The following is a 115,343-nucleotide window of genomic DNA, read 5'->3' as shown; positions in this document are numbered from 1 at the left end:
GCCAAAATGACGAACTAGACCGTTCTTTCATTTCCATCAGCAAAACAACAAAGCCGGGGTCTGTGCCCCGGCTTTTTTTAATTCCTGATATCGCGCCCGTTTTTAAAGGGCCAATGCCGCGTCGATTTCTTCCTGGCTCATGGTTTTGGCCGATCCGTGAATGATGCCGCTGGCCACATCCATGAATTTTTGCAGCGATACCGTGATGGCATGGGCGGTTTCGCGCAGCAATTCTTCATTGCCATCGGCGATGATCATTTCAAGCTGGGTGACGGCATGACCAACAATCGTGTTCAGGTGATTGATGGTTTCTTCAAATGGCTGCCGGAATCGGACCGGTACATGCTCATAGGCCTCAATCGCCAGTTCACGATCGGAAAATGCACTATCCCTGAAATGGTCCTGATAACTTTTCGGCGCCCATTCCTTGCAATCCTCGATCATGTCGGGCATGTCGGGCACCATTTCGAGAAGCATGACGATCTCGTTGAAATGGTTCAGGTAATCGGTCGCCAATAGCGTGGTCGAGGAAATATTGGTTCCCTCTACCTTCTTTTGCCATGCGGTGAAATCAGCTTCATCCACCATTCGCGTTGCGACCTCTTGAATTTTGTTCTTATGCAGGATTGCCCTGTAATTGTTTATACTTAAGGATATTTAAGCTCCTTTGGTAGAGGTTTTTTGCATCTTCCCCCAATGTTTAGGTGACAAATATTCTTTGCAATCCCCTTTAGGTAAAAAAACACTGATATTCAGGACTGCAACGATACCTTGTTACAGAGATCGCGTTCGATGACGGCCACCACAACGGCAAAATAAAAAACGCCCGGTTTCCCGGGCGCTCTTCAGTCTTAAAATCAGATTTTAAATCGCAGCAGATTTATGCAGAAGCAGCCAGCTGTTCTGCACGCACACTGTCGCGTTCTTTTTTGATCATTTCGGCCATCAGGAAGGCAAGCTCAAGCGCCTGACCACCATTAAGGCGCGGATCGCAATGGGTGTGGTAACGATCCGAAAGCGCGTCTTCGGTCACTTCGCGCGCACCACCGATGCATTCGGTCACGTCGGTGCCGGTCATTTCGAAATGAACGCCACCGGCATGGGTGCCTTCGGCCTTGTGAACGTCAAAGAAGTTTTTAACTTCCGACAGGATCGAGTCAAACGGACGGGTTTTATAGCCGTTGGCAGCCTTGACCGTGTTGCCATGCATCGGATCGCACGACCAGACGACCTTGCGGCCTTCGGCCTTAACACGTTTGACCAGACGCGGCAGGTTATCAAACACCTTGTCTGCACCCATACGGGCGATAAGGGTCAAACGACCGGCTTCGTTCTGCGGGTTCAGACGATCAATCAGACGGATCAGATCATCTTCATCCATGGTCGGGCCGCATTTCATGCCAATCGGGTTTTTGACCCCGCGCATGAATTCAACATGGGCACCGTCAAGGTTACGGGTACGATCACCAATCCACAGCATATGCGCCGAGCAATCATAATATTCGCCGGTCAGGCTGTCCTGACGGGTCAGGGCCTGTTCATAGCCCAGTAGCAACGCCTCGTGCGAGGTATAGAAATCGGTTTCGCGCAGCTGCGGGGCGCTGTCGGCAGTAATGCCGCAGGCCTGCATGAAGGCAACCGCCTCGTCGATCTGGGTGGTCAGCTTGCTGTAACGCTCCGCTGCCGGGCTGCCATCGACAAATGACAGGTTCCAGCGATGGATTTTGGTCAGATCGGCAAAGCCGCCCTGCGCAAAGGCGCGCAACAGGTTCAGGGTCGCTGCCGACTGGTTATAGGCCCTGATCTGGCGCTGCGGATCGGGAATACGGGCTTCTTCGGTAAACTCGATACCGTTGACCACGTCACCGCGATAGCTTGGCAGTTCGACGCCATTGATGGTTTCGGTATCCGCCGAACGCGGCTTGGCAAACTGGCCCGCCATACGGCCGACTTTGACCACCGGGCAAGATGCACCAAAGGTCAGAACAACCGCCATCTGCAACATGACCTTAAAGGTGTCGCGGATGTTGTTCGGATGGAATTCCTTAAAGCTTTCGGCACAGTCGCCGCCCTGCAGCAGGAAAGCATTGCCTTCTGCAACTTCACCAAGCTTTTCTTTAAGTGCGCGCGCTTCGCCAGCAAATACCAAAGGAGGATAGCTGCCGAGCTCTTGCTCTACGGCCTCTAGGGCCTGTGCATCAGGATAAGTCGGCACCTGCTTGATCGGCAGGTTGCGCCAGCTATCAATGCTCCAGCTCTTGCTCATTTGCTTCCTCTCAATCCGGCATGTTCTTCATCATGCCGCCATTATAACATAAATCCGTTTTTCCGGCGGAATTCCGCCCGGTATCCCGATCCGTGAACCGGGCCAAACTTGATACGGGTTTTGCACAGGCATTTCCACCCCTTCTAGACTTAAGGAGGATAAAAACCCGCAAATTTTTGCCAACCCACCCAAAAATCACGCAAAAATCCACCCATAACCGATGATTTATGCAAGTCGGGTCAAGGATGACCAAACGGTCATACAAAACAGATAGGTGCGAATCCGGTGCCGCGCAATTGTCAGACCATTTGCGCAACTCGCCAAATACGGGCACACTGCGCACGCGTCACACCGAATTCTGGATCCCCCATGCCCATTGAAACCATTGCCATTATCGCCTGTGCCTATTTTGTTGCCGCCTTTGTCAAAGGGGCAACAGGGTTGGGGTTCTCGACATCGGCCTTGCCGATCCTTGCCCTTGGACTGGGATTAAAGGCCGGAATGCCATTGGTGATCATTCCGTCACTGGTCAGCAATTCAATCATCATGGTACAGGCCGGGCATTTCCGCGAAACCGTCAGCCGGTTCTGGCCGATGTTTCTTGCGACCATTCCGGGGCTTCTGATCGGGCTGGCTGTTCTTGAAATGGTCGACAGCATATTGGCCGGGGCGGTGCTGGGTCTGGTCTTGATGAATTACGGCGCGATTACGCTGTTTCGCCATGGCAAACCGATCTCGGACACAATTGCCCGCCGACTGGCCCCGATTTCAGGATTTGCCACCGGGTTGGTCAATGGCATTACCGGATCGCAGGTGATGCCGGTTCTGCCCTTCCTTCTTTCGATGCGGCTTGATCCCAAACGCTTTATCCAGGCCATCAATATCTCGTTCAGTCTTTCAAGTATTGTCATGGCAATTGGCCTGTCACGCATGGGGATGATGACACTTGAAACCGTCTGGATTTCCCTTGCCGGTCTGGTTCCGGTCTATATCGGCACCAAACTTGGCACCGCAGTTCGCAACCGCATGGATGCCGAAACCTTCCGCAAGGTCGTGTTGATCATGCTGATCATCTTTGGCGTTATCCTGATCGGGAAATTTGTATCTTCCTGAGCAGTCATACGAGTTCCAAACACGTAGCATTTGCAACCCGAAGGTGCGTATCTATAGTCTTATCATACTCGTGCACCCGTCCAAATTGCCGGAGCCATCAAGTTATGCATCCATGTAAGGCCGTATTCCTGACATTTCTTGTTGTCTCCACATTTCTGTGGGCTTCTTCGCAAGCGGTGTTTGCACGTAATGATCTGAAATTTGACGGATTTCGTGCCAACTTGAATGACATCATTTCCGGCATGTCCACCTATTGCAAGAAACAGCCAGGCGTCATGGACAGCGCGATCAGTGCCGCGACAAGCAACGATATAGACCTGTTCCGAAAGGCTTGCGGCCAAGGTTTACGCAGCAATGCAACACCGTTTGGGGACTGGCAGTTTCTATACAGCACTAGAACCGTCGATGATGGTCATGGCACAGTTTATGGCGTTTTAAAGCGGTTTACCTACGATAATCGCTCCTATTTGCTAGCAATTGGGGAAGAACGCATCACCCGTTATCCCGGCCAAACCGGCGAGAAGACCGATACCCGTCCAGTCGCACTGCTTAACATCGAAAACGGTACGTCAAAGTGGCAACAGGTTTTTGATTTTGTCCGATATGACGGACTTAGCTGGAATGTACGCGAAGGCAGCATTTCCGATTTTTCATCTGCCAATGTTGCAGATGATATACCCCTTCATGGGATCTGGCAGCGTTACGTCGCCAATGATTTTGGCAATCTGGTTGCCAGTATGAAGGACATGGACTGGCCCAACCGGAACTAACAAGCCAGCTAAGAGAGCACACACCCACGCTGAAAAGTTGTATTCAGACGAAACTCCGTCGCCTATAAGTGCGTGAGATAACTATTATAAATCACGAGCTTATGGAAAACCGAACGATGACCCGCCATCTGGCCAAGGCGTTTGCCACCCTTTGTTTCTGCCTGTCTTTTGTCGTCCCGATGGACGCACAGGCACAAGAACAGAACAAGCAATCCTTTGACGCCTTCATGTCCGATGTGCGGCTCATGCATGTCCTTGCCATGCAGTATTGCCAAAATCATCCCGATATCATCCCGGCCGGCGCACTGGCCAAGGCATCAAAAGACAATGATGTGTTTGAAATTGCCTGCATGCGCGCCCTGGATGGCCGTCGCATTCCAAGCAGCCTTCCGGGTGCAAACTGGAAATTCGTTCATCGGGATCTGGGCACGCCGACCGATGCGGAAAACATGTTTGTGATGATGAATGGCTTCAACCTTGACGGAAAGCTTTATCACCTGATCGTTGGCCAGCGCAAATTCACAAGGTACGTCGGCCAGGCAAATGAACAGAGCTTCTATATTCCGCTGGCCCAGGTACTCCAATTTGACGGTACGGGCATGAAGCAGATATTCAAATTCGTTGATATCCGTACGATGAACTGGAACACGCCCGTTCCTGCACAGCCCGATTTCAGCAAGGCCAGCCAGGAACTTGGCATTAATCTGAACACCATTTACCGGGTTGTGCTTAAAACCCAGCTTTCCGAGGCTGTAACACAAATTCCCGAGGCACGCTGATCGCAGCACAAGCGGCCGGGACATTCATTGCGCAATTGCACAAGCCATGCCCGGTCGCACGCAGCCCTTTGGAAAGATCGACACACGTCAGAAACCACGGATACTCAAAACAATGATCCGCCGACTGTTCCAGACAATTGCCGCATTTTGCGTTTGCCTGTTCCTTGTATTCCCGCACCGGGCGGATGCGCAAAACAAACAATCATTTCAGAATTTTACGTCCAACTTGCGGATCATGCATCTTGGGTCTTTGACGTTCTGTGATGAAAACCGCAACATCATGCCCGCGCAGGCCCTGGCAAAAGCCACCAACGATAATGATGTTTTCGAAATGGCTTGTATCCGTGCGCTTGACGGTCGCTATATCGGCAGCAGCAACTGGAAATTCATTCATCGCGCCCAGGACCGCGCAGAGTCCAGTTCAAACATGCTTGCCATGATGAAGGGCTTTAACCTTGATGGCGAGTTGTTCTTCATGGTGATCGGCCATCGCAAGATCAAACAATCCGTCGGTCAGCCGAATGAACGCGCGTTCTACGTCCCGATTGCGACCATGATGCGCGAAGCTGACTCACGGATGAATGTCATTTTTGACTTCGTGAATACCGATACGATGGACTGGAACACGCCGTCGCCACAAGAACCCGATTTCAGTATCGCCAGCAAGGAACTCGGCCTTGACCTGAATATGGTGTGGCGCGCAATGATCAAAAAACAGTTTGCCGAGGGTGTCCTGCTGATTCCGGCCACCCGCTGATCACAGCCCTTCTTCTTCGCCCTGATCCTTTATGCTGAAGACTGGTGATCGGGGGCGGAGTTTGATATCAACGCCACCATGAAAACCATCGCCCGCCCCGCCTTTGCCGAAACCGAAGAAAAGAAATCCCGTTTCCTTGCCGAGCTTGTCTTTCATGATGATCTGGCAAAGCGGATTGAAGAATTGCGCGTTCTGCATCCCAAGGCCAACCATCACGTCAATGCCTATCGCTATCTCAACGACGAAGAACAACTGATTGAGCATGGCAAGGATGATGGTGAACCATCGGGCACATCAGGCATCCCGTGCCTTAAGGTTCTTCAGGGCAGAAATCTGATCAATGTCGCGGTGATCGTTACCCGCTATTTCGGCGGCACGAAACTTGGCACCGGCGGATTGGTTCGCGCCTATAGCGGGGCGGCCAACGCCGCCTGCGATGCCGCCGAGATTATTGATTATATCCCGCAGGGCGAAGCCGATCTGTTTGCCGGATTTTCCGATGCCGGAACGCTGGAACAAGCCTGTGCACAGGACGGCATCACCATCCTTGATCGACAGTTCGATACGGTCGGCACACGGATCAGGATCGCAGGTCCGCGCGATACGCTAAAGGATTTGGCAACTCGTTTCCCGGTGCCCGAGACCGACTAGTCTTCGATATCAAATCAGTCTTTGCATTCAAAGGCCGCGGCCTTTGTCATCCGGGCATCATACTGTTTCAGGACCGCCTTCTGATTTGATCGGCCGCAATAGTTTTCTGCAAGCTGGCGAACATCGGCTGGAACCGGTTCACTCAGCGGGACCGGCTTATGCGCGACAATGACGTAACCCGGACCTGAAAAGGTCACGCGTTGCACCGTATTGCCGATTTCACCATTTTCCTTGGCGGCCCAGTACCAGTCAAATTCACCGGGTGCGCCGGAATTGGCAACACAGCCGGACAGTGCCAAAACGCCCAGCGCACCAAAAATCGCAAAACTATTTCGCACGCGACGTGCTTTCACGTTGCTGAAGCTCGAACCCGAGATCGACGATCTTTTGTTCGGGCGTTTCGCCGTCAAGTTCGGCTTTGATCATTTCGACTGCACGTTTGCCAATCGCATAACGGTCTGTTCGGATCGAGGTCAGGGACGGATGGCTTGCCGCCATCATTTCAAGATCGTTGAACCCGATTATGCCCATCTGATCCGGCACGGAAATACCGGCCTTCTGACATCCGAACAACGCGCCAAGTGCCATGTCATCATTGTTGCAGAACACGGCATCAAGATCGGAACGGCGCGCCATTAACTGACCAATCAGCTCCGCACCAAGCGATACACTTGATGATATCGTGGTGGTCATGATCAAATCGGGATCATAACGCCCGCCTGATTGCAGGGCATCCTTGAAACCTTCAAGCCGGCGATGGGACCTCGGGTCCATACGTGCGCCAAGGAAACCGATCCGTTTATAGCCCTTTTGCACCAGATGACGACCGGCAGCGCGCCCGCCTTCAAAATGTGAAAAGCCGACCATCATATCAATCGGGTCATCGCCGATATCCATGACCTGCACGACCGGACAACCGGCATTTTGCAAAAGTTCGCGTGCGGTATCGGTCTGGTCATTGCCCGCAACAATCATCGCGGACGGCCCCTGCCCAAGGAAGGTCCGGATCAGGCGTTCCTCATCGGCGGCCACATAACGCGAATTCCCCAACTGGACCTGAAACGGTCCCTGTTCAAGGTCGTCATAAATGGCGCGCAGCGTGTCAGCAAAAACGTTATTGGTCAGCGACGGCACAATCACACCAACAATGTTGGAACGAGTCGACGCCAGCGCACTTGCATGGCTGTGCGGCACATAATTGAGCTTTCTCACGGCATTGTTGATCTTCCTGCGCAGGTGATCGGACACCTTTGAAGGATCGCGCAACGCACGTGAAACTGTAATCGTGCTGACCCCTGCCTTGTCGGCAACATCAGCAATGGTCGGCCGCCCGGCCCCTTTGCGTTTTCTCATGCCATTAGATTTATTACGTCTTTTCAATATGGACAAGAGCCTTGTGAATTAGGCAGTTGACTCAATGTTAGCGCTAACATTATGTTAGCGCTAACATTGCAAATCACAGGGCGAAACAACGTTAAAAACGACCCTGAAAACAATAAACGGGCGGAAATATCTTGATGGATCGACAGGCGCGATATGTCGTGGTTATGGGGGTTTCAGGTTCGGGAAAAACCGAAATCGCCCGCCGTGTGGCAACGGAAACGAATTGCCCGTGGCTTGATGCAGACGACCATCATCCTGCCAACAATGTCGAACATATGCGCCGTGGACAGCCATTGAATGACGAAATGCGCTGGCCATGGCTTGAAGCTGTGAGCCGGGCCGCACAGGCCAAGGCCGATCAGTGCGCCCCGGGCAATACAGCAAACACCATTTTCATTGCCTGTTCCGCGCTTAAACGCAGTTACCGCGATGTTCTGGGCCGGAATTTGGACCCGGTCACATTTGTATTTCTGGACGGCACCCGTGACGTGATCAAATCAAGACTGGAACGTCGCGTCGGACATTTCATGCCTTCCGCACTCTTGGACAGTCAGCTTGCAGATCTCGAACCGCCGGGGCCGGACGAGAATTGTGTGACTGTCTTTGTCGATGCCCCGATTGATGCTGTTGTTTCGACAGTCATTACCAGACTGAAAAACTGCGAAAACGGCAGTTCCTCTTTTGTCAAAGATAACATCACCGGAAAAACGGTATGCCAGGGAGAAGAACGATGACCAAGACTTTCAAATCGCTCGCAGGAGCAACCTTTATCGCAACCCTGATTGCAGCAGCGCCCTTTGCCGCCAATGCACAGGAATTTACCCTTAAAGTGCAATCAAGTGACGCCGCAGGCGTTCCCAACTTCGAACTGGAACAGGAATGGGCCAAACGCGTTGGCGTCATGACCGGTGGCCGTGTCGAAGTGGAAATGCTTCCGGTTAACTCGATTGTCGAACATGCCGAAACCCAGGACGCCATCGCCGCAGGCATCCTTGACGGCCACATCACCGACACCAGCTATTTTTCCGGCAAAGACCCGGCATTCGGCCTGATTGCCAACCCGGTCGGTGCATGGTCGGCACCGTCTGAAATGCTGCGCTTCGTTCAATATGGTGGCGGCAAGGAACTGATGAACAGCCTGCTGAACCCGCGTGGCCTGCAATTCATTGGTGCGGTGACACCGGGCCTTGAAGCCTTTGTTTCCTCGGTGCCGCTTGATGGTGTTGCCGACCTTAAGGGTCTTAAGATGCGCGCCCCGGAAGGCATGGTCCAGCAGGTCTTTGCCGCGGCTGGTGCCGCACCGGTTAACATCCCGCAGTCAGAAGTCTTTACATCGCTTGATAAAAAAGTGATCGATGCGGCCGATGCGACCGTGTTCTCGACCAACCAGGCGATGGGCCTGCATGATGTTGCAAAACATCCGGTCTATCCGGGTTTCCATTCCATGCCGATGCTGGAAGTATCGATCAACAAGACCAAATGGGATTCGATGCCAGAAGACATCCAGGCCATTCTGGAAATGTCTGTTCGTGATCTGGCACAGGACATGGACGCACGCCTTGCCATGAAAGACATGGAAGCCGTGGCCAAGGCCCGTTCTGAAGGTGGCGTAACCATTCACAACTGGTCGGCCGAAGAACGTGCCAAATTCCGTCAGATTGCCACCAGCCAGTGGGAAAAAGTCGCAGCACGTTCCGACGATGCAAAACGGGTTTATGATACCCTTGTCAAATATCTGACCGCACAAGGTTTGATCTAAGCCCGATATCATAACTGGATCATCGGTGGCGATGCCCAAACATTGCCGCTGGTAACGACCTGAATACAATCCGGCATCCCCGTTATAAGAGACGATAACGGGGTGCAACCTCCCTGTTGCCGGATTGTATTCTCTGCATCGCAAGGAATGCTGAGTATGGCTACCAGTCCCATTGACAACACGCATGACACCCCAACCCCGTCTATAGACCCGCCCCTGGAACCGGACGACAGAACCGAGACAATCCCGGCTGTTTCCGGACGTCTTGGATCGGCTGTAAACAAAATCAGTCCGGTTTTTGCCTTCGGATTTTTACTGGCGATGGGCATTCTGATTTTTGAAATTTTCATGCGCCATGTTTTCAACAGCCCGACCCTTTGGGCCCATGAAACAACCACTTTTCTGTCTGCTGTCGGCTTTGTGTTTGGCGGGCTTTACTGCGCATCCAAAGACAAACATATCCGTGTCGTGATCCTTTATGACATTGCCGGGCCGAAACTGCGCAAGGCACTTGATGTCGGCATTTCGATTGTCTGCATGATCGCATCGGGCTTCTTTGCCTGGGCGGCCTGGCTGATGGTCAAACGTGCAACGATGACGCCCGCCGGTGACATTCATTTTGAAACCACGGGGAGTGCATTTAATGCCCCCTATCCCGGCATATTGAAGGTTTTCCTGCTTCTGACCCTGATTGTGTTGATGGTCCAGTTTTTCTGGCAGGCCATCAATTATATGCGCAGCGCGCCGATCACCGGTTCGGAACAGAACGAATAGACCGACCTTCATTTGATGCACCGACAGCCGGAACGTCATTTTGAATGCGACCGGCGCGACAGGATAACTTTTGATGTTTGATTTACAGTCTTTGGGCATTGAATACGGCACCCTTGCCATGTTCGTCATGCTGCTTGTTTTTTTGATTACCGGCATGCCATTGGCGTTTGTGACGCTCCTGATTGCCCTTATTTTCACCCTTGGCTGGTTTGGCCCGATGGCCGTCCCCCTGATCACCAGCCGGGTTTATTCATTCGTTTCCTCGTTTGTATTTGTATCGGTTCCGATGTTCGTCCTGATGGCGGCCATCCTTGACCGGTCCGGGGTGGCACGCGATCTGTTTGATGCCATGCGCCTGTTTGGCGGGCGCCTGCGCGGGGGTGTTGCGGTTCAGACCATTTTTGTCGCTGTTATTCTTGCCGCCATGAGCGGCATTATCGGCGGCGAGATTGTTCTGCTTGGCCTGATAGCCCTGCCCCAGATGCTGCGTCAGGGCTATGACAAGAACCTTGCCATCGGGGTGGTTTGCGCCGGTGGGTCGCTTGGCACCATGGTGCCCCCGTCCATCGTTCTGATCATTTATGGCCTGACCGCCAACGTTTCGATTGGCGATCTGTTTACGTCGGCCTTTGTTCCCGGCTTCATGCTGGCGGGCTTTTATGTCGCCTATGTTCTGTTCCGATCCTATACCGGCAACAATATCGCCCCGCCGCCCCAGACAGAAAAAATTCCGCACGCGGAAAAGGTCCGCCTGCTCAAAGGCCTGTTCCTGCCCATCCTTGTGGTGATTTGTGTTCTGGGTTCGATTTACGGGGGGATTGCATCGGTCACAGAGGCATCGGCCGTTGGTGTTGCCGGTGTGATTGCCTCGACCATCGTGCGTGGCGAGTTCTCGATTGCCATGCTGAAGGGCGCTGCAATTCAGACCCTTTCGACCTGCGGCATGATAGTCTGGATCGGGATTGGCGCATCTGCCCTTGTCGGGGTGTTCAACCTGATGGGCGGGATCAAGTTTGTTTCGGGCCTGATTACCGGCATTTCCGATGACCCGACCACCATTATCCTGTTCATGATGCTGATCCTGTTCATTTTGGGCATGTTCCTTGACTGGGTCGGTATTGCACTTCTGACCATGCCGATTTTTGTGCCGATTGTGAAAGACCTTGGTTTCGATCCTGTATGGTTCGGCGTTCTGTTTGCCATGAATATGCAGGTCAGCTTCCTGTCACCGCCGTTTGGTCCAGCCGCATTTTACCTTAAATCCGTTGCACCACCGGACATCACACTTGGCGATATCTTCAAGGCCCTTCTGCCCTTTATCTGTCTTCAGATTTTGGCGGTCGGGCTTTTGATCCTGTTCCCGGGACTTGCAGGCGGATAACAAAACAGGCGGTGCCATCCAGCACCGCCTGTTAAAATTTCAGCTTGTCCAATCAGGATTATTCGCCAACCGGGAAGCGCATGGTAACAAATTCCTCGGCCGCGGACGGATGCACCGCGACGGTCTGATCAAACTGGGCCTTGGTTGCGCCCATGCGGACCGCGATACCGATGCCCTGAATGATTTCAGCGGCATCCGGGCCAACCATATGCGCCCCAAGCACCACGTCGGTGGTTTTGTCGACGATCAGCTTCATCAGCGTTTTTTCATCACGGCCCGAAAGCGTGTGGCGCATCGGCTTGAAGGTCGATTTGAAAATCACGACCTCGCCCCCCTTGGCACGTGCCTCTTCCTCGGACAGGCCAACGGTGCCAACCGGCGGCTGGCTGAACACGGCGGTCGGGATCGCCTGATAGGTCATGTGCCAAGGCTTGCCGCCATAAACAGTATCGGCAAAGGCCATGCCTTCCTTGATCGCAACCGGCGTCAGTTGCACACGGTCGGTCACATCACCAACCGCATAGATGTTTTCGGTCGTGGTCTGAAGACCCTGATTGATTTTGACAGCACCGCGCGCATCGGCTTCGACACCGGCATTTTCAAGACCAAGACCCGCCGTATTCGGGGCGCGCCCGGTGGCAAACATCACCTGATCAGCAATCATGGTTGAACCATCGGTCAGGGTCAGTGACAGGCTGCCATCAGCCTGTTTTTCAATCGCGGTGACATTGGTGTTCACACGCAGATCGATGCCCTTTTTAACGATTTCCTCGGCCAGATGGTTGCGGATATCGTTATCAAAGCCGCGCAGGATTTGTTCGCTGCGATAAAGCTGCGTCACTTGGGAACCAAGACCGGCAAAGATACCGGCAAACTCGACCGCGATATAGCCACCACCAACCACGACAACGCGTTTTGGCAATTCATCAAGATAGAATGCCTCGTTCGAGGTGATGGCATGTTCGACACCCGGAATTTCGGGCTTGGTCGGATGGCCACCAACAGCGATCAGGATGCGCTTTGCCGTAACTTCGCGGTCGCCAACGATCAGGGTATGGGCATCCTTGAAGGTGGCGCGATGTTCAAACAGTTCGACATTCGATCCTGCTAGCAGACGCTTGTAAATGCCGTTCAGGCGATCAATTTCGGCATCCTTGTTGGCGATCAGCGTTTTCCAGCTAAAGGTCGGCTCCCCCGGAAGGGTCCAGCCATAAGCAGATGCGTCTTCGAAATCCTCGGCAAAGTGTGCGCCGTAAACCAGCAGCTTTTTGGGCACACAGCCCCGGATGACACAGGTGCCGCCAACCTGGCTTTCTTCGGCGATGGCAACCTTTGCGCCATATCCCGAAGCCACGCGGGCTGCGCGCACGCCGCCCGATCCGGCACCGATTACAAACAGATCAAAATCATAGTCCGACATGCGGAAATCCCTATTTTCGGTCAATTGACATCATGGCGCCAAATGTAGGGCGATAATTCCCAAAGTCGAGGCAAAACCAAGCAAAGCCGTCGTAAATTTCATGTGAAGGGCTGTGAAGATCAAAAAGGATGATCGGTTTCACCAACCCGAGATAGCATTTTTAAACTTTCGCGCTATATGATGGGCAAGACGCGATGGGGATTGCGAAGAATAGAGGAAAAACTCGATGAACGACCATATCCACGGTCAGGATGCGTCTTTTGACAATGCACCGCATTACACAGATGATCGTGGCGGCAATACCGCCCTTGTCTGTTACGGGCTTATGATCGCAACCCTGTTTACGGCCTTTGCCACCGGGCTGATTGCGCTGATCGTGTCCTATATCGCACGCGAAGAAGACAATCACTGGACCAACAGCCACTATACCTTTGTGATCCGCACCTTCTGGATCAGCATCCTTTACGCCATCATACTCGGGTTCTTTACCTTCATGATCGGCTGGATTCCGCTTTTGGGCTGGGCGATTGTTGGCCTGATGGGGCTTTACACCACTGCCTGGTTTATCGGGCGCAATGTGATCGGGCTTTTGCGAGCGCTGAATGGTCGTCCGATTGACAACCCGCAAAGCTGGTTCTTTGGCTAGGCCAATATCCCCTAGATGCGATAATTACGGTGCAATCGGCGCGAAATCACTTTGCCTGATTGCACCGGACTCCCGCGCCCGTTAAAGTCAGTCGGAACACAAGATACACGACACGGACAGGGGTAGCACCGCCATGACATTGGCGTCGTCTGCGCAAGGGTCTGGCGATAAAATGCGCTGGGAAAGCCTTCTTTCATCTCATCGACTTGAATTTCGGGATGGCAAAATCCGCCTACCCGAAGGTGCCCCCTATCCAACACCGGATGGACGCAGCCCGTTTCAGATCGATGTGGATCGGGTGATTTTCTCCTCCTCGTTCCGTCGACTTCAGAACAAGACACAGGTTCATCCGCTTTCCGATAACGACCATGTCCATACCCGCCTGACCCACACAATTGAGGTCGGATCGGTCGGGCAATCACTGGGTTTGATGGCCGGTGCGCATATTGTTGCCAATCTTCCGCAAGGATCGGAAACCACCGTGGCCGATATCGGCTATATGGTTCAGGCGGCCTGTCTTGCCCATGATATCGGCAACCCGCCATTTGGTCATTCGGGCGAAGATGCGATCAATGAATGGTTCACCACGTCGCGCATTGCCAAGGAAGAGCTGACATCACGCCTGACCGGGCCGGAGCTTGAAGACCTTCGTCATTTCGAAGGCAATGCACAAGGCTTGCGCATCATCAGCCAGCTTGAAATGAAGCGCTTTGACGGCGGGCTTAACCTGACCTATGGCACGCTGGGCAGCTTTATCAAATATCCGCGTAACACCTCGGTCCCGGACGCGCGCCGCAAGGAATATACCGGCCTTAAAAAGCCCGGCTATTATCAGGCGGAACGCGATATCGCCTTTGCCATTGCGCGTGTCTGCGGGCTTTCACCGCTTGACGGGTTTGACGGCGCGTGGCGTCGTCATCCGCTGGTTTACCTTGTCGAGGCGGCGGATGATATTTGCTATTCCGTGGTTGATCTTGAAGATGGCTGGGAACTGGGCTGCGTCAGTTTCGAGGAAGTTGAACGAGCCTTGGCCCCGATTGCCCGCCATCCTGAAAAATACGATGGCGATGCCGAACAACGCTGGAAAGACCTTCGTTCAGAGGGCTGGTATGCCGAGAAATCGGAAAATGACCGGATCGGCTTCCTGCGCGGCAAGGCAATTGGCAATCTGGTCAAGGCCGCCGTCGATGCCTTTGTCGCCAACGAAGATGCCCTTCTATGCGGCACCCTTGAAGGTGATTTGCTTGCCAATACCCCGCTTGGCCCCCATGCCAAAGCCTGCAAGAAACTTGCGGTCGAAAAGATTTACAACGCCCCCCATGTCCTGCCGATTGAGATGGCCGGGTTCGAGGTAATTAACGGCCTGCTTGACAGCTTTGTCCGTGCCGCCATCGACATTGACGAGCATAAAAACCACGGCAAGCGCCTGCCACCGCAGGCCGACCGGATTGACAAACTTTTGTCCGGAAAACTGTCCGAGGCACCCGATCTTTACAGCCGCCTGATGCGGGTTATGGATTATATTTCTGGCATGACTGACCGTTATGCCGTCACCCTGTTCCGAAAACTTCAGGGCATTACGATCTAACAAAAAACCCGGCCAGATGGCCGGGTTTTGAATTTAAGCAACAGTTAGCTTAGATGATGTAGTGAATGCCGCATTCGGTTTTGTCCTGACCGGCCCAGCGACCAGCCCGAACATCGGTTGAATTGGGGTCAACGCGGTCGGTACACGGCATGCAGCCAATCGACAGGAATCCTTCGGCCTGAAGCGGATGGCGTGGCAGCGCACGATGTTCAAAGATATCTTCGATATCCTCGCGCTTGTACCCCGCCAGCGGGTTGATCTTGATCCGCGAGCCAGCCGGTTCAACCACCGGAAGCGCATCACGTTCACCGCCATGGAACCGTTTGCGCCCCGTTAGCCAAGCGTCATAGCCTTCAAGCGCACGCTGAAGCGGTTCGACCTTGCGCAAATAGCAGCATTTCGCGGTGTCCGAGGCAAACAGCATCCCGTTGGGGTCTTCGGCCTTAAGTTTTTCCTCGTCCGGGCGCATGATCCGGATATTGGTCAGGCCAAGCTGATCGACCAGCTGTTCACGGTATTTGTGAGTTTCGCCAAACAGCTTGCGGGTATCAAGGAAGATAACCGGCAGGTTGCGGTCAACATCTGCAACCAATGCCAGCAACGCCGCCGCCTCGGTCCCGAAGGACGAGGTCATGGTAACGCGGCCCTTGAATTCTTCATGCACCATCGGTTCGATCAGGGCAACACCCTGAAGGTTGCCATATCGGCGCATCAATTCCGCCGCACGATCAGTCGCTTCCTCAACCGACATTGAGCCGCCGGAAACGATGTCCTCTTCTCGCATGACGTTCATGGCAACCATCCTCGACGGTCAATGTAATCGTCTGTCTTTTCGAGCAATTGCTTCATGTCCGCACCATTAGCTTTCCACTTTTCGCGTTCAGCAGCGAGCATGGAAAGACGTTCGGACCAATTCGGGTCCAACCAACGTTCTAGCGCACGTCTGATACGTCCTGCAAGTCTTGGGCTTTTGCCGTTGGTCGATACCGTAATCATCAGGTCACCGCGCTGAACCCGCGCTGGCGAAAAAAAATCACAGTATTCTTTCACGTCCTCGACATTGGCAATCGTGCCAACCGCCTTGGCGATGGCGGCAAGTTCGGCAGCCTTTTCTCCGCCAAGATCGACGATGAACATGATGGATGCCGCATTCACATCCGCCGAATTCGGCAAATAGCGATGCAGGCGATCACCGGCCTGATCGACCAGTTCGGGTATCGGGTTTTCTGAATAAACGGTGACGTATTTTGCCCCATCACCGTCAAACTGGCGCAAACGGTTCAGGGTTGCCTGACCGTTCCCAACCAAAGCGACCGTAAGTCGCGTCAGGTCCAGATTGATGGGAAACATCGTCGATCCTCTTATGCGGGTTTCTCTCAGTTATCCATGACTATGAGTGTGGAAATCAAAATATTCAATACATTTTTTATGTGTTTTATAATTATACAACACTATTTCATGTGTTTTATTTAACCGCATCATTTGAAGACCCCAGCGAAACTGCCGGTGTGAAGCTTTTCCTGCAATTTTTCAAAAATGCCCCTATATTGAGCCAAATTTCAGCACATCCGTGCCCATGAAAATAACGATCAAGAGAGCGTCCCGATGCCAAACAGTGCCTCCCCAGCCCTGTCCGATCACATGACCATCGCCCCTGTTGCCCATCGCAATGTTGCCATCTGGCTGTTTGGCTGTGCGGCAATGGTCTTTATCATGGTGGTGATTGGCGGCCTTACACGTTTGACGGAATCGGGACTTTCAATTGTTGAATGGCGTCCGTTCACCGGCATTATCCCGCCCCTCAATGAAGCAGACTGGACCGCCCTTTATCAGCAATACAGCCAGTATCCCGAATTCCAGAAGATCAATGCATGGATGTCGGTCGAAGATTTCAAATCGATTTTCTGGCTGGAATTCATTCATCGTCTTTGGGGACGGCTGATCGGGGTTGTGTTCTTTATCCCGTTCGTCTGGTTCCTTGCCAAAAAGTCGATTGATGGTGCGACCAAGAGGAAGCTGTGGGGGCTTTTCATTCTTGGCGGGCTTCAGGGTCTGATGGGCTGGTACATGGTGATGAGTGGTCTGGTGGACCGCCCCGATGTCAGCCAGTATCGCCTGACGGCGCATTTCGGATTGGCACTGGTGATTTTCATCGCCCTTCTCTGGGTCGGACTGCAACAGCTTGCACCGCGCTCTATCGGCACAAATGCGTCAAAGCGCGGCTGGCAGCTTTTGGGACTGATTGTCTTTACCGCCCTTTCCGGTGGCTTTGTTGCCGGGCTTGATGCCGGATATTCATTCAACACCTTCCCGTTGATGGACGGGCAGTTGATCCCGGACGGACTTTATGTGTTTGATCCGGCTTGGCTGGCGCCGTTTGAAGACCATATGACAGTACAATGGGATCATCGCTGGTTGGCGAAACTGACCTTTGCGTTGGTGATCCTGTTCTGGTGGCGTGCGGGCACATGGAACCTGACGTCTGATCAACGTTTTGCCACGCATCTTGTTCTGGCCGCTGCCTGCCTTCAGGTCACGCTTGGTATCTCGACCTTGCTGAGTGTCGTCTGGCTGCCGCTTGGCGTGGCCCATCAGGCCGGTGCCGTGGTGCTGGTCGGAACAGCGACCTTTGCTGCATACAAGCTGCGCCACCAAAACTGATCAATGATCGGCCTTGTGCAGGGCCTTTTTGACCCGATGCATGGCAAGCCAGATCACCGCCAGAACAACCGGGACCGAAATCCCGGTTGCAAGGCGATCATTGATCGGAACACCCGCATCCTTGACCGCCTTGAACAGATATCCAAGCAACCCCACCGAATAATAGGTGATGGCAGCAACCGACAGGCCCTCGACCGTTTGTTGCAGGCGCAGTTGAAGCTTTACCCTTCGATCCATGCTGGCCAGCAAATCGCGGTTCTGGGCTTCAAGCAGGATGTCGACCCGCGTGCGCAACAGGTTATTGGCGCGCGCCACACGTTTTGACAGGACCTCCAACCGGTCCCCGATATTCTGGCAGGTCCGCATGGCCGGGGCCAAACGACGTTCCATAAATTCGGTAATCGTTTGAACACCCTCGACGCGTTCCTCGCGGAGTTCGGTCAGGCGGGCCTGAACAATCCGGTAATAGGCGCGTGCCGCACTGAACCGATAATTCAATGATGCTGCCATTTCCTCGGTCTGGGCGGCAAGATCGGTCAGTTTGGAAAGGGTTTCTTCGTCATCGGTCTGGGTTTTGCTGGCCATTTCAGCGGTGATATCCGAAAGACGGGTATCGATCTCGGAAACCTTGGGCGTTGCACAATGGGCCATTGGAAAGGCCAGAAGCGCCATCATCCGATAGACTTCAATTTCTTTAAGCCGCTGAACCAGTCGCCCGGCCTGGAGGGGTTCCATCCCCTGATCCTTGACCAGCATCCTGCCAAAACCATCTCCATGCAGGCGGAAATCAGTCCAGACCTGTGCCGTGCCCCCCAAAACCCGACTGCCGGTCAGGCCGTTATGGTCAAACAGGCGCGAGATTTCTTCGTCACTGCGCTCGGTTTTTTCGACGACAATATGAAGCCCGACCAGAAGTTTGCCCGGCGTTTCCGACAACCAGTCACTGGGCACCAGATTGATCACCGGATCATCGAACGGGCTTTCAAACGGCCCCGCGCGTTTAAAGACATAGACCGTAAATTCCGTATGGCGTTCCCAGATCACCGAAAAGCCGTCGCTGGCCGCTTCGAAATATTTCTGATCGGGTGCCGGTGGCGTCAGGCTGAACCGTTTGCAAAAGGCGATGAAATGTTCGCGCACCGCTTCGTCAAGTTCTTCGCCGGCATGAAAGGCCAGACACGAACAGCGCGTCGGGCTTATGACACCGCCAAATGGGCGGGCATGAATTTCGTTGTGAAGTGCGACGCGCTGGGGATGCTCAACAAACATTGCCACGGGCTTTCATAATTGGCCATTGCGGTCTATATAAAGCGTTCGGGTCAATATTCTTTTGCGATCCGAACAGTACCTGTATAGACGAAGGTCGAAGGTGACAGAAACCCCGAAAACGTAAGGGAAAATACTGTCATGTCGCTATTTTGTCATATGGGGAAACTCATTTGCTCTGGCTGAATAATCTCGGCCCCCAAGGAGGTTCCATGACCGATCTTCGCACCACTGATAATCTGTTTTTCGCCAAGGGTGATCTTGATCGCGACCGGCTTGAATCACAGGTCAATGACGCGCTGGGCGCGGCCGAAGACGGGGAACTGTTCCTTGAATACCGCCAATCGGAAAGCCTCGTCTGGGATGACGGACGCCTGCGCAGTGCGAATTTCGATACGGCACAGGGTTTCGGCCTGCGTGCAGTTGCCGATGAAGCCACCGCCTTTTCCCATTCCAACGAACTGTCCAATGATGCGGTTGCCCGTGCAGCCGAAACCGTCAAGGCCGTTGGTTCGGGCCGTTCAGGCAAAGTCGATCTGGGATCGATTGGCACCAATGTGTCGCTTTATTCCGATGTGAACCCGCTGGGCGAAGCCACGTTTGAGGCAAAAGTCGACCTTCTGGCACAGATTGATGCCTATGCCCGGTCGCGTGATCCCCGTGTTGTGCAGGTATCCGCATCGATTTCGGGCAACTGGCAGGCCGTGCAGATCTGGCGTTCGGGCGGGCAACGTATTGGCGACATTCGCCCGCTGGTGCGCTTTAACGTTTCGGTCGTCGTCAAGCAGGGCGACCGCATGGAATCCGGGTCGCATGGCGAAGGCGGCCGCATTGGTTATGACGGCTTCTTTGACGAGAAAACCTGGAAGAAGGCGGTTGATGAATCGCTGCGCCAGGCCATCGTCAATCTTGATTCTGTTGCAGCACCGGCAGGCGAGATGACCGTGGTGCTTGGCCCGGGCTGGCCCGGTATCCTTCTGCATGAAGCCATCGGCCACGGTCTTGAGGGCGATTTCAACCGCAAGGGAACCTCCGCCTTTGCCGGTCTTTTGGGCCAGCGTATTGCCGCACCTGGTGTCACCGTTGTTGACGACGGCACCATCAATGATCGCCGCGGGTCGCTGTCGATTGATGATGAAGGCACCCCGACCCAGCGCACGGTTCTGATCGAGGATGGTATCCTTAAGGGCTTTATGCAGGATCGCCTGAATGCGCGCCTGACCGGCGTGAAATCGACCGGCAATGGCCGTCGTCAATCCTATGCCCATGCCCCGATGCCACGCATGACCAATACCTATATGCTCGGCGGCGACAAGGAGCCGGAAGAAGTTCTGGCATCTGTCAAAAACGGCATCTATGCCGTCAATTTCGGCGGCGGTCAGGTCGATATCACGTCGGGCAAGTTCGTGTTCTCGGCATCCGAGGCCTATTTGATCGAAAACGGCAAAGTTGGCGCACCGGTCAAGGGCGCAACCCTTATTGGCAATGGCCCTGATAGCCTGACCAAGGTTTCCATGATCGGCAATGATATGGAACTTGATAACGGTATTGGTACTTGCGGCAAGGATGGTCAGGGCGTGCCGGTTGGTGTCGGACAGCCGACCTTGCGCATTGATGGTCTAACGGTCGGTGGAACGGCGGTTTAACACCGTCGGCCCACATTTGGATGGAAAACTATACCTATCTAATTCTAATAAATTATCGGCAGGTATGAATAGCCTACCCTTAGGTGCACCCCACACCTAATCGGGTGAATGGCTTCCATCTCAACCAGAAAGCCCATAGTCTTTAGGAAGTTAGCCAAAGAATATTTTGGCTGCGCATATCATTGCGTGCGATAAACAATTTAAACGAGCAAACTTCAATTGATGGGCCGGTCTGATCAGACCACCTGTATGGACTAGGGGAATGGTGTGATCAAAAGATCATGGCAGCGTTGGACGGCGGGGGTCGCTGGTCTGGCAATTGTGACATTGGGGGCAACAGGCGCATCTGCACAGCAAAGTGTTGATGTTCGTACAAACGAAGCCCGCCAACTTTCGGACGATTATGCACGTCTGACCGATATTATTGACCGCTCCAACCTTTTGATGCGCACTGATGACGGTGGCGACATCACATTTGCCGACATTCTGACCAATCCCGATGATGTCGTACTGAATTTCCGCTGGGCCAAGGCCCAGCTTGCACGCGGTGATGTTCGTGGTGCGTCGGCAACATTGGAACGCATTCTGGTTCTTGAACCAGATCTTGCAGTCGTTCGGCTTTATTACGCGATTGTCTTGTATCGCCTGGACAGCTTGGACGAAGCCCGCACGCAGTTTGAAGAACTGCAAAAGATGAATGTAACGCCAAGTGTTGCGGCCGAAATTTCCAGTTATCTTGCCGCCATCGAACGTCGACGCAAACGCCTGAGTCAAAGTATCACCCTGACGCTCGGCAGCCAGATTGACAGCAACCGGAACGCTGCCCCCTCTGACAAGCAGCGACTGGTGACCGGAACACTGAACAATATCACCGCAACCCAAGACCTTCCCCAGAACGATATCTCCTATCTCGGGGTGCTGCGCTATGATCTGAATTACGATCTTGGATATCAGGAAGGTCACGAAGTTTTTGCAAGCGTGACCGGCTATATGAGCGACCAGGTACAACTTGATTCACTTGATCTTGGATCGTTTTCGACCGATATCGGGGCACGCATCCGGGGCGGATACTGGGTTTTGACCCCGACAGTCGGTCAAACAGTTCAATCCCTTAGCCGCGAAAAATATCTGACAGCCCGGACAGGACGCCTGCGCATGGACTGGAATGTGCGCCCGTTCTTCAATCTTAACGGCGATGTCAGCTATTCTGATGAACGCTATCAGAACACCACGGAATCTAGTGCCTTGCGCCTGCATTCCGGGCAACGTTATGGCGCACGTGTCGGCGGCAATTACAGTTGGTCACCTGCAAACCGGACAACGGTCAACCTGACTGGTGGCAAGAAGAACGCCGCACGCAATTACTACAGTTATGACAACATGGGCACAGAAGTGATCCACGCCTATCTGTTTGGTGGCGGCAGCTATATCAGCGGCAGTGTCCGATACAATGTCGACCAATACCGCGAGGCCGATTATCTGGTAACCGGCAATTCTCCACAACGCCGCATGGATCGTTCGATCCGTACGCGTTTGACCTATGGTGCGCCGCTTGGTGCCCTTTTGCCCGATAATTTGTTTGGTGACAGCGAAACCGCAAACCAGATTGTTGATTTTCTGGCCCCGATCAGCTGGTCGATCACCGGCGAATATCTCGATACCAATTCCAATATCCCCAATTATGAATACCACAATGCACGCGCACAGGTGTTCCTGACACGACGCTGGGAGTTTTAACGATGCCACACGTGACAACCATCCCCACGCAGCCAAAAGCGAACAATCGACTGGCACAAAGATTGATGTTTGGTGCTGCGTTAATCGCAACCGCGGGTCTGACCACTCAGCAGGCAAACGCAGAAGTTCAGGCCGAGATGGCCGGTGTATCTGCCGCCGTTGTCGGTGAAATCACCCTTGCGAAGGCAGGTGACGGTATTGGCGTTCTGGTCGAAAGCGGGATGCCGGTTTATCTTGGCGACCGTATCACCACATCCCCCAGCGCCGGCATGCAGATTTTGCTGCTTGATGAAACGGTATTTACCATCGGCCCGGATAGTGACGTTGCCATCGATGAATTTGTCTATGACCCTGTAACCGGCGACGGTCGTATTGTGGCCGATATGGCACGCGGGGTGATGCGTTTCGTCACCGGTAAAATCCCGCTAAACAATCCATCAAGTATGGATGTCAACCTTCCCGTCGGCTCCATCGGTATTCGCGGAACCATCGGGCTGATCCGATCCATGACGGCCGATCAGGCCAACCAGATCATCCCGGGCAGCTTTGACACATCCGATCCGGAATCTGGAAATCAGCCGGTTTTCATGGCTGTTAACCAGGGGCCAGGGTTGTCGCGTAACGACACAACATCCCGCCCGGGTGCCTTTGCCGCCTCCAATCCAAACGGCAATTCGCAAAGTGTAACCGGCGAGAATTTCGGCGTGTTTGTTTCGGGTAACGCCGTCACCCCGCCGGTTCGTTTCCCGCCAAGTGCCGCAACCTTTGACTTTTCAACCAATGTCACAAGAACCACATCAAATTCCGGCAGGAACTCGAATTCAGGAAACAATTCAGGTTCAGGAAGCAGCGGCAGTTCGTCTTCTGGCGGTTCGGGCGGCCAGCAAGTGGCCCTGAACTCCCAACAAACCGGACAGGCATCGAACCAGACCGGTGCGACGGGCGCGCAATCATTTGGGCTTGCCATCGCCCAAATCAACAATACCAATAGCGGATCCAATTCGACTGAAACGACGTCAATTCTGAATAACAATACCGAGAACACCCCAAATACCGGGAGTGGTTTCACCTATGATGCCCTTCGCACAATCACCAGCGGATCGGCAACAACTGGCGTAATCCCGGTTTGGGGAAGTCAGCTTTCTTATAACTTCAGCACGACCGTCGATTACGCGAACAGAAGAATCGATATTGATTTTACGGGTGTATCAGAGGGCATGATTACAGACGGATCGGCATCGATCTCGCAGTTTGATTACAGCTCGATCAATGGGAGCGTGGCCTTCAAAGGCAACGATTTCACATATAACGAAGACTGTGGCACATTGGGCTGTTCCGCCGATGTTACCTTCAAGGATGCAACCAACGTCGATTTCTCGCTGAAAACGGACGCTGTACCGGAAGGTGAAGGCTCTTCCGACACATTGACAGAACAGTAATTTGGCTCATCCTACAAGTAGATAGAGTTTGATGCGTCTCAGCAAATCAGGCCTTTCAACCGGACTGCAGTATCTTGTTCCACTGGCCATTCTGTTCACCTTTATCGTCTTGCGGTGGCAGAATGTGCCGGTTGTTGATCAACTGCGCCTGACGCTGTTTGACGTTTATCAGCAGATTGCCCCGCGCCAATATGAAGATGTCGGGGTGCGGATTGTTGATATCGATGAACATAGTCTTGAAGAACAGGGCCAGTGGCCCTGGCCCCGCACACGTCTTGCCCAGTTGCTTTACAAACTGCGCGCATCCGGTGCCGTCGTGGTTGGCTTTGATATGGTGTTTGCCGAACCGGACCGGACATCGCCATCGCGTGTGATTGCCGATTGGCCGCAATCCCCGGAACAGGACCAGATTTCTGAACTGGCAAAGCAGCTTCCCGATCATGACCAGCTGTTTGCGCAATTCATCGCAGGCACCGGCAATGTCGTTACCGCCGTTCAATTGCGCAATGGGGCATTTGAAGCCCTGCCCCGACAGGTTGGCAATTTCAGTGCTGCAGGCGAAGCCGGTCGTGTTCTTTCTGATTTCGTTCCTGTCCTGCCAAGTGCGGCAAAAAACCTTGATGTCATCGAAGGGGCCGCAACGGGAAATGCCCTGATCAACGTTTCCCCTGAACAGGACGGCATTGTCCGCCGTGTGCCGCTTCTTGCTGCCATTGACGACGACCAGCCGGTAATTGGCAAGCCGGTTTATCCGACCCTGACCGTCGAGATGTTGCGCGTTCTGCAAAATGCGCCCAAAACCATGCTTGTACGTATGTCCGGTGCAAGCGGCAGTGCGCGCTGGACCAACTCCGAAGGGATTGCCTCTGTTCGGGTCGGCGCAATTACGATCCCGACTGACCATGCTGGCAATATGTGGGTGCATTTTACCGGCCACCGACCGGATCGTTATCTTTCGGCGACCGATATTCTGGATGGTACGATCCCGGCCGAAACGCTGCAAAACAAGATGACAGTGGTTGGCACCAGCGCAGCCGGGCTGCTTGATTTACGATCATCCCCGCTTAACCGTGTCATCCCGGGGGCGGAAATCCATGCCGAGATGCTTGAACAGATGCTTCTCGAACATTTCCTGACCCGTCCTTATTGGGCCGCAGAAATTGAAATGCTGAGCCTGTTGCTGGTGGGCTTGTTTTTCATCATTGCCGTTCCCCGACTTGGCGCAATCTGGCCTGCAATCATCGGCCTTGGAATTATCGCGGGGGCTCTTGGTGTTTCCTGGTGGGCCTATACCGACAAGCTTCTTTTGATTGATCCGCTTTATCCGATTGTGTCGCTGATTGCGGTTTACCTTGCCACAAGTTCACTGGGCTTTATGCGCACCGAGGGCGAACGCCGTCAGGTCCGTGCGGCTTTTGCCAACTATTTATCACCGGCCCTTGTCGAACAGCTTGCCCAGCATCCGGAACAATTGAAGCTTGGTGGTGAAACCCGCGACATGACCTTGATGTTCTGTGATGTCCGTGGGTTTACGTCGATTTCTGAAGGGTTCAAATCCAATCCGCAGGGCCTGACACAGCTGATCAACCGGCTGTTGACGCCACTGACCGAATGCATTCTCGATCGGGAAGGCACCATCGACAAATATATGGGCGACTGCATCATGGCCTTCTGGAATGCGCCGCTTGATGTTGAACGCCATGCTCATCGTGCCTGCGATAGTGCCCTTGCCATGTTCGAAGCCCTTGATGTTTTAAATGCCGAACGCCTTGAAGAAGCCAACCGGGATGGTCAGGTCTTCCTGCCGCTGAATATCGGGATCGGGATCAATTGCGGTGAATGCCTTGTCGGCAATATGGGATCAGAGCAACGCTTTGATTACTCGGTCCTTGGCGATGCGGTGAACCTGGCATCCCGGCTTGAAGGCCAATCAAAGAATTACGGTGTGAATATCGTTCTGGGCGAAGATACGGCCCAGCGGGTCGAAGAAGATTTTGCAACGCTGGAACTTGATCTGATTGCGGTTAAGGGCAAGACCGAAGCTGTTCACATCTTCACCCTTTTGGGTGCCGGGACCCTTCGTTCATCGGATGCCTTCACAACCTGTCAGACGCTTCACGTTCAGATGCTTGATGCCTATCGCAGCCAGAAGTGGGATTTGGCCGAAGACCTGATTGCGAAATGCCGCGAAGCATCGCGCGATGTTGGTGCCCTTTCAGAACTTTATGACATGTATGTCGAACGTATCGCGACCTTCCGCGAAGCCCCTCCGCCCGCGGAATGGGATGGCGTGTTTGTGGCAAACAGCAAATAGCGGTACTTGCCAAAAGCGCCGAAGCACCACACTGTGACACTGGAACGTCCGTTCCTGAAATCCGCCATTGCAAAATGCTTCCTGCGCCCCACCGTGATCACGAGGCCACCACCGATGAATTTCTCGTCCGATAACGTTACGCCGATTTGCCCCGAAATTCTTGCCGCCATTGCCGCTGAAAGTGACAGTGCTGCGTTGCCCTATGGGGCAGATGACAAAAGCCAGCAACTTGATGCCGCGTTTTCAGAACTGTTTGGAACAGAAGTCTGCGTGGTTCCCGTCGCAACCGGCACAGCCGCCAACCTTGTCGGACTTTCGGGACTGGTATCACCGTTCGGCGGGATCGTTTGCCATCATCACGCCCATATCAATATGACGGAATCAACCGGTGTGGCTTTTTATGGTGGCGGTGCCAAACTGCTTGGCATCGACGGACCATCGGCGAAGATCGAGGCCGGTATTCTCGATACCTACCTTGGCAAGCATGTCTCGAACGGGATGCATTCGGTGGACCCGGAATGCGTTGCCATCACCCAGACGACAGAATTCGGAACGGTTTATGGCGTTGATGAAGTTCAGGCGATTGGCAAGGTCTGTCGAAAGCACGGAATGCGTCTGTTTATGGATGGGGCGCGCTTTGCCAATGCGGTTGCGACACTTGGTTGTCATCCGGCGGACATTACCTGGAAGGCCGGTGTCGACGTGCTGAGTTTCGGGGCAACCAAAAACGGGGCACTGGCAGTTGATGCCATCATCCTGTTTGATCCGAAACTGCGCCGCCATACCGAAAAAAGCCGTAAGCGCGGCGGACATCTGTTTTCAAAGCACCGTTACCTTGCCGCACAGCTTCTGGCCTATTTGCAGGATGATCTTTGGCTCCGTAATGCAAGGCACGCCAACGACGCGGCAAAAGCCCTGCAACACAGCCTTGAAAGCCTGGGCGCAGAGGCCGCCTTCACGCCCCAGGGCAACGAGCTTTTCATTCGCATGAATGACAAGCTGGCCCAACGGCTTCGTGATGCCGGATTGGTGTTCCGTCCATGGGCGTCTATCGGACCGGATGCCTATCGTTTTGTCTGTGCCTGGAACAGCCCGATTGATGTGATTTCAGCCCTGCCACACACCGTTGGCTAAAGGGGGCTGTTTGCCCTGATCGGCCGGTATGTGTGATAAAGAACCCAATATTGCCACAGCGGCGCGAACCATAGCGTTTCCACGCCCAACGCCCCCGTTAATTTGCGAGAAAGACGATGAATTTTGCCTCTGACAATGTGTCCCCCTTTTGCCCCGAAGTCCTCGAAGCGCTGAGTGCCGAAGCCAGTCACAATGCTCCGGCCTATGGCGGTGATGACATCAGTCAGCAGCTTGATCGTGCCTTTTCCGAAATGTTTGATACGGACGTCGCTGTTATCCCCGTTGCCACCGGCACGGCTGCAAACTGCATCAGCCTGTCCGCCCTTGTCACCCCGTATGGCGGTGTTGTCTGCCATCACGAGGCCCATATCAACGAGGATGAAAGCACCGGCGTTGCATTTTTCACCGGCGGGGCAAAGCTTCTTCCGATGGATGGTCCGACAGCCAAACTCGAAGCCGATGCCCTTGATGCCTTTATTTCCGGTCAGGTAAATCGCGGCGTGCATTCCGTTGCACCCGAATGTGTCGCGATCACCCAGGCGACCGAACTGGGCACGGTTTATACTCCGGCCGAAGTCGCCGCGATCGGGGAGGTTTGCAAGAAACATGACCTTCGCCTGTTCATGGACGGGGCGCGCTTTGCCAACGCGGTTGCCCATCTCGATTGCCGTCCGGCCGATATCACCTGGAAAGCGGGTGTGGATGCCATCAGCTTTGGCGCAACCAAGAACGGGGCAATGGCGGTCGATGCCATCGTGTTGTTTGATACGGCCCTGAAATCACGCGTTGAACAAGCCCGGAAACGAAGCGGCCATTTGCATTCCAAGCATCGCTATCTTGCGACCCAGCTTCTGGCTTATGTCAAAAATGATGTCTGGTTAAAGAACGCGGCCCACGCCAATCAGGCAGCCACCGCACTTGCCAACATTCTTGTTGAACACCGTGGGACACTGGCCCATCCGGCCGATGGCAATGAACTGTTTGTCAAACTGGCCCCGGAACTTGCCGACAGATTGCGTGCTGCCGGCGTGCTTTTCCATGCTTGGCCGTCACTCGGCGCTGATATCTATCGGTTTGTTGCGGCATGGAACACGGATATCGCGCAAATCTCTACCCTGAAAAACACCCTTGGGTAGTATCTCGGGGCTTTGACCGGGGGACGAATCAAACGAATCATTAAAATTCAACGGATTATGAATCGTTTAAATGCACATCCGAACTCAGTGATATGCAGTCCCGAAGGTCAGAGCCCCGAAAAAAATGCACATCACCCATACGCAAATGTGCAGGTAAATTTCATAAAAATAACAAACACTTGACATAAATTCATCAATCGCTGTGCGCGTGCACCCTACGTAGAACCACGCAGCAAACATTGACGATACGTAGAAACCCTGATTATTTTCCCTCGTCGATTGCCAACATAGATACCTGTTGGATCGGGTAAACCCCGTCCGTTCCAATATGACGTTGTCAAACATGACCTGCACAAGATCATGTGGACAGCATTCAATTGTTCGGACCAGCCTTGAGGGAGGCATTTAATGAAAGCGAATTTCGTCAAGGTGGCGATTGGTGCAGGCCTGCTTGCTGCCACTGCACTTTCTGCTCCGACCGCCGCTTCGGCAAAAACTCTGGTATATTGCTCGGAAGGTAGCCCGGAAGGCTTCAACCCGTCGCTTTACACCGCAGGTACCACGTTCGATGCGTCCTCGCGTCAGGTTTTCAACCGTCTGGTACAGTTCAAGCGCGGCACCACCACCATCGTTCCGGGTCTTGCGACCAGCTGGGACGTTTCGGCTGATGGTCAGGAATATACCTTCAACCTGCGCAAAGGCGTGAAGTTCCACACCACCAACGACTTCACCCCGACCCGCGATTTCAATGCTGATGACGTGATCTATACCTTCATGCGTCAGTTTGACAAAAATCACCCGTATCACGGTGTATCAGGCGGCTCGTACGAGTACTTCAACGGCATGTCGATGCCGGACCTGATCAAAGACATCGTCAAAGTTGACGATTACACCGTTAAATTCGTTCTGAACCGTCCGGAAGCTCCGTTCATCGCCAACATGGCAATGGACTTCGCATCTGTTCTGTCGGCTGAATATGCTGACAAGATGATGGAAGCCGGCACGCCGGAAAACGTTGACCTGAACCCGGTCGGCACCGGTCCGTTCCAGCTGGTTCAGTACCAGAAAGATGCGGTTATTCGTTACAAGGCATTCCCGGAATACTGGGAAGGCAAAGCTGCAATCGACAACCTGATCTTTGCCATTACGCCGGACAGCACTGTTCGTTATCAGAAGCTGAAAGCTGGCGAATGCCATGTCATGCCGTATCCGAACCCGGCTGACCTGACCGAAATGGATGCAGATGCATCCATCAACCTGATGAGCCAGGAAGGTCTGAACGTTGGTTACCTCGGTTACAACACCGAGAAAGAGCCGTTCACCAATGTGAAAGTGCGTAAGGCACTGAACATGGCGATCAACAAAGACGCCATCATCGAAGGTGTTTATCAGGGCGCTGGCGCTGCTGCCAAAAACCCGATTCCGCCGACCATCTGGTCTTACAACAACGACACCGTTGATGATCCGTATGATCCGGAAGCAGCCAAAGCCATGCTGGCAGAAGCTGGTTACCCGGACGGCTTCACCACTGACATCTGGGCCATGCCGGTTCAGCGTCCTTACAACCCGAACGCACGCCGTATGGCCGAGCTGATTCAGGCTGACTGGGCGAAAATCGGTGTTCAGGCCGAAATCGTTTCCTACGAGTGGGGCGAATACCTTGATCGCACCAAAAAAGGTGAACAGGGTACCTTCATGCTCGGTTGGACCGGCGATAACGGCGACCCCGACAACTTCCTTGCAGTTCTGCTTGGTTGTGACGGCGTTGGCGGTTCGAACCGCGCTCGTTTCTGCAACGACGAATTCGAACAGCTGATTCAGCAGGCTAAAACCACTTCGGACGTTCTCGAGCGTACCCGTCTGTACGAAGAAGCTCAGCTGGTCTTCAAACGTGAAGCACCGTGGGCAACCATCGCACACTCGATCGTGTTCGAACCGATCCGTAACGAAGTTGTTGACTACAAGATCGATCCGTTCGGCGGTCACATCTTCTATGGCGTCGATATCAAAGAATAAGACGACCTGAAACCTTGTCGAAGAGGCCCGGTCTTCCGGGCCTCTTTGCAATTCCGCAATAGAGAGAGACGTCCACCCGTGTCCTGTCCGCGCGTGGATGCACAAAAAGGCCCGATGGCATGCTAGGATTCCTGTTTCGCCGTTTGGGGGACATCATCCCGACCTTCTTCGGTGTCACCCTTCTGGTATTCTTCCTGATCCGCCTCATTCCCGGCGACCCGATATTGATGCTGGCCGGTGAACGCGGCGTTGATGCAGCACGATACGCAGAACTTCAGGCACAATACGGCTTTGACCAACCGATTATCGTCCAGTATTTCGACTACCTGATGGGTGTATTCCAGGGTGATCTGGGCAAATCGTTTGTCACCAAAAAACCTGTTCTTGATGAATTTCTGGTGCTGTTCCCGGCAACCGTCGAGCTTGGCCTGACAGGTATCCTGTTTGCCGTATGCTTTGGCGTTCCGTTCGGCGTCCTTGCGGCCATCAATCGTGGAAAATGGATCGATCACCTGACCATGTCAGTTTCCCTGACCGGGTATTCGATGCCGATTTTCTGGTGGGCACTTCTTCTGATCATGTTCTTCTCGACCACGCTGGGCTGGACGCCGGTTTCCGGGCGACTGTCGGTGATGTATTACATCGAGCCGACCACCGGCTTCATGTTGATCGACACGCTTCTCAGCGACGAGAAAGGCGCCTTTATCAGTGCGCTTCGGCACATGATCCTGCCAACCATTGCACTTGGCACCATTCCAATGGCCGTGATTGCACGTATGACCCGTTCTTCGATGCTTGAAGTTCTGGGCGAGGAATATATCCGCGTTGCCCGCGCCAAGGGCCTGTCGCCGCTTCGCGTGATCATGGTCCACGCACTTCGCAATGCCCTTATCCCGGTGATCACGGTTATCGGTCTTCAGGTGGGTGTATTGCTTGCAGGTGCGATCCTGACCGAAACGATCTTTTCCTGGCCGGGTATCGGCAAGTGGATCATCGAAGCCATGAACCGTCGCGATTATCCGACCATTCAGGGTGGCATTCTGATGATTGCCTTCCTGGTCATGGGCGTAAACCTGATCGTCGACCTTCTGTACGGGGTTGTTAATCCCCGTATCCGTCATAAACGCTAAGGGGACTGCGAAAGATGAGCGAGAATACTACCCCGTCCGCAGCCCCGGCAGCCAACGTCGCCGAGCCGATGGGCGCACCGCCCAGCCCGCTGCGTGAAACCTGGGACTATTTCCGTAAGAACCGTGGTGCCTATGTCGGTCTGATCGTGATTGCGATCATTCTGTTCCTGGCCCTGACCGCACAGTGGATTGCCCCGTATGATCCGATTGCACAGGATCGTACCGCATTCCTCAAACCGCCAATCTGGATGGATGGTGCTGATCCGCGCTACATTCTTGGCACCGATGCGGTTGGTCGCGATATCCTGTCGCGCCTGATCCACGGCGCACAGCTTTCGGTTTCGATTGGTGTGTTCGTCGTGATCCTGTCGATGATTGCCGGTATCGTTCTTGGCATGGTTGCCGGTTACTTCCGCGGTTGGGTCGAAGTCGGCATCATGCGTCTGATGGACATCATGCTGGCCCTGCCCAGCCTGATCATGGCGCTTGCGATTGTCGCCATCCTCGGCCCGGGTCTGGAAAATGCCATGCTGGCAATCGCGATTGTCCAGTTGCCGCATTACGTGCGTCTGACCCGTGCATCCGTCGTATCCGAACTGAACAAGGAATATGTCATCGCATCGCAGATTGCCGGTGCCGGACATGTGCGCCAGATGTTTGTGAATATTCTTCCGAACTGCATGGCACCGCTGATTGTTCAGGGCACTCTGGGTATTTCGAGTGCGATCCTTGATGCTGCTGCTCTTGGCTTCCTTGGCCTTGGTGCACAGCCGCCGCTGCCGGAATGGGGAACCATGCTGTCCGAAGCCCGTGAATTCGTGGGTTCGGCATGGTGGGTGATCACCTTCCCCGGCCTTTGCATCCTTGTCACCGTGCTTGCCTTCAACCTGATGGGTGATGGTCTGCGCGATGCCCTTGATCCCAAGATGAAACGGTAAGTCATGGCTCTTCTCGAAGTAAAAAACCTGACAGTCGAGTTCGGCTCCGAAGACAAGCCGTTTCGTGCTGTTGACTCAGTAAGCTATTCCATTGATCGCGGTGAAGTTCTTGGCATCGTCGGTGAATCGGGTTCCGGTAAATCGGTATCCTCGCTGGCTGTCATGGGCCTGATCGACTTTCCCGGTCGTGTCACCGCAGATGCCCTGACCTTTGATGGTCAGGACCTTCTGGGTATGCCTGCCAAGCGTCGTCGCGAAATCACCGGCAAAGACATCGCCATGATCTTCCAGGATCCGATGTCGGCCCTTAACCCGTGCTTCACGGTCGAAGCCCAGATCATGGAAGCCCTTAAGGTCCATGAAGGCGGCAGCAAGAAGCAGCGCCGCGAACGCACGCTGGAACTTCTTAACCAGGTCGGCATCCCCGATCCGAAGTCGCGCATGACCGCCTATCCGCATCAGTTGTCGGGTGGTATGAGCCAGCGTATCGTCATTGCCATGGCGATTGCCTGCAAGCCGCGCCTTCTGATTGCCGATGAGCCGACCACGGCACTGGATGTCACCATTCAGGCCCAGATCATTGATCTTCTGCTGAAATTGCAGGAAGACAGCGATATGGGACTGTTGCTGATCACCCACGATCTGGCACTGGTGTCCGAGGCCGCCAACCGCATTCAGGTCATGTATGCCGGTCAGCTGTTTGAAAGTGGTCCGGCCGACAGCATTTTCTCAGCACCACGTCATCCCTATACGCAGGCCCTGCTTGAAGCATTGCCTGAACGTTCCGAGGGCCATGACCGTCTGCGCACCATCCCCGGCGTTGTTCCGGGTCAGTATGACCGCCCGGCGGGCTGTCTTCTGGCACCGCGTTGCCGTTACGCCAATGAAAGCTGTGTTGCCGCACGCCCCGAAGTCAGTGACTTCAACGGACGTGATGTCCGCTGCTTCTATCCGCTAAATGATCAGGGCCAACCGACCGGCCTGAACACCGGGGGGACTGTATAATGAGTTTTCTGGATACCAAACCCGGTGTTCCGCTTCTGGAATCCGATAACCTTGTCCGCCATTACGACGTTAATCGCGGTTTTGGCAAACCCGGTGCAACGGTCAAGGCGCTTGATGGCGTGTCCTTCACGCTTGAAGCCAAGAAGACCCTTGCAGTGGTCGGGGAATCGGGATGTGGCAAATCAACACTGGGCCGTCAGCTGACCCTGATTGAAAAACCCAGTGCCGGTGAACTGAAAATCAACGGCAACACGGTTGGCAATCTGTCGGACAAGGAAGCCAAACTGTTCCGTCGTACGGTTCAGATGATCTTCCAGAACCCTTATGGTTCTTTGAACCCGCGCAAAAAGGTCGGTCAGATTCTGGCCGAGCCGGTTTTGCTGAACATGGATCACCTTGGTCGCAAGGAACGTGAAGAACGCGTTCGCGAGACCATGGCAAAGGTCGGCCTGCGCCCGGAATTCTTCCAGCGCTATCCGCACATGTTCTCCGGCGGGCAGCGTCAGCGTATTGCGATTGCCCGTGCGCTTATTCTTGAACCGAAAGTCATCGTTGCCGATGAACCGGTTTCGGCCCTTGATGTGTCGGTCCAGGCACAGGTTTTGAACCTGATGATGGACCTTCAGGAAGAGATGAATGTCGCATATGTATTCATCTCGCATGATCTTTCTGTCGTCAGACATATTGCAGATGACGTCATGGTGATGTATCTCGGTCGCGTTGCTGAAAAAGGACCGACCGAAGAGATCTTCGCCAAGCCGCTGCATCCCTATACACGGGCGCTTCTGGCATCGGCACCAAAGATTGACCCGGCACATCGCGTAAAGGCAGAACCGCTTACCGGCGAATTGCCTTCACCGATCAACCCGCCATCGGGCTGTGCGTTCCATAAACGCTGCCCGTTTGCGACCGAAGAATGCGCAAAGGTTCGTCCGGAACTGCGCTCATTCGAAGGCCGCGAGGTGGCGTGCCATCGGGTCGAAGAAATCGCCTGAGAACAGGTGATCACCCGGATGTCCGGGTAGACAAGGGAGCAAAGGGGCGCGCTTTAACGAGCTGCGCCCCTGCGCATTTCTGCAAGACTTTCCGAATTCAGGCCGTCGTCCGTGACCGGTCCGTCAAGGCAAGCAACACGCCAGCCGCAACCAGAAGCGTTCCCGACACCCGGTTAAGCACCCGCATGTGGCGCGCGGATTTGATGAAGCCCTTCACCTGCCCGCCAAGCAGGCCATAGGCCAGCAACACGCCGCTTTCCATAATGATGAAGGTAATCCCCATCGTCGAAAACTGCGGCCCATAGGCCACCGCCGGGTCAAGAAACTGCGGGAAGAAGGCGGTAAAGATAAGGATCGCTTTGGGATTTCCAATGGCGGTCAGAAATTCGGTCTTGGCCAGTTTGTATGGACCGGGATTAACCATCAACGCCGTTTGACCACTGGTATCTTCGGTATCATTGACCTTGGCAAACCAGCTTTTGATGCCAAGCCAGACCAGATAAACCGCGCCAACCCATTTGATCACGAAAAAGGCGGTTTCACTGGCCGCAAGCACGACGCCAAGCCCGGTCGCCGTGACCGCAATCATCAGGGCAAAGGCGACAATCCGGCCAATACCGCCCACAGCAGCAGACGATACGCCATAGCGCGCGCCATTAAACATCGCCAAAAGATTATTGGGGCCGGGTGCCATCGCCAACGCGATTGCCGCCCCGGCAAAAAGAAGCCAGGTGTCGAACTGCATGGGGCTATTCCTGTATATCGGGGTTTCCGGTCGTCAAAGCCGCCAACCCCGAGTTGGTAACAGGACGATTTCGCCTTAAATTCAGTCGCGCGTCAATGCCGCAATCATTTCCGATGCGGCGGGCCATTTGGCACTTAGCGTTGCACGTTTTCCCATCGAAAAATCGGCAAAATCAAAGCCCGGGGCGACAGTGCATCCCAGCAGGGCAAACTTTCCGCCCGGCTTCAGGCGCGCGCCTTGCCAGACATTTTTAGGAACGATCACCTGCGGCTTTTGCCCGGCCATAAGGTCGGTTCCGATTTCCACACGTTTATGCGTGCCGTCATCAAACAATTGCAGCTGTTCAACCGGGTCGCCCATATAGTGATGAAAAATCTCGTCGCTGGTCAGGATATGCATTCCCGAAAAGGTATCGGGTGTCAGCAAATAATAAATCGCCGTTCCGGTACTGCGCACACCAAGATACCGGTTGCCGGGATTGCAGGTTTCAAAGGCGCGAAACGTTTCGGCGTAAAATCCGCCTTCGGGATGGGGTTGCAGTCCAAGCTTGGCAATCAGATCGTCGATGGAGATGTTTTCATTCATGGCGTGTTCCCTCTGACCAACGGCGATTATGTTGCTGCCCATCATGACGAAAAAAGGGGAAAGGCGCAAACCTTCCCCCTCTTAAAATTTACAGTGCCGCGAGCCTGACTTAATGGGCGCTATGGTCCATTTTACCGTGTTGGCCGTCGCCATGTTTCATGTCACCGTGATCCATACCGGCCGGCCCTTTGGCCTTTGAATCCAGAACATGGATCATCACCGGAACGTCACCGGCCTTTTCAAATTCAAGGGTGACATTGACCATCTCGCCTTCGGTCAGTGGCTTGTGCAGACCCATCATCATCACGTGATAGCTGCCCGGCTTGAACATCACTTCGCCATGCATCGGAACATCAACGCCGCCTTCGACCTGACGCATCTTCATGACGTTGTTTTCCATGATATGGGTGTGAAGTTCGGTCTTGTCGGCAAGATCACTGTGCACACCGACAATACGGTCAGCCATGCCGTTATTTACGACCTTGAAGAAGGCCGCCCCATTGCGGACCTGACCAAGGGAAGCCTTGGTCCAAGCATCCTTGATTTCAATGTCAGCAGCAAAGGCATTGGTAACGATAAACAGCGACGCCACAGTCGCAACAATAGCAAACAGCTTTTTCATGGAGTTTCATCCGTCTTTTGCCCGCATCTTGCGGGTCTGATTTCAATGATAATTCAGGTTTGAAAATCAGATGACGGCTGGCGGCGCCCGGGAATGACGCACACGGGGCATGTCATGCCCGGTAATAATGCCCGGCACCTTGGCAAAGCGGATATCATGAACAACCGCAACCGGCGCCACATCGGGCACATTAACGGCAATCACCGCCCCATGATGGGTTGCGCAAAGTGAACAGAATGCGTGACCGGCAAGTGGTGGAACATCGGCCGGAACTTTGCCTGCGTTCCCGTTCGCCAAATCGACCTTTTTGATACCGCCCGGCGTACAAATCAAAAGAACATTGCCACCGGGATAGATATCAGCAGCACTGGCCTGGCTGATGCCGGTTCCATGCCCTGTCAGCAATGCAGGGATCAAGCCCGACTGCGTTACCCCGGCAAGCAGGATCACAAGCGCCATCACCCATGTCTGAACGACACGGCGGGTCGACATTTCGCGATATTTGCGATTATGGCGCTGGGTTGAGAACATCTGGCAGATATGCCCGAATTAATCATCACCTGCAATGATATTGATCATTGCAACGAAACGCTTATCGCGCAACTATCCGGCGACTTTTACATTGCGGAACAAATGATATGCGCCACCGTGCTTCTATGCGTCCCGTTGCCATTCCCCACCCTGCCATGCCCGAAGGTGATTGGGGGGATTGCTTTTCGATCACCACGTCTGCGTCCGGCCTTACCCCTGAAATCGCTGCCCGACAAATTATGGGGTCACGACCCGACTGGGTTGTTCGACTGATGTTGATGCGCGATTTTCTGATGCGGCCGTTCGGGTTGAAATCGGGAATGCATGAACCCGAAAACCCCGACGTAATCGGCATTTTTCCGGTTATTACGCGGGATGAGACATCGATCATACTTGGCCTAAATGACCGGCATCTGGATTTCCGGTTGGTGATTGAACTTGAACCAGCCGGAAATGATCAAACGCAAATCCACACGACGACAATCGTCAAGCGCCACAACATATTTGGTCGCCTTTATCTGGCAACCATTACGCCGTTCCATAACCGGATTGTCCCCGCCATGCTTAACTCGGCATATGCGGCGTAAATGAAAAAAGGCCGGATAACAATTATCCGGCCTTCCAACGCGTCACGACACGCATGATCTGATCAGATCATATCCCGTGCCTGTACCAGTTCATCAAACTTCGCCCCGTCAAGGAAGCCAAGCGCAATGCAGGCTTCTTTCAGGCTGCTGCGATCCTTGTGGGCCTTTTTGGCGACGGCTGCGGCATTGTCATAGCCAATATGCGGTGCCAAGGCAGTCACCAGCATCAGGCTTTGTTCAACATAGTGATCGATCTTTTCCTGATCAGCTTCGAGCCCGACCACACAGTTATCGGCAAAGCTGACAGATGCATCGGCAATCAGGCGTATTGATTGCAGCAGGTTATAAATGATCACCGGCTTGAACACGTTCAGATCAAGATGCCCGTTTGATCCACCAACCGTCACCGCCACATGGTTGCCCATGACCTGTGCGCACACCATCGTCAGCGCCTCCGCCTGGGTCGGGTTGACCTTGCCTGGCATGATTGATGATCCGGGTTCATTGGCCGGAAGAACGAGTTCACCCAGACCACAACGCGGGCCTGAACCCAACAAGCGAATGTCATTGCCGATCTTCATCAGGGACGCGGCAAGCACGTTCATGACACCCGACATTTCGACACAGGCGTCATGGGCGGCAAGGGCTTCGAACTTGTTTTCAGCTGTGGCAAAAACAAGCCCGGTGATATCGGAAACCTGTTTGGCGAATTCAACGTCAAACCCTTTGGGGGCGTTCAATCCTGTCCCAAGGGCAGTGCCCCCCTGTGCGAGTTTACGCAGACGTTTAAGGGCATCATCAACCCGGTCCAGACCAAGGGCTATTTGCGCGGCATAGCCGGAAAATTCCTGCCCCAGGGTCAGCGGGACCGCATCCTGCATATGGGTACGACCGATTTTCACAATATCGGCAAATGCGGTAACTTTGTCTTCCAGTGCCGAACGCAAATGGATCAAAGCCGGTTTCAGGGTCTTTTCAATTTCAACCACCGCTGCGATATGCATCGCTGCCGGGAAACTGTCATTGGATGACTGACCACGATTGACATGATCATTGGGATGGACCGGATCGCGCATACCCATCGGCTTGCCAAGGATTTCGCAGGCCCGGTTGGCGATCACTTCATTGGCATTCATATTGGTCTGTGTACCCGACCCGGTTTGCCAGACAACCAGCGGGAAATGATCAAGCAGTTTGCCATCGGCAACTTCGCGGGCGGCACTTTCAATCGCCTCGGCCAAATCCGCATCGAGATTGCCAAGCGCGGCATTGGCCCGTGCCGCAGCCAGTTTTTGCACGCCGAATGCCTTGATCAGGGCATCGGGCATCCGTTCGCCACCAATACGGAAATTCTGTTTTGAACGCTGGGTTTGCGCCCCCCAATACCGATCGGCGGGCACCTCGATTGCGCCCATGGTGTCTTTTTCGGTACGGGTGGTCACTTGATTGGTCACGATAGATATCCTCCGTGTCAGACGTCAAACTGACCGGGGCGGGAAACCCGGTGCAACAGTGCAGTGGATTATGGTTATGAACTGTTGCCCGGAAATATGGTTCGGATCAATGATGAAGGCAAATGCAAATAAGATTTGTTTGCATTTATTGCTTTTGGCACCTAGCCAACCTCTTCCATATGTTGCTGCCAGGCCAGCAATCTGATGCCTGCCCGCTCCAGCTGCGATGCGATTTCCGGTGCTGGCGGACGATCCGTAATGATCCCGGTCAGGGCTTCAAGCGGTGCGATATTTTCAAGATACCGCTGATCAAACTTGGTGTGATCAACCATCAACCATGTTTCATCGGACCGTTCCATCATCGCACGTTTAACGGCAACTGCCCGGCGGTTCACATCGCTGAATCCCTGTCGCGATATGCCCGATGCCCCGATAAAGGCGATATTGGCGTGGAAGCGGCGCAAATATTCGACTGTATCCGTGCCATAGACCGCATTTTCACGCCGATCAAACTGCCCCGGACACATCAAGACGTCATCATAATCGACAAGATCAGCCATCCCCTGAACCACCGCATAGCAATTGGTCAGAAAGGTACGCGGCAGGTTGCTGCGCCGTGCGGCAAGGAACGGGGCGATCTGTGCCACTGTCGATCCGGCATCAATCATCGCAACATCACCCGAACGCACCATATCAGCGGCCAACATGCCAATGCGTTCAAACCCGGCGACCGCCGACATTTGCCGCGCAGCAAGGTCTGGCTGATGCCCCATCGGTCGGGCCGAGGCACCGCCAAACTCGCGTTTGATCAGGCCTTCTTCGCTCATGGCATCAAGGTCACGGCGAATTGTTTCTGTTGCCACATCGAATCGCTCGGCCAATGTGGCAACTCTCACATGGGGATGGACCTGCAATTCATGCAGGATGCGCTGTTGCCTTTCTTTTTTTCCCAAACGCAAAACCGCATCCCTCCTGAAATTTGGCTATTTTCATGACGATGACAATATTCTAGCAATAGCGGCTGAAATCTTTTGTTACAGTTTTATGTTGATTTCTCAACTTTTCCGAACCCATAATGTTGTTAAAAGCAACAATAAAACCAACAAAACCACATCATAAATGGCCGAAAGCCAGCGTTCACAGGGAAGAAAGGTTCAGTAGCCGTGTTTTCAATTCCGAAAAAAACTGACGTTTTAAAACTCACCACACTGCTTGCTGCAGTTGGTATGTTTGGTTTCACCGCCAGCCCGGCGGCTGCTGCTGATGATTGCATCGCACGTGGCGATCTTGACCAGCTTTATTGCGACATGGACGGCGATCTGGTTGCTGATGCGCCGGCTGCTGATCAGCTTGTCGATCCGGACACCCTTGTCTTTGCATATACCCCGGTCGAAGACCCGGCTGTTTATGCCGACATCTGGGAACCATTCCTTGAGCATCTTGAAAAAGTAACCGGCAAGGATGTTCACTTCTTCGCCGTTCAGTCGAACTCGGCCGAAGTTGAAGCCATGCGTTCCGGTCGTCTGCATGTTGCAGGCTTCTCGACCGGCCCGACCCCGTTTGCAGTTAACCTTGCCGGTGCAGTACCGTTTGCCCTGATGGGCGGCGATGATGACCGTTTCGGTTACACCCTTCAGCTTTACACCCGCGTTGACAGCGGCATCAACACCGTTGCCGACCTTAAAGGCAAACGCGTTGCGCATACTTCGCCGACCTCGAACTCTGGCAACCTTGCACCGCGTGCCCTTCTTCCGGGTCAGGGCATTGTTCCGGATCAGGATTACGAAGTTGTCTATTCCGGCTCGCACGATCAGTCGATCCTTGGCGTCGTTGCCGGCGACTATGATGCGGCCCCGGTTGCCTCCGAAGTTGTCGAACGTATGGCCCAGCGTGATCTGTATGACCCGAAAGAAGTCAAGATCATCTATGAAAGCAAGCGCTTCCCGACCACTTCGTTCAACTATGCCTATAACCTGAAGCCGGAACTGGTCGAGAAGATCAAGGAAGCCTTCTTTACCTTCGACATGAAGGGCACCGCCCTTGGTGAAGAATTCAAAGGCGTCTCGAAATTCATTCCGATTACCTATCAGAATGATTGGGCGGTTATTCGCGAAATCCAGGCTGCAAACGGTGTCAAATACACCTCTGACAACCTGAAGTAATTCGCTTCTTTCAATTGACGAAAACATCACAGGGCCCGGTTCTCCGTGGCCCTGTGTCGTCTCCCATTCAAACCGGGGTAACGCAATGCTGCGTATTAAAGAACTTGTAAAACGCTATGGCGATGAAAAGGCAGTGTTGAAGAACCTGAACCTTGAAGTGCCGGGCGAAAGTGTTGTTTCGATCATTGGCGCATCCGGTGCAGGTAAAAGTACCCTTCTGCGCTGTATCAACCGCCTTGTTGAACCGTCATCGGGCTCCATCGAGCTTAACGGCACCGAACTGACCAAACTTGAAGGCAAGGCGCTGCGTCTGGCGCGCCGCCGTATCGGCATGGTGTTTCAGGGTTTCAACCTGATCAACCGCCTGACGGTTATGGAAAACGTGCAGTCCGGTCGTCTCGGATATCTTCCGGCATGGCGCGCTGTGACCCGCAAATACCCGCAGGAAGACATTGACCGCGCCTTCCACCTGATGGAACGCGTTGGGATCGCCCATTATGCCGACAAACGCGCAGACGAGCTTTCCGGTGGTGAACGCCAACGTGTTGGTGTTGTCCGCGCCCTGATGCAGGAACCTGAAATCCTGCTGGCCGACGAACCGACCGCGTCGCTTGATCCGAAAACGTCGCGCCAGATCATGGAACTGCTGCGTGCGCTTGCATCCGAGCTGCACCTGCCGGTTCTGATCAACATTCACAACGTCAACGAAGCCAAGGAATATACCCAGCGTATCGTTGGCATGCGCTTTGGCCGCATCATTTTCGACGGCGAACCGACCGACCTGAACAATGATGCCATGGACGAAATCTATGCCGGTGTTCCCGCCGAGGAACGCGGTGGTGTCGAAAGCAACACCCACCTGCGCGAGGTAGCATCACGATGAGCAGCTCCGTTCAAACAACGGGCCGCACATGGAAGAAGCCACCCTTTATTGCCAACCCTGTGTTGCGCTGGGGACTTCTGGTTGCTGTTGTGGCCTATGTCTGGTGGGCTGTTGCCAGCCTTCCGTTCGACTGGGATCGTATTCAGGACGGCGTTCCGCGCGCCATCCGTATTTTCAAGGGCGCTTTCCCGCCAAGCTTCATCCGCGGCGAATTGCTGTTTGACGGCTTTATGGAAAGCATCAAGATCGCCATTGTCTCGACCCTTCTGGGTCTTGCATTAAGCGTTCCGATTGCTTTTGCATCCGCCTCAAACATTGCCCCGAAATGGCTTTATACCATTGGCCGTGGTGTGATCATTGTTGCCCGTTCTTTCCATCCGGTCATCGTTGCCATCCTGTTTGTCAAAGCCGTCGGCTTTGGCCCGCTTGCCGGTATTCTGACCCTGACGATCTATTCCATCGGGTTCGTTGCCAAAATGCTGGCCGAACGGATCGAGGAAATTGACTGGGGCCAGGTCGAAGCCATCCGGGCGGCTGGCGGTGCGACATTTGTCACCCTGCTTTATGCCGTGATCCCGCAAATCATGCCGCGCCAGATCGGTCTTTCGATCTATCAGCTTGATAGCAACCTGCGTGCCTCGGCGATTGTCGGGATTGTCGGTGCTGGTGGCATCGGATCGACGCTTCTGAACGCTTTCGGGCGTTATGACTATGACTTTGCGCTGGCCATCACCCTTTGCATCATCGGTGTGATCCTAGTCAGCGAGGCCATCAGCGGCCGGATCAGGAGGAACCTATGGTAGCCACCACTCAACCTACCGGACCGGACGCAATCGCCCATCGCGAATGGTCGCGCTATACGCCCAGGGAACGCTGGCGTCGCTATGGCCTTATGGCACTGGTCGCCCTTGCTGTTGTCTGGTCGCTTTCGACCATCAACATCATCTGGCCGTGGCTTTGGGATGCGCCCCAGCAAATGGGTGATCTTTTTGCCCGTATGTTCCCGCCATCACTTGAAGGCTGGAAAGACATTGCCTGGACGCTGCTTGAAACCGTCAATATCGCAACGATTGCGACATTCTTTGCCGTGTTCCTATCTTTGCCGATTGCCCTGATTGCGGCCCAGAACACCACGCCGAACCGCTTTACCCTGTGGCTTGGCCGGTTCATTCTGGTGTCGTCGCGCTCGGTTAACACCATCATCTGGGCGCTGCTGTTTGTGGCCGTGTTCGGACCGGGTGTTCTTGCCGGTATTCTGGCGATCATTTTCCGTTCGATCGGCTTCCTTGGCAAATTGCTGGGTGAAGCAATCGAGGAAATCGACCGCGCCCCGATCGAGGCACTGGAATCTGTTGGCGCATCGCGCTTCAAGATTCTGGTCTATGGGGTGATCCCGCAAGTCATGCCGACCTTCTTTGCCGTTTCCATTCTGCGCTGGGACATCAACCTGCGTGAAAGTACGGTTCTGGGTCTGGTCGGTGCAGGCGGTATCGGCATCATCCTTCAGGGTGCGATTGATACCTTTGCCTGGCCAACCGTTGCCACCATCCTTTTGGCAATCATCGGTCTGGTGATTATTGGCGAAGCCATCTCAGCTTACCTGCGTAAAAAGGTGATCTGACGTGAACAGCACATACGACCTTCTGGTCGTAGGCGGCGGCATCAATGGTACAGGTATTGCACGTGATGCCGCCGGTCGCGGACTTTCTGTTCTTCTGGTCGAACAGCGCGACCTTGCCTCGGCCACCTCTTCCTCCTCGACCAAACTGATCCATGGCGGCCTGCGATATCTTGAACATTACGAGTTCCGCCTTGTGCGCGAAGCTCTTCAGGAACGCGAAGTTCTTTTGGCTGCTGCCCCGCACATCATCTGGCCTTTGACATTCGTGCTGCCCCATCACAAGGGATTGCGCCCGCAATGGATGCTGCGTGCCGGACTGTTTCTGTATGACCATCTGGCAAAGCGCAAACGCCTGCCGGGGTCAAAGGCATTGAACCTTCCGGGTTCGCCCGAAGGCAATCCGTTAAAACCGCAATTCACCCGCGCCTTTTCCTATTCGGATTGCTGGGTTGATGATGCCCGTCTTGTTGTCCTGAATGCGCAGGACGCACAGGCACGCGGTGCAGAAATCCGCACGCGCACCCGATGCGCCAACCTTGTGCGCAAGGACGATCACTGGGACGCGGAACTGATCCAAGCTGACGGTTCATCACGCACAGTCAAGGCCCGCGCCGTCGTTAATGCGGCTGGACCATGGGTTACCAAGATGGTTGAAAATGCCGGTCTTGGTGACAAGGCCGCCGGTCTTCGACTGGTCAAGGGCAGCCACATCATTGTGCCGCGCATCCACGACCATGATCATTGCTATATCTTCCAGAATGATGATGGCCGCATTGCCTTTGCCATTCCCTATCAGGGAAAATACAGCCTGATCGGCACGACCGATGTTCCCTATGACGGGGACCCGGCAAAGGTCAGAATCAGCGATCAGGAAGTCGATTACCTGCTTGATCTGGTCAACGGGTATCTGGCCAAACCGCTGACACGCGACGATGTGGTCTGGGATTATTCCGGTGTCCGCCCGCTTTATGACGACAAGAACGCCAATGCGTCGGCCGTCACACGCGATTATGTGTTTGATCTTGATACCGGCACCACCGGCAACGCCCCGGCGATCCTGTCAATCTATGGCGGCAAGATCACGACCTATCGCCGCCTTGCCGAACATGCCATGCAGAAACTATCCCCGGTTCTGGGCAATTCCGCCCCGGACTGGACCGCAAAGGCAACCTTGCCCGGTGGCGACATGGCTGATGGCGATTTCGAACGGTTTATCGGCGAGCTTCGCAGCCGGTTTGACTGGGTTCCCACAATATTGCTTGAGCGTCTTGCGCGCTGTTATGGCACCGCAAGCCTGACAATCTTGGACAATGCCAAATCAGTCGCAGAACTGGGGCAGGAAGTCGCCCCGAACCTCTATGAAGCGGAATTGCAATATCTGGTCACCCATGAATGGGCCTGTGATGCAGACGACGTTCTGTGGCGCAGAACCAAACTTGGCCTTGGCATGGCGCAAGACCAGATTGACGCCGTCCATCAGTGGTTTTTCAACCAAGCCCGACTTGGTCAGGCAGCGCAGTAAGTTCCGGTCTTACTTGCGTAACCCGTCCCATTTTACGAACTCGTGGGCGATGAAGTCTTCCATCATCGCCCGCCACATACGTTCCGCCATATCCTTGTCAAAGCCATCAATATCACATTGGGCTTTGACCTTGGCGATCACGTCCTCGATGCGGTCCTCGTCTCGGACCGCATCACGGGACGGTTTGATCCGGGCAGCCTGTTCGATGTAATTGAGCCTTTCAGCCATCAAGGTCACGAGAAGTCGGTCAATCCGGTCAACATTGGCGCGAACTTCGGTCATGTTTTCACAATGATTGGCTTTGATGCTCATATTCGAGAACCTCCTTTTATTCGAATTCACAAACAAAAAAGGGCAGTGTCACCACCGCCCTTTTCTCTGATTTCAGATACGCCTTAATAGGCATATTCCTTGAAGACCGGATCAACCGAACCGTTCCATTCGGTTTCATATTTATCAAGGAACTCCTCGGCCAGCGTACGACCGCTTTCGGCGACGTCATCGAGGCTTTCAAGGAAGTGGGTTTCATCATCGCCGTAGCCGTCCATGCGACCACGTGCCTGAAGACCCTGACGGGACACGGCAAGAACGTCCTTGGCCAGATCCTGAACCGTGCCATTTTTGAATTTGGTGGCAAGGGCAGTACGCGGAACATCATTGCGAAGGGCTTCGCGTTCCTCTACCGACAGGTCCTTGACCAGATCCCAGGCCGCATCAAGGGCGGCATCATCATACAGAAGGCCAACCCACAGAGCCGGCAAAGCGCAGATGCGTTTCCACGGACCACCATCGGCCCCGCGCATTTCCAGGAATTTCTTAAGACGCACTTCCGGGAAGGCGGTTGTCATGTGATCGGACCAGTCATTCATGGTCGGGCGTTCGCCGGGCAACACATCAAGCTTGCCATCCATGAAATCGCGGAACGACTTGCCCGCCGCATTGATGTATTTGCCATCGCGATAGACAAAATACATCGGCACATCAAGCATATAGTCGACATAGCGTTCAAAGCCGAAACCGTCTTCGAACACAAACGGCAACATGCCGCAACGATCCGGGTCGGTATCGGTCCAGACATTGGATCGGGACGACAGGAAGCCACTTGGCTTGCCATCCACAAACGGCGATGCCGCAAAGAGCGCGGTTGCAACCGGCTGAAGTGCCAGCGACGTTCTGAATTTCTTGACCATATCGGCCTCGGAACTGAAATCCAGATTGACCTGAATGGTCGAAGTCCGAAGCATCATATCAAGGCCAAGCTTACCGACCTTGGGCATATATTCGCGCATGATCCCGTAACGCCCCTTGGGCATCCAAGGGGTGTCTTCGCGCGACCATTTCGGCTGATGACCGACACCCAGCATATCAATGCCAAGATCACCGCAGATTTCACGCAATTCATGAAGATGGGTATGCACTTCACCACAGGTCTGGTGAATGTTTTTAAGCGGGGCACCCGACAATTCGATCTGACCGCCCGGTTCGAGCGACACAGAACATTTGTCCTTGGTCAGGGCGATGACATTGCCGTTCTCGATGATCGGCTCCCAGTCATAGCGTTCGGCAAGGGCATTAAGCAGGGTTTTAACACCCCGTTCCCCTTCATAAGGGATCGGGCGAAGGTCATCGCGGGTAAAGGCGAATTTTTCGTGTTCGGTGCCGATGGCCCAGTCACTTTTCGGTTTAGAACCGGACTCAAACCATTCGACAAGCTGACGCCGGTTTTCAATAACCGGGCTGTCACCAGTGGAGGCGCTGACAGTCATAAGGGCGTTCCCTAATCTCTCGCAACTGGTCGGTGGGACCAATCGCCGATGCGATCCTGATATACCGTTAATGCAGCAATTGCCGCTGTCTCGGCGCGCAGGATGCGGGGGCCAAGACTGACAGGCGTTGCAAAAGGCTGTTTGCGGATACGTTCAAGTTCGTCGGCGCTAAAGCCGCCTTCAGGTCCAATCACGAGTGCATGGTTAACAACATTGATATTGTCGATAACCGAGCCAGCGCCCTTTGCCAATAGCTGACTTGTCACTTCACCAATTGGTGACCCCGATCCCGTTTCGTCACAAAACAGCAGATGGTGATTTTCCGCGCCATTTGCGACCCAGTCCAGTAGGCGCACCGGCTCTGCAACATCGGGCACAGTAAGGCGTTCGCACTGTTCGGCGGCCTCGATAACCTGTGCCTGTAAACGATCAAGACGCACCTTGTCGGTGATGCCATGCTGGGTGATCACGGGCTGAAGTTTTCCAACGCCAAGTTCGACCGCCTTTTCAATCAGGAAATCAAGACGTTGTTTTTTGATCGGCGCAAAAACCAGAGTCGGTCCGGCCTCGTTCCCCTGTTCACGCAAAAGCGTTTCGGCGGTAATGCGGCCCTTCTTTTTCCGAAGTTCGCTGATCGTTCCTAGCCATTCGCCATCACGCCCGTTAAAAACCTTTACCGGCGTTCCGGGCTTGAGGCGCATCACATGTTCAAGGTAATGAGACTGTTCTGGTGCAAGTTCGATCTCGCAACCGGCCGTGATAGGATCATGGACGAAAAGGCGCTGACGGGCGCGGGTGGCATCTGCGGTCATGTAGGTCCCCAAAGCCGTTTGACGGCACTTGAAAAAGTTTTTTGTTAGATAGGCCAATTATGACACAGGTCAACCAACCAATACAGAATACCAAAAACGACATGCCGGCAGATGGCTGGATTGACCGCTTTATGCCCGCACCTGTTCGTCCGTATTTGAAGTTGCTGCGTCTTGATCGTCCTATTGGCACTTGGCTTTTATTGCTGCCTTGCTGGTGGTCAACCGCAATGGCCGGTGGCATCACTGATGGCATTACCGCCAAACAGATCGTGATCATGATGACCCTGTTCGGGGTCGGGGCACTGATCATGCGCGGTGCAGGTTGCGTGATCAATGATCTGGCTGATCGCAATTTCGATGGCAAGGTCGAACGCACCATCACCCGACCATTGCCAAGTGGTCAGGTCAAGGTTTGGCAGGCCCTGCTGTTTCTTGGTTTCATGATGCTGTTGGGCCTGGTCATTCTGGTGCAGTTCCGTATCGAAGCCATCATTGTCGGCATATGTTCGATCCCGATCATCGTCATTTATCCCTTCATGAAGCGGTATACCTATTGGCCCCAATCCGTCCTTGGTCTTGCCTTTAACTGGGGCGCACTGGTTGGCTGGGCCGCGGTTACCGGATCGGTTGAACCTGCCGCCATTGCCATGTATGCGGCAGGCTTTTTCTGGACGCTTGGCTATGACACCATCTATGCCCATCAGGACAAGGACGATGATGCCAAGATCGGTCTTAAATCCCTTGCCCTGCGCCTTGGCGATGCCACCCCGAAATGGGCCATGGGATTTTATACCCTGACCACGCTTTTACTGGGCATCTCGGGAATGCTGGCCAATCTTCACTGGTCCTATTTCGTGTTGCTGGGCCTTGCGGGCATTCATCTTGGCTGGCAGGTCGCAACGGTTAAGCTTGATGATGCCGCCAATTGCCTTAAACGGTTCAAGTCAAACCGTGATTACGGGTTGCTGGTGCTTGGCGCGATTATCCTGTCCCATCTGATTGCCGCCGCCTGAAACACGGCATCCTGACGGGGGCGATCAGATCACGCTTGCACTTGGGGGTAAAAGCCGATACGCCCCGCAGACCGTCACTGCCAGAGCAACCAGACCATGACCGATAACATCTTTGCCGACGCCTTGGTTCCAGAAGTCGACGATCCGCAATTTGCCGATCTGATCGAGACTTTTACCGTGCCGGCACGCGTGCCCTTGGCCCCGGAAATCGAGATGTATCTGGCGACCCATATCACCCCGCTTTGGCAGGCAACCGAGGACATCCTTGGTATTCTGGATATCCCGCCGCCCTATTGGGCCTTTGCCTGGCCGGGCGGTCAGGCGATTACGCGTTATATTCTGGATCACCCGGAACTGGTGCGTGGCAAGCGGGTTCTTGATTTTGCCTGTGGTGGTGGGATGCAGGCGATTGCCTGTGTGATGGCCGATGCCGCCGAGATACTTGCCAATGACATTGATCCGGTTGCAATTACCGCAACGCGCCTGAATGCCAAACATAACGGCGTTGAATTTCCGACCACGACGGAAAACTTTGTCGGAACGTCGGCGCCTGAAAAACGCTGGGACGTTATTTTTGCCGGTGATGTCTGCTATCAACAGGACATGGCCAACGCGGTATTGCAGTGGTTGATGAGCGAGGCCCGTCTTGGCACCCGTGTGATCCTTGCCGATCCGGGCCGGACCTATGCCCCGACGCACAACATTGACGAACTTGAAACCTATGACGTTCCGGTCGATGTCGCGGTCGAGGACGCCGAAACCAAATTCACCCGGATATGGCAATTGCTGCCAGACCGGGAGAATATCGGCTAGGTCGCACTAGCTGGCGATGCTTCTGACACATTCATTCAGTTCAGAAATGCCATTGAAAACGAACTGAATATTCTTCGAGATGTCTTGTGTGACACTGGTCTGCTCTTCGACGGCAGAGGCAATTGAATCGACATAGCCGCTAACCGACTCTGCCGATGTCGAAATACCCGCTGTGGATGCGACCACCCGTTTGGTGATGTTCATCATCGCACCGATCTGGGTTTCGATTTCATCGGTTGCGCGGGCGGTCTGATTGGCAAGGTTTTTCACCTCGCCCGCCACGACAGCGAAACCTTTGCCAGCTTCACCGGCGCGGGCGGCCTCGATTGTCGCATTCAGGGCAAGCAGGTTAACCTGTTCTGCCAGATCACGAATGATCTGAACGACACCCGCCATGGACTCCGATGTTGTTTCAAGATCAGCACGGACTTCATTGGCTTCGTCGGTTTTCGAAACAATGTCATTCATCGCGATTTGCGAACGATGCATGCTTTCACTGATTTCCTGAATGGCAGCCAACATTTCCTCGGACGCGCTTGCAACAGCTTCGGCGCTTGTGCTGGAGTTCTCGGCGAGTTGTTTTGCCTTGCGGCGGGCCATGATCTGTCTGGTAATGTCGGTTGCGTATTTCACCACCTTGATCGGGCGCCCGTTCATATCGACCACCGGGTTATAGCTGGCCTGTATCCAGACTTCCCTCCCCCCTTTACCAATCCGGCGGAACTCTGCGACTTTGTGTTCGCCTCGACGCAGGGCCTCCCAGAACGCTTCGTATTCCGGGCTTTGGGCCTCTGCCGGGTCAATGAAGATGCTGTGATGCTTGCCAACCACTTCCTCAAAGCTATAACCCATTGCGTTCAGGAAATTGGGGTTTGCATTTCGAATGGTCCCGTCCATTTCAAACGAAATCACGGCTTGGGATTTGTGGATTGCCTCGATCTGTCCGGCGAAATTCGCGGCCTGCAATTTCTGTGCGGTAATATCGGTGGCGTATTTCACCACTTTGAATGGTCGGCCGGACATGTCCATGATCGGGTTGTAGCTGGCCTGTATCCAGACTTCCTTCCCACCTTTGCCAAATCGCTGGTACTCGGCGGCAAGATGTTTACCCGCCGCAAGTTGCTTCCAGAATTCCTTGTATTCTTTGCTGTTGGCGTAATCTTCGGCAACAAAGATGCGGTGATGCTTGCCCTGAATTTCCGAAAGCTGATACCCCATCGTCGCAAGGAAATTGTCATTGGCATCAAGGATATTACCGTCAAGATCAAACGCGATAACCGCTTGCGCCTTGCTTATGGCGTCAATTTGTCCTGCATAATCGGCGGCCTGTAATTTGCGTGCGGTGATATCGGTCGCAATTTTGAAGACCTTGTAGGGCTTTCCGCTGCTGTTTCGCACCGAATTATAGGTGGCCTGTATCCAGATTTCCTTGCCACCTTTGCCAAATCTTTGAAACTCGGCGGTAAAGGATTCCCCGGCCCGCAGCCGTTCCCAAAAGGCTTTGTATTCGGAACCACCGGCAAATGCCGGATCAACAAACATGCTATGATGCTTGCCACGTATTTCAGAAAGCTCATAGCCCATCAATGTCAGAAAATTGCTATTCGCATCAATAATCTTGCCGTCGAGCGAAAACTCAATCGTTCCCAATGATTGCTTGATCGCCTTGACGATATGGCTGTCATCTGAACCCGAGCCAAACATACTTCCTCTCCCTTGGTCGTGATGCATAAACACACACGAATTTCTGATGCATGCGCCATACGACGCCGGCATTCCCCCGAAATATTCCCCAAGATTTGGCGCCTGTGTTGCAGATCAGGCACCTTTGAAGTTGTCATCAAGCCGGTTGATCCCATACAAACCAGCCTGACGCGCCATTCTTTGGACGGCTTTAAGCTTTGGAATAAATATATGATTTTCCAATGCTTATTGACTATCTAGACACAATTTCAAGTGTCAGAACATCATGCATAAGTATATATGGGGTTAGCGTGCAGGGATTACAGGGGCATCGTTACCTTGTAACGATGCATCCGTTAACAGCGTTCCGAAAATCCTGATCATCAATCAGTCGCAGCACAAATTCCGGTCGCAGAACCTGTCCTTTAGCACGCGCGATATGGGCCATAATGTCCCATTGGCTTAAGGCCTGATAGCGCCGGTTTTCAGCACGGATAGCCGACAGGGCAAAGGTATTTTCCCGTCCGAACAGATAACCCGAAGAGGACTGATACAGTCCAACATTGTCAACCACATGACCGCAATCAAGTTCAATATCACGGCCATGCAATCCGACATACTGATACTGGACCGGCACAGATTCAGTGACATGCATATGCGCAAGTTGCCCGGCATCCAGCCAGGTTACAGCAATACGAACACGCGTCCCGGGCGACGGTGCCAATGTTGCCGGTACAGCACCATATCCACTGATATGTGTTGAATAGACAATGTCATGATGCATCATCCAGCCAAGCGTCACCGGAATTGTATCTGAAATATTCTGATGGCTGAATTTGCGGGTAAGCTGAACCGGCGCACGGTTGGAGCCAACCGCCAGAACCGGCACACGACCGATCGTCTGTGACAGCACCTCGTCGGTGCCCAAAGATTTGATCTGCCCCGCCGAAAACAAAAAGTCCTGATCGGGTGCGTCATAAGGATACAAAAACGCGCGCAGGAGTTCCTGCCAGGAGTTCCTGCGCGCGCGGATGTCGTTCGATTTGGTCGCGTAAAACCCGGTCGGAAATGACCTGCGCGTCATCAATCGAAAACATGGATTGATCGATCCGGCCTAGCCTTCAACAACGCGATAGCGGAAGTTGCAGTCATCAACATGCTGCCAGGCCAGTTTCGACCATGCCTTTTCCGCGTCACCAAAGGTCGCGAAAGGACCATGGCGTTCTTCGGAACCATTGACCGGCTTTTCGAAATCGGTGGTTTCGTACTCGCCGCCAACGACCCAGTATTCTTCAAGGCGTTCGATGCGATAACGCGAATTCGCGTCGTCAACCGACTGCCAGGCCATTTTGGACCATTCCTGTTCCGCGTCTTCGAAGCTGCCAAACGGACCAACTTTGGTTTCTTCGCCAATCGGCTGATCAAAACCGGTATCCTGATAGGTGCCCCCGATAACCCAATATTTGGCCATCTGTGCGTCCTTCATGTTTTAGTGAGTTGCCATGTCGCGTGTTGTGGGCCACGCGTCTCAAATCTAGCCTATGTATAACCAAATGATGCGCCGACCAAAACCGCAAAATTATGCAACGCAGCATCCCGGTTTCATTTGGGGAGGACAATGTGAACTTGCAAACACCCGTTTTGCCAAATGCCTGCCGCCTTTAACAGCAAGGTTGTCGCAAGGCCCGCCACGGCGTATGTAGACAATCAGGTTTCAATGCTTTGCTGATGACAGGTGCCATGCCCTATCAATCCCTTCGTGATTTCATGGATGCGCTGGAAAAGACCGGCCGTCTCGTCCGTGTTACCGAACCGGTATCCCCCAATCTTGAAATGACCGAAATCCAGACCCGCCTTCTGGCCGAAGGCGGCCCGGCGGTTCTGTTTGAAAATGTTGTCGGGGATGACGGCAAAAAATATGACATGCCGGTTCTGGTCAATCTGTTTGGCACGGTGGACCGGGTTGCCGCGGGCATGAACCGCAAGCCCGAAGAACTGCGCGAAGTGGGCGAGACGCTTGCGTTTCTTAAACAGCCTGAACCACCGGCAAGCATCCGCGAAGCGTTTTCGATGCTGCCATTGGCCAAAACCGTCATGGCGATGAAACCCAAAACGGTTTCCAAGGCGCCTTGTCAGGAAGTGGTTCTTCAGGGCGATGACATTGATCTGTCAAAAATCCCGGTTCAGTCCTGCTGGCCGGGGGAACCCGCCCCGCTGATCACCTGGCCGCTGGTCGTGACACAGGGCCCGACAGCCGGTGAAAAAGGCGGCGACAAGCGCGATGTCTTTAATCTTGGCATTTACCGCATGCAGGTGCTTGGCAAGAACAAGGCGATCATGCGCTGGCTGAAACATCGTGGCGGGGCGCAGCATCATGCGCGCTGGAAAAAGGAAAAGCGTGAACCGCTTCCGGCGGCGATTGTTCTTGGTGCCGATCCGGGCACGATCCTTGCCGCTGTTACCCCGGTGCCCGATACCCTTTCGGAATATCAGTTTGCCGGGCTTTTGCGCGGTGAAAAGGTCGAGCTGGTCGATTGCAAAACCGTCCCGCTCAAGGTTCCCGCAACCGCCGAAATCGTACTTGAAGGCTATGTCTCGCTTGACGAATATGCGCCCGAAGGGCCGTATGGCGACCATACCGGATATTATAACTCGGTCGAAGATTTCCCGGTCTTTACCATCACCGCAATTACTATGCGCAAGGACCCGATTTATCTGTCGACCTTTACCGGTCGTCCGCCAGACGAACCGTCGGTTCTGGGCGAGGCACTGAACGATGTCTTCGTACCGCTGCTGCAACAACAATTCCCCGAAATCGTTGATTTCTGGCTGCCGCCGGAAGGATGCAGCTATCGTATCGCGGTGGTGTCGATGAAAAAGGCCTATGCCGGTCATGCCAAGCGCGTGATGATGGGCGTGTGGTCGTTCCTGCGGCAGTTCATGTATACGAAATTCGTCATCGTGGTCGATGACGACATTGATGTCCGCGACTGGAAGGATGTCATGTGGGCGATTTCGACCCGGATGGACCCGGTACGTGATATCACCACCGTGACCGACACCCCGATTGACTATCTTGATTTCGCATCACCGGTTTCCGGTCTTGGCGGCAAGCTCGGCCTTGATGCCACCAACAAATTCCCGGGCGAAACCAACCGCGAATGGGGTGAGAAAATCTATATGGACGATGACATCATCGACCGTGTTGATCAGAAATGGGAACGCTATGGCCTGCCGGGATCAGGCAAGAAAATCTGGCGGGATTAGTTGACAAAGGCGGGTTTCAAACCCGCCTTTTCTTTTCAAAAACTCACGATCAGTTTCGGAAGAAGAACCAGTGATCGCCATTCTCCGCCGGTTTCCCGGAATAGAAGAATTGCGGCGCGTCACACATGAAATCATCAACCCGGATCGCGAAATTGCACATATCCTTTGATCCGATTACTTCTTCCATGAACTCGGCACTGTTTTCCTGCCAGCTTATGACTGGCGGGGCGGTTTCATCATAGATGCAAAGCGCAAACTGCTCGGACTGCTCGAACGGCAGGTAGTGAATTTCGCTTTGCGCTTTGGCCCCGTGATTGGTGACAAATAGCAGGGCAAATCGCGGGCCTTCGGGACTATCAAGGTCCACCCATCCGGCAATCCGGTCGACCACATCATCACAGGTAAAATCACCCGTCAGCATCTGGTGACGATAATTCCGGGCATATTGTCCGCCCTGAATGCGCATTTCGCTATAAAGCTGTGCGCTTGAAACCGGATCAGTCTTGCCATTGGCGTTCAATTCCCAAACACCGTCTTGATCCGGGCCATTCGATGGCTCCGGCTCATCGGCAAATGCCGGATGACCAAGACCCAACAACACTGTACCGGCAATGATACCGCCTAGAATTTTGCGCATCCGCATCCTGTCCCGTATATCTGGCAGAAGCCCGCCAGTTCTTGTCTGTTTTCGGAACTATAGCAGATAAGCCGATAAAATCAGCACTCCCATCCCCTTGCCCGACCGATGGTTTCACGCCACCTTTGGGAACAGGACCAAGGACGCCGGCATTCCAGATCATCAAACCGTTTCTGTTCTTTGCGAATACGTCCCCGCCGCCTATAACTAGCCGATAGATACATTCCGAAATAAGGGAGCTTCCATGCCCAAGACCGACATGACACTTGATCGTATCAATGATCTGCTGGCGCGCGCCAAGAAAGCCGGTGCCGATGACGCAGATGCCGTCTATGTCGAAGGAACATCTCTTTCGGTTTCCCAGCGTCTTGGCAAAATGGAAAAGCTTGAACGATCCGAAGGGGCCGATCTTGGCCTGCGCGTTCTGATCGGCAAGCAACAGGCTGTTGTATCGTCATCCGATACCAGTGATGCGGCACTAAATGAACTGGTCGAACGTGCGGTTGCGATGGCAAAAAACGCGCCCGAAGACCCTTATTGCGGGATCGCCGATCCGTCCGAACTTGCCGAAACCTTTAACGTCGAAGCCCTTGAGCTGTGCGAACCGGGCGAGGTTGACCAGGCCAAGCTGATCGAATGGGCAACCGCCTGCGAAGAAGCCGCCCGTTCGGTCGACGGCATCACCAACTCCGAAGGGGCCGATGCCGGTTGGGGCCGCCATCAGATCACCCTTGCCGCAACCAACGGATTTTCCAATTCCTATGCCGGATCAGGAAGCCACATTTCGGTTTCGGTTCTGGCAGGAACCGGCACAGCAATGGAACGCGATTACGATTATGACAGCGCGGTATTTTCGACCGACCTGCGCGATCCGACTGATATCGGTCTGAAAGCCGCGCAAAAAACATTGCGCCGCCTGAACCCGCGCAAAGTCAAAAGCACGCAGGTTCCGGTCATTTATGACCCGCGTGTTTCGTCCTCCATCGTCGGGCATCTGTCGGGTGCAATCAACGGATCGGGCATCGCGCGTGGCACCAGCTTCCTGCTCGATGCCATGGATAAGGAAATTTTTGCCCCGCATATCAACATCGTTGATGATCCGCACCGGGTGCGTGGCCTGCGGTCCAAGCCGTTTGATGCCGAAGGTGTCGCCAACGAAAAGCGTTATCTGATCGAAAATGGTGTCCTGAAAACCTGGATCATGGATTTGCGTTCGGCCCGTCAGCTGGGCCTGAAATCGACCGGCCATGCATCACGCGGTGCCGGAAGCCTGCCCGGCCCGTCGACCACCAACCTTTACATGGAAGCAGGCACCATTTCGCCCGAAGACATGATCAAGGATATCAAGTCCGGCCTTTATATCACCGACATGATCGGCAGCAGCATCAACGGCGTCACCGGCGACTATTCTCGTGGCGCGTCGGGCTTCTGGATTGAGGATGGCGAGCTGGCCTATCCGGTATCGGAAATTACCGTGGCCGGGAACCTTAAGGACATGTTCAAAACCGTGGTTCCGGCAAATGACCTGACCTTCAAATACGGCACCAATGCCCCAACATTGCGCATTGATGGCCTGACCCTTGCCGGTCAGTAATTGATCCTGGATTATCTGCTAAAACAAAAACGCCCGGCTTCATGTGAACCGGGCGTTTTTCGATTTGGCGGACCAACCCCTGCGGTCAAGCCGCACGGATGGTCGTCACGAAATTATCAGTCGCCCCTTTGAGCGTCGTGAAGTTTTCCGAAAGCATGCTTACCGCGCGCAAAACATCACCCGACGCGGTTCCAGCCTCGTTCACAGCCGTGCTGACAGTCGCAATATTCGAGCTGACAACGGTTGTGCCGGTTGCTGCCTGCTCGACATTAAAGGCGATTTCGCGGGTTGCAGCAGTTTGTTCCTCGATCGCCGAGGAGATCGTTGCAATGATCGCATCCATCTCGCTTACGGTTTTGCCAACCGCTTCGACCTTGCTGACGGCACTGCCTGTCCGGCTCTGAAGGTTATCGACATAGCGGGTTATTTCCTCGGTCGCCTTGCTGGTCTGATCCGAAAGGTTTTTGACCTCGTTCGCGACCACGGCAAATCCACGACCGGCTTCCCCCGCGCGCGCCGCCTCAATCGTCGCATTGAGCGCCAGCATGTTGGTTTGATTGGCGATATCGGAAATCAGTTTAAGAACATTGGAGATATTTTCGGATGCCTCAACCAGTTCTTTAAGGTCGTGGCGCGTCTGATTGACCTGTCCGACGGCGTTGCGTGCGACTTCGGATGAATGAACAACCTGCCGATTGATTTCCTCGATCGAGGCATTGAGTTCTTCGGTTGCCGACGCAACAGAATGCACATTGCCGCTTGCCTGTTCGGTCGCGGATGCTACTGCCACCGTTTGCTCGGACGCGGAACTTGCAAGACGCGACATGCTATCGGCTGTTGCCTGCAATTCCACCGCCGCCGCGGCAACCGTTTCAATGATCTGGCCAACGTCGGAGTTAAACGTATCAGCCGTGCGGTTCATGAACATGCGCTGGGCTTCTTTGGCACGTTTTTCATCTTCGATGGCCTTGGCTTCAAGCTCGTCATTGCGGATGGCATTTTCCTTAAACACCTGAACCGCACCCGCCATTTGCCCGATTTCATCGCGGCGCCCCTGCCATTTCACGTCAACGCCAAGATCATGGTCGGCCAACCGGCGCATAATCGCGGTAATGGCGATGATCGGCTTGGACAGGCGATCCCCGATCAACATGGCAATCGCAATGCCCAGCCCGATCCCAATAAGGGACGCAATCAGGATTTCGGTTTCAGCTTGTCCGATCTGATGAATGACGCGCTCAAAGATCGAATGTTCCGCTTTGGCGAATTCTGTCATCAGAGTTTCAGCTTCGGACAACAGAATGTCTGACGACTTCTGCATGCCACCGTTGACCGTTTCAATGATCACCAGTTCATTTGATCTAATTTTGTCGAACGCCTCGCGGTAATCATCAAACAGGTCCATTACTTCGGCCAGCGTGTCTTTGTATTCTGTCCCAAGGGCCGACTGGTCCATCTGAACAAGCCCTGCCTTAAGCAAACCAAACTCGCTAGCTGCCTTTTCTCCAAAACTGTCATCCTGACGACCAATCAGGATATTTGCGTAAAGCCTTGCCAAAAGCGCGTGTTCACGCGCTGCCGCCGCCTGCTTCAAGGTTTCCATATCCTGACTGCCATCCGCACGCGCAATCAATTCGTCCAGATCGGAAACAACCTTGATCCCGTCCGGTTCAAGGCGATCAAGGATCAGGGCATGATATTCGTCACTCAGGCTGCGAACCTTTGAGAAATCGGCCATGTAATGGTCAAGCGCCCCGGAAATCTTGCCGATGCGTGCGCGATGGTCGTCGGATTGAAAACGCTGCAGGGCCGTATCAAGAATGGGACGGATTTCATCGGCAATTGCAAAGACCTGCTCTGCATCATGGGGGTTTGCGGTGTTGGCGAATTCACGTGCGTGACTTTTAAAGCGCAAGAACCGGGTTTCGATCTGTGCAACCAGTGCGGCCTCTTCAACCCGCAAGGCATAATCATCAACGTCAGATGCGACTTGGGTAAAACTGTAATAGGCAAAGGCCAATGCGGACACCAAGACGATCAGGACCGCCGAAAATCCCGAAAGGATTTTGGTCTTAACCCCCAAATTCGCAAGAAACCCGCTGCCTTGTTCTGAAGAACTGCCCGACACCATCATACCCTCCGTGTTCATGGCCCATCGCCACGTCCTCTTTGTTCACAAGGTATCTTTTCATGAGAAACGCGTTCATCCCCATATGAGGAGTTCACGCACGGTGCATGCGTTTTTCACAATGTTCTCATAAAATTAAAGGTTGGAGGCCGATTGCCAATTACAAGTCGACGGACATCAATGATCTGCTCCCCTATTCTTACGAGGGTTACACATCCTGATCCCTGATCAGAAGCCGTTTGGCGATGTCAGATTTCCTGTTTCAGCACAATAGAAGTGCGAACTTCCGCGCAGGCCGGCAACACAGCCAACGCGTCACGCAACTCGTTTAACCGTTCACTGTTATTCACGCGAACATCGACGATCAGATCAGGATCGCCCGCAAGGGAAAAGCATCCGCGTACTTCGGAATAGCCCGACAAATGACGGATAACTTCAAGGGCAGGCGTATGCTTCAGGCGCACAAACAGAAATGCCGAAAGCCCGACCTCTGAACCGGGGTTGATCTTGACCTCATAGCCGGAAATTACCCGATCTGTTTCAAGCTTTTCCAACCGATATCGGATGGTTGATCGGGCCAACCCGGTTTTGGCGGCAATGCCCTTGAGGCTTTCACGGCCATTGGCACGTAATACCTGCAAAATCTTTTGGTCGGTCTCATCAAGATGACGCATTTGGCCCCCGGCATGAACAGGCCGCCAGCTTACCACGATTGGCTGTTAAAACAATATTTTGGCCATAATGGCGAAAGAATTGGCCAAATAGCGAAACTAAACTGATGCCGATCTTTGAACAACCAGCCATCAGGGTGCCTGAAAATGTCCCGTTCCGAAATCCGCATTCATTCCGTCGAAGAAGTCCGCGACTTATTCGGGAAGCACTACAATCTTTCGGCCTGGGCCACCCGCCTGCCCGGCGAACGCGACCAGAATTTCCATATGATGTGCGAGAATGGCGAACAGTACATTTTCAAGATTTACGCGCCGGAAACCGATCCAAAGTGGCTTGAGGCGCAGGACCGCGTCCTAGAACACATCGCAAATGCCGGTGGTTTCCCGGTGCCAAAACTTCTTTTATCCGCATCGGGTGCAGGCACAACCGTCATCAAAGAAACTGACGGAACCACGCGTTTTCTGCGTGCCCTGAACTGGATTGATGGCAAGGTCTGGGCCAAGGCGCGCGAAAACCATGATATCGATTTCGCACAGATTGGCACCCTGCTTGGACAGCTTGATATCTGCATGAAGGATTTTGACCACCCGGCGGCCCATCGAACATTCCTTTGGGATATCGCCCAAACGTCAAAGCACCGTGAATTTGTGGGCTTGATCAAGGATGATACCGTTCGCGCACAGGTCACAGATATCCTAGACCGGTTTGATTCCGACATTGCAAGCAAACTTGCCAAAACGCCGCGTCAGGTCATTCATAATGACGCCAATGACTACAATCTGCTGGTTGATGACACCCAGACCATCAATGGTCTGATCGACTTTGGCGACTTCATTGCCACCCACCGGATTTGCAATCTGGCCGTCGCCCTTGCCTATGCCATGATGGATCAGGATGATCCGATGGCGCGTGCGATTGAAATCGTCACGGCCTATCATCGGGTCAATCCGCTTGGCGAAGATGAAATTGCCATCCTTTATGATCTTGTGGCCTGTCGCCTTGCACAAAGTGCCTGCATGGCGGCCCAGCAACATGCCAAAGAACCCGATAATGAATATCTGCTGATCAGCCAGGCTGGCGTCACGGACCTGTTGGCAAAGATGGCAAAGCTGAACCCGGCCATTGCCCATTATCGTTTCCGCGATGCCTGTGGCTGGGAACCTTGCCCCGGATCGCGCAAAGTTGTGAACTGGTTGACCGTCAATGCCGATCAAATCGGACCGGTTATTCCGCAATCCATGGATGCATCCAACCTGCATATTGTGGATCTGAACGGATTGTCCCTTGATCAGAACGGCAAACTGCGCCCGGCCAATATTGTTACCGATGCCATTTTCAAGGCCATGGACGATGCAAAGGCCGAAGTCGGCGTTGGCAAATATCTTGAAAACCGCAAGGTCTATCAGGGGCCGTTCTTTGAAACCGCAACCAAGGGCGAATGGCGCAGTTTGCATCTTGGAATTGATCTGTTTGTGCCCGATCAAACGCCGCTTTTTGCCCCCCTTGATGGTGTTGTTGTTGTTTCAAACGACAATGCGCGTGATTTCGACTATGGCCCGATCATTATTCTGGAACACGCGACGCCAGATGGTCTGCGCTTCTTTACCAAATACGGCCATCTCAGCCGCACGTCATTGCCGGTATCACCGGTTGGCAGAACCGTGAAGAAGGGCGATCTGATCGGCTATGTCGGGCCGTATCCGGAGAACGGCAACTGGGCACCGCACTTGCATTTCCAGATCATGATCGATCTGGTCGGCATGGGTGCCGACATTTGCGGGGTCGCTGCCCCCAGCGAAGCCAATGTCTGGAGCAGCATCTGCCCCAACCCCAATCTGATGCTGGGCATGGCCATTAACTGCCAGGATATCGTTGAACGGGCACCTGCCAAAATCACCGCCGAGCGCACCCGCCATCTTGGCCCGAACTTGAGTGTTTCCTATAAAAAACCGCTCAAGATGGTGCGTGGCGAAGGTCAGTATCTTTATACCGACACCGGCGAAAAGTACCTCGATATGGTCAATAATGTTTGCCATATCGGCCATTCGCATCCCCGCGTGGTGGCGGCCGCGGCAAAGCAGGCGGCAGCGCTTAATACCAACACCCGTTACCTGCATGACAATATCGTCAATTATGCAAATGAACTGGTGGCAACTTTCCCCGATCCACTGTCGGTTTGCTTCTTTGTCAATTCCGGCAGCGAAGCCAACGATCTCGCCCTTCGACTGGCACAGGCCTATAGCGGCCGCCGAGAAATGCTGATCGTTGATCACGCCTATCACGGCAACCTGACATCCTTGATCGACCTCAGCCCCTATAAGTTCAATCGCAAGGGCGGAAAGGGCTGCCCGGATCACGTAAAAATCTGCCCGATGCCCGACGGGTTCCGTGGTCCGATTTCAAGCGATGATCCTGAATGCGGCAGAAAATATGCCGATCTGGCAATTGAACAGCTTCGCGCATTCGAGGCCGAAGGTCGCCCGCCGGCAGCATTCATTGCGGAATCCGTTCTGGGATGCGGTGGTCAGATTGTCTTGCCCAACGGTTACCTGAAGCATGTCTACAAGGCCGTTCGCGCATCGGGTGGCCTGTGCATCGCCGATGAAGTTCAGGTCGGCTTTGGCCGGGTTGGCAGCTATATGTGGGGCTTTGAACTGCAAGGCGTTGTGCCCGATATCGTTACGCTGGGCAAACCGATTGGCAACGGCCACCCATTGGGCGCGGTGATCACCACCCGCGAAGTCGCCAATGCGTTCCATACCGGCATGGAATATTTCAACACCTTTGGCGGCAACCCGGTATCCTGCGCCATTGGGCGCGAAGTACTGCATGTCATCCGTGATGAACGTCTTCAGGCCAATGCCCGCATTGTTGGTGATTTCATGATGGAACAGTTGCGCCTGATGGCACCGAGGTTCGACCTGATTGGTGAAGTCCGCGGTGTTGGCCTGTTTATCGGCATTGAACTGATCGAAGATCACCAGACACTTGAACCAGCCACCATCAAGGCAGGTCAGGTCATCAATCTGATGAAGGATCGCAACATCCTGCTATCAACGGACGGGCCGCTTGATAACGTAATCAAGATCAAACCGCCGATCACCTTTGACATGGCTGACGCCAAAACATTCCTCGATTGCTTTGCACAATGTATGGAAATCGTTTCGGCTTGATCAGATAGCTGCTTTGCCCCCGATCTTGCCATTGCGTAGGGTCGGGGTTGGGGTCGGGGGAGTTTTGCTCCCTCTAATCCGCGGCAATCTGAAGCATCGGCTGTGACGAGACTGTAGTACCCTCATTTGACCCATTATGGATATCTGCATAGGCCTGCGGCACCATCAGCCTGACCGGATAGGGTGAAAGACTGATCTCGCAGGGCAGCTTACCCGCGCTTTCACCATCGATCTGCATTGGCGCAGGTCCGCAGTGACTGGTGATGGTAAGTCGTTCGGTCCGCACGACCGACACATCACTTTGTTCATGCAGCCGGTTCAGGGTCAACGCCAGCCCATAGCGCGACAATGCCCCAATTCCGTTGCCCGGCATCATGACCACTTCAAAGGCATTATCTGTCAGCTTTGCCGTCGGCGAGATCACAAATTCCCCGCCATAATGCTGTGCATGGGTGACAACGACACCAGCGACCCGATAATTTTCCCGACCGATATTGACTTCAAAATCGCGATGGCGCGGAAAGACGATGTTGCGCAATCCTTCAAGAACATAGGCACCCTTGCCGATCAGCCGTTTAAGTTTAAGCGACACATTGGCAACCGTATCGGCATCCGCCCCCATCCCGACCATCAGGAAGAACGCCCGCCCATTGACCAAACCGGGCCGTATCCAGACCTGACCGGGATTATTGATATAATCGGCAATTGCCTTTGCCTTGCGGGCCAATCCCACCTCGACTGCCAGCACATTGGCCGTACCAAGCGGGATGACACCAAGCGGCGGCACCTCGTGGCCTTCGATCTGGGCATCAAGCAGCCCGTTTAGCGCCTCGTTCAGGGACCCGTCGCCTCCGGCCACAAACAAGCGTTGATGGGCGCGCACCTTGCGCGCCAGTTCACGGGCATGACCGGGATGGGTGGTTTGCAACAGTTCCACCTTAACCCCGGCATGTTGCAGGATCTGGAACAGGAACCGTTGTTTGTTACCACCGGCACGCGGATTAAAGATCACTGTCACGTCGGCATGGGTCATTCAGAACACACTTCCGAAATAAAACCGAAATAAATCATACACACGGGCTACCATATGAAAGAAAAAATGTAACAGTTGCTTTACAGAACGACGAAATTTCTGTGAACGGGTTATATAGTCACGTTTTTTATTTTAAACTGATACTGGTTGGGGACAGTATTCGGCACCTCAAATTGTCGAATTCCAGCCATTCTTTTGGCAGGATACGGAGGGGCGGCAATGACAGCGATGACGCTGCAACCGCATTACCGCACGGTCTGGATTTCGGACGTCCATCTGGGGACACGTGGATGTCAGGCAGATCTTCTTTTGGATTTCCTCAATGAAGTAACCGCAGACACCTATTATCTGGTGGGTGACATTATCGATGGCTGGCGGCTTAAGAAAAGCTGGTATTGGCCGGAAAGTCACCATGCTGTTATCACGACAATCATGGATAAGGCAAAAAATGGCGCAAAAGTCATCTTTGTCCCCGGAAACCATGACGAATTTGCCCGTGAATTTGTTGATATGACCTTCGGGCATGTCGATGTCAAAATGAATGACATCCACGAAACAGCAGACGGCAAACGCTTGCTGATCATTCACGGCGACGAATTTGACGGTGTTGTCAAATATGCCAAGTGGCTGGCCTATCTTGGTGACACGGCCTACAACCTCGCCATCATGCTTAACCGTTACTACAACGGTATTCGCCGCCGCCTTGGTTATGGATACTGGTCGCTGTCGGCCTATCTGAAAAACCGGGTCAAAAACGCGGTTCAGTTCATTTGCAACTTTGAAAATGCTGTCGCCCACGAAGCTGCCAAGCGCAAGGTAGATGGCGTGGTATGCGGTCATATCCATCATGCAGAAAAACGCATGATCGGCGATGTGCTTTATTGCAATGACGGCGACTGGGTCGAAAGTTGCACCGCCCTTGTCGAAGACAAGGAAGGCAAACTTGAACTTCTGCACTGGGCAGAAATGCGCCAGATGGCCATGACCCATTCCAGTCCCGGTCGGGACGCAGCAAGTACCCCGTCACTTGGCCTTGGCAAACTGATTTCCATGTTCCGCATCGCCCACGGTGCAGACAATTCCGCATCAGGCACGTCAAAAAAACGGTCTGATACGCCAATTGGAAAAACTGCATGAAAATACTGATCGTAACCGATGCCTGGTATCCACAGGTAAACGGTGTTGTCCGTACCCTTGAAACCGTACGTGGCGAGTTGGGCGAGATGGGGCATGATGTTCATGTGATCTCGCCCGATCAGTTCAAAACCATTCCGTGTCCGACCTATCCGGAAATCCGTCTGGCCCTGTTTGCCAAACGCAAGATGGCCAAAATGATCGAGGCATTGCACCCGGTCGCCATCCATATCTCGACCGAAGGTCCGCTTGGTCAGGCCGCACGTTCCTATTGCCTTAAACACGGCCTGCCGTTTTCCACCGCCTATCACACGCGCTTTCCGGAATATATCCATGCGCGCTGGCGGCTTCCGCTGTCGATTTCCTATCGCGGGATGCGGAAATTCCATTCCAAATCGCGGTCCGTGATGGTCGCCACCGAAAGCCTGCGCCAGGAACTCTCGGACTGGGGGTTTGAAAACCTGCATATCTGGTCACGCGGCGTTAACCTTGACCTTTTCCGCCCGCGGCCTGACGCTTCCTTTGGCGACTTCCCGAAACCGCACTGGCTGTTTGTTGGTCGTGTTGCCGTCGAGAAGAATATCGGGCACTTCCTTGACCTTGATCTGCCCGGGACAAAATTCGTTGTCGGTGACGGCCCACAGCTTAACGAGCTTAAGGGCAAATATCCCAACGCGCAGTTTCTGGGCAAAAAGGTTGGCGAGGAATTGGCAACCGCATTTGCATCGGCTGATGTGTTTGTGTTCCCAAGCAAGACCGATACCTTTGGCCTGGTGATCCTTGAAGCATTGGCATCGGGCACGCCGGTCGCGGTTTTCCCGGTTCAGGGGCCTGCCGATATCGTACGCGGCACCAAGGCCGGGGCGATTGATGCAGACCTGCGCGAAGCCGCCTTGGCCGCCCTTGCACTTAAACCCGAAGATGCACGTGCCTTGGCAGAACAATATAGCTGGCCCAATTCGGCCAACCAGTTCCTGCACAATCTCGCACCATTTTCCGGTGGATTTGATGGAATTGAAGCCATCCGTATCTCGGTTGATGATGCAACGCGCAGCAGTAACGTTGATCGTGCCCCCCAACAGGATGACGATTACGAAACCGTCAACACGCCGATTGGTCAACCCGCGCAATAAGCGGGGGACCGGTCGGCGATCCTATTTCCGATAAAGGCTTTTCCGAAGGGTGCGATAGGCCAAAAGCCCGTTCAGCGCATCCGTGCCAAGCCATCTGCGGAACGGACGCAGCATCAGGTAAACCGGCCTCAGGAAGCCGATTACCTTGCGCAGGGGGACAAGCTGTTTTGCCCCCTCGCCTGCCGCACTGACATAGGCATTCCATCCGGTACGCAGCAATTCCGGGCGTTTTTTAAATTCCCGCTGAATGGAAAAAACAAACAGCAAGATGTCGCGTGCCTGCGCATCGGCAACCGGCATCCGGGCATTGGGGTCTTCTTCAAAATCGATAAAGCCGATCTGCCCGTCATCGCGGATCGTCATGTTACGAAGCAACGGCGCCCCGTGTGAAACACCGGCATGATGAAGCCCCGCCAGGGCCGTTGCCGCCGCGATGACATAGGATTTGACCTTATCCTCGTTCCCGGCGCGGACTTCGTCCTCGATCCGGGTTTTAAGGATACCGCCATTATCGCCAATCGCGATCCAGCTTTCATCCTGCCCGACCAGATCAGGGACAAGAATGCCCTGGGCCGCAAGTTTACGCAGAATTTCCGCCTCGGTTTCAAGGCCTTGCTTGCCGCCGGGCGACACGGTCGGACGCAACAACGGAATACCGGTAACATTGGCCAGAAAACGCTGCAAACGGTGCCAGACTTTCTGTTTTGCCGGAACCGCCTGTTTGACCCAGACACGGCGCCCCTGCCAGTTCAGCGCAAAGACCCGTGCGCCAACACCTTGGGCGATGGTATGCTCGACAAGTGCGTGCAGTTGCTCGTTCATTATTTCGTCTTATATGTCGCTCTTCGTGACCCGATAAACATCAGATCACTTTTGTACCCGTCACCCGCTTCCTGCGGCTTGCCGCCCAAGGCCCGGCATGTTAGCAACAGCGCGTGTGAATTAATGTTATTTTGAAGCCACATCCATATAGATAGTATCAGTCTGATACAATGTGGAAATGGTTGAAGCGACCAGGAACAAGCAATTGCCCGAAAACTCCATGGACCATACCACAGAACATTGGGGAACCTGGCCTTTGGTCAAGCGCATCATCAAGGATGCGGTTACCCCCTATTTTGGCAAGATCCTGCTTGCCCTTCTGTGTATGGCCCTGATGGCAGGCGCAACCGGGCTTTATGCGCTTCTGATGGATCCCATCATCAATGACGTCTTCATCAACAAACGCGAAGCTATGCTTGTTCCGGTCGGCGCGGCCGTGCTGGGCTCGTTTGCACTGAAAGGTTTTGCCAATTACGGCCAAACCGTATTGATGAGCTATGTCGGCGGACGCATTCTGGCAGATGTGCAGAACCGGCTTTATGAACATGTCATTCGTCTCGATATCGGCTTTTTCCACAGCACCAATACCGGCAAGCTGATCACGCGCTTTACCAATGACATCACGGCGATGCGCGCCGCTGTTTCAAACTCTCTGACCGGGTTTGGCAAAGACTTGCTGACGGCCATCGTTCTGATCAGCGTGATGTTTTACAAGGACTGGATGCTGGCGATCATCGCATTCACGGTATTCCCCGCTGCGATCTATCCGATTGCGCGACTTGGCCGCCGCATGCGCAAGGTATCTGCCAACACCCAACAGCAAATTGGTGAATTTGCCACCCTGCTCGAACAGACCTTCCAGGGCATCCGCCATGTCAAAGCTTATGGCATGGAACCCTATGAATGTTCGCGCATGGGCAAGCTGGTTGAAATCGTCTTCAAGCTGAGCTTCAAGGCACAAACCGTCAGTGCCCGTTCTTCCCCCATCATGGAAACACTGGGTGGTGCTGCCATCACCGCCATCATCATCTATGGCGGCAGCCGCGTGATTGACGGATCAAGCGATCCGGGAAGCTTCTTTGCCTTTATCACCGCCCTTTTGCTGGCCTATGAGCCGGTGAAACGTCTGGCCAATATCAACATCACCCTGCAACAGGGTCTTGCCGCGTCCCAGCGTGTCTTTACGGTGCTTGATATTGAACCGGCCATCAAGGATGCGCCGGATGCCAAGGATGTGACGATTACCGGTGGCAACATTACGTTCAAGAACGTTGCCTTTTCCTATAACCCGGAAATCACCGCCCTTCGCGATATCGATCTTGATATCAAGGCCGGTGAAACCGTGGCCCTTGTCGGTCCGTCGGGTGCGGGTAAATCAACCATCCTGAATCTGATCCCACGTTTCTATGACATTGATGGCGGCTCGATCACCATTGATGGTCAGGATATTCGCGATGTGACGCTTGAATCCCTGCGCAAGGCAACCGCACTGGTCAGTCAGGAAATCACCCTGTTTGACGATACCGTGCGTGCCAATATTGCCTATGGCCGTGCCGGTGCCAGCGACGCCGAAATCGAGGAAGCCGCCCGTCACGCTGCTGCGCATGACTTCATCCTTCAGCTTGAAAACGGCTATGACACCATTGTCGGTGAACATGGCGTCAAGCTTTCGGGTGGGCAGCGCCAGCGTATTGCAATTGCGCGTGCGATGCTTAAAAATGCACCGATCCTGCTGCTGGACGAGGCGACATCGGCCCTTGATACGGAATCAGAACGCCACATCCAGGGCGCGCTTTCCGAATTAATGAAGGGCCGTACAACCCTTGTGATTGCGCATCGTCTGTCGACCATTGTGGATGCCGACAAAATCTGTGTCATCAGTAACGGTCGCGTCACGGAACAGGGCAAACACGAAGAATTGCTTGCACTTGGAGGGGCTTATGCAAACCTCTATAACTTGCAATTCTCGGAAGAAAACGGAAACTGATCCGGGCAACTTCAGGATTATCGGGCGTGCAGTGGCATAAGCGGATCATCAAAAGCAACACGATGCGCAGCACTTTGTGCTGGATTGCAGCAGCCTATGTGCGCCTTGTCCGTGCAACCGGTCGCTGGAAAACCGAGGGCGGGGACCTTCCGTCGCAATATCTGAAAGACGGAAAACCCTTTATTGTTGCCTTCTGGCACCAGCGTCTTTTGATGATGCCCTATACCTGGCGTTCGGTTGGCGGTGATCTGCCATTCCACATGCTGATTTCATCGCACCGCGATGGTGAAATCATTTCGCGCACGGTTGCCCATTTTGGGATTCAGACCATCGCCGGGTCAACAGGCGTTGGCAAAGGCGGGGCAGCGGCGCTTCGCCAAATCCTTAAAACCCTGAAATCCGGCGAAGTTGTCGGCATGACGCCCGATGGCCCCCGCGGGCCCAGAATGCGCGCATCCGATGGTGTGGTGCAGGCCGCCCGCATGGCTGGTGTCCCGGTTTTCCCGCTGACCTATTCCGCGGCAAGCCGCAAGGTATTTAAAAGCTGGGACCGGTTCGTCCTGCCCCTTCCCCTGCCCTTTGCACGCGGAGTGTTTCACTGGGGGGAGCCGATCTTTGTTGAACGCAAACTTGACGAAGCAGGCCTTGAAGCCAAACGGCTTGAAATCGAAGATGCCCTGACCCGACTGACCCAGGAAACTGACCGTGATCTTGAGCTTGATGTCATAGCACCCGCACATCCCGATGAACTGCCCAAACAAAAACGTTCGGCAATTGCCGCCGGAGAAAACGGCAAATGAGCCTGTTTTACGCATATCGCGCAGCAACCCGGCTTTTGGGTCCGGCTCTTTATATTTATCTGAACCGGCGCAAAAAACGCGGCAAGGAAGACCCGGGCCGTATCGGCGAACGTTTTGGCCATCCAAGTGCCGTCCGACCCAAGGGTCATTTGCTTTGGATACATGGGGCCAGTGTTGGTGAATCTCTTTCGGCTTTGCCGGTGATTGATGAAATTCGCCGTCGTTATCCGGGTCAGTCCATTCTGGTTACGACCGGTACTGTCACCTCGGCCGAGCTGATGCATGCCCGCCTGCCCGAAGGCGTTATTCACCAGTTCATCCCGATTGACCGACAGGTTTGTGTTGCCCGGTTCCTGCATCACTGGAAACCCGATATCGCACTTTGGCTTGAAAGTGATCTTTGGCCCAACCTGCTGACCAAGGCGCAAAAGGCGGGTGTGAAACTTGCGCTTTTGAACGGGCGCATCTCGGAAAAAAGCTTTAAGGGCTATTCGCGATTTCCATCCTTCATTCGTCCGGTGATTGCGGCCTTTGACCTTGTCCTGACACAAGGCGATGACGAAACCGCGCGGTTTGAAAGTCTTGGTGCCACCAGCGTTAAAACCGTTGGCAATCTGAAATTTGCGGCCCCGCCACTTCCGGCCGATGAAGGTGAACTCGCAAAGCTTGAAGAACAGATCGGCAATCGCCCGGTTTGGCTTGCTTCAAGCACCTTTGACGGTGAAGAACGGATTGCAGGCGACATCCACAAGAAACTTGCCCACGAACAGGCCGGTTTGTTGACCATCATTGTGCCGCGCCATCCGAACCGCGCCGATGACATCGAAGCCGACCTGATCGCACAGGGATTGCAAGTCGCACGGCGCAGCCTTGGCCATGCCATCACACCGGGGACCGATATCTATCTTGCCGATACCATCGGGGAACTCGGCCTGTTTTACCGAATTGCTCCGGTGTGCTTTATGGGCAAGACCCTGTGCGCATCGGGCGGGCAAAACCCGCTGGAACCGGCACGACTGAATTGCGCCATTCTGCATGGCCCGGATATGAGCAATTTCACCATCATCAGCGAAGAAATGCGCGCAGCCGGTGCATCCCGAATGGCAACCGATGCCGATGATCTTGGCCGTCAGGTGGGCGCGCTGTTACGCGATCATGCCAGTGCCCAAAAGATTGCTGATGCCGCGCTTGATTACGCCAATTCAAAGGCCGAAGTTCTGACGCGTACCGTTGATGCCTTGCGCCCCCTTATGGCGCAAAAAGCAATCGACGAGGTGGATGATGCGTGATCCGCAATTCTGGAAGGAAGACGGGCTTGTTCCCAAACTTCTAAGCCCGGCATCCCTGCTGTGGCGGGCCGGGGCATGTATCCGCACCAAGACCACCACGCCCCGTCATCCCGGTTGCCCGGTTTTCTGTGTTGGCAACTTCACAGTTGGCGGGGCGGGCAAAACGCCCACCGCCGTTACGCTGTTTGACCTGTTAACCGCAATGGGCCGTAATCCGCATTTTGTCAGTCGCGGTTATGGTGGTTCTATCACCGGCCCGCATCGTGTTGATCCGTCGCGCGACACCGCATCACAGGTCGGGGACGAACCGCTTTTGCTTGCGCAGCATGGTCCGGCATGGATTTCACGCGAACGCTTCCTTGGTGCGGAAATGGCCCGGGATGCCGGGGCTGATGCGATCATTCTTGATGATGGGTTGCAAAACCCATCCATTATCAAGGATTGCAGCTTTGCCGTGATCGACAGCAACTATGGCATTGGCAATGGCCGTGTCATGCCCGCCGGTCCGATGCGCGAACCATTAATCAGTGGCCTTGCCAAAGTTCGCGCCATTATCCTGATTGGCGATGCGACACCGTCCTTCATCACCAATCTTCCGGCGTCTGTTCCGGTTTTGCGGGCCCATATCGCCCCGGTCAACGGGACCGATTTTGCGGGTAAAAAGGTCATGGCCTTTGCCGGGATCGGACGGCCACAGAAGTTTTACGACACCCTTGCATCGGTTGGCGCAGAAATCGTCGCGACACAGGATTTCGATGATCATCATGCCTTTAACGCCGATGAACTGTCCGCACTTCAGATCAAATCCGCCGGTCTTGGTGCCCAGCTTGTCACCACACAAAAAGACCTGATGCGCTTGCCATCGGGCAGTCGCAGCGGCATAAACAGTCTCGATATTCGACTGGCGTTTGACGCCCCCGATCAGCTTGCCCAGATTGTGAAGACAGTACTTGCCGATGGATAAGAACAGCAAACTCTACAAGATCCGTCAGAAATACCTTTCGCACCCGCTTCAGGGGTTCGGGGCCTATCTGATTTATTGGCTGTTTGCCGCCATGCCGGTTGATACGGCATCAAAATTCGGTGGCTGGTTACTGCGCTCCATCGGGCCCAAGGTCGGACAATCCAAAAAGGCACGCGTAAATCTGACCATGGCCTTTCCCGAAAAATCACCGGCAGAGATCGATACGATCATTGCCGATATGTGGGAAAACCTTGGCCGTTCGGTGGCTGAAATTCCGCATCTGCACAAAATGCGTCCCGGTGGATCACGTATTGAAATTGTCGGCGCGGAACATGGTCTTGCCCTTAAAGACGATGGCAAACCCGGCCTGTTTTTCACCGGTCATATCGGCAACTGGGAAGTCAGCATGTGCATCGCAAGCGTGCTTGAGATGGATATGATGAGTGTTTATCGCGCCCCGGATAATCCGTGGGTCGATAATCTGTTTATGCGGGCGCGCAAAACATTCCGCGGGCAACTTGTCCAGAAGGGCCCGGATGGCGCACGCAAACTGACCCGGTTCATGAAAGAAGGCGGTCACGCCTGCATGCTGGTCGATCAGAAAATGAGTGACGGCATCGCCGTGCCGTTCTTTGGCCGTGATGCGATGACCGCACCGGCACTGGCACAGTTTGCCTTGAAATATGATGCGCCGATCATCCCGGTCCGGGTCGAACGGTTGAATGGTGCGCATTTCCGCATGACATTTTATCCCGCCCTGCCAGTCACCAAGACCGGTGATCGACAAACCGATGTCGCCAAAATCATGACCGATGTGAATGGTGTCATGGAATCCTGGATCCGTGAACGCCCGGCACAGTGGCTTTGGGTCCATCGCCGCTGGCCCAAATAATCCAGTCTGAAATTCTGCGATATTTATTAACGCAATAGGAACACCATTGCCGCAGACTGGCGGATCGGAATGCGGGTACCTTCGTCCCCGCACCTAACCTGGAGCCCCTTCTTGCGCCGTATTCTGGTCGTTTTGTGTTTGATGATTGCCGGATCGATGTTTGTCGTCTGGCCGAGCATGGCGCTTGACCAAAACAGCACAGATATCCGTGAAACCGCACGCGATATCCGCCTTCGGGTGTCTGAACTGGACCGCCAGCTTAAAGAACATTTGCGCAAGGCTCTTTTGGAATATGGCGACCGGCAAGTCGAATGTTCCGAGGACAAACCCCGCACGACACTTGCCGAATGCGTTGAAGCAGACGCAGGCGACCTGACGAAAACCGTCATTACGATTGCGCGTGCTGGCGATAAGGAAAATGATCCGTCCGGTGATCTTGCCGATACCGAAGAACGCTATGCCCTGTTCACCCAGCAAATGAACAAGACAAATGATCTTTTGGCCCGTGCCGGGGCAAAGCTTTATCTTAACAGTCTTGATGTCACCCCTGAAATGGATCAGCTCAGACGCAATGTCATCGCCTTTATCGAGCTGAAGCAGGCCAATGACATGCGTGTGGAACAGGCAATTTTGATCGCGACAATTGCCGCCATCCTGATCGGGATTTTTGGTGTTATCTTTGTCGTGCTTCAACGTTTCAGATAGGTTTGATACGGCAATGCACTTTGTGTTGTAACAAATGGTCTTGAACAAAGCCGCAAAGCCCGTTACCCGATAGCGCAAACCTTCACGCGTCCGAAAAGCAAAGGGAACCGCCATGACCGAAGCCTATTGGCAGGACATTCTTGTCTCCTTGCGCCAGATTATCCGGGCGACAGATTTGCATTCGAAACGTGTGATGAAGGTTTGTGGCCTGACCATCCCGCAGGTCATGGTCTTGCGGGCGATTGACGAATTGCAGAATGTCACGGTCAAACGCATTTCCAACCATGTCTCGCTTAGTCAGGCAACCGTAACCACCATCCTGAACCGTCTTGAACAGCGCAATCTTGCCGAACGCCGTCGCAGTGCAACCGATAAGCGCGTGGTCAATACTTTCCTGACCGAAGCCGGGCGGGAAGTCCTCGCTACGGCACCAACCATGCTGCATGAAGAATTCATTTCCCAGTTTGAAGGCCTGCCTGATTGGGAAAAGACCCAGCTTCTGTCATCGATGCAGCGCGTCGCATCGATGATGAATGCGGAAAACATTGACGCAGCACCTTTGCTTGACGTTCGCCCCGCTGACGAAATCCCGCGCTAGAACGCACCAAACCGGATTTTATCCTATCCCTTTCTCCGAGTCCTTTGACAGAACCGCCGCCAACCTGCTGATTGCTTGCACAGACAGGTCGTGGGCCAAGTATGCCTTGCGTGCCGGTCACATCGGGCCAAGCACTTATTCCTGAACATCTTTTCCCGATCCACCCTTGCGATAATTCTCCGCCAGTTTTGTCGACGAAAAGTTTCTGCTTGCGTTTTTATATTATGATCGTAATTTTAATTTAAATGACGATCATAATATAAACCAGCACGCCAGTTGGCATCGCTTGAGAAGGATCACAGAAATGACCATCGGAAATCAGGTTCTAAGTCGCAAATCCGGGCTTCGCGTATCGCAACTTGCCCTTGGCACCGGCAATTTCGGAACGGGCTGGGGATATGGCAGCGACTTCACCGAGGCAAAACAGATCTTCGACCATTACGCCGAAGCAGGCGGATTTTTCATCGATACCGCCGACGGCTATCAGGTTGGTCAGTCCGAAGAATTTGTCGGGCAACTGATTGCCAAGGATCGCGACCATTTTGTGCTTTCGAGCAAATACACGATGGGGGCTGAAAATGACGGCAGCATCAGCAAATCAGGCAATAGCCGCAAAAACATGGTTCGCTCTGTCGACGCCAGCCTCAAACGTCTGAACACAGACCATATCGACCTTTACTGGGCGCATTTCACCGACGAAACAACGCCGATGGAAGAAATCATGCGGGGCTTCGAAGACCTCGTCCAGGCCGGAAAAATCCATTATGCCGGGCTTTCGAACTTCCCGGCATGGCGGGTTGCGCGCGCAGACCTGCTTGGCGAACTGCGCGGCTGGTCCCCCCTTGTCGCCATTCAAACCGAATATAATCTGGTGGAACGCAGTGCCGAACGCGATCTGATCCCGATGGCCGATGCACTGGGCCTTGGCATCATGACCTGGTCGCCCCTTGCCGGTGGTCTTTTGACCGGCAAATATCGCAACAATGAACAGGGTCGCCTGCAAGGCCTCGGCGGTGTTCTGGTCCGCTCTGAACAGACCAATCGCGAAACGGCAATTCTTGATGCCATCATCGGGATCGCGACAGAGGCCAAAACGACACCGGCAAATGTCGCCATCGCCTGGTTGCTTGATCAGTCCCGCAATCTTTCGTCCGGCATGGTCCCGATCCTGGGCCCGCGCACTTTGGCCCAGCTTGATGCGACACTGGGTGCACTCGACATTCATCTGACATCTGATCAGGTGAACCGACTGACAGCGGCAAGTGCCTTTGTGCGTGGCACGCCCCATGATCAAATCCAGTCCCTTGGTGCAAAGGCGCGCGGCGGCGACAAGATCATCCGCCCGGCGGGCCTTGCCCCTGCTGCGTGACAGCACGGCGTCTTCATGCTTTAAACACCCTTCCCGATCCTCATCATCGGGAAGGGTCATCCCATCAAAGAACCGGATTTTTGCCATGCGCTATGACGCAAGCCACAAGGAAGAAACCCGCAAACGCATTCTTGCCAGTGCGTCACAAACCATTCGCCTTAAGGGACCGGACGGGGTTGGTGTCGCCAAGCTGATGTCCGAAGCAGGCCTGACCCATGGCGGTTTCTATGCGCATTTCAAATCCAAGGAAGACCTTGTTGCCCAAACCATCACCGAGATGTTTGAAGGCATCCACGCGCATCTGACCAAAACACTGGCAAGTGGCACACCGTCACAGGGATTGCGTCTTTATATCGATCTTTACCTTGGCCGTGAACATCGCGATCATCCCGAAACAGGCTGTCCGATGGCGGCACTTTCGGGTGATGTTGCGCGCATGGATGCACCGGGCAAACAGGCCTTTGGCCGCGGTCTGGCCCAAATGCATCAGACCATTGCAGCACATCTCGAACAGATTGAACCAAGGCCCGCTGATGCCCCGTCTTTGGCAAAGTCCCTGACAAGTGAAATGGCCGGCGCCCTTGCGATGGCGCGGGCAAGTTTTGATGATGAACAGGCTGAAAGCATCCTTGCTTCAAGTCGCCGGGCGGTCAAGGACCGGGTCGGGCTATCTTGAAAATCAGTCGTTCAGAACGCTGATCTGACATCCATTGCGCCTTGCATCCCCGATGGCCGAAAACACCTTGCCATCCGCACTGACCTTGGCGGCATGTACACCGCCAAAGAACATGTCTTCACTGTCCCAGCGGCTTTGATTTTCAAGGCTGATCGCGTCAAGCAAGGCATCATCAAACCCCGGCTCGACCGATAAAAGATCATCTTCGACATGCATTCTGGGTGCGGCAATCGCCCCATGCAGGGTCATGTCAAAGGCATCGATATTCAGCAACACCTGAAGCATCGTTGATCTGATCCGGTTCGATCCCCCCGATCCCAACGCCACCGAACTGCCGTCATCACCAAGATAAAGTGCCGGTGTCATCATTGATGTCATCCGCACCCCGCAAGGCCATGCATGGAACCCGTCTGGCGACAGGTCGGCTTCGCCCAGCATATTGTTCATCATGATCCCGGTTTGCGGCACAATCCGCCCCGATGTCGATCCGTTTGAAATCGTCGCAGCGGCAAGATTGCCATCCTCATCCACGACCGAGATATGGGTTGTGCCCTGCTGACTAAGCGGGCGTTCGCCGATCATCAGACGATATCGTTCACAAAGTTCATCCCCCAGAATGGCCGAGGTCGCACCATATTCCCCGCGCACCAGCCCCGTGGCATGGATGATCCGCGAAATGGCCTCCAGATGGCGGACTGATCCAAATGATCCCAATGCCATTTCACGGGCAAGTTTAAGACCAAACCCCACCAGAACCCCGCCAGAGGCCGGTGGCGCATTCAGGACAAACCGCCCCTTGCGCCCGCCGACAAGCAACGGATCACGCACCAGAACCCGATAGGACGCCAGATCATCGGGCGTCAGATATCCACCGAACTCTTTGCATTCGCGGATCAGGGCATGGCCAAGGTCACCATGATAAAACCCGTCGGCACCACATCGCACCAGATATTCGATGCTGTCGGCCAAATCGGCCTGCACATGACGCGCCCCGGCATCAAGCAGCTCGAACCCGGTTTCTTCGATGTGCCCAGGTTTACCAAAAACCGCCCGGCTTTCGGCAGAGAAACTCAATAGCGGCTCAACAATCCCCATCACATAGCGCTGAAAATCATCCAGAATCACGCCATCACGGGCCGCGATCATCGCCGGTTCGGCAAGCTGCGCCATCGGCAATCTTGCCAAATCTTCGTGGATTTGAAAAAGCCCCGCCACCACGCCGGGCGTTGCAGCCGAACCATATCCGCCATGAAATTCCTGGGTTACGCCCCCGGCAAAGGTCGCAAGGCGGCTTTCGAATTCCAGATCTTCGCGTGATCGTTTTTCAAGCGGGGTTTCGACAAAGAAATCATAAAGGCGTGGCGGTTTGCCCGCAGGCCTTGCCATGACAAAGCCACCACCGCCAAGAGATGCCAACACGGGTTCGGCAACGCAGGCCGCCCACATGGCTGCGATCACGGCATCGAACGCATTGCCACCTTCCTCAAGCACGCGGGCGGCGGCGCGTGCTGTGACATCATGTCCTGCGGCAACGGCCCCGTGCTTTTTCATGGCTTGGCTTCCCCGTTAGTTATTGGCGCTTGCGGCCTTTTGCGCATCTTCCATCGGCGGGACCAGCAACTGGGCATCCACCCGGGCCGCCCCGACATTGATCCGCCAGTCCAGATGCGGGCCGGTTGCCCGTCCCGATGCGCCAACTTTGGCAATCAGATCACCCTGCCGAACGACATCGCCCACTTTGACGTCAATCTCGGACAGATGCAAAAAGGCCGAGACCATGCCAAGCCCATGATCAATGAAAAGCGTCGCGCCAGAGAAATACATATCAGGATGGGCAAGGGTGACGATTCCGTCTGCCGGTGCCACAACAGGCGTTCCGGTCGGAACCGCAATATCCACCCCCCAATGCGGGGCGCGGGGTTCCCCATTCAGTATCCGCTGTGACCCGTAAACACCGCTGATCGGTCCCAAAACCGGCCAGATAAAACCGTTTTCAAGGAAATCCTCGGTAAATCGTTCCACCCGGGCTTCACGCGCCTGACGGCTGTCATCCTTGATCCGGTTTGATACTTCGGGATCGGGTGTGACCATCTTTTTGGGCAGGCCGTCAATGCGCTGAATATTGAATTCGCGGTCAGTGATGTCATACGCAAACTCTTCGGTACTGCCATCGGCATGGCGGATCGTCAGTTTCGCCGGGCCTTCATAATCACGCGGGAAACCGATGATGAACCGCCCGTCCGGGGCAATGGTATCAATCGCCTCGTTATCAAGCTGGATGACATCACCGGCACTTGTCTTGCCAAATACGATCCCGCCCTGAACAAACTGCCCCTTATAGGTCGGCTCGGCCGCATGTGCCGTAATACCCGCCCCCAAAAGACCGGCGGCAACGATGATGGATTTCAATGCCAAGCGCATTACAGAAGGCTCCCCTGCCTGTCATCTTCCTGTGGACGCGGATTTTTCTTTTTCGCCGGTTTCGGTTTGGCTGATGTTTCCGGCGCCGATATGGCAGCATCTTCCGCCACGATGTTAGCGCTATCATCCTTGTCCTGTGCCGGCACTGGTACCGATACTGATGCCCGTACTGGGGCTGGTCCTGATGTTGGCTCTGGCGTCACCACAGCGGCACTATCGCCTGCCGTAACCCGGGTGATGCCATCCCCCATTTCAAGATCATAGGACTGACCGGTTACAAGATCGCCCGACTTGCCAACAAGATTGCCCGCGCCATCGCGCACCACGGCAAAGCCGCGTTTAAGAACATTGCGATAGGAATAGCTTTCCAGAAGCCGGTCATACCGCGCCAGTCCTTCGGCTTCGCGTTTGACAACATTGCCAACCGCGGCCTGCATCCGGGCACCAAGATCGGTAATCTGCTTTCCGCCACGATTAACATCGCGCTCAATATCGCTTTTGCGTAAGCCCGCAGAAGCCCGATCAAGACGCGATTTCTGCATCTGAAGGGCGGATTTCATCGCCCCGTCCAGACGAAGCGACGCATTTTCAAGACGCCCGCGCTTTTCCGAAAGCTGTTCACGCGGACTGACCAGACGCGCACTGGCTTCGTTCAGGCGTGCGCGTGCCTGCTGTGTCAGGTTAACTGTCGCACGCGGCAATCGATCCGCCCAGTTATCAAGTGTCTGGGCGCGTTCTTCGAGCATCCTTTTGGGATCGCCCAGCCCACGCGCCAGACTTTCAAGCGCGGTTTTCTTTTCAAGTCCCAGGCGACGGACTGCCTGCGCCAGTCGAAGACCGTCCTCTTCAACCTGACCTATTAAATCCATGCGTACCGGCACGGCCTTTTCCGCCGCCCCGGTCGGAGTTGGTGCGCGCAGGTCCGAAACGAAATCAATCAGGGTGGTATCTGTTTCATGCCCCACCGCCGAGATGACCGGAATGTCGGAATCCGCCACCGCACGGGCAACGATTTCCTCGTTAAAGCACCACAAATCTTCAAGCGATCCGCCACCACGTGCGACAATCAAAAGATCAGGACGCGGGATCTGCCCATAGGGCAAAAGATCATTAAAGCCCCGCACGGCTTCGGCAACCTGTTCGGCCGCACCCTGCCCCTGAACCAGCACCGGCCACAAAAGAACCCGGCGCGGAAAACGTTCGCGCAGACGGTGCATGATATCGCGGATCACCGCCCCGGTGGGTGAAGTCACAATACCGATAACATTGGGCAGGAACGGGATCGGCTTTTTCCGATCCGGGTCAAAAAGCCCTTCGGCGGCGAGTTTCTTTTTGCGTTCTTCAAGCAGTTTAAGAAGCGCGCCTTCGCCCGCCACTTCCATGCTTTCAATAACGATCTGATATTTCGAACGGCCCGGGAATGTTGTCAGGCGTCCGGTGACGATGACCTCCATGCCGTCTTCGGGCACCAGACCAAGTTTGGTCGCCTGCCCGCGCCAGCACACGCCATCAAGAACCGCCTTGTCGTCCTTAAGCGCAAGATACATGTGGCCGCTACTGGCCTGTTTGAAGCCGGAAATTTCCCCGCGCACCCGGACAAAGGAAAAGGCATCCTCGACCGTGCGTTTGAGTGCATTGGACAAATCCGAGACCGAAAATTCGGGCGTATTTCCCGATTTCACAGGGGTTTCCGGTACCGGGGCATAAGGGTCGAACAAATCTTGCGTCATCAAGGGCACTTTATGCTAAAAGCCCGCACATTGAATCATTTTGCGGGATGGCGTTTGGGTCTAGCCTAGTTCATCGCGCATGGACCATCAAGCAATCGGACAAGTCGAAGGATAAAGTCATGAAGGTTCTGGTCGTTGGCGGCGGCGGACGTGAACACGCACTATGCTGGGCCATTGCGCGCAGCCCGCGCATTTCCAAACTCTGGTGCGCACCGGGCAATGCCGGCATTGCGGATTCCGCGCAGTGTGTCGCGATTTCCGATGGCGATATCGACGGTCTGGTAGCTTTCGCCAAGGACAATGCGGTTGATCTGGTTGTTGTCGGCCCCGAGGCCCCGCTGGTTGCAGGTCTTGTCGATGCACTCGACGCGGCGGGCATCAAGTCGTTCGGTTGTTCCAAGGCGGCCGCACAGCTTGAAGGTTCCAAGGGCTTCATGAAAGACATGGTGGCAAAGTTCGGTGTACCGACGGCTGCCTATGGCCGTTTCACCAATCCCGCTGATGCCAAGGCATTTGTTGAAAAACACGGTGCGCCGATTGTCGTTAAGACCGATGGTCTGGCCGCAGGCAAGGGTGTAACGATCTGTCAGACCGCGGACGAAGCATTTGCCGCAATCGATGAATGCATGGTCGGCGGCAAATTCGGCGATGCCGGTGCCGAGATCGTCATCGAAGAATTCCTCAAAGGTGAGGAAGCCTCATTTTTTGCAGTTTGTGATGGCGAGAACGTCATTCCGCTGGTTGCAGCCCAGGATCACAAGGCCGTTGGCGAAGGCGATACCGGCCCGAATACGGGCGGCATGGGTGCCTATTCCCCGGCCCCGGTCTTTACCGATGCGGTTGAAGCCAAAGTCATGGAACAGATCATCGTCCCGACTGTCAAAGGCATGGCCAATGAAGGCCACCCGTTCAAGGGTGTGCTGTTTGCGGGCCTGATGATTGACGATGAAGGCAACCCGAAACTGATCGAATACAACATCCGTTTCGGTGACCCGGAATGTCAGGTCCTGATGACCCGCCTGAAATCGGACGTGCTGGATATTCTTGATGGTGCGGCCACCGGCACGCTTAATACCGTCAAACCGGAATGGTATGAGGAAACAGCAATGGTCGTCGTCATGGCTGCCAAAGGGTATCCGGGTTCCTATGAAAAAGGTACGGAGATCAAAAACGTCCCGGCAGCCGATGCCATGGACAAGGTCAAAGTCCTTCATGCCGGCACCAAGATGGATGGTGACAAGCTGGTTGCGACCGGTGGTCGCGTTCTTGGCGTTACCGCACGCGGCACAACCGTGACCGAAACCCAGAAACGCGCCTATGAAGCGGTTGATGCCATTGACTGGGATGGTGGTTTCTGCCGCCGTGATATCGGCTGGCGTGCCGTGGCCCGCGAACAGGCATAAGCCCGTTTCCACATCGATTTTCAAAAGACCGGGTTACGCAACCCGGTCTTTTTTTATGCCTGTATGACCCGATGTCCCGACGTGATAGCGGATATGACAGCGGCCCTGATCATCAATTTCGATATCGGCGGCAACCCCGAAAACATCGCGCAGGTTTTGCGATGTCAAAATCTGTTCGGGTGTCCCAACGGCAATCAGTTTGCCGCGATCCATCATGGCAATCCGGTCACAGAACATCGCCGCATGGTTTAGATCATGCAGGGCCGCCACCACTGTCACCGGCAGTGCGCGCACCAGTTCCAGCAACCCAAGCTGATGATGGATATCAAGATGGTTGGTCGGCTCGTCCAGTAACAGGAAATCAGGCTGTTGCGCCAAGGCGCGCGCGATATGAACGCGCTGCTTTTCCCCGCCAGACAGGGTATGCCACATCCGGTCGGCCATATCGCGCATTTCGACACTGCCAAGGGCCTGATCGACGATTTCGCTGTCGTCTTCTGACCATGGCGTCAAAAGACTGAGATAGGGCGTTCTGCCAAGCCCGACCGCCTCGCGTACCGTAATCCGGTCAATGGTATCGGCCTGTTGTTCGACAAAGCCGATCTGGCGGGCAAGATTGCGCCGCCCGATTTGCTTCATCGGTTGATCGCCCAGCATCGCCTGCCCGCGTGACGGGGCACGAATACCGGCCAGAACCGACATCATGCTGGTTTTGCCAGACCCGTTTGGCCCGATCAGCCCCAGAAACTCACCCGGCGCAACCCGCAGCGACACGTCGCTGATGATTTTCTTGAAACCGGCATTCCAGCCAACATTGCGCAGTTCAAGGGTCATCGCAGAACCCTTCCATGACAGAGAATAAGCGCAAAGGCCGGTGCACCGATCAGGGCGGTAATAACCCCGATGGGCAGAACCTGACCATCAAGGATGATGCGCGATACCACATCGGCCAGAACAAGGAAAACCGCCCCGATCAAGGCCGATACCGGCAATAGAATCCCGTGACGGGTGCCAACAAAGAACCGTGCAGCATGGGGGATCACCAATCCGACAAAGCCGATGGATCCCACAATGCTGACCATGACCGCAGTCATCATCGCAGCCACCGCAATCAGCACCGCATAAACGCGCCTGACCGGCACACCAAGCGATGCAGCCGATTCAACGCCAAAGGTAAAAGCATCAAGCGATCGCGCATGCCAAAGACAGACAAGCAACCCGCCAAGCGCCACCGGAAGAGCCAGATACACATCGGGCCAGCGCACACCGCTTAGATTGCCAAGCAGCCAGAACATAATGCCGCGTGCTTCGTCCGCGGTTGCGGCCTTGGTCACGATAAAGGATGTCAGGGCGTTAAAAAGCTGCGATCCGGCAACACCGGCCAGAATAATCGCAGCCGGTCCGCGACCGGCGGGGATGGCAAGAAGTGCGACAAAGCCAAAGGCCACCAGCGCGCCCAGAAATGCGCCAAGCGACAAGGAAACCATCCCGGCCCCAAAGCCCAGAATGGCAACACTGACCGCGCCGGTCGATGCGCCCGCCGAAATGCCAAGCAAATAGGGATCGGCCAGACTGTTGCGCAAAAGCGCCTGCAACACCGCACCGGACAGGGCAAGCGACGCACCACATGCCGCCGCAACCAGCGCACGCGAAATGCGGTAATTCCAGATAATCCCGGAATCGATCGGATCAACATCATATCCCGCCTGCCACAGATGATTGGCAATGGTCTGAAGAACCGTGCCAAGGGGGATATGCGTTTCCCCCTTGGCTGCGGCAATTGCAATCACACCGACAAGCAAAACCAGTGCGACGCCCGTCGCACCGATCCGGCCAAGATATGCCCGGCCCGCCCGCGATTTTGCGGGTGACTGATCTTGCGTTTTTTCAAACATTCAATTCTCGTGGCATATCAAACGCCCTTGTCCTTGCAGATCAGTTCGAAGCGTTCAGTTTTTCAACTGCTTCGGCCAGCGTTTCGATGCCTTCGATCAAACGGATGGTCGGGTCCATGGATTGTGCATCCATCACGACGATATTGCCGTTTTTAACCGCCTTCATCTGACTTGTAACCGGATCGGTTTTCAGGAAGTCCATTTTGACTTCCCAATCATCGGCCGGGAAACGACGACGGCCCATTTTGCCGATTACGATGATATCGGGATTGGCACGTGCGATGGTTTCCCACCCGACCGTCGGCCATTCTTCGTCACTATCGATAATATTGGTAACGCCAAGCTTGTCTGCGATATAGGCAGCCGCCCCGTTTTTGCCGGCAACATAGGGATCACTTTTGATCTCGGCACTGGAAAACCAGAAGACGGTCGAAACATTGCTGTTCCCGCTTGCATTCACCGCTGCCAGCGACTGGGCTTCGCGATCTTTCAACTTGGCAATCAGGGCCGCCCCGCGATCCTCGATATCGAAAATCTGCGCAATGTCGGTGATCTCCTGATAGATCAGGTTCATGGTGAAATCTTCGTGGCGCACGCCATCACCGCCACCGGCATTATCCTTGCCCACGCAATCGGCCGGCGCGGTATAGACCGGAATGGAAAGTTCATTGAACTGTTCGGTGGTGCCGACAATCCCCTTGGGGCCGACATGCCACTGATACTGGGTGGCAACCAGTTGCGGCTTTTGGGCAACCACTGTCTCAAAACCCGGATCATTATCAGCAAGACGCGGCACCGACGCATTCACATCCTTGAATTCATCCATAACCGGCCCGAACCAGACACTAGTCCCTTTGACCTTGTCGGCCAGACCAAGCGAATACAGGATTTCCGTGGTGCTTTGTCCCAGCGACACAACCCGTTCAGGGGCCGCATCAAAGTGTAACGTGCTACCGCAGTTTTCAATACTGAGCGGATATTGCGTCGCCGACGCATTGGTAACCGATGCCATTACACCAGCGGCAAACACCCCGACCGCCAATGCCATTTTGGAGTGATGGATCACTTTGACTTCCTTTCCAAAGCGCCCCGCCTGCAACCGGATAGACCCGATCTGCACACGGCGCGCCATAAATGTTATGTTATAACATAACATACGTTTTGCTATCGTCAAGGGACTGGCAAAAGTGTCGGGAAATGGCGGAAGATGCCGGGGTCAGAGTTCAGAAAAACTGTCTTTGAACTGCCAGAGACCGGGACATATGCCGACATTCTCCGGGGCACCCCGCCCGGTCCGTCGCATTCATGTCGGCAGGTCTCCTGGCTCGCGGGTCAAAGCACTTTTCCTGGCCTTCCCGGGTTCATCCCAGTGGCATTGGTCAGAAAAACGCTCACCGCCTACAGTTGCGGGGGCAGCTTCGGTTAATGATCCGATCAAACCGGATCACGTCGAATTCCCTTTATCCGATATTCGGATACCGACATGTCACGGTTAGATTAAACCAGAAACCCGGTCAAGGAAATTGGCAGACCACCAGCGGCATTAACGCAAGGGTCCATGCATAAATTGCAGTTGATACGACCTTGAATTTGCCATGTTTCATCCCGATTACCTCCACACTGCCGGGTATTCTTACCCGACAAACGAAACCACTGGAATGTGATGCACATGACGACTTCTGTTGAACGCAGACGCTTTTTGAAATCCATCGCGGCAGCCGGTCTTATCCTGCCGGGAATGTCGATCTATCAGCACGCGCTGGCAGAAGTCCCGGGCCTTGACCTTGGTGCGGCACAGCCCTTTGCGTTTGACGATCTGATCGCGCGCGCCAAATCCATGGCAGCATCGGCCTATGAACCGCCTGTTGCGCCGAACCCGGAAATTGTCGGTCGGATCGATTACGACACCCACGGCAAACTGCATTACAAACGCGATCATTCGCCGTTCTCTGACGGATCGGGCACCTATCCGGCGACGTTTTTCCATCTGGGTATGTATTTCGCAAAGCCGGTGCATATGTATCTGCTTGAAGGCGGCAAGGCGCGCGAAGTGATCTATAAGCCCGATTACTTTGACATGCCCGCCGACAGCATCGCGCGCAAACTGCCCGAAAACAGTGGCTTTGCCGGTTTCCGCCTGCATGAAAACCTTGCACGGGATGACTGGAAGACCCAGGACTGGGCCGCCTTCCTTGGCGCGTCCTATTTCCGCTCCATCGGGGATGAAGGCCAGTATGGCCTGTCGGCGCGCGGGATTGCCGTGAATACCGCAACATCCCAGCCCGAAGAATTCCCCGATTTCCGCCAGTTCTTTATCGAACCGGCCAAAAATGCCGAAGATCCGGTAACGGCTTATGCCCTTCTTGACGGGCCGAGCATCACGGGTGCGTACAAATTCCTGCTTTATCGCGGACAGGGTGTAACCATGGATGTGGAAAAACATCTGTTCATTCGCCGCGATATTGAACGGCTTGGCGTCGCCCCGTTGACCAGCATGTTCTGGTATTCAGAACAGAATAAATCATTCCGATTTGACTGGCGTCCCGAGGTCCACGATTCCGACGGGCTGGAACTGTGGACCGGCAGTGGTGAACGTATCTGGCGTCAACTGAACAACCCGGAAACCATCCGTGCGTCGGCCTTTGGCGATCATAATCCGCGTGGCTTTGGCCTGATGCAGCGCGACCGCGATGTGAAAAACTATCTTGATGGTGTGCGCTATCACCGTCGTCCCAGCCTGTGGGTCGAACCCAAAGGCGACTGGAATGACGGTGCTGTACAACTGATCGAAATTCCGACCGATGACGAAATCCACGATAACATCGCGGCGTTCTGGGTGCCCAATGCACCGGCCAAGGCGGGTAACAGCTATCAGTTCAGCTATCGTTTGCACTGGCAGGCGCAGAACCCGTTCCCGGTGGCCGAACTGGCCCGCGCAACAGCAACGCGGATGGGCCGTGGTGGCGAACCGGGCACCAACCGCCCGAAAGACGAAATCAAGTTTTCGGTCGAGTTTGAAGGCGAGGTTCTGGGAACCCTTGCCTATGGCGAGTTTCCCGAAGTCATCGTATCGACATCGCGTGGTGAAATCACACGCACCAAGATCGAACCGATCATGGATACAAGAACCTGGCGGGCGGCCTTTGACCTTAAGGCGGTTGGCACAGACCCGGTTGATCTGCGCATGTATCTGAAACGCGGTGATGCACCGCTTAGTGAAACCTGGATGTTCCAGCATCTGCCCGCACTGGGTAACCAGCATCAAGGCTGATACCAACAATCCGGCCCGATGCCCGGCGATCAGGTATGCATTTCACCTGACCGGGCATCCCCGTTTTGCCCAAGGATCGCCAGGACATCGCGCATCGGCGGCGCACCAAACATCCGCGCATATTCGCGACTGAACTGCGATGTACTTTCATAACCGACTTCATAGGCAGCACTGGCCGCATCCTTCATTTCGGCCAGCATGATCTGACGGGCCGTGGTCAGGCGCAGCCGCTTTTGATATTGCAGCGGGCTCATCGCGGTGACCTGTTTGAAGTGATGATGGAAGGATGACGGGCTCATATTGGCGAAATCGGCCAGCTCCTCGATCTTGAGCGGCTTGTCAAAGTTATCCTTCATCAACCGCAATACCGCCGATATCCGTTGCATGTTGCTGCCACCAATCGCAAGCCCCGCGATCAGCGCACCCTTACCGGTACACAGCAACCGATAATGCACTTCGCGCATCAAAAGCGGGAACATCACGGGCACATCGGCCAGCCGGTCCAGCAATTCAACAACCCGAAGGACCGCGTCGATCAGGCTTTCGGTTGTTTGTTCGACAAACAATCCGCGCGCGCTTTCGCCCTCTGCCCCGATCTTGATATCCATATGGGTGACAAGCTCGCTCAGTATCTTGGGATCAAGATCAAGCGACAAACTGCGATAGGGTTCGGCTTCGCTGGCGTCGGTTACATGCCCGACAAGGGGCAAATCCACCGACGCCGCCAATAACTGCCCCGGTGCATATCGATAGACCTCGTGCCCAAGCGTCACTTCCTTCGCACCCGAAACAATCAGGCACAGGCACGGCTTGTAAATCGTCGGCACCTTCAGGCTGGGACCGGTTGACCGGAACATCCAGACAGGCTCAACCGCCGTGCGCACCGAGCCATCCGCCTCGCAGTATTTGTCAATCAGATTACAAAGCCGCTGATAGCTATCCATTACCAAATCCCTCGCATTTCCTAGGATGCAGTATACACACCCTCACACCCGGACAAAGCCCGCTTTGACCCACTTGGAGGATTAGGCAATCCAATTCGAGTTCTGTGTATTCAACAAGCCACATCTGATCGGCACAGTAAGCGCCATGACACAAACACAAGGAGCATGTCATGACGAACCCGATCAATTATCTCGAAAACAAAACCGTCATCATCACCGGCGCCAGCAGCGGCATCGGCGAAGCCACCGCCCGCCTTCTGGCATCACGCGGGGCCAAAGTAGTCCTTGGCGCACGGCGCACCGAACGCCTTGACCAGATTGTCACGGAAATCGAGGCCGCCGGTGGCAAAGCAATGGCACGGTCCGTTGACGTTACCAATGCCGAAAGCGTCGAAGCACTGGTTTACAGTGCCCAGAACCTGTTTGGCACCGTTGATGCGATCTTTAACAATGCCGGTGTGATGCCGCTGGCCCCGATGTCGGAACTTAAAACCGACGAATGGGATAACATGATCAACGTCAATATCCGTGGCGTTCTGAACGGGATTGCCGCTGTTCTGCCGATCTTCAAAACACAAGGCGGCGGCCATGTTATCAACACCGCATCCATCGGTGCCCATGTTGTCGTGCCAAGCGGGGCGGTTTACTGCGCAACCAAGTATGCCGTCTGGGCCATTTCCGAAGGTCTGCGTCAGGAAAGCACAGATGTCCGCGTCACGACCATTTCGCCGGGCGTGGTTGAAACCGAACTTGGCCACGACATTTCCGATCCGACCAGCAAGGAATTGCTGACCCAGTTCCGCCAGATCGCCCTGACACCTGATGCGATTGCACGCGCGGTTCTCTATGCGCTTGATCAGCCTGCCGACGTTGACGTCAACGAAGTCATCGTCCGGCCGACTGCATCCGCCTTCTGATGAAGAAATTCATCCTTTCATCGGGCTTTGCTCCCTTGCTGATGGTGCTGGTGGTGCTTGCACCATCAGCACCCGCCCAACAGGAGACTGAGATGAACAAAACCACCCAAACCGCCCCGCATCCCTATATCGGCATGTGGGTCACCAAGGACGGTCATGTCCGTCAGGAACTGTTGCCCGATGGCCGCTATGACGAGGCCCGCGGCACACGCCAATCTGCCTATCAGGGCGACTATCAGGTATCGGGCAATTACATCACCTATCAGGATGACACCGGCTTTACCGCCGACGGCTATTTTGAAAATGACGTCCTGTATCACGGCGGCATGGTGATGTTCCGCGAGGCGTCGATTAATTAGCCCAGCGTACTGAACCCCGGACAACACGGGCGGGCATGTTGGCCCGCCCGGTTTTGCTTTTACTCAGATACGTTCAAGTGCAATGACCGTATCAATGACCGATCCCTTTTCACCCTTGGGACCAGTCGCCATACGCTCGAAATTATCCACGGTGACGGTTTTCCACTGGCTCATATCAAGCCCCAGCGCATCCAGTGCCTGTTCAGGTGTCGGGAACACCATGTCTTCGGATGCCCATGACCAAGACGGTCGCGATCCATGGGTGGTGATCAGCAACAAGCCCTTTGGCGAAACCTGCTGCGATGCCCGGTTCAAAACCGTGTCGCGGGCAAACTCAAGTGGCGATTGCAGGAATTGTGCAGTTACCAGATCAAACATGCCGTCGGGCAAACTTGCGCCCAGATCATGGGCCTCGAACACGATGTTATCCTGCACATCATTCCGCAGGGCATTGGCACGCGCATAGCCCAGTGCCGTTTCCGAGATATCAACAGCCGTGACCTGCCAACCGCCCTTTGCCAGCCAGACGGCGTCATCGCCCTTACCACAACCAAGTTCAAGTGCGCGTCCCACCGGGCGACCGGCAACAAACCGTTCAAGAACGGCCGACGGCTTGCCGCTGGTTTGCGGGGACTGCTTTTCATAGGTTTCTTCCCAAAAGGTTCTGGGGTCCATTTTGGGATCGACATTGGGATCAAATTTCATCGGGCTCTCTTGATAAAGTCGGGGGATATCCGTGACTGCGAATCACGTAACATTAAAAGTTACATGATTCGGCAAACCTGTCAATTTCATGTATCTTTGATTGTTACATGTGATAAAAATGGCAGGAAATCTGATCGATACACAGGACCGACTTCATGCGTCAGGACAACCGCCTGCCCCGGGTTTTGCATGCCCTTCTGCATCTGAGCGACATGAAAGACCCGGCCACATCCGAACAGCTGGCCGGGATGCTCAATACCAATGCCGCAGTTGTCAGACGGACAATGGCGGGGCTTCGGGATCAGGGGATTCTGATATCCATCAAGGGGCATGGCGGCGGCTGGCAACTGGCAAGGCCGCTTGAAAAGATCACACTGGCGGAAATCTACGAGGCCCTCGGCGCACCAACCCTGTTTGCATTGGGATGCAACAATGAAAACAGCCAGTGTCTGATGGAAAAGGCTGCCAATGCCGCAACCGCCCGCGCCCTGCAAAAGGCGTCGGAAACCTTTATCGGCATCTTGTCATCGGTCACCATGGCCGATCTGGCGGTTGATTTTGAAAAACGGCTGGCGGAGTTGGGCCTAAGCCCGGATGACCCGCATCATTCCGGCGATCACCACCATTGAGCTAGCGCAGACTGCCAAAGAAATCCTTCAAAAGCTTGGCGGCCTCAACCTCGCCAATCCCGCCATAAACTTCGGGCCGGTGATGGCAGCTTGAACTTTCGAAAACACGCGGGCCGTGATCCACACCACCGCCCTTGGGATCATAAGCCCCGAAATAGACCCGGCGCAGACGGGCAAACGAGATCGCGGTTGCGCACATCGGGCAAGGTTCAAGGGTGACATACAGATCGCAATTGGGAAGACGTGGTTCGCCCTTGGCCCCGGCCGCGGCCCGGATCACCAGAATTTCGGCATGGGCCGTCGGATCGTTCATTTCTTCGGTCAGGTTTCCGGCACGTGCCAAGACTTCGCCGGTATCGGCATCAACCAGAACCGCACCAACCGGCACCTCGCCGCGGCGCGCAGCAGCACGTGCTTCTTCAAGGGCCATGTCCATATAGCTGTCTGCGCTCATGCTTTTTCATCCCGCTGATCTTGTCGACAAATGGCGTGACCTGTCGTGCCGATGTCCGGTCTTTTGCTTCATTTTAGGACACTATTAGGACACTTGGCCGATATTTTGGCTGTTTGCATTGTCCTATCAGATCACAGGATCGGTCAAGCGATGATCAAGCGATCACAGATCGCAGAGTTCCCCTTGCCCGTCTGCGCAGAACGCATAGACTGTCAGCGTGAATTGCCGTTGCCCTTGGCGACGTACACAGGTAGTTTCCGCCAGAATTCATTCGCCATTCCGTCACCAGCATCAAGGTTCCGTTCGTCATGACCACGCGCAAGCCGATCATTGGCATTACTCTCGATTCCGAAGAACCGGGCGGGTATTCCAAATTTCCGTGGTATGCGCTGCGTGAAAACTATGCCGGTGCGGTCACTGCGGCGGGCGGCATTCCCATGCCCCTGCCCCACGAAGTTGAACTTGTGCCCGACTTGCTTGATCTGATTGACGGGCTTGTGGTTACCGGTGGCGCGTTTGACGTTGACCCCAGCCTGTTTGGCGCAACCGAAAAACACGACACGGTTGTTACCAAGGATCGGCGCACCAAATTTGAATGGGCGATGGCCGAAGGTGCGCTCAAACGCGACATGCCAGTTCTGGGCATTTGCGGCGGGCAGCAGCTTTTGAACGTTATTCTGGGCGGATCATTGATTCAGCACATCCCTGACGCGATCGAAAATTGCCTTCCGCACGAACAGCCCAACCCGCGCAACGAGCCGGGTCATGACGTTACGGTCGAGGCCGATACGCTTCTGGCCAAAATCGTTGGCGATGTCAAAACACTGTCGGTCAATTCCGCCCACCATCAGGCGGTTGATGGGGTTGGCCCGGATGTGATCATCAATTCCTATGCGCCAGATGGCGTGATCGAGGGGATTGAACATCCGAAATACCGTTATTGTCTCGGGGTCCAGTGGCATCCCGAATTCCATATCAGTTCGGGCGATGCGAAGATTTTCGACGCCCTGATTTCCGAGGCCCGCAAATGAGCGACAACAACGACAACCAGAACGAAAACAAAGGCGAACGCATTGCCAAACGCATCGCGCGTTCAGGTGTCTGTTCGCGGCGTGATGCCGAACGCATGATCGCCGAAGGTCTGGTGCGCCTGAATGGCCAAAAGCTTGATAGCCCGGCCGTCACTGTCACCGACGAGGACGAGATCATTGTCGATGGCAAGCCGCTTCCCGAAAAGGAAAAGCCGCGTCTTTGGCGTCTGTTTAAAAAACGCGGACTGGTCACCAGCCACCGCGATGAACAGGGCCGCGACACGGTATTTGAACATCTGCCAAGCTATGTCCCGCGTGTGATTTCGGTTGGTCGTCTTGACCTTAACTCCGAAGGGTTGCTGTTGCTGACCAATGACGGGGAACTTGCCCGTTATCTGGAACTTCCGGCAACTGGCTGGGCGCGCCGGTATCGTGTACGCGTACATGGCCGGATCGAGGAAGAAAAACTTAAACAGCTTGAAGCCGGTATCACGGTTGATGGTGTGAATTACGGTTCCATCCAGGCCGAAGTGGATGTTCAAAAAGGCACCAATGCCTGGATGACCGTCACCCTTCGCGAAGGCAAGAACCGTGAAATCCGTCGCGTGATGGAACATCTGGGCTGGCCGGTAACACGCCTGATGCGTGTATCCTATGGCCCGTTCCAACTTGGTAGCCTAGCACCGGGCGAGTGCGAGGAAATCACCGGCAAGGTAATGAAAGAACAGCTTGCTGCGTTCTTCCGCGGGGATTACAGCAAGGTTTCCGAAAAGAAATCGGTTGCCCGTGGTGACACCGGCCGCCCCAAAGCACCGCGTACCGTGTTTGGCCAACCAGCCCAGCGCAAACGCCCGCAAGGCGGCCCGGCAGGCAACGCACAGAATACCAGTGACGGCGAGGAACAGCGCGATACCCGCGCAGCTTCGCGCCCAAGTTCCGGTGCCGCCCGCAAGGGCCCGCGCATTGGTGCAGCCCCGCGTCCGGGTGGACGTGGCAAACCGGCCGCCCAGAATGCCCGCCCGGAACGCGAAGAGCGTGATGAACGTGGTGCAGCACGTCCGACCAACAAGGGTCGCGGTCGTTATGGCGCAGGTGGCAAGGCCGGTGCATCCGATGAACGCAATGCCGGTGGCAATGCACGCGGTCGCGGCCGTGGCGCAGGTGCCGGTGCCGGGGGAAGTTCCGGTGCAGGCGCGGGTGGCGGTCGTTCCGGCAACCGTTCTGGCGGCAACTTCAACGATGTCAGCAACAAGCCGGTCGGACGTTCAGGCGCACGCGGCGGCAAGCCTGCATCATCGGGCAATTCCGCACCGGGTCGCAAACCCGCAGGCAACCGCCCGCGCGGCAAAAAGGACTGAACATAAATGCGGATTGTCGGCGGAAGTCATCGTGGACGGGTTCTAAACGCGCCTGAAGGGCGCGATACCCGCCCGACCCTTGATCGTGTGCGCGAGGCACTTTTTAACATCCTGTCGCACGCATCACGCTGGTACGAGGATGACTTCCATCCGCTTTATGACGGTGTGGTGCTTGATGCCTATGCCGGGTCCGGTGCATTGGGCCTGGAAGCCCTTTCGCGCGGCGCATCCAGGGCGGTGTTCTTTGACACCGACCGCAAGGCACTTGCCATTGTCGATCAGAATATCGAGACCCTTAAGGTCGGCAATAAAACCAAGGTTCAGCGCGCAGACGCCACCAAACCGCCACGCGCCATTGAACCGGCCAGCATGATTTTCCTTGATCCGCCCTATGGCAAGGAACTTCTGGAACCCAGCATCACCGCCCTTGCCGCGGCCGGATGGATTGATGCCAATACCCTGATCATTGCCGAACGCGATCCCCGTGATCCTGAAATCGCTCTTGCCGGGTTCGAGCTTTGCGATTCTCGCAAATATGGCCGCTGCCAGATTGATATCGGGCGTATGGTTGGCTGATTTGTGCGCCTTGCCCGTTTCCGAGCGATCAGACGCAGATCAGCTATTCGCCAGCAACCTGCTGCCATAAATTTCAATCTGTGATACCGTTCCGGCACATTTGAAACGGTTGATTGTTATGCAAGCCCTGTCCACACCCGCACCAGACAAGGAATTCGGACGCCTGTTGCGCCAATGGCGTCGCACAAGCGACATCAAACAGGCGCGTCTGGCCGATATTCTGGGTGTCACACAGGCAACCGTTTCGCGTTGGGAAAACGGCACACAACGCCCGGCCCCGCTGCAATATGATCTGATTGATCAGATGATGACGCGCAAACGCAATTTCCGCCTTGATCACGCAATCAAGCGCCTGGTGATGCATTCCAATCAGCGCGTCCACCTGATCGAAGACAGGTCCCACCGGCTGCTTTGTGCATCCCATGCGCGTGCGCAGGAATGGCAACGTGATTGCACAGACCTTCTGGGCACGTCGCTTTGGCAGTTTGCCACCCCGGAAATCGCCACCGCAGAAAAAAGCCTGCATGACCTTGGCTGGCACGAAGATCAGGCAGATCACCTGACATTTGAAACATCACGGCGCGATGGGGCACCAATGCGCATCGTTGACAGTTTCATTCTGTGGGAACGTTTCTTCCTGTCAGACGGTACGGCTGTGCGCCTGACCACCGGCTTTGATCAGGCACCTGATCATCTCGGCGCATAATCGCCACGCATATTTCATACGTGGCCCTGCAAAGCCATTATCGGGTAGTTAATCCAAACACCCCTTGCACCACCAAAAAAACACCCGACGGAAACGCCCCATGCCCCCGATCCTTGCCATTGTCATTCTTTATGGACTTGGACTGACCGCATCCATGCAGGTTGGTCTGATTGGCCCGATTGCACCTGATTTGCGCGCCGGCTTCGGACTAAGCCAAGCGGAATTCGGACTGGTCGCGTCCCTGATTACGGCGGCGGGCGCATTGACCGCCATCCCGACCGGTGTGTGGGCCGCGCGTGCGGGTTTGCGCAAATCGCTGGTGCTTGGTTGTGTGATGATGATTACCGGTGCGACGATCTTTGCGACGGCCAATGTCAGCACCCTTCTTTATGTCGGGCGACTGGTGACCAGTATCGGCTATTTGCTGATCGTTGTTGGCGCACCAAGCTGGATGGCCGGGTTCAACAACCCGAAACTGGTCGCCATGGCCATGAGCATTTGGGGCACCTTCATCCCGGTCGGCATTGCACTTGGTAACTGGGTCAGTGCGGCAATGGTGGTGTGGCTTGACTGGCGACTGGCGGTCGGGGCCTGTACCCTTCCGATCCTGATCTTGCTGCCATTCCTTGCCATGATGGAAAATCCGCCAACGCCGACTGTTCGCAAATCCCTGACAGTCGGGGTGATGGGTGTTTTAAAATCCCGCCCGGCCCTTAAGGTAGCTCTGACATTTTCGGCCTTTGCCGGGGCGACATCGGCCGCCCTTGCCTTCATGCCTGCAATGATGGTCGATAATCTTGATATCGGCATTGCCCTTGCCGCCGGGATTATCGGCACCACCGCCATTGCCGGAAACATTGTCGGCAGTATTGGCGCAGGCATGGCACTTGGTCGGCAAATTCCGGGCCGCAGCATCCTGGTCATTTTCCTGCCGGTGATGGCGGCTGCCATCGGCACATTGTTTATCAGCAACAACATGATGCTCAGCCTTGTCGCCCTTGTGATCTTTAATATCGGTCAGGGGGCAGTTGCCGGGACATGCTTTGCCCTGTTGCCGGGCATTGCCAAAGGCGGGCTTTCTATGCCGGCCCTGCAAGGGATGCTTGCCCAGTTCGCCGAGATTTTTGTGGTCATTGTGCCACCCCTTACCGGGGCGATGATTGATCATAATGGCTGGACCGGGGCGGCGGGAATTCTTGCCGGTTTCTATTTTACCGGCTTCCTGATTTCTGCCCTGAAATCACCGATGCGGCGCGCAACTGCCTGACCCTATACAATACGATGACTTGACCTACCCGGCGAAGCAGGCGACCCTCCTTTTCCCCGGCAAAGAGGGGCAATGAAACACTGGGTAAGGAAACAGGATGCACTGGATCAAGGCGATCTTTATCGGATTGATATTGATTGGCCTGTCGACCGTTGCCGGTTTCTTTATCTGGCTTGCCCCGGTGGGCGCTGCCTATAGCGCCAAGATCATGTGTTCGGCCATTTTCGTAAATGGACTGCCATCGACCCGCGCCCACGAAGAAGACGTTCTTGCCGACAATAATGCGTTACTATCGCTCATCACCACCAATGTGGATTTGCGCAATCAAACCGTCAGTGCCCATGCATTCGGTTTTCGCAAACGCTTTGCGGTTTACCGTCCGAATCTTGGTTGCACCCTTGCCGATGATCAGGCCCAGATTGCCCGGCTGCGCAACGCGACCCCCGTCATCAAACCGATTGCGCCCGCCCCCCTTCTGACCACCTCCTTACCGGCCGAGGTAGATCGTCGCGCCTTGAACAATGTGCTGTTTGATGCAATGGACGAACCCGGCGTTATCCCGGAAAGACGCACACGTGCGGCACTTGTCCTGCATCGTGGCAAAGTGGTCGCGGAACGCTATGCCGAAGGCATCAGTGCCGAAACGCCCCTTCCGGGCTGGTCGATAACCAAAAGCGTCTGGAACACGATCATAGGCCGGATGCGTCAGGAAGGCTTGATGCCTGATATCCATGATCCAGTTCTGATCAATGAATGGCAATCGCAAACCGGCGACCCGCGCGCGACCATCACCTATGACCAGTTGCTTCGGATGCGCAGCGGCCTTGAATTCAGCGAAGCCTATTGGAACCCGTTATCGGACGTGGTTCAGATGCTGTTCATTGAACCGGCTGCCGCCGGGTTTGCCGTATCCAAGCCGCTTGAAAGCACGCCGGGCGAGGTGTTTTCCTATAATTCCGGCGCACCAAATATCCTGTCCGCTGCTGTCCGCAATCTAAGCGGATCACGCGCAACCTATCTGACCCGCCCGACTGAATTGCTGTTCCGTCCTTTGGGAATGCAAAGTGCCGTGATCGAAACCGATCCCGAGGGATATTTCGTTGCATCAAGCTTTATGCACGCCACGGCACGCGACTGGGCCAAGATCGGGCAACTTTATTTGCAGGATGGCGTGTGGAACGGCGAACGCCTGTTGCCCAAGGGCTGGGTCAGCTATTCCACAAGCCCGGCTGAAAACGATCCGGACGGTATTTATGGCGCAAGCTGGTGGCTTGATCTGCCCGGCGGGAATGAAGATGACGACAATTCAAACCACGCAAAGATCCCCGATGATGCGTTCTTTGCCCGCGGGCATGACGGCCAATCAATCACGGTCATCCCGTCCAAGGAACTGGTGATTGTGCGGCTGGGCATCACCCGTAAACGCGAAGCATTCAATTTGCGCAAATTTGTTGCCGATATCAGCAATCTGTTTCCCGATACGCCAGCCGTCCCCGATGACCTGCCCGTCGAAGGCGCAGTGATCGACGGCGCGATCACGACCAGCACCGACTAGCGCTAGATCATAAGGCCTGACAAATACCCTGCCATTGCCCCGATCCCGACCAGGGCCCAGACGGGGATGATCCGCCATTGCAAAACGGCAAATGCAATTGCCACACAGCCGACATCAAACATGTCATGGATCGCACCGGTCCAGATCGGCTGATACAGCACCGCTGCCAGCAATCCGACCACGGCGGCATTAACCCCCATCAATCCGGCCTGCATCGCCGGGACATGACGCACCCGATCCCAAAACGGCAACAGGCCAACCACCAGAAGCCATGCGGGCAAAAAGATCGCAACAAGTGTGACCATCGAGGTGATCAGACTGACCCAAATGCCGCCACGTCCCAAACTGTCGGCCCCGCCATGTAAAACCGCACCAAGATAGGCCGCAAAGGTAAAGATCGGCCCCGGCACCGCCTGGGTCGCACCATATCCGGCAAGGAAGGTTTCGGTATCAACCCAGCCGGGATCAACAACAGCGTTCTGTAAAAGCGGCAACACAACGTGCCCGCCCCCGAACACCAGTGCGCCACTGCGATAAAACCCGTCAATCACCGCAAATAGACCAGTTTGATCGATCCCGGCAGCAACCGGCAGCAAAACCAGCAAAGCAAAGAACAAGGCAATGGCCAAGACCGCACCCTTGGTCGAATGTGGTTTGGGCACCTCGAACGGTTGATCATCGACCTTGGCGCGTAACAGGATAAAGCCCGCCACCATCCCGCCAAGGATCACCCCGAACTGGGCATAAACCGTATCAGCAACAATCATGATGATGGTTGCCGCAATCGCCAGTACGATGCGCGGCATATCAGGACACAGGCTTCGCGCCATCCCGATCAGGGCATGGGCAACCACCCCGACCGCCACCAGCTTCAATCCGCGAATGACACCATCAATCGAAGACGGATCAAATCCGGTAAAGGCAACCCCAAGAACGGCCAGAACAATCGCCGATGGCATGGTGAAACCAAACCATGCAACAAGCGATCCGCGCACCCCGCCAAGTGCCATACCGATCCCCATACCGACCTGCGAGCTGGCAGGCCCCGGGGCAAACTGGCACAGTGCGACCAGATCGGCATAACGCGCATCACTCAGCCATTTGCGACGGACGACGAATTCTTCCCGGAAATAGCTGATATGGGCAACCGGCCCGCCAAAACTGGTTAATCCAAGCCGCAAAAAAATCAGGAAAATCTGCCACAGTCCGACGGTGCCGGACGGCATTATTGTGCCCTTGTCCACGGAACGATCACCGGGCATCGGGGACTGATTTGATAAGGGGTTGCTCATTGCTGGTTTTGATCCCTGATCACATGGCGTGTGTCATTTGCGACTGACCATACGCAACGCACCGACCCCGGCAAAGCCAAAACCGATTGCCCCGCCATTCGTCATCAAACCATAACAAAACCCCTGCCACCGCGATTTGGCAGTGGCAGGGGTTTGAAAATTCTGGTCCGAAAGGTGGTAAACCTAGCGGAAGGCAGGCTCGTCCAAAGACCGCAATTTGCGGGAATGGAGCTGATTGACTTCCTGACGCAGGGTATCAATCGTATCGAGACCAACCTGAAGATGCTGACCGATCCGCTGGCGATAGAAATTGTTCGCCATGCCCGGCAGTTTCAATTCGCCATGCACAGGCTTGTCAGAAACACACAGCAACGTGCCGTACGGAACGCGGAACCGGAAACCATTGGCGGCAATGGTTGCACTTTCCATATCGACCGCGATTGCGCGGGACTGGTTAAGGCGAACGAACAATTCGCTGTAACGCAGTTCCCAGTTGCGGTTATCCGTGGTTGCCACGGTACCGGTACGCATACGCGCCTTCATTTCGCGACCTTTAAGGCCGGTGATCTTGGCAACCGAATTGGCAAGGGCAACCTGCACCTCGGCAATCGGCGGCACCGGAATCCAAAGCGGCAGGTCAGAATCAAGCACGTGATCATCACGGACATAGCCATGTGCCAGGACATAATCGCCCAGCAACTGGCTGCGACGCAGACCAGCACAGTGGCCCAGCATCAACCAGCAATGCGGGCGCAGGACAGCAATATGGTCCGTCGCGGTTTTGGCGTTTGACGGCCCAACCCCGATATTGACCAACGTCACGCCAAGCCCGTCTTCACGGATCAGGTGATAGGACGGCATCTGCGGCAATTGCTTGACCGGTTCACCGGATTCAACCCAGCCCTTTGGCGCGTTTTTGCGAACATGGACTTTGGGCCCGGGTTCGACAAAAGCGACATAGGGGCTTTTGGGGTCCTCAAGCTGTGCCTTGGCGAACTCGATGAATTCGTCGACATAGCGCTGATAGTTGGTGAACAGCACGAACTTCTGGAAATGTTCCGGTGCCGTTGCCGTATAGTGGCGCAGACGGGCCAGCGAATAGTCCACACGTTCACCGGAAAACAGTGACAGCGGTTTCGGGCCTTCGCTATTGCCGTAATGCACACCATTGGCGATGTCATCGTCGGTACGCGCCAGATCGGGCATATCAAAGATAAGCTGCATCGGACGAATATCGGTTGGACCGATGCTGTCGGTTGCCGATGCCACCAGGAACGGCAACGGGATCGGACGATCCGAGACACCAACCACAACCGGTACATCGTGGTTTTTCAGCAAAAGTTCGATTTGCTCGCGGTAATATTCTTCATACAGATCAGGCCGGGTCAGCGTGGTGCCATAAACACCCGGATCGCGCGGCGCACCATAGGAAAGCGTGCTTTCAACATGCAGCTTTTCGGGCGGAACCTCGATCCCGAGATAGGGATAATAGGCACGAACAGGGGAAGTTTGCTGACCCTGACCGAACCGGTCAAAGGCCTCCTGGACGGCATTGGCACCGGTCGCATAGATATCCTTGATGCGCGCAAGTGCCTTGTCTGCGTCGGTGAATTCAAACAGATCGCGTACCGATCCATGGACTCCAGAAACCATAATGGATGCTCCTTTTTGTTATTGTTGTTTAGGAGCCTTTGTCTGATCAAGGTGCGCGAAATCGCGCCCGATCAATTACAAAAGCCCTTGGAGCGAGAGATTTATCACCGCCCGCCCGCCTTCTGACAACCGAAAACTTTTTCCCTTCTTCAATCTGCGGGCGAAAAGTCATCAATTGGTAAATCCGGATATGACGATATATCCCGCTTATTGATCGGTTTCAGATGGTTATGACTTATATGTCGGATTTATTTTCAAGAATTCCAAATGACAGTTTTGATGCATGGCTCATAACATCATGTGTCAAACCGGGGATCGACAGGCGATCTGATCGCCATAGCCCGGAATCCGGACAAAAAAAGTGCCGAAACCGGGGGACGGTTTCGGCAATTTCAGGGAGGTGCCTTAGACGTTGAGGGAAAAGACGGTCAACCCTGATATCTGTGTTTATATGACCATTGGTCATTAATGTCAATTTTAATCGACGCAGACCTTCCATTTAAATCCTGCATAGATCAGGCTAATATACCCGCTCTATCGGCAATTGCCTGCAATCTTTCAAGCCTGTGACGCGCCGGGGCATCAAGTGCCCAATGGTCAGATATATCTGTCATCTGCAAGTCGCAGACAATCCTAGCGGCACGCGGGTCACTTTTGACCAGACTTTCGATTTCATGTTTTTCTTCGTCGTCCTCAAGTGTCCCGCGGATATAGCCAAGAATGTGCTCCTTGCCGTATATCGCAAGAACCGGGCTCATATCATGCCGCCTCTGCCACATAACGTGACGCATGTTCGCGTGCTTCGATTCGACCAACCGATGCCCGCAACTTCCGGCGTGCCCGGCCGACACGGGATTTAACCGTACCGATTTCGACCGACATCTGATCGGCGGCCTCCTGATAGGAGATTTCTTCAACAGCGGTCAGCATGATGGCTTCGCGTTCCTGTTCCGGCAGTTCTTCAAGAACACGGTCAGCATCGCGCAACTGCAAACGGGCCATCTGATTGCTGCCATGTCCGTAAATGTCGCCCAGATCATCCCAGTCGACCTGCGGACCACGGGTCTTTTCACGGCGCTTGGCGGAAATAAATGTATTGAACAGGATCCGGTGCAACCAGGCCTTAAGGCTCGTACCTTCTTCGAACTGGTCCTTTTTGCTGATGGCTTTCAACAAAGTGTCCTGAACCAGATCTTGCGCCAGGTCTGCGCTGCCGGTCAGCCGATAAGCATGACGGCGCAAAGCGGGTACATGGTTTTCGATTTCGTTCATCACTTGCATAGACATCACAACCTCCTTGTTCGGATGCCCTAACCGTAACAAACGAAAATAATATTTAAAGTAAAATCGTATGGTTAACTTATGCAATACAATGAAGAAACAGCACTTACACAACAGTATTAACAAACATATCTAACGCACTATAAACAACTTCATTACTTTACCCAACATACTCACGATAATTACTTTACATTACTTACATCACTCCAGCCAGTTACCGAGATGCCGTAAGATGGTTGTCTTATGGAGAAAATGTAGGTAACGTAACTTACTCCAAAATTCGTGAAATCAGTGATTTTCAATGACTTCAGGCGCTTTCTACAGCTTCTGAAATGAACAGGATTCCCGTCGTGCCAACGCCGAAAAGAACAGAAAAGCTCCAGATCATGCTCGACGACGAGGAGCTGAAAGTTATCGACGACTGGCGTTTTGAGCATCGTATGCCGACCCGCGCAGCCGCAATCCGTGAATTGATCCGTCGTGGTCTGATTGCCGAAGACATCGAAGAGCCGGATACAGAAGGCAAAAGCACCACCGATTTCCGTATTGAACCGGAATAAAAAAATCATTTTTCAGAAAAAAAGCCCGGTCAATTGCCGGGCTTTTTCATATTTTTTCGCCAAAGCAGGCATTTCCTAGGCCTTCGGCAACGCCTTTTTCCGTTTTTTGCCCGCAAAGATTCGCGCAATACCGGCTCCGAAGGCGAGCACAAGAACCCAAAGCCCGTAATAGCGCAGACCACGTGATATCGTGATGGCAATCAGAAACAGCCATATCGGATAGGATGCCGCCCCCGCCGCCAAGGCCGCGATTTGCATCGGTACCGGCATAAAGCTGACCAGAAAGACGAACCAGAACCCGCCTTCTTCGAACTTCCCTTGAAGCTCATCAAACTCGTCCTGTCCGCCCATCATGTCGATCAGCGGCTGTGCAAGATCGTCAAACAGCGCCCAAGCCAGAAAATAAAGCCCGATGGCACCGGCGACACTACCAATCAGGGTGACTGTCGCCACCATAAATCCCCGCCGTCGCGACGCGGCCATCACCGGGGTTATCAAAAGTTCGATCGGAATTGGAACAATGGTGGTCTCAAGAAATGATGCACCGGCAATCCCGGTCAATCCCTTGCGCCCCGCGGCCAGGGCATTCAATCGCCTTTGCGTTGCAGAAAGGAATCTTCGAATAGATGACGGTGCCGGTCGCGAACTGTCTTTCATCATCAGACCCTTGGTCGTTGCCAAATAAAAACAGCCCGCCCAAAACGGGCGGGCTGTCATCCCCGGACGTCAAATCGCCGAGTTCAGGTTGTGACGTCTTATTCGGCGGCCTGATCGCCCGAGATAGCTTTCTGTGCACTTTCAAGTGCATCAAGCGTATCGCGTTTAACGTCCTCCCATGTATCAGCCGAGGCATCCTTGGCTGATGACATGGCATTGCTCAGCTCGTCGCTGGCGCTGTCCCATGCCTCGGCAAGCTCGTCGACAGCATCCTCGCTATCATCCTGTACGCGTGCAGAGACATCGTCGTACTGATCGCCAAGCTGATCGGATTTCTCGTTTACCCAAGCAAGGAAGTCTTCCTTCTGCTCAAAGGTGAAATCCTTGGCTTTTTCATACTGGGTCGCAATTTTGTCACCCAGCTTGTTTGCATCCGACTTCACGGCATCATCGGTTGTCATTGTACCGGATGTATCGGTCGCAGAACCTGATCCGGCATATGCGGGAACCGCAACACCCATCGTCATAAGAACCGTACCAATCATCAGCATATTCTTGCTCAACATCACAACCTCCTTATTCATTAAGGGCAGCACAATTACTTGCGCGCTGCTTACACTGACAAACGGATGGTGCAAAAGAATGTTCCAATTGTGTTGATTTTATTTCACGGAACCTTCGAACGTCTTCGACGTTAAAAAGCCAGAAATACCAATCAGCAATACGGGTGTTCGCCTGTTTCTGTTTTTACACATAAGGGTTCCGCACGTGAAAAACTCTGATTTGACTGGCAAGGCATATCTGCTTCTGACCAAGGGCAAACTTCCTGAAAGCTGGCGCACCAATGGCGTGCAGCCCTTGCGTGCTGTTTTCCAAGACGCCGGCTATCAGACCGAACTTGCCCTTTGCGACAATCCCGATGACATCTGCAAACAGATCAAGGCATCCTGTCAGCCCGGCGATATCGTCGCGGTTGGTGGCGGGGACGGCACCATCAATGCAGTTCTTGATACCGTGATCGCCACCAAGTCCGTGCTGATCCCCATCCCCATGGGCACGGCAAATGATTTTGCCCGTACGCTTGGTCTGCCTGATGATCTGATTGATGCCGCCCGCGCGTCCATTCATGGACAGATCAGAATGCTTGATGTCGGTACCGTCAATGATCACAGCTTCATCAATGCCGCAAGCATCGGTGTCCCTGCCGATGCCCGCAAACGGATCAATCCCGGCCTTAAACGTGCGCTCGGTGCAATCAGCTATGCGGTTGCCAATTGGCAAAGCTGGCACGAAATGACGCCGCTTGCGCTCGAGATCTCGTGTAGCGGCGCACCCGCCCAGAACCTGAAACTGCGCCAACTGACCATTACCAATGGCCGCTATTTCGGCGGCGGCCTGCGTCCGAGTGACAGCAAAAGCCCCGAAGACGGTCTTTTGCATATGTTTGCCATCCGCGACAGCGTCGACACATTAAGCGGCCTTGATATCGCCGCCGAACTTCTGTTTGGCTCGGTCGATAACAGCAACTATGCCCTGACCATGGAATGCGATGAAATCACCATTAATGGCGAAGACGGCGCGCCCATACTGGCCGATGGTGAAATTATCGGGGAACTCCCCGCACGCTTTGGGATACGGGCGGCTGTTTTGCCGGTCTTCGCCCCCAACAGCTATATCAGCGAGGACAATCACCACCATCCCGACCATTCCGGGGCCATTCATCAACAGAATGAACTTAACGACATTCTACGCGACACCCTTGATTTCGCCCTGCGTCTGGAGGCGATCTTTCCGGTCGTCCATAACAGCAAGCTGAAATCGCTATGTCATGACAGTTCCCAGACCTTGCGCGATATTTATCGGCAACTGGAATTGTCCCTGCGTCCATTCGGGATGACGGCCGCATCACCGGACCCGGATTTACATAGCCTTGAAGAACTGCGAGATCGGGTGATGGACTGGCTGTTTGATGATGCAGACAATCGATTGGCCAATGGCCTTGAAGATCGCGCAGCGCAGTTGTCCGCCCAGATGAAAGCCATCGAAACAGATAAGTTGCCCGACGATATTGCCCCCGCCATAACCGCCCTTGATCAACAGATCGGGCAGTTTCGCGGAACGATCGGAAATCTGCGCACTACCGCATAAAAAATAAGGCAGCCACCCGGCTGCCTTATTGCATTTCGATCTGACTGTGATCAGTTGACAAGACCGGCAAGACTGCGCGCAAACGATTTTGCCTCGAACGGGCGCAGGTCTTCGGCGGCTTCGCCAACACCGATCGCATGAACCGGCTTACCGAATTTCTCGGCCAAGGCGACAACAACGCCGCCCTTGGCAGTGCCATCAAGCTTGGTCACGATCAGGCCGGACACATTCGTTGCCTCGCCAAACGTTTCGACCTGTGAATGGGCGTTCTGTCCGGTGGTCGCATCAAGCACCAGAAGCGTGTCATGCGGCGCAGTTTCATCGCGCTTTTTGATGACGCGGACGATCTTTTTAAGTTCGTCCATCAGGTGCGCCTTGTTCTGAAGACGCCCAGCGGTGTCTATCAGCAACAGGTCATAACCTTCGCGCTGGGCCTGATCAATCGCATCAAAGGCAAGACCGGCGGCATCCGCCCCGGTATCGCGTGCGATCACAGGACAATCGGTACGCTCGCCCCAGACTTTAAGCTGTTCGACCGCGGCCGCACGGAATGTATCGCCCGCCGCCATCATGACCTTAAGCCCCTGGTCCTTATAGGTCTTGGCAAGCTTGCCAATCGTTGTGGTCTTGCCCGATCCGTTGACGCCAACAACCAGAACCACATGGGGTTTTTTGGTCGCGTCAATGACAAGGGGCTTGGCAACCGGATCAAGGATTTTGGCGACTTCTTCGGAAATGAATTCCTGGATTTCGGCAGAATCAACTTCTTTGTCAAACCGGGTCTTGGCCAGTTCCGCGCTCAGCTTCGCAGCGGTTGCGACACCCAGATCCGAGGTAATCAGAAGGTCTTCGAATTCTTCAAGCGCGTCATCATCAAGGCGACGCTTGGTGAAGATGTCGGAAATTCCGGTGGTCAGCTTGGAGGAGGACCGCTTCAGCCCGTCTTTCAGGCGGCTAAACCAGCTTTTTTTCCCCTCTTCCGTCATCCCACAAGCTCCGCAATCAGTTTTCCATCTTCAAGGCCGGTTACCTTGGCCTTTGCTATTGAGCCCGGTTCTATCACGCGATCAAGCAGAACGGGAGCAAAATGCTCCGTATGGCCGGTATTTTCCTTTTCAACCAACACATTCTCGATCATGCCGATGCGTGATTGCAGGAATTTGTTCAACTGAATATCCCCGGCATCGCGCAGCGCACTTGCCCGTTCCTTGCGCAAATCTTTTGGCACCTGGGGCATCCGTGCCGCCGGGGTGCCCGGACGGGCTGAATACGGGAAGACATGCAGATAAATCAAACCGCATTCATCGACCAGACGCAGGGTATTGTCCGCCATTTCATCGGTTTCGGTCGGGAAACCGGCAATGATGTCAGCACCGAATGTCACATCGGAACGCAATTCACGGACTTTTTTGCAGAAATCGACCACATCCTGACGCAGGTGGCGGCGTTTCATACGCTTAAGCACCATGTCATCTCCTGCCTGCAAGCTGATATGCATATGCGGCATCAGGCGCGGTTCGGTTTCAATCAGACGGAACAGGTCTTCATCGACCTCGACCGGATCAATCGATGAAATGCGCAGACGCGGCAATTCCGGCACCTGCGCCAGCAACCGGCGCGACATCTGTCCCAATGTCGGCTTACCCGGAAGATCATGACCATAGGACGTAATATCCACACCGGTCAAAACCACTTCGCCATAGCCATTGGCAACCAGTTCACGAACCTGACTGACGATTTCACCCATCGGGACCGAACGGGAATTTCCACGGCCATAAGGAATAATGCAGAAGGTGCAACGATGGTCACAGCCGTTCTGAACCTGCACAAAGGCGCGTGCGCGCCCTTCAAACCCCGACACCAGATGACTTGCCGTTTCCTCGACTGACATGATGTCATTGACGACAACACGTTCATGTTCAGGCATCAGGAACGTCTCGGCCTTCATCTTGGCATCATTGCCAAAGATGCGGTCGATCTCGGTCATTTTGGCGAATTTTTCGGGATTTACCTGAACCGCGCAACCGGTCACAAAAATCTTGGCATCGGGATTTTCCCTGCGCAGGCGGCGGATGCTTTGACGCGCCTGGCGTTCGGCCTCGGTCGTGACGGCACAGGTATTGATAATGATCGCATCATCAAGGCCGGCATTTTTGGCATGGTCGCGCATCACCTCGGATTCATAGGTGTTCAGGCGACATCCAAATGTAACTACGCGCGGCTCTGTCATGCTCGGCTTTCTGCGATCTGTCCGTAAACTGGGAAACATTCCGCCTGCGCAATTCGTTTTGATGCAGCAAGTGCGGAACGCCCGGCAAAGTTCACACCTTGCCGGGCGCTGGTTACATACGCTTTTGGGCGCTTCAATGCAAGTCCACCGCTGTCATGGCACGCATGCATAGCAAGCGCAAAACGGCTTAACCGCCCCCATCAGCGGTAGAAAATCGACTATTCCGCCGCGAAGTTGCGGTTCCGTCCATCCTTCTTAGCGCGGTAAAGTGCACTGTCGGCCCGGTCAATCAGCTTGGCACCACCTTCACCGGCGACATATTCCGCGGCTCCGACTGATACCGTCATCTGACCGTAAGACGTTCCTGAATTTTTGGCTTTGATCTCGCGGGCAGCGATACGTTTGCTCATGTCATCGGCCAAAGCCATGGCATCTGCCAGCGGCGTCTGGGGCAACAGGATGGCAAATTCATCCCCGCCATAGCGGGCAACAATATCACGGCCCTTGATATTGGCCTTCAGCATCGACGCAATCAGAACCAGTATTTCATCGCCGATCCGGTGCCCGAACCGGTCATTGACCGATTTGAACTGATCAAGATCGACCATCATCACACAGAACGGTTCCGGGCTTTTTGAAGAATCATATTCGGCTGCCAAGGATGTCAGCTGTTCTTCAAAATACATGCGGTTGGCGACACGGGTCAGACCATCGGTATAGGAGCGTTCGCGGGTTTCTTCGAGTTCGCGCTGCAGAAGCGCCACCTTGCTCAGATAGCTATCCAGGCGCTTGTGCAGCTTATCGATGGTGCTTTTCATCTGATCAGTATGACTGATCACGTCCTCCAGCACCGGGCTGACATCCTTGTGCTTTTTCAGGGTCTTGAGCGACTTGGTCAGCAAATCGCCATAGCTTCCCAGCCCCGTGCGTGCCGATGTCAGACATTCATCGCTGTTTTCGACCAGCACTGAAAAGTCTTCCATGCCGCGCTGAAGGAAATCAGCCGCCTGTCGATCAAAGATGTAACGGTAATAAAGCTGAAGCAGCGTGTCCTCGGCCAACTCATCGCCACTGGCCTGAACCGCATCAATAACCCGCAGGATTTCCGGGTTCTCTTCGGCGAAATAAACGAACCATACATGGTAAAGTTCGGGTGTAGGACGCAGGCCCCGCTCTCGCAGGGCCTTTAACGTCGCATTTGCATAGTCCCAATGGCGAGATATCTGTTGTTCCCTTGTGGTCACAACGGTTGCTCCAGCTCGTGTTTTAATAGTCAAGTCAATACGTTACGCCTAAACGGCGTTATTCATCGCATCAACATATCCTAATTCACTTTGCGGGACCAGATATACGTCGCAATAAACTATACTAAAGTGGTGCGTGACCCTGAACGGTCAGCTTCCGCGGATCATGGTCCCGGCACCGCGTTCGGTGAACAGTTCCAGCAAAACAGCATGTGGCGCACGGCCATCAACAATCACTGCTGCCTCGACCCCGTTTTCAACCGCATCCATACAGGTTTCGGTTTTCGGGATCATGCCACCCTGAATGGTGCCATCGGCAATCATTGCATTGATGTGGTCGGTGTCTGCATCTCTTACAAGGTTCTTGTCCTTGTCGAGAATGCCTTTCACATCGGTCAGCATATACAAACGACGCGCACCAACCGCCTTGGCAATCGCACCGGCCGCCGTATCAGCGTTGATATTGTATGTCTGACCGTCTTCGCCAACACCGATCGGTGAAATAACCGGGATAATGTCGGTATTGATGAAGCAATCGAGAACGTGCGGATTGACCTTTTCCGGTTCACCAACAAAGCCCAGATCGAGGACCTTTTCGATATTGCTTTCCGGGTCACGTTTGGTACGGGTCAGTTTGCGCGCCGTAATCAGATGCGCATCCTTGCCGCACAGGCCAACACCGATACCGCCTGCCGCATTGATATTGGAAACGATTTCCTTGTTGATCTTGCCGGCCAGAACCATTTCGACAACGTCGATGGTCTGCTGATCGGTCACACGAAGACCATCAACAAATTCGGACTGGATATTAAGCTGTTTAAGCATCTGGCCAATCTGCGGACCACCGCCATGAACCACAATCGGGTTCATGCCAACCTGCTTGAGAAGCACCATATCCTGGGCAAACAGGCGGGCCAGCTCAGGATCACCCATTGCATGGCCGCCATACTTGATCACGATCGTCTGACCGTTGAATCGTCGCATATAGGGAAGAGCCTCGGAAAGAACTTTTGCACGTGCCAACGTCCGGTATGCGCTGGATTCCGATTGATCTTCTTCAGAACGGATTTCTTCGTTCATCTCACTTCCCCATATTTAAGCGATGGAACTGACGGGATTACAGCAGTGTTGAAATCTCTGCCCGCAATTCCGCAAGTCCGGTATTCTTCTCACTTGATGTTGCAAAAATCTGTGGCAAGGCGGCCGGATGTTTCACCAATGCCTCGACCACTTCCTTGATGCGTTTTTCGAGCTGTCCCTTTTTTAGCTTGTCTGACTTGGTCAATACAACCTGATATGGCACAGCAGACTCATCAAGCAGCTTCATCATATCCAGATCGGCCTTTTTGAAGCCGTGTCGGGAATCGATCAGCACAAACACGCGACGCAACGTCACACGTCCACGCAGATACTGTTTAATCAGCATATGCCAGGTATCGACAATGTCCTTGGGGGCCTGGGCAAAACCATAACCCGGCAAGTCCACGACATAGCATGCGCCATCAAGATCAAAATAGTTCAGCTGCTGTGTACGTCCAGGTGTGTTCGAGGTCCGCGCAATGTCCTTGCGCCCGGTGATCGCGTTGATCAGGCTGGACTTGCCCACGTTCGAACGACCGGCAAAGCAGATTTCGGTTTTTTCTTCGGGTGGCAGCTGTTCAAGCTGCGCCACGCCAAGAACGAAGTTAACCGGGCGGCTAAAAAGCTTCCGCCCGGCTTCGATTACTGAGTCTTCATGCTTCGGAATCGAGATATCCGAAGGCAGATTTTCTTGTGTCATCGTCATTCCTTCCCCGGCATTTGCGGGGATTTTCCCCGAAGGGACGGTAAACCCTTAAAGGGTAGATGGGGGTTAAACCCCCATCTTGTACATGATGTAGCGCTGCTGAAGGATCGACAGCGTGTTGTTCCATGCCCAGTAGATCACAAGACCAGCCGGGAAACTTGCCAGCATGAAGGTAAAGATCAGCGGAAGGAACATCATGATCTTTGCCTGGGTCGGATCAGCCGGCGCCGGGTTCAGTTTCTGTTGCAGGAACATGGTAACACCCATGATCAACGGCCAGATACCGATCATCAACATCTGCGGCGGATCCCACGGGATCAGGCCAAACAGGTTGAACAACGACGTCGGGTCCGGTGCGGACAAGTCCTGGATCCAGCCAAAGAACGGCGCATGACGCATTTCAATGCTGACAAACAGAACCTTATAAAGCGCAAAGAACACCGGGATCTGAACAACGATCGGAAGGCAACCCGAAGCCGGGTTAATCTTCTCACGCTTGTACAGCGCCATCATTTCCTGCTGCTGACGCTGACGATCATCTTTGAACTGCTCGCGCATCTTGGTGATCTGCGGCTGCAACTTTTTCATCGCACTCATGGATTTGTACGACTTGTTTGCAAGCGGGAACATGATCGCCTTGACTGCAACAGTCAAAAGCAGAATCGAAACGCCGAAGTTGCCGACCAGATGATAAAGCCACTGCAGAACCAGGAAGAACGGCTTGGTCAGGAAGTAGAACCAACCAAAGTCAATCGCGAGATCAAAGTTGGTGATCCCGTATTCCTCGGCATAATTGTCAAGCAAGGTAACTTCTTTAGCACCGGCAAACAGACGCGTCTCGGCAGCGGCTTCTGCGCCATCAGCAATCGTGCGCGGCGCACCAAGATAATCCGTCTGATACTTGTCGGAATTGTCCGCCACATGGTGGCTGAAACGTGCCGTCAATGCTTCGTCAGCAGAAGGCGCAAGCGCTACCAGCCAGTACTTGTCGGTAATGCCCAACCAGCCACCGGTGGTTTTCTTTTCAACCGCACCATCATCAGCAAGGTCGTCATAGTCGATCTCGGTAAGAGTACCGTCAATCACGCCAAGCGGACCTTCATGAAGGATGTAGAAACCAGCTGTATGCGGCTTGTTCTTGCGTGAAATAAGACCATACGGATAAAGGGTGACTTCGCCACCACTGTTATTGACGACCGACTGGTTGACGGTGAACAGATAGTTCTCGTCAATCGCGATCTGACGCTTGAAGGTCAGGCCAGCACCGTTATCCCAGCTCAGCGTTACGGGACTGTCAGGTCTCAGCTTGTCGCTGCTGGCGGTCCAGCGGGTATCGCTATTGGGAAGATTAACGCCCTTCTCACCGGCAACCCAGCCGAACTCCGCAAAATAGGCATCATTGCTGCCCGTCGGGTTCAGAACATGGATCAGCGGGCTGTCTGGCTCTTCGGTCTCGCGATAATCCTGCAACTGGATATCGTCGATCACACCACCAACGAGGCGAATCGAACCTTCGACACGCGGGGTTTCGATGATGATACGCGGCGATTTTGCCAAAGCATCGTCACGATTGACAGTCGGCACTGCGGGCTGACCGCCCGGAACACTCGGCCCACCGGTTGATACCTGCGGCGTATTCGTGCCGTTTGCATCAAGCTGTTCACGAACTTGCGCCTCGCGAACCTGGGGACCAGGTTCCGGCGCAAAGAAGAATTGCCACCCGATAAGAATCACAACTGCCGATGCAATTGCTACCCACAGGTTACGTTGTTCGTTCATCGCCTCTTTCCGCTTTTTTCAGCCAGCACACGCCGACCGCTTACTTTATTTACAACATGACGAAAGCGCCGGGGACTGGCTTTCACCATCCGACGACGCTTTGTTTTGTTCACAGCCACATCCGGGCACGGGATCATAACCATGACCACCCCATGGATGGCAACGCATTATCCGTTTAAATCCCATCCAGCTGCCTTTTATTGCCCCGTGACGGGCCAATGCTTCCATCATGAATGCCGAACAGGTCGGCTGATAGCGACATGACCACCCGATATAAGGCGACAAAAACAGCTGATAACCGCGAACTGCGACTTGAAGAAGACGGGCAAGGAAACCGGGTGCGGGATTCGAAGAGGTCACTTGGACGGACCTCCCGCTTTTGCGACACCGACAGACGGACCTGCACCACGTCCCTTGCGGGGACGGCGCGAATCCGGTGCAGACGGTTTGGCATCAGGAACCCGACGCAGAGCAAACGTCATATCATCAATCAGCTTTTCAAACGGCCGATCAATGGTTTGGGCACGACCGATCACGACATAATCCCAACCGGGCAATGCGAGTTCGCTCATCAATTGCTCTGCCACAGCACGCAAACGCCGCCGAACGCGATTGCGGACGACGGCCTTTCCCACCTTTTTGGTGACAGTGAAACCGACTCGGGCGAGTCTTTCTTCACCGGCGTATTCTGTATCCGGCTTGATCCCGGGGCGTGGTGCGCCCTGAAGGATCAACCCCTGTGTAACCCATTTTCGGCGGGTGCCCGCAACACGGAGGAATTCCGCACGCTTTTTAAGGCGTTCCACCGAAATGGTCACAACATTAGGCCGACAGACGCTTGCGGCCCTTGGCGCGGCGTGCGGTCAGCACACGGCGGCCACCGACGGTCGCGCTGCGGGAACGGAAGCCGTGGCGGCGTTTCCGTACGAGTTTGCTTGGCTGGTAGGTGCGCTTCACTGCACTTACTCCGTTCTAAATAAGGTAATCCGATAAAATTCGAGGTCCGCTGTATAGGGCTTCACACAATGGCTGTCAACTCGTGACAGGGTGATTCCCCCCAGAAAACCGGCAATGCCGTCAGGATTTGGTCCTGACGGCACCCGAAATGTGAATTCGTCACCACTCGATACGTTCGACATTGGAGAATGTCAACTCGGAACCATCCGAAAACACGATGGTACCCGACGAATCGGTGGAAAGTTCCAGGTGGTTTTTCTTCGAATCGGTGATGCTTCCCTCATCCAGGATCAGGGTCCAATCACTCGAGTCGAGATTGCCACCGCCAAGACCATGCAATTCGATGGTATCGGTCGTCCAGCCGTTGGCACCGCCATCTACATGGTCATTGCCCTCGCCCATATTAAAGATGAACAGATCGGAACCGCCCCCGCCATACAGCGTGTCATCTCCGATCCCGCCAATCAGCGTATCATCATCATCCCCGCCCAAAAGCAGGTCATCACCGCTGCCGCCTGTCAGGATATCCTTGCCAGCCCCGCCGATCAGGGTGTCATCACCCTCATCGCCATACAGCTTGTCATCCCCGCCAGCACCATCAAGCGTGTCATCACCGGCACCGCCATAGAAGGTATCCTTACCCCATCCGGCAGTCAGCGTGTCGTCACCAGCACCACCATTAAAGTAATTGTCACCGCCATCGGCATTCAGGATGTCATTGCCATCACCGCCATAGAACGTGTCGTCGCCGTATCCGCCATGGATCGAATCGTCGCCTTCGCCGCCCCAGACCGTGTTCTTGCCGCCACTGACATCAATATTGTCATCACCAGCACCCGCCGAAACGGTGTCATTATCACTGCCTGCGGTGATGGTATCGTCACCACTTCCGGTTTCGATATAGTTCCGGCCTTCACCGGCATTGACGGTATTGTCCCCGTCCCCGGCATAGATTTTATCATTGCCGGAACCGACACTGATGCTGTCATCACCGGCACCGCTCCAGATCGTGTTACGACCCTCGCCCGCAGAAATCAGGTTGTCGCCATCACCGGCATCAATCCTGTCATCATTACTACCCGACGAGATCGTGTCGTCACCTGATCCGGTTTCGACATAGTTTTTACCTTCTCCGGCACTGACATAGTTATTGCCGTCGCCGCCAAGGATCGTGTCATCACCGCTTCCGGCATAAAGGCTGTCATTGCCCGCACCGGTTTCAATGTGGTTGTTGCCCTCGTTGGCATAGATGATGTTGTCACCGTCGCTGGCATAGATGTTGTCATTACCGCTGCCTGCGGTGATGTAGTCGTTACCCGTACCGCCATAGATGGTGTTGTTGCCTTCACCCCCATGCACGGTGTCATTCCCGGCACCGGCATCGATATAATCGTGGCCATCATCGCCGGTAATGCTGTCATTGCCATCCCCGGCATAGATCACATCATTCCCGTTACCACCCCAGATCGTGTCATCCCCGGTATTGGTCGAAATGGTGTCATTGCCACCACCGGCCCCGACCGTGTCATTCCCTGCCCCGGTCTCGAAGACCTCGCTGGCATCTGTGCCCCACAGGGTTTCATCACTGGCTGCCAGTTCCTCGATTGTGACCTCAAGGATGGCTGTTGTTGTCGCGGTGTCGTCGCCGTCCTGGGACTGAACAGATACGGTGAGTTCAAACGTGCCGGAATAATCACTTGCGGCCGCAATGGTCAGCCCGACCAGTTGGGCTGCACTCAGCGTCCAGCTTCCATCACCGTTATTGGTCCCTGCCGACAGGGTCGCGCCTGTAGGCACACCACTAATGGTCACTGTCAGCGTCTCACTGCTATCGGTGACGGCTGCGTCGATATCAAGGGCGACACTGTTGCCTTCATCGCCACTGGCATCACTGACCTCAAGGGTTGGCGTATCCGCCACACCGGCGACATCAACCGTAATCGTGTCATTGATGCTTGCCGTATCCTCGCCATCGGTCGAGGTCACGGTGACATTCAGATCAAACGAACCGGAATAGTCATCGGCTGGCGTGATCGTCAGACCTTCAAGATCACCTGCACTCAGCGTCCAGGTGCCATCGCCGTTATCTGTACCGGCGGAAAGCTCCGCACCATCCGGAACGCCCGAAATGGTGATCGACAGGACTTCGGAACTGTCTG

109 protein-coding genes and 1 riboswitch (1 of these 110 running past the window's edge) are annotated in these 115,343 nt (G+C 54.4%); of the genes, 59 read left to right on the top strand and 50 right to left on the bottom strand.

Annotated features, from left to right (window positions below):
- A protein-coding gene (locus tag TH19_RS15355; protein WP_114103231.1) for a hypothetical protein crosses the window boundary here: on the top strand, positions 1-18 show its 3' end. The gene continues 558 nt to the left of window position 1, outside the view; only the last 18 of its 576 coding nucleotides appear in the window; its start codon lies beyond the left edge, outside the window; it ends in the stop codon at positions 16-18.
- 84 nt (positions 19-102) lie between these two features.
- On the opposite strand, the gene TH19_RS15350 is transcribed toward TH19_RS15355, so the two are convergent.
- Both TH19_RS15350 and TH19_RS15345 read right to left on the bottom strand, forming a co-directional pair.
- Positions 103-588: a hypothetical protein gene (locus tag TH19_RS15350; protein WP_114103230.1), complete on the bottom strand. Its 486-nt coding sequence runs from the start codon at positions 586-588 to the stop codon at positions 103-105.
- A gap of 292 nt (positions 589-880) precedes the next feature.
- A complete protein-coding gene (locus TH19_RS15345; RefSeq protein WP_114103229.1) occupies positions 881-2,266 on the bottom strand; it encodes a class II 3-deoxy-7-phosphoheptulonate synthase in 1,386 nt (461 codons plus the stop codon).
- A gap of 369 nt (positions 2,267-2,635) precedes the next feature.
- Between TH19_RS15345 and TH19_RS15340 the strand changes: the two genes are divergently transcribed.
- The 5 genes from TH19_RS15340 (at position 2,636) to TH19_RS15320 (ending at position 6,336) form a co-directional block, all read left to right on the top strand.
- Positions 2,636-3,379 carry a sulfite exporter TauE/SafE family protein gene (locus tag TH19_RS15340; RefSeq protein WP_114103228.1) on the top strand — a complete coding sequence of 248 codons (744 nt, stop codon included), beginning with the start codon at positions 2,636-2,638 and terminating at the stop codon, positions 3,377-3,379.
- A 104-nt stretch (positions 3,380-3,483) separates the two neighbouring features.
- Entirely contained in the window at positions 3,484-4,149 is a 666-nt protein-coding gene (locus TH19_RS15335; protein ID WP_114103227.1) for a hypothetical protein, read from the top strand.
- A 116-nt stretch (positions 4,150-4,265) separates the two neighbouring features.
- Positions 4,266-4,928: a hypothetical protein gene (locus TH19_RS15330; protein WP_147250778.1), complete on the top strand. Its 663-nt coding sequence runs from the start codon at positions 4,266-4,268 to the stop codon at positions 4,926-4,928.
- Between the two features lie 112 nt (positions 4,929-5,040).
- Positions 5,041-5,685, top strand: a complete 645-nt coding sequence (locus TH19_RS15325) for a hypothetical protein (protein ID WP_114103225.1) — start codon at positions 5,041-5,043, stop codon at positions 5,683-5,685.
- A gap of 78 nt (positions 5,686-5,763) precedes the next feature.
- Positions 5,764-6,336, top strand: a complete 573-nt coding sequence (locus tag TH19_RS15320; protein ID WP_114103224.1) for a YigZ family protein — start codon at positions 5,764-5,766, stop codon at positions 6,334-6,336.
- Between the two features lie 14 nt (positions 6,337-6,350).
- Here the strand turns inward: TH19_RS15320 and TH19_RS15315 are convergent, their stop codons facing one another.
- Both TH19_RS15315 and gntR read right to left on the bottom strand, forming a co-directional pair.
- Complete coding sequence (locus tag TH19_RS15315) at positions 6,351-6,674, bottom strand: metal ABC transporter substrate-binding protein (RefSeq protein WP_114103223.1); 324 nt, start codon at positions 6,672-6,674, stop codon at positions 6,351-6,353.
- Positions 6,664-7,689, bottom strand: a complete 1,026-nt coding sequence (gene gntR, locus TH19_RS15310; protein WP_114103222.1) for an HTH-type transcriptional regulator GntR — start codon at positions 7,687-7,689, stop codon at positions 6,664-6,666. Before gntR ends, TH19_RS15315 begins: the two co-directional genes overlap by 11 nt.
- 164 nt (positions 7,690-7,853) lie before the next feature.
- Between gntR and TH19_RS15305 the strand changes: the two genes are divergently transcribed.
- The 4 genes from TH19_RS15305 (at position 7,854) to TH19_RS15290 (ending at position 11,633) form a co-directional block, all read left to right on the top strand.
- On the top strand, positions 7,854-8,453 hold the full coding sequence (locus TH19_RS15305; protein ID WP_114103221.1) for a gluconokinase: 600 nt from the start codon (positions 7,854-7,856) through the stop codon (positions 8,451-8,453).
- Positions 8,450-9,478 carry a TRAP transporter substrate-binding protein gene (locus TH19_RS15300; RefSeq protein WP_181846437.1) on the top strand — a complete coding sequence of 343 codons (1,029 nt, stop codon included), beginning with the start codon at positions 8,450-8,452 and terminating at the stop codon, positions 9,476-9,478. Before TH19_RS15305 ends, TH19_RS15300 begins: the two co-directional genes overlap by 4 nt.
- A 156-nt stretch (positions 9,479-9,634) precedes the next feature.
- Entirely contained in the window at positions 9,635-10,252 is a 618-nt protein-coding gene (locus TH19_RS15295; protein WP_114103220.1) for a TRAP transporter small permease subunit, read from the top strand.
- 73 nt (positions 10,253-10,325) lie between these two features.
- Positions 10,326-11,633, top strand: a complete 1,308-nt coding sequence (locus TH19_RS15290; protein WP_114103219.1) for a TRAP transporter large permease — start codon at positions 10,326-10,328, stop codon at positions 11,631-11,633.
- A gap of 58 nt (positions 11,634-11,691) precedes the next feature.
- Here TH19_RS15290 and gor read toward each other — a convergent pair whose 3' ends face one another.
- Complete coding sequence (gene gor, locus TH19_RS15285) at positions 11,692-13,053, bottom strand: glutathione-disulfide reductase (protein WP_114103218.1); 1,362 nt, start codon at positions 13,051-13,053, stop codon at positions 11,692-11,694.
- A 226-nt stretch (positions 13,054-13,279) separates the two neighbouring features.
- On the opposite strand from gor, the gene TH19_RS15280 reads away from it, so the two are divergent.
- Entirely contained in the window at positions 13,280-13,699 is a 420-nt protein-coding gene (locus TH19_RS15280) for a DUF4870 family protein (protein ID WP_114103217.1), read from the top strand.
- 133 nt (positions 13,700-13,832) lie between these two features.
- Positions 13,833-15,287, top strand: a complete 1,455-nt coding sequence (locus tag TH19_RS15275) for a deoxyguanosinetriphosphate triphosphohydrolase (RefSeq protein WP_258547984.1) — start codon at positions 13,833-13,835, stop codon at positions 15,285-15,287.
- Positions 15,288-15,336: 49 nt separating this feature from the next.
- Here the strand turns inward: TH19_RS15275 and TH19_RS15270 are convergent, their stop codons facing one another.
- Together TH19_RS15270 and TH19_RS15265 are read right to left on the bottom strand one after the other, a co-directional pair.
- Positions 15,337-16,080 carry a phosphoadenylyl-sulfate reductase gene (locus TH19_RS15270; protein WP_114103311.1) on the bottom strand — a complete coding sequence of 248 codons (744 nt, stop codon included), beginning with the start codon at positions 16,078-16,080 and terminating at the stop codon, positions 15,337-15,339.
- On the bottom strand, positions 16,077-16,637 hold the full coding sequence (locus TH19_RS15265) for a precorrin-2 dehydrogenase/sirohydrochlorin ferrochelatase family protein (protein WP_114103215.1): 561 nt from the start codon (positions 16,635-16,637) through the stop codon (positions 16,077-16,079). The genes TH19_RS15270 and TH19_RS15265 overlap by 4 nt, the downstream gene beginning before the upstream one ends.
- 255 nt (positions 16,638-16,892) lie before the next feature.
- On the opposite strand from TH19_RS15265, the gene TH19_RS15260 reads away from it, so the two are divergent.
- Complete coding sequence (locus tag TH19_RS15260; RefSeq protein WP_114103214.1) at positions 16,893-17,948, top strand: COX15/CtaA family protein; 1,056 nt, start codon at positions 16,893-16,895, stop codon at positions 17,946-17,948.
- Here the strand turns inward: TH19_RS15260 and TH19_RS15255 are convergent, their stop codons facing one another.
- On the bottom strand, positions 17,949-19,217 hold the full coding sequence (locus TH19_RS15255) for a DUF3422 family protein (RefSeq protein WP_114103213.1): 1,269 nt from the start codon (positions 19,215-19,217) through the stop codon (positions 17,949-17,951).
- Between the two features lie 209 nt (positions 19,218-19,426).
- Between TH19_RS15255 and tldD the strand changes: the two genes are divergently transcribed.
- The 11 genes from tldD to TH19_RS15200 all read left to right on the top strand — a co-directional run bounded on the left by tldD (position 19,427) and on the right by TH19_RS15200 (position 34,704).
- Positions 19,427-20,860, top strand: a complete 1,434-nt coding sequence (gene tldD, locus TH19_RS15250) for a metalloprotease TldD (RefSeq protein WP_114103212.1) — start codon at positions 19,427-19,429, stop codon at positions 20,858-20,860.
- Positions 20,861-21,127: 267 nt separating this feature from the next.
- Positions 21,128-22,597 carry a tetratricopeptide repeat protein gene (locus TH19_RS15245; RefSeq protein WP_114103211.1) on the top strand — a complete coding sequence of 490 codons (1,470 nt, stop codon included), beginning with the start codon at positions 21,128-21,130 and terminating at the stop codon, positions 22,595-22,597.
- Positions 22,598-22,599: 2 nt separating this feature from the next.
- The gene (locus tag TH19_RS15240) at positions 22,600-24,036 is read left to right on the top strand and encodes a FecR family protein (protein WP_114103210.1); all 1,437 of its coding nucleotides are present in this window, start codon (positions 22,600-22,602) and stop codon (positions 24,034-24,036) included.
- A gap of 31 nt (positions 24,037-24,067) precedes the next feature.
- The gene (locus TH19_RS15235) at positions 24,068-26,350 is read left to right on the top strand and encodes a CHASE2 domain-containing protein (protein ID WP_114103209.1); all 2,283 of its coding nucleotides are present in this window, start codon (positions 24,068-24,070) and stop codon (positions 26,348-26,350) included.
- 33 nt (positions 26,351-26,383) lie between these two features.
- Positions 26,384-27,484: a threonine aldolase family protein gene (locus tag TH19_RS15230; RefSeq protein ID WP_258547983.1), complete on the top strand. Its 1,101-nt coding sequence runs from the start codon at positions 26,384-26,386 to the stop codon at positions 27,482-27,484.
- 116 nt (positions 27,485-27,600) lie between these two features.
- Complete coding sequence (locus TH19_RS15225) at positions 27,601-28,620, top strand: threonine aldolase family protein (protein WP_114103207.1); 1,020 nt, start codon at positions 27,601-27,603, stop codon at positions 28,618-28,620.
- A 408-nt stretch (positions 28,621-29,028) separates the two neighbouring features.
- Entirely contained in the window at positions 29,029-30,636 is a 1,608-nt protein-coding gene (locus tag TH19_RS15220) for an ABC transporter substrate-binding protein (protein WP_114103206.1), read from the top strand.
- Positions 30,637-30,755: 119 nt separating this feature from the next.
- Positions 30,756-31,766 carry an ABC transporter permease subunit gene (locus TH19_RS15215; RefSeq protein WP_114103205.1) on the top strand — a complete coding sequence of 337 codons (1,011 nt, stop codon included), beginning with the start codon at positions 30,756-30,758 and terminating at the stop codon, positions 31,764-31,766.
- A gap of 14 nt (positions 31,767-31,780) precedes the next feature.
- A complete protein-coding gene (locus TH19_RS15210) occupies positions 31,781-32,704 on the top strand; it encodes an ABC transporter permease subunit (protein WP_114103204.1) in 924 nt (307 codons plus the stop codon).
- 3 nt (positions 32,705-32,707) lie between these two features.
- A complete protein-coding gene (gene dppD, locus TH19_RS15205) occupies positions 32,708-33,709 on the top strand; it encodes a dipeptide ABC transporter ATP-binding protein (protein WP_114103203.1) in 1,002 nt (333 codons plus the stop codon).
- Positions 33,709-34,704: a dipeptide ABC transporter ATP-binding protein gene (locus tag TH19_RS15200; RefSeq protein ID WP_114103202.1), complete on the top strand. Its 996-nt coding sequence runs from the start codon at positions 33,709-33,711 to the stop codon at positions 34,702-34,704. The genes dppD and TH19_RS15200 overlap by 1 nt, the downstream gene beginning before the upstream one ends.
- A 97-nt stretch (positions 34,705-34,801) precedes the next feature.
- Here the strand turns inward: TH19_RS15200 and TH19_RS15195 are convergent, their stop codons facing one another.
- The 4 genes from TH19_RS15195 to TH19_RS15180 form a co-directional block, all read right to left on the bottom strand.
- On the bottom strand, positions 34,802-35,449 hold the full coding sequence (locus TH19_RS15195; RefSeq protein WP_114103201.1) for a LysE family translocator: 648 nt from the start codon (positions 35,447-35,449) through the stop codon (positions 34,802-34,804).
- An 81-nt stretch (positions 35,450-35,530) separates the two neighbouring features.
- On the bottom strand, positions 35,531-36,034 hold the full coding sequence (locus TH19_RS15190) for a cupin domain-containing protein (RefSeq protein WP_114103310.1): 504 nt from the start codon (positions 36,032-36,034) through the stop codon (positions 35,531-35,533).
- Between the two features lie 109 nt (positions 36,035-36,143).
- The gene (locus TH19_RS15185; RefSeq protein ID WP_114103200.1) at positions 36,144-36,656 is read right to left on the bottom strand and encodes a copper chaperone PCu(A)C; all 513 of its coding nucleotides are present in this window, start codon (positions 36,654-36,656) and stop codon (positions 36,144-36,146) included.
- Between the two features lie 66 nt (positions 36,657-36,722).
- Positions 36,723-37,187, bottom strand: coding sequence for a DUF2946 family protein (locus tag TH19_RS15180; RefSeq protein WP_114103199.1), 465 nt, complete (start codon positions 37,185-37,187; stop codon positions 36,723-36,725).
- Between the two features lie 107 nt (positions 37,188-37,294).
- Between TH19_RS15180 and TH19_RS15175 the strand changes: the two genes are divergently transcribed.
- A complete protein-coding gene (locus tag TH19_RS15175; RefSeq protein ID WP_114103198.1) occupies positions 37,295-37,774 on the top strand; it encodes a DUF2867 domain-containing protein in 480 nt (159 codons plus the stop codon).
- 62 nt (positions 37,775-37,836) lie between these two features.
- Here the strand turns inward: TH19_RS15175 and fumC are convergent, their stop codons facing one another.
- Together fumC and TH19_RS15165 are read right to left on the bottom strand one after the other, a co-directional pair.
- Complete coding sequence (gene fumC, locus TH19_RS15170; RefSeq protein ID WP_220151748.1) at positions 37,837-39,228, bottom strand: class II fumarate hydratase; 1,392 nt, start codon at positions 39,226-39,228, stop codon at positions 37,837-37,839.
- 161 nt (positions 39,229-39,389) lie between these two features.
- Complete coding sequence (locus TH19_RS15165) at positions 39,390-40,181, bottom strand: DeoR/GlpR family DNA-binding transcription regulator (protein WP_258547987.1); 792 nt, start codon at positions 40,179-40,181, stop codon at positions 39,390-39,392.
- 273 nt (positions 40,182-40,454) lie between these two features.
- Here TH19_RS15165 and phnD point away from each other — a divergent pair, with 273 nt between their 5' ends.
- The 5 genes from phnD to glpD all read left to right on the top strand — a co-directional run bounded on the left by phnD (position 40,455) and on the right by glpD (position 45,416).
- On the top strand, positions 40,455-41,390 hold the full coding sequence (phnD, locus tag TH19_RS15160; protein ID WP_258547982.1) for a phosphate/phosphite/phosphonate ABC transporter substrate-binding protein: 936 nt from the start codon (positions 40,455-40,457) through the stop codon (positions 41,388-41,390).
- An 85-nt stretch (positions 41,391-41,475) separates the two neighbouring features.
- On the top strand, positions 41,476-42,273 hold the full coding sequence (gene phnC, locus TH19_RS15155) for a phosphonate ABC transporter ATP-binding protein (protein ID WP_114103196.1): 798 nt from the start codon (positions 41,476-41,478) through the stop codon (positions 42,271-42,273).
- Complete coding sequence (gene phnE, locus TH19_RS15150) at positions 42,270-43,076, top strand: phosphonate ABC transporter, permease protein PhnE (protein WP_114103195.1); 807 nt, start codon at positions 42,270-42,272, stop codon at positions 43,074-43,076. The genes phnC and phnE (TH19_RS15150) overlap by 4 nt, the downstream gene beginning before the upstream one ends.
- The gene (phnE, locus tag TH19_RS15145) at positions 43,070-43,894 is read left to right on the top strand and encodes a phosphonate ABC transporter, permease protein PhnE (RefSeq protein WP_114103194.1); all 825 of its coding nucleotides are present in this window, start codon (positions 43,070-43,072) and stop codon (positions 43,892-43,894) included. Before phnE (TH19_RS15150) ends, phnE (TH19_RS15145) begins: the two co-directional genes overlap by 7 nt.
- A gap of 1 nt (position 43,895) precedes the next feature.
- Positions 43,896-45,416, top strand: a complete 1,521-nt coding sequence (gene glpD, locus TH19_RS15140; protein WP_114103193.1) for a glycerol-3-phosphate dehydrogenase — start codon at positions 43,896-43,898, stop codon at positions 45,414-45,416.
- 9 nt (positions 45,417-45,425) lie between these two features.
- Here the strand turns inward: glpD and TH19_RS15135 are convergent, their stop codons facing one another.
- From TH19_RS15135 to TH19_RS15125, 3 genes are all read right to left on the bottom strand, one after another.
- Positions 45,426-45,728 carry a chorismate mutase gene (locus TH19_RS15135; RefSeq protein WP_114103192.1) on the bottom strand — a complete coding sequence of 101 codons (303 nt, stop codon included), beginning with the start codon at positions 45,726-45,728 and terminating at the stop codon, positions 45,426-45,428.
- Positions 45,729-45,811: 83 nt separating this feature from the next.
- Positions 45,812-47,182: a glutamate--cysteine ligase gene (locus TH19_RS15130; RefSeq protein WP_114103191.1), complete on the bottom strand. Its 1,371-nt coding sequence runs from the start codon at positions 47,180-47,182 to the stop codon at positions 45,812-45,814.
- Positions 47,183-47,193: 11 nt separating this feature from the next.
- On the bottom strand, positions 47,194-47,994 hold the full coding sequence (locus tag TH19_RS15125) for a 16S rRNA (uracil(1498)-N(3))-methyltransferase (RefSeq protein ID WP_114103190.1): 801 nt from the start codon (positions 47,992-47,994) through the stop codon (positions 47,194-47,196).
- 59 nt (positions 47,995-48,053) lie between these two features.
- On the opposite strand from TH19_RS15125, the gene ubiA reads away from it, so the two are divergent.
- A complete protein-coding gene (ubiA, locus tag TH19_RS15120) occupies positions 48,054-49,007 on the top strand; it encodes a 4-hydroxybenzoate octaprenyltransferase (protein ID WP_114103189.1) in 954 nt (317 codons plus the stop codon).
- A gap of 96 nt (positions 49,008-49,103) precedes the next feature.
- Entirely contained in the window at positions 49,104-49,820 is a 717-nt protein-coding gene (locus TH19_RS15115; protein WP_114103188.1) for a class I SAM-dependent methyltransferase, read from the top strand.
- Positions 49,821-49,826: 6 nt separating this feature from the next.
- Here the strand turns inward: TH19_RS15115 and TH19_RS15110 are convergent, their stop codons facing one another.
- From TH19_RS15110 to TH19_RS15100, 3 genes are all read right to left on the bottom strand, one after another.
- Complete coding sequence (locus TH19_RS15110) at positions 49,827-51,524, bottom strand: methyl-accepting chemotaxis protein (RefSeq protein ID WP_114103187.1); 1,698 nt, start codon at positions 51,522-51,524, stop codon at positions 49,827-49,829.
- Between the two features lie 313 nt (positions 51,525-51,837).
- Positions 51,838-52,587: a hypothetical protein gene (locus TH19_RS15105; protein WP_114103186.1), complete on the bottom strand. Its 750-nt coding sequence runs from the start codon at positions 52,585-52,587 to the stop codon at positions 51,838-51,840.
- 30 nt (positions 52,588-52,617) lie between these two features.
- Positions 52,618-52,974, bottom strand: a complete 357-nt coding sequence (locus tag TH19_RS15100) for a DUF4170 domain-containing protein (RefSeq protein WP_114103307.1) — start codon at positions 52,972-52,974, stop codon at positions 52,618-52,620.
- Between the two features lie 269 nt (positions 52,975-53,243).
- On the opposite strand from TH19_RS15100, the gene TH19_RS15095 reads away from it, so the two are divergent.
- Positions 53,244-54,770, top strand: a complete 1,527-nt coding sequence (locus TH19_RS15095) for a UbiD family decarboxylase (protein WP_114103306.1) — start codon at positions 53,244-53,246, stop codon at positions 54,768-54,770.
- A gap of 49 nt (positions 54,771-54,819) precedes the next feature.
- Here the strand turns inward: TH19_RS15095 and TH19_RS15090 are convergent, their stop codons facing one another.
- Positions 54,820-55,407 (bottom strand): hypothetical protein, encoded by a 588-nt coding sequence (locus tag TH19_RS15090; protein ID WP_258547981.1) that lies wholly within the window; start codon positions 55,405-55,407, stop codon positions 54,820-54,822.
- A gap of 244 nt (positions 55,408-55,651) precedes the next feature.
- Here TH19_RS15090 and TH19_RS15085 point away from each other — a divergent pair, with 244 nt between their 5' ends.
- Entirely contained in the window at positions 55,652-57,001 is a 1,350-nt protein-coding gene (locus tag TH19_RS15085) for a TldD/PmbA family protein (protein WP_114103184.1), read from the top strand.
- Between the two features lie 85 nt (positions 57,002-57,086).
- On the opposite strand, the gene TH19_RS15080 is transcribed toward TH19_RS15085, so the two are convergent.
- Positions 57,087-59,150 (bottom strand): HAMP domain-containing methyl-accepting chemotaxis protein, encoded by a 2,064-nt coding sequence (locus TH19_RS15080; RefSeq protein ID WP_114103183.1) that lies wholly within the window; start codon positions 59,148-59,150, stop codon positions 57,087-57,089.
- Between the two features lie 227 nt (positions 59,151-59,377).
- Positions 59,378-59,803, bottom strand: coding sequence for an Lrp/AsnC family transcriptional regulator (locus tag TH19_RS15075; RefSeq protein WP_114103182.1), 426 nt, complete (start codon positions 59,801-59,803; stop codon positions 59,378-59,380).
- Between the two features lie 144 nt (positions 59,804-59,947).
- On the opposite strand from TH19_RS15075, the gene TH19_RS15070 reads away from it, so the two are divergent.
- Positions 59,948-62,974 (top strand): aminotransferase class III-fold pyridoxal phosphate-dependent enzyme, encoded by a 3,027-nt coding sequence (locus tag TH19_RS15070; RefSeq protein ID WP_114103181.1) that lies wholly within the window; start codon positions 59,948-59,950, stop codon positions 62,972-62,974.
- Positions 62,975-63,047: 73 nt separating this feature from the next.
- Here the strand turns inward: TH19_RS15070 and TH19_RS15065 are convergent, their stop codons facing one another.
- The gene (locus tag TH19_RS15065) at positions 63,048-64,007 is read right to left on the bottom strand and encodes a diacylglycerol/lipid kinase family protein (protein WP_114103180.1); all 960 of its coding nucleotides are present in this window, start codon (positions 64,005-64,007) and stop codon (positions 63,048-63,050) included.
- 219 nt (positions 64,008-64,226) lie between these two features.
- Here TH19_RS15065 and TH19_RS15060 point away from each other — a divergent pair, with 219 nt between their 5' ends.
- Positions 64,227-65,144, top strand: a complete 918-nt coding sequence (locus tag TH19_RS15060; RefSeq protein ID WP_114103179.1) for a UDP-2,3-diacylglucosamine diphosphatase — start codon at positions 64,227-64,229, stop codon at positions 65,142-65,144.
- On the top strand, positions 65,141-66,274 hold the full coding sequence (locus TH19_RS15055) for a glycosyltransferase family 4 protein (protein WP_114103178.1): 1,134 nt from the start codon (positions 65,141-65,143) through the stop codon (positions 66,272-66,274). The genes TH19_RS15060 and TH19_RS15055 overlap by 4 nt, the downstream gene beginning before the upstream one ends.
- A gap of 21 nt (positions 66,275-66,295) precedes the next feature.
- Here the strand turns inward: TH19_RS15055 and TH19_RS15050 are convergent, their stop codons facing one another.
- A complete protein-coding gene (locus TH19_RS15050; protein ID WP_114103177.1) occupies positions 66,296-67,096 on the bottom strand; it encodes a BUD32 family EKC/KEOPS complex subunit in 801 nt (266 codons plus the stop codon).
- A 220-nt stretch (positions 67,097-67,316) separates the two neighbouring features.
- On the opposite strand from TH19_RS15050, the gene TH19_RS15045 reads away from it, so the two are divergent.
- The 9 genes from TH19_RS15045 to TH19_RS15005 all read left to right on the top strand — a co-directional run bounded on the left by TH19_RS15045 (position 67,317) and on the right by TH19_RS15005 (position 76,376).
- Positions 67,317-69,083, top strand: coding sequence for an ABC transporter ATP-binding protein (locus tag TH19_RS15045; protein ID WP_114103305.1), 1,767 nt, complete (start codon positions 67,317-67,319; stop codon positions 69,081-69,083).
- Positions 69,084-69,109: 26 nt separating this feature from the next.
- The gene (locus TH19_RS15040) at positions 69,110-69,883 is read left to right on the top strand and encodes a lysophospholipid acyltransferase family protein (RefSeq protein ID WP_258547980.1); all 774 of its coding nucleotides are present in this window, start codon (positions 69,110-69,112) and stop codon (positions 69,881-69,883) included.
- The gene (locus TH19_RS15035) at positions 69,880-71,172 is read left to right on the top strand and encodes a 3-deoxy-D-manno-octulosonic acid transferase (protein ID WP_114103176.1); all 1,293 of its coding nucleotides are present in this window, start codon (positions 69,880-69,882) and stop codon (positions 71,170-71,172) included. Before TH19_RS15040 ends, TH19_RS15035 begins: the two co-directional genes overlap by 4 nt.
- Positions 71,165-72,136 carry a tetraacyldisaccharide 4'-kinase gene (lpxK, locus tag TH19_RS15030; RefSeq protein WP_114103303.1) on the top strand — a complete coding sequence of 324 codons (972 nt, stop codon included), beginning with the start codon at positions 71,165-71,167 and terminating at the stop codon, positions 72,134-72,136. Before TH19_RS15035 ends, lpxK begins: the two co-directional genes overlap by 8 nt.
- Complete coding sequence (locus TH19_RS15025; protein ID WP_114103175.1) at positions 72,129-73,028, top strand: LpxL/LpxP family acyltransferase; 900 nt, start codon at positions 72,129-72,131, stop codon at positions 73,026-73,028. Before lpxK ends, TH19_RS15025 begins: the two co-directional genes overlap by 8 nt.
- Before the next feature lie 111 nt (positions 73,029-73,139).
- Complete coding sequence (locus TH19_RS15020; RefSeq protein WP_114103174.1) at positions 73,140-73,733, top strand: hypothetical protein; 594 nt, start codon at positions 73,140-73,142, stop codon at positions 73,731-73,733.
- A gap of 112 nt (positions 73,734-73,845) precedes the next feature.
- Positions 73,846-74,331 carry a MarR family winged helix-turn-helix transcriptional regulator gene (locus TH19_RS15015; protein WP_114103173.1) on the top strand — a complete coding sequence of 162 codons (486 nt, stop codon included), beginning with the start codon at positions 73,846-73,848 and terminating at the stop codon, positions 74,329-74,331.
- Between the two features lie 304 nt (positions 74,332-74,635).
- Positions 74,636-75,700 (top strand): aldo/keto reductase, encoded by a 1,065-nt coding sequence (locus TH19_RS15010; RefSeq protein ID WP_114103172.1) that lies wholly within the window; start codon positions 74,636-74,638, stop codon positions 75,698-75,700.
- 85 nt (positions 75,701-75,785) lie between these two features.
- Entirely contained in the window at positions 75,786-76,376 is a 591-nt protein-coding gene (locus tag TH19_RS15005) for a TetR/AcrR family transcriptional regulator (protein WP_181846435.1), read from the top strand.
- A 3-nt stretch (positions 76,377-76,379) separates the two neighbouring features.
- On the opposite strand, the gene TH19_RS15000 is transcribed toward TH19_RS15005, so the two are convergent.
- The 3 genes from TH19_RS15000 to xseA are packed head-to-tail and all read right to left on the bottom strand — an operon-like array spanning position 76,380 to position 80,527.
- Positions 76,380-77,927, bottom strand: a complete 1,548-nt coding sequence (locus TH19_RS15000) for a gamma-glutamyltransferase (RefSeq protein ID WP_114103170.1) — start codon at positions 77,925-77,927, stop codon at positions 76,380-76,382.
- A gap of 15 nt (positions 77,928-77,942) precedes the next feature.
- The gene (locus tag TH19_RS14995) at positions 77,943-78,797 is read right to left on the bottom strand and encodes a M23 family metallopeptidase (RefSeq protein ID WP_114103169.1); all 855 of its coding nucleotides are present in this window, start codon (positions 78,795-78,797) and stop codon (positions 77,943-77,945) included.
- On the bottom strand, positions 78,797-80,527 hold the full coding sequence (xseA, locus tag TH19_RS14990) for an exodeoxyribonuclease VII large subunit (RefSeq protein ID WP_114103168.1): 1,731 nt from the start codon (positions 80,525-80,527) through the stop codon (positions 78,797-78,799). Before xseA ends, TH19_RS14995 begins: the two co-directional genes overlap by 1 nt.
- A gap of 119 nt (positions 80,528-80,646) precedes the next feature.
- Here xseA and purD point away from each other — a divergent pair, with 119 nt between their 5' ends.
- Entirely contained in the window at positions 80,647-81,930 is a 1,284-nt protein-coding gene (purD, locus tag TH19_RS14985; RefSeq protein WP_114103167.1) for a phosphoribosylamine--glycine ligase, read from the top strand.
- A 33-nt stretch (positions 81,931-81,963) separates the two neighbouring features.
- On the opposite strand, the gene TH19_RS14980 is transcribed toward purD, so the two are convergent.
- The 3 genes from TH19_RS14980 to TH19_RS14970 are packed head-to-tail and all read right to left on the bottom strand — an operon-like array spanning position 81,964 to position 84,957.
- A complete protein-coding gene (locus TH19_RS14980; protein WP_114103166.1) occupies positions 81,964-82,764 on the bottom strand; it encodes an ABC transporter ATP-binding protein in 801 nt (266 codons plus the stop codon).
- Positions 82,761-83,825, bottom strand: a complete 1,065-nt coding sequence (locus TH19_RS14975; protein WP_114103165.1) for a FecCD family ABC transporter permease — start codon at positions 83,823-83,825, stop codon at positions 82,761-82,763. Before TH19_RS14975 ends, TH19_RS14980 begins: the two co-directional genes overlap by 4 nt.
- A 40-nt stretch (positions 83,826-83,865) precedes the next feature.
- Positions 83,866-84,957 carry an ABC transporter substrate-binding protein gene (locus TH19_RS14970; protein ID WP_309471253.1) on the bottom strand — a complete coding sequence of 364 codons (1,092 nt, stop codon included), beginning with the start codon at positions 84,955-84,957 and terminating at the stop codon, positions 83,866-83,868.
- Positions 84,958-85,118: 161 nt separating this feature from the next.
- Positions 85,119-85,323, bottom strand: a riboswitch (cobalamin riboswitch).
- 171 nt (positions 85,324-85,494) lie between these two features.
- Between TH19_RS14970 and TH19_RS14965 the strand changes: the two genes are divergently transcribed.
- On the top strand, positions 85,495-87,096 hold the full coding sequence (locus TH19_RS14965) for an OpgD/OpgG family glucan biosynthesis protein (RefSeq protein ID WP_258547979.1): 1,602 nt from the start codon (positions 85,495-85,497) through the stop codon (positions 87,094-87,096).
- A 29-nt stretch (positions 87,097-87,125) separates the two neighbouring features.
- Here the strand turns inward: TH19_RS14965 and TH19_RS14960 are convergent, their stop codons facing one another.
- A complete protein-coding gene (locus TH19_RS14960; protein ID WP_114103163.1) occupies positions 87,126-88,040 on the bottom strand; it encodes an AraC family transcriptional regulator in 915 nt (304 codons plus the stop codon).
- A 170-nt stretch (positions 88,041-88,210) separates the two neighbouring features.
- Here TH19_RS14960 and TH19_RS14955 point away from each other — a divergent pair, with 170 nt between their 5' ends.
- Both TH19_RS14955 and TH19_RS14950 read left to right on the top strand, forming a co-directional pair.
- Positions 88,211-88,957 carry an SDR family oxidoreductase gene (locus tag TH19_RS14955; RefSeq protein WP_220151747.1) on the top strand — a complete coding sequence of 249 codons (747 nt, stop codon included), beginning with the start codon at positions 88,211-88,213 and terminating at the stop codon, positions 88,955-88,957.
- Between the two features lie 92 nt (positions 88,958-89,049).
- Complete coding sequence (locus TH19_RS14950; RefSeq protein ID WP_258547978.1) at positions 89,050-89,316, top strand: Atu4866 domain-containing protein; 267 nt, start codon at positions 89,050-89,052, stop codon at positions 89,314-89,316.
- 63 nt (positions 89,317-89,379) lie between these two features.
- Here TH19_RS14950 and TH19_RS14945 read toward each other — a convergent pair whose 3' ends face one another.
- Positions 89,380-90,021: a class I SAM-dependent methyltransferase gene (locus TH19_RS14945; RefSeq protein WP_258547977.1), complete on the bottom strand. Its 642-nt coding sequence runs from the start codon at positions 90,019-90,021 to the stop codon at positions 89,380-89,382.
- 155 nt (positions 90,022-90,176) lie between these two features.
- On the opposite strand from TH19_RS14945, the gene TH19_RS14940 reads away from it, so the two are divergent.
- Positions 90,177-90,650 carry an RrF2 family transcriptional regulator gene (locus TH19_RS14940; protein WP_114103161.1) on the top strand — a complete coding sequence of 158 codons (474 nt, stop codon included), beginning with the start codon at positions 90,177-90,179 and terminating at the stop codon, positions 90,648-90,650.
- Position 90,651: 1 nt separating this feature from the next.
- Here TH19_RS14940 and TH19_RS14935 read toward each other — a convergent pair whose 3' ends face one another.
- Positions 90,652-91,104, bottom strand: coding sequence for a nucleoside deaminase (locus tag TH19_RS14935; protein WP_114103160.1), 453 nt, complete (start codon positions 91,102-91,104; stop codon positions 90,652-90,654).
- Between the two features lie 308 nt (positions 91,105-91,412).
- On the opposite strand from TH19_RS14935, the gene TH19_RS14930 reads away from it, so the two are divergent.
- The 6 genes from TH19_RS14930 to TH19_RS14905 all read left to right on the top strand — a co-directional run bounded on the left by TH19_RS14930 (position 91,413) and on the right by TH19_RS14905 (position 97,597).
- A complete protein-coding gene (locus TH19_RS14930; protein WP_114103159.1) occupies positions 91,413-92,135 on the top strand; it encodes a gamma-glutamyl-gamma-aminobutyrate hydrolase family protein in 723 nt (240 codons plus the stop codon).
- Positions 92,132-93,493, top strand: coding sequence for a pseudouridine synthase (locus TH19_RS14925; RefSeq protein ID WP_114103158.1), 1,362 nt, complete (start codon positions 92,132-92,134; stop codon positions 93,491-93,493). The genes TH19_RS14930 and TH19_RS14925 overlap by 4 nt, the downstream gene beginning before the upstream one ends.
- 6 nt (positions 93,494-93,499) lie before the next feature.
- Positions 93,500-94,069 carry a 16S rRNA (guanine(966)-N(2))-methyltransferase RsmD gene (gene rsmD / locus TH19_RS14920; protein ID WP_114103157.1) on the top strand — a complete coding sequence of 190 codons (570 nt, stop codon included), beginning with the start codon at positions 93,500-93,502 and terminating at the stop codon, positions 94,067-94,069.
- Between the two features lie 118 nt (positions 94,070-94,187).
- Positions 94,188-94,775 carry a helix-turn-helix domain-containing protein gene (locus TH19_RS14915; RefSeq protein WP_114103156.1) on the top strand — a complete coding sequence of 196 codons (588 nt, stop codon included), beginning with the start codon at positions 94,188-94,190 and terminating at the stop codon, positions 94,773-94,775.
- A 100-nt stretch (positions 94,776-94,875) separates the two neighbouring features.
- Positions 94,876-96,042 (top strand): MFS transporter, encoded by a 1,167-nt coding sequence (locus TH19_RS14910; RefSeq protein ID WP_114103155.1) that lies wholly within the window; start codon positions 94,876-94,878, stop codon positions 96,040-96,042.
- A gap of 97 nt (positions 96,043-96,139) precedes the next feature.
- Positions 96,140-97,597, top strand: coding sequence for a serine hydrolase domain-containing protein (locus TH19_RS14905; protein ID WP_114103154.1), 1,458 nt, complete (start codon positions 96,140-96,142; stop codon positions 97,595-97,597).
- A 2-nt stretch (positions 97,598-97,599) separates the two neighbouring features.
- Here TH19_RS14905 and chrA read toward each other — a convergent pair whose 3' ends face one another.
- The 4 genes from chrA to TH19_RS14885 all read right to left on the bottom strand — a co-directional run bounded on the left by chrA (position 97,600) and on the right by TH19_RS14885 (position 101,829).
- Positions 97,600-98,823, bottom strand: a complete 1,224-nt coding sequence (gene chrA / locus TH19_RS14900; protein ID WP_114103153.1) for a chromate efflux transporter — start codon at positions 98,821-98,823, stop codon at positions 97,600-97,602.
- 249 nt (positions 98,824-99,072) lie between these two features.
- On the bottom strand, positions 99,073-100,542 hold the full coding sequence (locus TH19_RS14895; protein WP_114103152.1) for an AMP nucleosidase: 1,470 nt from the start codon (positions 100,540-100,542) through the stop codon (positions 99,073-99,075).
- A 515-nt stretch (positions 100,543-101,057) separates the two neighbouring features.
- Positions 101,058-101,300: a hypothetical protein gene (locus TH19_RS14890; protein ID WP_114103151.1), complete on the bottom strand. Its 243-nt coding sequence runs from the start codon at positions 101,298-101,300 to the stop codon at positions 101,058-101,060.
- Position 101,301: 1 nt separating this feature from the next.
- Positions 101,302-101,829 carry an RNA polymerase sigma factor gene (locus TH19_RS14885; RefSeq protein ID WP_114103150.1) on the bottom strand — a complete coding sequence of 176 codons (528 nt, stop codon included), beginning with the start codon at positions 101,827-101,829 and terminating at the stop codon, positions 101,302-101,304.
- Positions 101,830-102,173: 344 nt separating this feature from the next.
- On the opposite strand from TH19_RS14885, the gene TH19_RS14880 reads away from it, so the two are divergent.
- Positions 102,174-102,383: a hypothetical protein gene (locus TH19_RS14880; RefSeq protein ID WP_147250777.1), complete on the top strand. Its 210-nt coding sequence runs from the start codon at positions 102,174-102,176 to the stop codon at positions 102,381-102,383.
- A 75-nt stretch (positions 102,384-102,458) separates the two neighbouring features.
- On the opposite strand, the gene TH19_RS14875 is transcribed toward TH19_RS14880, so the two are convergent.
- Positions 102,459-102,974 carry a YqaA family protein gene (locus tag TH19_RS14875; protein WP_258547976.1) on the bottom strand — a complete coding sequence of 172 codons (516 nt, stop codon included), beginning with the start codon at positions 102,972-102,974 and terminating at the stop codon, positions 102,459-102,461.
- Positions 102,975-103,138: 164 nt separating this feature from the next.
- Positions 103,139-103,606 (bottom strand): hypothetical protein, encoded by a 468-nt coding sequence (locus tag TH19_RS14870; protein WP_114103298.1) that lies wholly within the window; start codon positions 103,604-103,606, stop codon positions 103,139-103,141.
- Positions 103,607-103,808: 202 nt separating this feature from the next.
- On the opposite strand from TH19_RS14870, the gene TH19_RS14865 reads away from it, so the two are divergent.
- Complete coding sequence (locus tag TH19_RS14865) at positions 103,809-105,188, top strand: diacylglycerol/lipid kinase family protein (protein WP_114103148.1); 1,380 nt, start codon at positions 103,809-103,811, stop codon at positions 105,186-105,188.
- 50 nt (positions 105,189-105,238) lie between these two features.
- Here the strand turns inward: TH19_RS14865 and ftsY are convergent, their stop codons facing one another.
- The 10 genes from ftsY to TH19_RS14815 form a co-directional block, all read right to left on the bottom strand.
- Positions 105,239-106,174 carry a signal recognition particle-docking protein FtsY gene (gene ftsY / locus TH19_RS14860; protein WP_114103147.1) on the bottom strand — a complete coding sequence of 312 codons (936 nt, stop codon included), beginning with the start codon at positions 106,172-106,174 and terminating at the stop codon, positions 105,239-105,241.
- Positions 106,171-107,418, bottom strand: a complete 1,248-nt coding sequence (mtaB, locus tag TH19_RS14855) for a tRNA (N(6)-L-threonylcarbamoyladenosine(37)-C(2))-methylthiotransferase MtaB (RefSeq protein ID WP_114103146.1) — start codon at positions 107,416-107,418, stop codon at positions 106,171-106,173. Before mtaB ends, ftsY begins: the two co-directional genes overlap by 4 nt.
- A gap of 218 nt (positions 107,419-107,636) precedes the next feature.
- Positions 107,637-108,662: a GGDEF domain-containing protein gene (locus tag TH19_RS14850; protein WP_114103145.1), complete on the bottom strand. Its 1,026-nt coding sequence runs from the start codon at positions 108,660-108,662 to the stop codon at positions 107,637-107,639.
- A 150-nt stretch (positions 108,663-108,812) separates the two neighbouring features.
- A complete protein-coding gene (gene argB, locus TH19_RS14845; protein ID WP_114103144.1) occupies positions 108,813-109,742 on the bottom strand; it encodes an acetylglutamate kinase in 930 nt (309 codons plus the stop codon).
- Positions 109,743-109,779: 37 nt separating this feature from the next.
- On the bottom strand, positions 109,780-110,442 hold the full coding sequence (yihA, locus tag TH19_RS14840; protein ID WP_114103297.1) for a ribosome biogenesis GTP-binding protein YihA/YsxC: 663 nt from the start codon (positions 110,440-110,442) through the stop codon (positions 109,780-109,782).
- Positions 110,443-110,514: 72 nt separating this feature from the next.
- Positions 110,515-112,227 carry a membrane protein insertase YidC gene (yidC, locus tag TH19_RS14835; protein ID WP_114103143.1) on the bottom strand — a complete coding sequence of 571 codons (1,713 nt, stop codon included), beginning with the start codon at positions 112,225-112,227 and terminating at the stop codon, positions 110,515-110,517.
- 45 nt (positions 112,228-112,272) lie between these two features.
- A complete protein-coding gene (gene yidD, locus TH19_RS14830) occupies positions 112,273-112,587 on the bottom strand; it encodes a membrane protein insertion efficiency factor YidD (RefSeq protein ID WP_114103142.1) in 315 nt (104 codons plus the stop codon).
- Positions 112,584-113,033 (bottom strand): ribonuclease P protein component, encoded by a 450-nt coding sequence (gene rnpA, locus TH19_RS14825; RefSeq protein WP_258547986.1) that lies wholly within the window; start codon positions 113,031-113,033, stop codon positions 112,584-112,586. Before rnpA ends, yidD begins: the two co-directional genes overlap by 4 nt.
- A gap of 16 nt (positions 113,034-113,049) precedes the next feature.
- Positions 113,050-113,184 carry a 50S ribosomal protein L34 gene (rpmH, locus tag TH19_RS14820; RefSeq protein WP_007091264.1) on the bottom strand — a complete coding sequence of 45 codons (135 nt, stop codon included), beginning with the start codon at positions 113,182-113,184 and terminating at the stop codon, positions 113,050-113,052.
- Positions 113,185-113,343: 159 nt separating this feature from the next.
- Positions 113,344-115,343 (bottom strand): calcium-binding protein (locus TH19_RS14815; RefSeq protein ID WP_147250776.1); only part of this gene is annotated, 2,000 nt, incomplete at its 5' end.

Origin of the sequence: Thalassospira profundimaris, from assembly GCF_003326675.1 — a bacterium.
In the GTDB taxonomy this organism is placed as follows: domain Bacteria; phylum Pseudomonadota; class Alphaproteobacteria; order Rhodospirillales; family Thalassospiraceae; genus Thalassospira; species Thalassospira aquimaris.
The sequence above is the reverse complement of the archived record's forward strand: the minus strand, read 5'-3'. Positions and strand labels throughout refer to the sequence as shown.

Bases quoted from the DNA above. Each gene is read 5' to 3' on its own strand.
- TH19_RS15350 (WP_114103230.1), bottom strand. From the start codon at position 588: ATGGTGGATGAAGCTGATTTCACCGCATGGCAAAAGAAGGTAGAGGGA.
- TH19_RS15345 (WP_114103229.1), bottom strand. From the start codon at position 2,266: ATGAGCAAGAGCTGGAGCATTGATAGCTGGCGCAACCTGCCGATCAAG.
- TH19_RS15340 (WP_114103228.1), top strand. From the start codon at position 2,636: ATGCCCATTGAAACCATTGCCATTATCGCCTGTGCCTATTTTGTTGCC.
- TH19_RS15335 (WP_114103227.1), top strand. From the start codon at position 3,484: ATGCATCCATGTAAGGCCGTATTCCTGACATTTCTTGTTGTCTCCACA.
- TH19_RS15330 (WP_147250778.1), top strand. From the start codon at position 4,266: ATGACCCGCCATCTGGCCAAGGCGTTTGCCACCCTTTGTTTCTGCCTG.
- TH19_RS15325 (WP_114103225.1), top strand. From the start codon at position 5,041: ATGATCCGCCGACTGTTCCAGACAATTGCCGCATTTTGCGTTTGCCTG.
- TH19_RS15320 (WP_114103224.1), top strand. From the start codon at position 5,764: ATGAAAACCATCGCCCGCCCCGCCTTTGCCGAAACCGAAGAAAAGAAA.
- gntR (WP_114103222.1), bottom strand. From the start codon at position 7,689: ATGAGAAAACGCAAAGGGGCCGGGCGGCCGACCATTGCTGATGTTGCC.
- TH19_RS15305 (WP_114103221.1), top strand. From the start codon at position 7,854: ATGGATCGACAGGCGCGATATGTCGTGGTTATGGGGGTTTCAGGTTCG.
- TH19_RS15300 (WP_181846437.1), top strand. From the start codon at position 8,450: ATGACCAAGACTTTCAAATCGCTCGCAGGAGCAACCTTTATCGCAACC.
- TH19_RS15295 (WP_114103220.1), top strand. From the start codon at position 9,635: ATGGCTACCAGTCCCATTGACAACACGCATGACACCCCAACCCCGTCT.
- TH19_RS15290 (WP_114103219.1), top strand. From the start codon at position 10,326: ATGTTTGATTTACAGTCTTTGGGCATTGAATACGGCACCCTTGCCATG.
- gor (WP_114103218.1), bottom strand. From the start codon at position 13,053: ATGTCGGACTATGATTTTGATCTGTTTGTAATCGGTGCCGGATCGGGC.
- TH19_RS15280 (WP_114103217.1), top strand. From the start codon at position 13,280: ATGAACGACCATATCCACGGTCAGGATGCGTCTTTTGACAATGCACCG.
- TH19_RS15275 (WP_258547984.1), top strand. From the start codon at position 13,833: ATGACATTGGCGTCGTCTGCGCAAGGGTCTGGCGATAAAATGCGCTGG.
- TH19_RS15270 (WP_114103311.1), bottom strand. From the start codon at position 16,080: ATGAACGTCATGCGAGAAGAGGACATCGTTTCCGGCGGCTCAATGTCG.
- TH19_RS15265 (WP_114103215.1), bottom strand. From the start codon at position 16,637: ATGTTTCCCATCAATCTGGACCTGACGCGACTTACGGTCGCTTTGGTT.
- TH19_RS15260 (WP_114103214.1), top strand. From the start codon at position 16,893: ATGCCAAACAGTGCCTCCCCAGCCCTGTCCGATCACATGACCATCGCC.
- TH19_RS15255 (WP_114103213.1), bottom strand. From the start codon at position 19,217: ATGTTTGTTGAGCATCCCCAGCGCGTCGCACTTCACAACGAAATTCAT.
- tldD (WP_114103212.1), top strand. From the start codon at position 19,427: ATGACCGATCTTCGCACCACTGATAATCTGTTTTTCGCCAAGGGTGAT.
- TH19_RS15240 (WP_114103210.1), top strand. From the start codon at position 22,600: ATGCCACACGTGACAACCATCCCCACGCAGCCAAAAGCGAACAATCGA.
- TH19_RS15235 (WP_114103209.1), top strand. From the start codon at position 24,068: ATGCGTCTCAGCAAATCAGGCCTTTCAACCGGACTGCAGTATCTTGTT.
- TH19_RS15225 (WP_114103207.1), top strand. From the start codon at position 27,601: ATGAATTTTGCCTCTGACAATGTGTCCCCCTTTTGCCCCGAAGTCCTC.
- TH19_RS15220 (WP_114103206.1), top strand. From the start codon at position 29,029: ATGAAAGCGAATTTCGTCAAGGTGGCGATTGGTGCAGGCCTGCTTGCT.
- TH19_RS15215 (WP_114103205.1), top strand. From the start codon at position 30,756: ATGCTAGGATTCCTGTTTCGCCGTTTGGGGGACATCATCCCGACCTTC.
- TH19_RS15210 (WP_114103204.1), top strand. From the start codon at position 31,781: ATGAGCGAGAATACTACCCCGTCCGCAGCCCCGGCAGCCAACGTCGCC.
- dppD (WP_114103203.1), top strand. From the start codon at position 32,708: ATGGCTCTTCTCGAAGTAAAAAACCTGACAGTCGAGTTCGGCTCCGAA.
- TH19_RS15200 (WP_114103202.1), top strand. From the start codon at position 33,709: ATGAGTTTTCTGGATACCAAACCCGGTGTTCCGCTTCTGGAATCCGAT.
- TH19_RS15195 (WP_114103201.1), bottom strand. From the start codon at position 35,449: ATGCAGTTCGACACCTGGCTTCTTTTTGCCGGGGCGGCAATCGCGTTG.
- TH19_RS15190 (WP_114103310.1), bottom strand. From the start codon at position 36,034: ATGAATGAAAACATCTCCATCGACGATCTGATTGCCAAGCTTGGACTG.
- TH19_RS15185 (WP_114103200.1), bottom strand. From the start codon at position 36,656: ATGAAAAAGCTGTTTGCTATTGTTGCGACTGTGGCGTCGCTGTTTATC.
- TH19_RS15180 (WP_114103199.1), bottom strand. From the start codon at position 37,187: ATGTTCTCAACCCAGCGCCATAATCGCAAATATCGCGAAATGTCGACC.
- TH19_RS15175 (WP_114103198.1), top strand. From the start codon at position 37,295: ATGCGCCACCGTGCTTCTATGCGTCCCGTTGCCATTCCCCACCCTGCC.
- phnD (WP_258547982.1), top strand. From the start codon at position 40,455: ATGTTTGGTTTCACCGCCAGCCCGGCGGCTGCTGCTGATGATTGCATC.
- phnC (WP_114103196.1), top strand. From the start codon at position 41,476: ATGCTGCGTATTAAAGAACTTGTAAAACGCTATGGCGATGAAAAGGCA.
- phnE (WP_114103195.1), top strand. From the start codon at position 42,270: ATGAGCAGCTCCGTTCAAACAACGGGCCGCACATGGAAGAAGCCACCC.
- phnE (WP_114103194.1), top strand. From the start codon at position 43,070: ATGGTAGCCACCACTCAACCTACCGGACCGGACGCAATCGCCCATCGC.
- TH19_RS15135 (WP_114103192.1), bottom strand. From the start codon at position 45,728: ATGAGCATCAAAGCCAATCATTGTGAAAACATGACCGAAGTTCGCGCC.
- TH19_RS15130 (WP_114103191.1), bottom strand. From the start codon at position 47,182: ATGACTGTCAGCGCCTCCACTGGTGACAGCCCGGTTATTGAAAACCGG.
- TH19_RS15125 (WP_114103190.1), bottom strand. From the start codon at position 47,994: ATGACCGCAGATGCCACCCGCGCCCGTCAGCGCCTTTTCGTCCATGAT.
- ubiA (WP_114103189.1), top strand. From the start codon at position 48,054: ATGACACAGGTCAACCAACCAATACAGAATACCAAAAACGACATGCCG.
- TH19_RS15115 (WP_114103188.1), top strand. From the start codon at position 49,104: ATGACCGATAACATCTTTGCCGACGCCTTGGTTCCAGAAGTCGACGAT.
- TH19_RS15110 (WP_114103187.1), bottom strand. From the start codon at position 51,524: ATGTTTGGCTCGGGTTCAGATGACAGCCATATCGTCAAGGCGATCAAG.
- TH19_RS15105 (WP_114103186.1), bottom strand. From the start codon at position 52,587: ATGACGCGCAGGTCATTTCCGACCGGGTTTTACGCGACCAAATCGAAC.
- TH19_RS15100 (WP_114103307.1), bottom strand. From the start codon at position 52,974: ATGGCCAAATATTGGGTTATCGGGGGCACCTATCAGGATACCGGTTTT.
- TH19_RS15095 (WP_114103306.1), top strand. From the start codon at position 53,244: ATGCCCTATCAATCCCTTCGTGATTTCATGGATGCGCTGGAAAAGACC.
- TH19_RS15090 (WP_258547981.1), bottom strand. From the start codon at position 55,407: ATGCGCAAAATTCTAGGCGGTATCATTGCCGGTACAGTGTTGTTGGGT.
- TH19_RS15085 (WP_114103184.1), top strand. From the start codon at position 55,652: ATGCCCAAGACCGACATGACACTTGATCGTATCAATGATCTGCTGGCG.
- TH19_RS15080 (WP_114103183.1), bottom strand. From the start codon at position 59,150: ATGAACACGGAGGGTATGATGGTGTCGGGCAGTTCTTCAGAACAAGGC.
- TH19_RS15075 (WP_114103182.1), bottom strand. From the start codon at position 59,803: ATGCGTCATCTTGATGAGACCGACCAAAAGATTTTGCAGGTATTACGT.
- TH19_RS15070 (WP_114103181.1), top strand. From the start codon at position 59,948: ATGTCCCGTTCCGAAATCCGCATTCATTCCGTCGAAGAAGTCCGCGAC.
- TH19_RS15065 (WP_114103180.1), bottom strand. From the start codon at position 64,007: ATGACCCATGCCGACGTGACAGTGATCTTTAATCCGCGTGCCGGTGGT.
- TH19_RS15060 (WP_114103179.1), top strand. From the start codon at position 64,227: ATGACAGCGATGACGCTGCAACCGCATTACCGCACGGTCTGGATTTCG.
- TH19_RS15055 (WP_114103178.1), top strand. From the start codon at position 65,141: ATGAAAATACTGATCGTAACCGATGCCTGGTATCCACAGGTAAACGGT.
- TH19_RS15050 (WP_114103177.1), bottom strand. From the start codon at position 67,096: ATGAACGAGCAACTGCACGCACTTGTCGAGCATACCATCGCCCAAGGT.
- TH19_RS15045 (WP_114103305.1), top strand. From the start codon at position 67,317: ATGGACCATACCACAGAACATTGGGGAACCTGGCCTTTGGTCAAGCGC.
- TH19_RS15035 (WP_114103176.1), top strand. From the start codon at position 69,880: ATGAGCCTGTTTTACGCATATCGCGCAGCAACCCGGCTTTTGGGTCCG.
- lpxK (WP_114103303.1), top strand. From the start codon at position 71,165: ATGCGTGATCCGCAATTCTGGAAGGAAGACGGGCTTGTTCCCAAACTT.
- TH19_RS15025 (WP_114103175.1), top strand. From the start codon at position 72,129: ATGGATAAGAACAGCAAACTCTACAAGATCCGTCAGAAATACCTTTCG.
- TH19_RS15015 (WP_114103173.1), top strand. From the start codon at position 73,846: ATGACCGAAGCCTATTGGCAGGACATTCTTGTCTCCTTGCGCCAGATT.
- TH19_RS15010 (WP_114103172.1), top strand. From the start codon at position 74,636: ATGACCATCGGAAATCAGGTTCTAAGTCGCAAATCCGGGCTTCGCGTA.
- TH19_RS15005 (WP_181846435.1), top strand. From the start codon at position 75,786: ATGCGCTATGACGCAAGCCACAAGGAAGAAACCCGCAAACGCATTCTT.
- TH19_RS15000 (WP_114103170.1), bottom strand. From the start codon at position 77,927: ATGAAAAAGCACGGGGCCGTTGCCGCAGGACATGATGTCACAGCACGC.
- TH19_RS14995 (WP_114103169.1), bottom strand. From the start codon at position 78,797: ATGCGCTTGGCATTGAAATCCATCATCGTTGCCGCCGGTCTTTTGGGG.
- xseA (WP_114103168.1), bottom strand. From the start codon at position 80,527: ATGACGCAAGATTTGTTCGACCCTTATGCCCCGGTACCGGAAACCCCT.
- purD (WP_114103167.1), top strand. From the start codon at position 80,647: ATGAAGGTTCTGGTCGTTGGCGGCGGCGGACGTGAACACGCACTATGC.
- TH19_RS14980 (WP_114103166.1), bottom strand. From the start codon at position 82,764: ATGACCCTTGAACTGCGCAATGTTGGCTGGAATGCCGGTTTCAAGAAA.
- TH19_RS14975 (WP_114103165.1), bottom strand. From the start codon at position 83,825: ATGTTTGAAAAAACGCAAGATCAGTCACCCGCAAAATCGCGGGCGGGC.
- TH19_RS14970 (WP_309471253.1), bottom strand. From the start codon at position 84,957: ATGGCGCGCCGTGTGCAGATCGGGTCTATCCGGTTGCAGGCGGGGCGC.
- TH19_RS14965 (WP_258547979.1), top strand. From the start codon at position 85,495: ATGACGACTTCTGTTGAACGCAGACGCTTTTTGAAATCCATCGCGGCA.
- TH19_RS14960 (WP_114103163.1), bottom strand. From the start codon at position 88,040: ATGGATAGCTATCAGCGGCTTTGTAATCTGATTGACAAATACTGCGAG.
- TH19_RS14955 (WP_220151747.1), top strand. From the start codon at position 88,211: ATGACGAACCCGATCAATTATCTCGAAAACAAAACCGTCATCATCACC.
- TH19_RS14950 (WP_258547978.1), top strand. From the start codon at position 89,050: ATGAACAAAACCACCCAAACCGCCCCGCATCCCTATATCGGCATGTGG.
- TH19_RS14945 (WP_258547977.1), bottom strand. From the start codon at position 90,021: ATGAAATTTGATCCCAATGTCGATCCCAAAATGGACCCCAGAACCTTT.
- TH19_RS14940 (WP_114103161.1), top strand. From the start codon at position 90,177: ATGCGTCAGGACAACCGCCTGCCCCGGGTTTTGCATGCCCTTCTGCAT.
- TH19_RS14935 (WP_114103160.1), bottom strand. From the start codon at position 91,104: ATGAGCGCAGACAGCTATATGGACATGGCCCTTGAAGAAGCACGTGCT.
- TH19_RS14930 (WP_114103159.1), top strand. From the start codon at position 91,413: ATGACCACGCGCAAGCCGATCATTGGCATTACTCTCGATTCCGAAGAA.
- TH19_RS14925 (WP_114103158.1), top strand. From the start codon at position 92,132: ATGAGCGACAACAACGACAACCAGAACGAAAACAAAGGCGAACGCATT.
- rsmD (WP_114103157.1), top strand. From the start codon at position 93,500: ATGCGGATTGTCGGCGGAAGTCATCGTGGACGGGTTCTAAACGCGCCT.
- TH19_RS14915 (WP_114103156.1), top strand. From the start codon at position 94,188: ATGCAAGCCCTGTCCACACCCGCACCAGACAAGGAATTCGGACGCCTG.
- TH19_RS14910 (WP_114103155.1), top strand. From the start codon at position 94,876: ATGCCCCCGATCCTTGCCATTGTCATTCTTTATGGACTTGGACTGACC.
- TH19_RS14905 (WP_114103154.1), top strand. From the start codon at position 96,140: ATGCACTGGATCAAGGCGATCTTTATCGGATTGATATTGATTGGCCTG.
- chrA (WP_114103153.1), bottom strand. From the start codon at position 98,823: ATGCCGTCCGGCACCGTCGGACTGTGGCAGATTTTCCTGATTTTTTTG.
- TH19_RS14895 (WP_114103152.1), bottom strand. From the start codon at position 100,542: ATGGTTTCTGGAGTCCATGGATCGGTACGCGATCTGTTTGAATTCACC.
- TH19_RS14890 (WP_114103151.1), bottom strand. From the start codon at position 101,300: ATGAGCCCGGTTCTTGCGATATACGGCAAGGAGCACATTCTTGGCTAT.
- TH19_RS14885 (WP_114103150.1), bottom strand. From the start codon at position 101,829: ATGTCTATGCAAGTGATGAACGAAATCGAAAACCATGTACCCGCTTTG.
- TH19_RS14870 (WP_114103298.1), bottom strand. From the start codon at position 103,606: ATGTTGAGCAAGAATATGCTGATGATTGGTACGGTTCTTATGACGATG.
- ftsY (WP_114103147.1), bottom strand. From the start codon at position 106,174: ATGACGGAAGAGGGGAAAAAAAGCTGGTTTAGCCGCCTGAAAGACGGG.
- mtaB (WP_114103146.1), bottom strand. From the start codon at position 107,418: ATGACAGAGCCGCGCGTAGTTACATTTGGATGTCGCCTGAACACCTAT.
- argB (WP_114103144.1), bottom strand. From the start codon at position 109,742: ATGAACGAAGAAATCCGTTCTGAAGAAGATCAATCGGAATCCAGCGCA.
- yihA (WP_114103297.1), bottom strand. From the start codon at position 110,442: ATGACACAAGAAAATCTGCCTTCGGATATCTCGATTCCGAAGCATGAA.
- yidC (WP_114103143.1), bottom strand. From the start codon at position 112,227: ATGAACGAACAACGTAACCTGTGGGTAGCAATTGCATCGGCAGTTGTG.